Consider the following 115343-nt stretch of genomic DNA (forward strand, 5'->3'; position numbering starts at 1 on the left):
TAATAATGATGAACAATAAGGTTATAACATGGCTCTCGATTTCCTTACTTGGTTTAAACAAAATCAAACTTTCCTAAAAGAATCAACAGCTTCCACCTTTTGGGATGAGCAAATTACCGAGCCTCGCATACAAAAAGCAATTGTAAAAAAGCAAAAAAATCGGATGTTTTACGCTCATATTGAAGCAAAAATTGCATCGGATCATGCACAACTCATCAACTACTATTTAAAAGATGCCTTTAAAAAGCTTAATTCTTCTGATTTTGAGAAGCCAGAGGGTTTTGCTAATAAAGAAAAGGCGAGCTTTGTCTTGCAAAATTTTCATGAAACGAGAGATAAATTAGCATTTTTAATTAAGACTGATATTAGTCAACATAGGAATAGAGATTCACAAATTAATGCTTTTCGTCGATGGATAACCACAGCGGAAATTCTTCTAAAGCATAGGTCCTATGAGGGTTATTTTTTGGTAATCACCCTATTAATGCAAATCGACACAGAGCAGAAACTTAGTATTGAAACGCCAGTGGTTTGCCAAGAAATTTTTAATAAATTATGCAACCTAACTGATCCTTCATTAAATTTTAAAGCCCTTCGCGATAAGATTAAGAACAATAAAGCACCTCAGGATTTTACCCCGATTTTTATATGGTCAAGAGATTTGACTGCCTTAAACTCTGCCATAGAACAGGCACGGGATACTACCAACACTCTTGTACAGCAGATTAGGAGAGAAACTGGAAACAATGAGGGATTTAGTTCAGAGGAAAAAAAAGACAAGATTTTAGGGGAAATTCGCTGTGAGCAGCAAGTTCCGCTCTCACCTATCCCTACTCATCTTATAGCCAAATATAGAACCAGTGAAGAAAAATATTTTGATAATAACTTAGCTACTCTCCGTGAGTTAGCTATAAGAGAGCAGCATCAAAACTTAGCTATGGAGCAAACAGATGATGCTGAATCTTCAACTCTAGAAATACCAGAGACAACTGAAGAAATTCTGAGTAGTATGGAAATACCAACTTCTTGCGAGTTAAATGAAATAGATCAAAATTTAGGGTTAATTACTACAGAAGCAACAAATTTAGATGAAATGCAACTTAGAACAGATTCATCTAAGCAACCAGCTGCACCCTCTAAATTATATGCGCAACTACTTCCGAATTTTTGGAAACGGGGATGTAGCAGTGAAAAGGCTCACTGGGAAAGCCTTTTTTCTTTATCAACCGAATGCAGCATCTAGTAGCAACCGGTTTTACAACCTAGAACAGTGCCGTATTGGTTAACAATACATCGTCTAGTGCAAACAGGCCCACCCCAAGTGTTTGCTCTAGGCTGAGGCCCATACCACCAACCTGGTTTAAGACGATAAACACGAAAATAAGCTAATTCAGTATTTTTTGCTGTAATTATTGTTGATGAGGGAGTTTCATTGGCTTGAGGAAAAGCAAGAGTCCCCCAAAAAAATAATGAAATGAATAAGATAAAAGCGGAATAAGTAGTTTTTTTCATCTTGTTATTATACATAGAGCTTCCTTGTTCTCCCCCGCATGCTTAAAATTATAGACAGGTGATTTATATTTAGCCACATTTGGTTCCACGTATTTTATATCGCTCCGTTCGGACTCTGAGATATCCCACGAAATTAAATAGACTATTTAGTTCATTGATTTTTTTTAGTTTATTCCGTTCGCACTGAGGAAGCGCGTAGCGCTGTCTCGCAAAATGCCTCCTTCGAGAACCTCAGGGCGCAGCTTGAAGTACAAGCCCCCTTCGAGAACCTCAGGACAGGCTTCGAGACGCACACTATGCCTGCTCCTCGGGCTGAACGGCATAAAATGAATACAAATTCCTTAGTACCCAATTTCGTGGGGATACTTAAGAGTCCGAACGTATATTTATTAGCCAAATAAAGCTTGGGTTGACTGCTATAGGCCTACGTTCAACCTACATTAATTTTCCCAGATCGCGTATTATTCTCCACTTTGCTTACGAGGAAATCCAAGCAATGGTTCATTTTGCAGATCTTAATCAAGAAACTTTTTTATCCCATTATTGGCAAAAAAAACCTCTCGTTATTCGCAATGCTTTGCCTGGCTTTGTCAATGTAATCGTTCCTGACGAATTGGCAGGTTTAGCTATGGAAGAGGAAGTAGAAAGCCGCATTGTTTTTGAAACTCCCGATAAAGCGCCGTATTGGCATTTAAAACGAGGGCCTTTTTTAGCGAAAGATTTTAAAAAATTACCCTCAAGTCATTGGACCTTGCTTGTACAGGGAGTAGATCGTTTTGTACCAGAGGTGAGTGCCATGCTCGACTATTTTAATTTTATTCCTCAATGGCGAATTGATGATGTCATGATCAGTTATGCGGCAGATGAGGGTAGTGTAGGTCCGCATTATGATAATTATGATGTATTTCTATACCAGGCTAAGGGACGGCGTAAATGGTCATTAACAACTAAGCATTGCCATGAAAATAATTACTTAGCCAATGTTGAATTGCGTATAATGAAGGAGTTCCAGATAGAGGAAGAATATATCCTTGAGGAAGGCGATATGCTTTATCTTCCACCTCATGTTGGCCATTACGGAATCGCTAAATCTGGGGAATGCATGACCTATTCCTTTGGTTATCGTAGTTATGAAGGACGTGAGTTATGGGATAGTTTTGCTGAATATCTAGCGGAGAAAGGACAAGCTAGCTATTACCGCGATCCCAACTGGTCAAATATCACAGGAACTTCAGAATTACCTCAACAAGCCTGGCAAAATGCAAGGGATTTAATGCAGCAAATTCTCGAGGATGACAGTTTGTTTAAGTCTTGGTTTGGTTGTTTTGTTACCGATTTAGACCAGCAAGCGCAAACTTTATTACCAGATATTACTGAAGAGGACAGAGATTTCAGCGATTTCATCAATGAACTGCTTCATTGTCAAAAACTTATTCGTAACCCAGTCTGCCGTTTTGCTTACCAAGAACAGCAGGAGGAGCCTTTTATTTCTTTGTATATTAATGGCAGTGTCTGGAACGTCAACCAGGTTTCTAAGGATCTAGTAAAATTAGTTGCCAATTCGCGAGTATTAACTAGCCATGAGTTGACTCCTTTTATTCATACAAAACCTAATCAGCATTTTCTTTTTCAATTATGGAGTCAGCAGTGGTTAGAGTTTCTTGAGCCTTAGCTCTGGCAAAATTGTGCGGGCAGACCTAAACAAACCCTGGTTTAACTTTCAACAAAGTGGTTGTAATTCAGCTCTATGCAGATGAGCATGATCTAAAAAAATTCTCTATGACCAATATCTAACCTAATGTTTTAAATGAAAATCCCTCATTTTATCTGGTATAAATTATGCAATCAATAGGTATTCAATTAAATGGTAATGAGGGATAGGCAATGAGCAAAAAATTCATTTTAAGTCTTGTTTTCTTTGGATTTACTCTGGTTAACTCTGCGTTTGCTTTTGAAAAAGAAGTTGCTATCACTGTTGATGATTTACCTTTTGTCGGTTTTGCTGGTAATGATCCCAAAATATTAAAACGCGAGGAAGAGCAAATTTGGAATATTTTCCAAGCCCTTCTTGATAATAACATTCCTGCCACCGGCTTTGTTATTGCAGGGAATATTGAAAATGGTCAGTGGGAATTATTAGAACGTTTCCAACAAGCAGGGTTTATTATAGGTAATCATACTTATGATCATGCCAATTTAAACGCAATGAATTATAAAAAATACATCGCTAACGTTGATAAGGCAGATAAAATTTTATCGCCACTTATGTCATCACCAAAATATTTTCGCTATCCTTTCTTGGCTGAGGGTAGAGGGGAGAAAAGGACGCTGGTTCAAGATTATCTGACTGCTAATAATTATGTTGTGGCGCCAGTAACTATCGATAGTAAGGATTTTGTTTTTAATGCTAAATTATATACGATGTCTTCGAAGGTTCGTGCAAGAAATCTAGATCGCATTAAGCAACAGTATCTATCTTATCTTAACAGCCAGATCCAGAAAGCAGACAGAATTGCTAAAAATAAGAATCGCCCCGTAAAAGAGATTTTGCTAATTCATTCCAATTTACTGAATAGCTATTGTATGAGGGATGTGATTGCCTTGTTTAAAAAGAATGGATATCACTTCATTAGTTTGCCAGAAGCGTTACAACAATCAACAGATACTACCATTATAGGATCTAGTGCTAAAAATGGCTCAATAGCTGAGTCATCTTTAGCAGCTGGAGTAGAAAGTATAATAGAAAATACTGAACCATCAGGCTCGGATGAACAGCAATGGATGTTTTAAGTAATTCATATTAGTATGCGGTTTTTATGTTTTGTCGAGTCAAACTAATATGGAAAACGATTTTTCTACAAAAGAAAAGCTAAAAATCTTACAAATTACAGATATGCATCTTTTTTCTACAAACCCTTGTTTATTTGGTATCAATCCTAATAAAAATTTTAATGAGGTAATGAGAGCGGTCTTTAATCAAGAAATTAAAGATACAGATTTCATTTTATTAACTGGCGATCTGTCCCAGGATGAGACAGCGGATTCCTATCAATATTTAGTAGAATCATTTAAGCACTGTGAAAAACCTGTTTTTTGGATTTCAGGTAATCACGATAACGAAAAGCTTATGACAGAGGTTTTTAGCCAACTAGCTTCATTTAAACGAGGAAAATTTTTAGAGTTAAACGATTGGATCTTTTTATTTATCAATTCAAAACTTGAAGGTTCTGAAAACGGCTATCTTAGCCAAGATGAGTTAAAGGAATTAGAAAAAAAACTGAAGCTTTGTCATAAAAACGTTGCGCTAATCATGCATCATCATCCCACTCCTGTTAATACGCCATTAATTGATAAGTATATTTTGAATAATCGTGAAGAGTTGTGGGAAATAATTTCTAACACCAAAGTCAAATTGATTATTACAGGCCATGTCCATGGAGATTATACTCTTGCTAAAAATGACATTAAAATAGAGTGCTCGCCAGCAACCTGTTATCAACTCAAAAAGGGTACTTCCACCCTAGAAATTGACCATGCAGTCGGCTATAAAATTCATTATTTTGATAAGAGTGAGTATTATTCTAAGGCTGTGGTATGGGAGTTTTCTTGAATTATTGGGATTTGCCTGTTTGGACTCCAAGGTATCCCCAGGAAATTAAATAGACTATTTAGTTCATTGATCGTTTTGTTTATCCCGTTCGCACTGAGGAAGCGCGCAGCGCCGTCTCGAAGTGTCGCAAAAGGCCCCCCTTCGAGAGGGCCTCAGGACAGGCCTTTCGAGAGCCTCAGGACAGGCTTCGAGGCGTGCGTCATGCCTGCTCCTCAGCCCGAACGGAATAAAATGAATACAAATGCCTTAGATACTCATTTCGTGGGGATACCTTAGTCCAACGGAAGCAGGTAAATAAGGAAAACTTATCTTGGTTCAACCTATCAGGTCTATTTTTAAGTAAACTCTTTCTTCAATCTTTCAACAGTATGGTTAGGTAATAATAGCCAATAATGTCCCGGGTTTTTCATATGACCTGCGATGAAAGTTGCTTTTTCTCCACCACCCCAAAAGACATCCCCGCGTACTAAACCTTTAATAGCTCCTCCAGTATCCTGGGCGATCATTAATCGTTGGAATGCTTTGTCTTGATCAGGATTAATTTCCGCTGGTCTTGTGGTATTGAGCCACAAAGGAGCTCCCATAGGAATCCATTTTTTATCAATTGCTAAGGAGTAACCTGGTGTTAAGGCAACACCTTGAGAACCTAGTGCAGAATCATCTTTAAGATAATGGAAGAAAACGAAGGATTTATTTTTATTTAAGACCTTATGCATCTGATCAGGATTTGCTTCAAGGTAACGCTTAATATGCTGCATAGAAGCATTATCTCTAGTCATGACACCCTGATCAATAAGAATACGTGCAACAGAAGTATAGGGGGCACCGTTTTCTGCCGCATACCCAAGATGGACACGTGAACCATCATCAAGCACGACCGTACCTGAACCTTGTATTTCTAAAAAGAGTCTATCAATATCACTATTTACCCATAGCAACACAGGTGCTTTTTGATTAATTGCCCCATTATTTATTTCAGCTCGGGTATAATAAGGAAGGATCTGGTTACCCTCTACTCTGCCAACCATTCGACGATTTTTTAGAGAAGGATCAAAAAGCCCTAAATTAATCGACACGAGGTTTGTTGGCATACCATAAATAGGCACATTATATTCTTTGCTTTTGGTGCGGCTGCCATGTAATTCCGCCATATAATAACCAGTAAACAAACCTCGAACAGGTTGGTTATCGTTAAATTCAACAGGAGTAAACCATTTTTGGAAAAATTTTCTTGCGGCTGTTTCCGTAATTGGATTTATTGCTAATGCAGCACGGCAAGCGGGTTGCCAATCTTTCGCTTTTAAAGCGATATGCTGACTACCTACGCGTTGCTCTGGATCTTGATTTAAAAATGCTTTGCAGGAAATTTGAAAGGTCTGTAAAGATTTCCTTACCTTCGTTGTTTTCCAGCCAGGCAATTGAGCAAATGATCGCTGTTTTAATTGGACTGCTTTTGGTTGTTTAGACCAATACCACCACGAGAAAACGCCAAGTAGTGTAAGCAGAGGAATAAATGTAAGTAATAGTAATTTTCTTTTCATAACTGGGCAAATTTTACACTAATTGAGATTAAGTGCAACTCCTTTTTTCCACTTAAAGGATTAACTAATTGTTTTATATGATAAAAAAATTATTGATTCATGATACCAGAAGCTTGGTGAAAAACCATGATAATTCGCTCTTGCTCCTTCATTATTCTAATTAAAGTTAAAACTTTGCCCGCGAACTAGAAAGCCTCGAAACCCGTCTTTTTTAGCATCGGGTAGTGGGCCGCAATTATAGTCATAGAGCCACATCTTTCCTCGAGTTTTGCTATCGAGGGTCTTTAGCTCTTTGTAATGGGCATGTTGACCACTCCATTTCTCAGAAGTTTCACAATCATGAAAAATGATATCTGCTCGGTCATATATCGGTTGTAAGGAGTCGGGAGAGAAGCGGGTATCGGTTGAAAGAAATATCTTTTGAGACTTAGTGGTGATTAATAATCCATAACTAGGCATGATTTCTCCATTTGAAATGGAGTGAATTGTTTTAACCAATTGAAAACGATAATTCTCCCAGATAAACCGGTTATGAATTGTTTTAACATTAAAGAATGAAGCTAGATTAGCTTGTTTATCTTCAATTGAGCACATGCCGCCACTCAATACATTGTTCCATAATCTATCTGCCTGATCGTAACTTATTAAAAGTTTGGTTTTTTGACCGTCAATGAAATTCTTAGAAAAACCTAGCCATTCGAGCCCGCCGCAATGATCACTATGTAAATGACTGATATAAACTGCATCGATATCACTAAAAGTGTATCCCTCAGCAAACAGCGAATGCCTGGCATCACTTCCACAATCGATAAGCAATTTGTAACCAGAATCGCTTTCAATCAACATATTCGATTGAAAGTTGTTGTCACCTACACTAAAGGCAGCTGAAACACCAAGGAATAATAGTTTCATTAACTATCCTCTGAGCCATTTGTCTTAATTTCCATTAGTTAAGAAATAAGACCTATATATTAAGCATAGTCATGCTTTTATAAATAATATACCAAAGGACGAAGGAAGACAGGTGATTAATGTAAATCACTTATCTTTTTTCCATTTAGCCAAGAGCGAATTTTCTTATGCTGATCCAGCTCAAGCAAGGCCGGTGCATGTCCGGCATCTTCTACTTCAAACACCTCAACTTCCGGGTGCATTCGTTTCATTTTTTTTATATGCTCAGGGAGAAGTAAAGTAGAGCGACTGCCGCGAATGACTAAAACAGGGCAGGTAATTTTTTGCCAAAAATCCCATAAATCAATGTCAAAAAGAATGCCTTCAAGTGCTCTGTGAGGATGATATAAAAATTCTTTGACCGATTGCCAACTAAGCTTGAAATCATGAATGTTTGGATCAAATTTACTAATAAAAACACCTGGAGAAAGTTCTGTCACACTGTGTTCAGTAAAATTAATCCATTGTTTTTCAGTAAGATTACCGAATTCAGCGTAAATTTTTTTATAATGTTCTTTTGCTTCTTCCTTACTAGAAAACTGAGGATCTTTGCCTACATATTTTGCCATATGCCATAACGTTTGAATGGGAACTTGAGGACTTACATCATTGAGAATTAGGCGACGAATAGGCGTATTCGGTAGGGAGGCCATTATAATACCCAATAATCCTCCCATAGAAGTGCCAATCCAATCAATTTCTTTTGCACCTGTCCTACTGATTAGATTGCTCAGATCTATAATATAACGCTTAAAGTTATAATCATGAGCGTTTTTGAGCCAGCTACTATCCCCGCGTCCAACTACGTCAGGGCAAAAAACATGAGATCCCTGTGTACTTAAATAATCTGCAAGAGCATCAAAATCGCGGCTGTTACGTGTCAGACCGTGGACACAAATTACAGTAGGCGACTCCGAATTGACCTTACCCCATTCGGTATAGGCAACGCGATGGTAGCCCTCATCAGAGACACAAAGAACATAATCCCGTTTCATAGATTCACTCTTTGATTAAGTAATTAGAATTAACTTGACTATAGTATAGTCGCTTCCTGCGTCATCTATGATACCTGTCATCCCTGTATGATGTTGATGTGGTAATTGGCGTATCTGGTTGATTATCTAGCTTGGAGCCATTTGAGGCCCTAAGCTAGATATTTTCGCGTTTTAACCGATTAAGCTATAAAGAATTGCTGAAATAGCAACTAAGCCTATAAAGGCAATAAAAGTATTTGCGACTGGCTGGCGGAATTTTTTCATCGCTGGCACTTTTAAGATTGCATACATCGGCATTAAGAAGAGGATAATTGCAATAACTGGTCCGCCTAAAGTCTCAATCATGGTTAAAATATTGGGATTAATCGTTGCTGCAGCCCAACAACTGATGATCATAAATCCCTCAATTAAAGAATATAATTTGAAATTATTTATTGTCTTACCGCGAGAGCGCAACGATTTAACGATTAAACCATGCAGACCTTCACTGGCTCCAAGATAATGACCAAGAAAGGATTTAGCAATAGCGATAAAAGCAATTATTGGGGCAATATAAGCAATAGTTGGTGTATGAAAATGATTGGCGAGATAAGATAAAATTGAAATATTTTGCTTTTTAGCCAAAGCAAGATCTTGTGGAGATAAACTAAGGACACAGCTAAATACAAAAAACATGACGGTGACAACCATCATGATATGACTATATTTGAGAATCCATGAGCTTTTTTGATCCGCTTTTTCTCTATAAGTTCGTTTTTGATTAACAGCAAAAGAAGAAATAATTGGAGAGTGGTTAAATGAAAAGACCATGACAGGAATGATTAGCCACAAAGTCATTAAAAAGCCATTACCACCTGAAGCCTGGCCAAAATTACTTTGTTGGAAAATTGAATCATTCCAATGTGGAATCAAATAGATTGATAAAATCGTTAGAATGCTAACAAAGGGATATACCAAGATACTCATTGATTTTACAATGATTTCTTGACCTAAACGTACAATCGCCATTAAAGCCATAATCAGTATAATCGCTAGAAGTGCACGTGGCGGGGCTTCTATACCTAATTGATGGACTATAAAACTGTCAGTGGTATTCGTTATAGCGACGCTGTACATCAGTAGAATCGGATAAATAGCAAAGAAATAAAGAACAGTAAGCACTTTTCCTGCGATGCTTCCGAAATGTTCTTCAACCACTTCGGTAATATCATTATGTCCTGCAGAACCAGAGAGTACAAAGCGACATAAGGCTTGATGGGAAAAATAAGTCATAGGAAAGGCGAGGATGGCCATAATGATCAAAGGCCAAATGCCATGTAATCCGGCATTAATAGGTAGAAATAAAGTACCTGCACCGATAGCTGTTCCATACAAGCTTAACATCCAAATAGTGTCTTGTTTTTGCCAGCTCGATACAGAATGCTGTGCTTCTTCGGCTATTAAGGCCGAAACTCCGTCTTGGGACATAAACATCTCCATCTGCAATAAAAATTAGGTTGACCTACCTTTACAAAGCCATAATTTCCATACTATGACCCTTTTTTAGCAAAATCTGCTTTCATGTTATAGAAAGTCATTTAACAAATCAAGTATGCATTCTGTTTATTAATTGATCATTAAGACTAATAAGAGATTAAATAAAAAATTAAAATCGCTTATTACAAAGTTATTTTTAAATTGGTAATTATCAGAATTTAATTCTAAATTTCAAGTGGTTAACTGCGTCACTTGTATTAATGAATGTACTATACTTCATTAAAGTACTTCCTTTGGAGAAGAAGCATGTCGCGCTCAATTAAGTCTAAGAGCCCAGAAAACGCTATAGATATGAATCAATTTTATCTTGATGTGATTGATTGTATGCCAAATATAGTCTACCTATTAGATAAAAATTGTTCTTTGATAGGCTGTAATCGTAATTTCCGCAGTTTACTTGGCATGGACCCCAATGAAGAAATTATCGGCAGCAGGCCGTACAAAAAACTCACTTCACACGCTAATTGGTCAGCAGAACGAAGTGAAATGCTTAAGCGTGATGATATCAATACTTTGTTATCTAAAGAGCCAAGCTATGATGTACAAGAATCTCCAGTTGTTAATAAAAATAGTGACATTGTTTATTATCAGTCCACAAGAATTCCTTTATTTGATAAAAATGAAGAAGTCATCGGCCTAGTATGCATCTTGACGGATATCACCGAAATAAAACGGATGAAAGAGCAGCTAATAAAAGTCAAAAACCAATTGCAAACATATAACGAAAAACCAATTACTGTAACGCCCACTCCAGAGAATATAGAGAATTCTCCTGATAAAAAGCCGCCCAGGGTACTCATGGTAGAAGATAATTCAATTGCTCAAAAAGCGGCGCAAGCTTTATTAATGCAGCTTGATTGCCATGTTGATGTCGCTGATTCGGGTGATAAAGCAGCCCTATTATTTGAACCAGGAAAATATGACCTCGTGTTTATGGATATCGGCTTAGAAGATACTTCAGGCTATGTAGTATCTAAAAAAATACGTCAATTGGAGCAGGGTACGGAATATCATGTACCTATTATTGCATTGACTGGTTATCAAGCAGATATTGTCAAATATGATTGTGATGACTACAGCATGGAAGGTGCACTGACGAAACCCCTCACTACTGAGCAAGCTAAACAAATCATCCAACATTATATCTATCATATTGATATACCCATTCACGGATTAAAGAGTATCAAGGGGCAGATGGAGTAATTGATTGCTCATTGATATATTTATCGTTAGTATGTAGCGATTTGATATACCTCCTGGCAAAGCAAGGGAAGAGAGAATTATGGTTTTAATGAGTGAGGTAATTTTTCAACACTTACAACAGCAAAACTATGTACAAGTTCCATTTCCCATTTCCTCAGAACTCTTACAACAGGCTATTGAATCTTTTTTCAAATTTTTAGAAGAGCCTGAGGAAATTAAGCGTCATATTGATTTTACAATTGCCCCTCAGCATCGTAGAGGAGATGTAGGATTTAAACAGCGGCATGCAGAAGATCATATTTACAACGACTCCAAAGATTTTTTTCATTTTCATCCTGCCTTATTTAAAAAATATGAACAATTCCTTGAGAAAAATCCGGTCGTTAGTGATTTTATGTTAAAGGCAAAACCCATTTGGGACTTAGTGTATGAAACGGTGTATGCCATTTTGCAACTGTTTGAAAAACAATTTTCTGGGATTGTAGACAAAGTTTTTGCTACCGAAAATGTACATATTCTTTTGCGTTTTTTAAAATATGAATGGTCAGAATCAGGGAAATACCTTGCAAAACCACATTTTGATGCTGGATCCTGCACTTTGGCTGTCGCTGAAAGTTGTCCTGGTTTAAGAATAGGCTCTTCTCCAGATAATTTAAGGATTGTAAAACATAAACAGAAGCACGCTATTTTTATGCTTTCCTCAAATTACAAGCAAATTATCGATAATAATAAATTTTCAGCCGGCTGGCATGATGTAATTCAGCTTGATGAAACACGTATCGGAAAACCCTTCGCCAGATGGGCAATTGTGGCCTTTATTGATGCGCATGGAGTGACTGCTCTGCCGAGAACAGAAACCCATAAATGGTATGTAGGAACCGCATGAGCTTTTCGACCAAAACTACTCAAGAAAATAAATTTTCTCGATTATTATCACTTGATGTTTTCCGCGGCATGACGATTGCTTTAATGATTTTAGTTAATAGTCCTGGAAATCGTACGGCTTATGCTTGGCTCGAACATTCCTCATGGAATGGTTGTACTTTAGCTGATCTTGTGTTTCCTTGGTTTATTTTTATTGTTGGCGTTGCTTCGGTTTTTAGTTTGTCAAAGGCGAGTGAGTTGGATCATTTATCCTCGCAACAACTGTTTGTAAAAATTTTAAAACGCAGTCTGCTTATTTTTTTTATAGGTTTATTGCTTAATGCGCTTCCTTATTTTCATTTTTCTACCTTACGTATTTATGGTGTCTTGCAGCGAATTGCCATCTGCTATTTTGTGGGCTCTTTGTTATTTTTAACGACAAGAATGGAAACACAAGCATTGATTATGGCCTTGTTGCTCGTAGTCTATTGGTTAATCCTGATTCTTGCTAAAGTACCGGGATATGGTGCTGATAATTTAACCATAGAAGGTAATTTTGCTGCTTATGTTGACCGCTTGATTTTCTCTCCAGCCCATTTATATGGGAAGTTTTATGATCCAGAAGGGCTTTTAAGTACTCTTCCGGCCATTGCTACAGCATTGCTAGGAAATTTGACTGGTTATTGGTTACGATCCCGTTATGCACCCCGAAAAAAATTGGAAGGTTTGTGGGTTAGTGGTTTTGTTCTATTAATACTTGGTTGGTATTGGGGCATCTGGTTTCCAATTAATAAAACTTTATGGACGAGTTCCTATGTATTATGGACTGGGGGCTGGGCGCTGGTGATATTGGCGTTTTGCTATGGGTTGATTGATATTAAAGGGTGGAAGACCTGGTCTAAGCCTTTTGAAATCTTTGGCGCCAATGCTCTGGCAGTTTATTTTTTACATATTCTGTTCCTCAAAATACAGGCAATGATTATTGTTCATCGTGCAGATGGTCTATCTGAAACGTTAAAAATGGCAATTACTAATACGCTTTTCGATTGGGCATCACCGGAAAATGCTTCTTTACTCTATGCTCTAAGTTATACGCTTTTTTGGTTGTTTATTCTTTCAATTCTTTATCGCAAGAAAATTTTTATCAAAATATAAGAGGTCAAAGTCTCCTTTTGAGTATCAAATATTGCACTATACTTAGGTTGTAGTAAGGCTAGTCAAGCGACAAGCTAAGTCTTAGTGAGCTATATAGGGAGGCAATTATGAGCTTGCGAAGAGAATATGATGATCACCATTCTTTTTCCGAATATTCCTATGAAGATGAAGAGGATCAAGAAAAATTAAGCCATAAAAGGCAAGTACGAAAGGCGCTTGAAGAAAAACTTGAGCGTAAACGCTTAAAAGAAGAATTCGATGAATTAGATGGTGAATTTGATTGGGATGAGCTTGATCGCTAGTTAAGATCAAGTCAGTCCTCAAATTAGCTAGGTGGCAAGTGATAATTCGCAGCTAAAAGCGTATTTTGTAATAAAGTAGCAATTGTCATTGGGCCTACACCGCCGGGCACTGGGGTTATCCAGGCAACAATATCCTTAGCCCTTTCGAAATCCACATCCCCACGTAATTTTCCGTCAGCTAAACGGTGCATGCCTACATCGACGATAATTTGTTTCTCGCTTAACCAATTAACATCCAGAACATCTTGAACCCCAGTAGCAACGACAATGATCTCAGCAGCACGTACATATTTTTCCAAGTTTGAGGTAAACCGATGACAAATACTCACTGTTGATGCGGCCAATAAAAATTCCATTGCCATGGGGCGGCCAACAATATTTGAGGCACCAATAACTAAGGTGCTTACACCAACTAGAGGTATTTGGTAGTAGGATAATAAATGAATGATTCCATAGGGAGTGCAAGGTCTGAGTAGAGGATTTCGTTGTACGAGACGGCCGATGTTATAAGGATGAAACCCATCCACATCCTTTGTTGGGCTGATGCACTCAATTATTTTGTTGGAATCAATGGAATCAGGTAAAGGTAATTGAACGAGAATGCCGTCTACTTCCTCTGAATGGTTTAATTGGTCAATTAACTCAAGTAATTCGTTCTCAGAAGTGCTTTCCGGTAAATCATAGTCATAGGAATTAAAGCCAACCTCAAAGCAGGCTTTACGTTTGTTAGCGACATAAATGTTCGAGGCCGGATCACTTCCCACTAAAATGACTGCTAAGCCGGGTGCTTTTTTCCCTTGTTCTAATCGATTGGCTACAGCTTCTTTAATAGCCTCTTTAAGTTGTGCTGCTGCTTTTTTACCATCTAAGAGTAATGCTGTCATTTTTTATATGAAGAAAGATTTTGAGTGTAAAATTATGAAATACTGTGACACGATATGCAATGAAATTCGCATCTCTTTATGGTCATGTCTATATATTAGCCACTTTTGCGCTATAAATAGCGTATGTGCTCGAAGCCCCATTCTAACTAGCCTCTTTGAAAAAAGATAGTTTAAACCAAAATACCCAGCCCAACGCTGCAATTGTTAGCGGAGACATCGATAGGACGCAGGAGCAAGTCCCAATTGTTTTATCTAGTACTATGAAATACCAAGAGAAATCTAGACAAAACTATTGGGGTGTTATACATTGGCCATTTTCCAGCAGGAAATGCTAATGCGTATTGCCTTAGGGGTTGAATACGATGGTAGCCAGTATCATGGCTGGCAAGCGCAGACTGGCCTGCACACGGTTCAGCAAGTTTTAGAGCATGCCTTAACGAAAGTAGCGGACTCTGAGACTAGTATTGTCTGTGCTGGCAGGACCGATACAGGTGTTCATGCAACAAACCAGATTATTCATTTTGATTGCGAAAAGGAACGGACTATCCGTTCATGGATTCATGGGGCTAATTCATTTTTACCTAAGGATGTTTGTGTAAAATGGGGTCGTGAAATGCCAGATAATTTTCACGCGCGCTATTCCGCTTTATCACGGCGTTATAGGTACATTATATATAATTCGCCTATTCGTCCGGCGCTGTTGCGATCTAATGTGACTTGGCAATATCGGCAATTGGATCACAAAACAATGCAAGAAGCTGGTCAGCATTTAATAGGTGAAAACGACTATACCTCTTTTCGTTCAGTAGAATGTCAGTCAAATACACCAATGCGCAATGTCCATCAACTACAGGTGACGCGCACAGGTGATTTGGTAATGATTGATATCACTGCGAATGCTTTCTTACATCATATGGTAAGGAATATTGCAGGTGTATTGATGGCAGTGGGTTCTGGAAAAAGGACCTCTAGCTGGGTGCAAGAGGTTTTACAGGCAAAAGATAGACGACTTGGCGCGGAAACGGCGCCCCCCTATGGTTTATACTTAGTAGGGGTTTCCTATCCAAAAGATTTTGGTGTAATACAAACCAATCCAGGGCCTCTATTTCTTTGGGAGCGCTAAGTGACTAATACGCGAATGCGAATCAAAATGTGTGGGATGACCCGCGAAGAAGATATTGCCTATGCTGCAGAACTTGGAGTTGATGCAGTTGGACTTATTTTTTATCCGCAAAGCCCACGTTGTGTTTCGCTTACTCAAGCAAAAAAAATATTACGTCAACTCCCTTTATTTGTGGACGCCGTGGCGGTTCTAGTCAATCCTTCATCTTTGCTAGTGGATGAAATTGTTAACGAATTACCCATTGTTTGGCTACAGTTTCATGGTGAAGAATCCCCAGAGTTTTGCAGCCAATTTAAAAAGCCTTATATCAAAGCGTTACAGGTAAGTACTGCGGCATCTATTTATAAATGCAGCGCAGACTATACAGAAGCGTCAGCTATTCTTTTAGACACGCCATCCGACCATAGTTATGGTGGCACAGGGAAGACCTTTGATTGGGGACTTATTCCACGAAATCTTGATAAGCCCTTTATTTTATCTGGTGGATTGAATCCAACTAACGTTGGCCCAGCTGTCAATAAATGTTTTCCTTATGCAGTGGATGTCTGCAGTGGGATTGAATCATCTCATGGAATTAAGGATCACGACAAAATGAGTCAATTTGTATCTGCGTTACGGGGGGAAAAATGACTGAGAAAGAACTTCCTGATGAGCATGGCCATTTTGGGCCTTACGGGGGTATGTTTGTAGCCGATACTTTGGTTCATGCGCTGGAAGAGTTAAAAAATGCGTATCAGCATTATAGCAACGATCCAGATTTTTTGGCTGAATTCACTGCCGAGCTATCAGACTATGTTGGTCGTGCTACACCGCTATATCACGCCGAACACCTCTCGGCTCGCATAGGTGGTGCGCAAATTTTTTTAAAGCGAGAAGATCTGAATCACACTGGCGCGCACAAAATTAATAACACAGTGGGGCAAGCTTTACTTGCTAAGCGCATGGGGAAAACTCGAATTATTGCTGAAACTGGCGCAGGGCAGCATGGTGTTGCTTCAGCAACGGTTGCTGCAAAGCTGGGTTTAGAGTGTGTGGTTTACATGGGTTCTGAAGATATTAAACGGCAATCTTCGAATGTTTATCGAATGAAACTCTTAGGCGCAGAAGTTGTCCCCGTCACTTCAGGCTCTAAAACCTTGAAAGATGCTTTAAATGAAGCAATGCGTGATTGGGTTGCTCATGTTGACGACACTTTTTATATTATTGGCACAGTAGCCGGTCCGCATCCTTATCCGCAAATGGTTCGCGATTTTCAATCAATTATTGGTCGTGAAGCGAGAGCGCAGATTTTGGAAAAAACAGGACAGCTTCCCGATGCCTTGGTGGCTTGTGTTGGCGGTGGCTCGAATGCTATTGGCTTGTTTTATCCTTTTTTACAAGATAAATCAGTGGCAATTTATGGTGTTGAGGCGTCTGGTAAAGGCTTGGAAACCGGGCAGCATGCCGCTTCATTAATTGCAGGTAAACCGGGTATTTTACATGGTAATCGTACTTATTTACTCTGCGATGAGCATGGTCAAATTATAGATACTCACTCCATCTCAGCAGGGCTCGATTATCCTGGTGTGGGACCTGAACATGCTTATCTTAAAGATATTGGCAGAGTAAGTTATGTGCCAATTAATGATGAAGAAGCGCTGGATGCTTTTCGTACCCTAACTCGAGTTGAAGGAATTATTCCAGCATTAGAATCTAGCCATGCGGTTGCTTATGCTATGAAGCTTGCTAAGACGATGGAACCATCGCAACGAATTATCGTCAATTTATCCGGTCGGGGCGATAAAGATATGCATACTGTTGCCAGTATCGATAATTTATCACTGTAGTTTAAAGGGTATTCTATGAATCGAATTGATAAAACCTTAGCACAATTGCAGGCGAGTGGTAAAAAGATGTTAAGCCCCTATATTACCGCGGGCGACCCACATCCAGAAATGACTATTTCATTGATGCACGAGCTGGTCGCTGCGGGTGCAGACATTTTGGAAATTGGAATTCCTTTTTCAGACCCTATGGCTGAAGGCACAGTAATTCAGGCAGCGATGGAGCGGGCTTTAGCTTATAATGTGAGTTGCGACAATGTATTGGAAATGATTCATAAATTTCGCGAACGCAATCAGGATACTCCGATTGTATTGATGGGTTATTTAAATCCAATTGAACAATATGGTTATGAAGCCTTTGCCAAACGAGCTAAGCAAGTAGGGGTTGATGGTACAATACTTGTGGATTTACCTCCAGAAGAAAGCGATGCGATAGCCCCCATTTGGAATGCCTACGATTTACATAGTATCTACTTATGTTCACCGACCACTTCTGATGAACGCATGGCGATGATTGATCAATATGGAAATGGCTATCTTTATTATGTGTCCTTAAAAGGGGTGACGGGATCAAGTGATATAGATTTAAACAAAGTAAAAGAGCTGTATCGCTATAGAAAATCTCAAACTCAATTGCCGCTCATGGTGGGTTTTGGGATTAAGACTCCAGCAATGGCTGCAGATGTAGCTGAATTTGCGGATGGAGTGATTGTGGGAGCAGCCCTGATTAGTCGCATTTTTGAAGCTTATAATGCTTCAGAAAATGCTTTAGCAGCTGGCGCTTCTTTAATACGTGATATGCGATCAGCGATGGATAATTAACGGAAACGATTATGACAGAAAGCAGTGAGAAAAGACCCCATTTTATACGTCAACTAGTCATAGATGAACTCGCAAGTGGTAAGCATCAAGAGCTAATCACCCGGTTTCCACCCGAACCAAATGGTTATTTACATGTGGGGCATGCAAAATCAATTTGCTTGAATTTTGGCTTGGCAGAAGAATTTAAAGGACGTTGCTATTTACGTTTTGATGATACAAACCCAATTAAAGAAGAAGAGGAATACGTCAATGCCATCATCGACGATGTCCGTTGGCTGGGTTTTGAATGGTGTGAGCTAACCCATTCGTCTGATTATTATCAGCAACTTTATGACTACGCGGTTGATCTGATCAAGCAAGGTAAAGCCTATGTTGATAGTTTGAGTATGGAGGAAATCCGTGCCTATCGGGGCACTTTGCAAGAGCCTGGGCGTGATAGTCCTTATCGTAACCGTTCGGTAGAGGAAAATCTTGATTTATTTACTCGTATGAAAGCAGGTGAGTTTGCTGACGGAACGCATGTCTTACGTGCTCGTATCAATATGCAGTCAGCTAATGTGAACCTGCGTGATCCGGTGATTTATCGTATTCGCCATGCTTATCACCAACGTACAGGTGACGCTTGGTGCATTTATCCTATGTATGATTATGCGCATCCCATATCAGATGCTTTAGAAAAAGTTACCCACTCGCTTTGTACTCTCGAGTTTCAAGATCATCGACCTCTATATGATTGGTTTGTTGATAATTTAAGGGTACCCGCAAAACCAATCCAAACGGAATTTGCACGTCTTAACTTATCACATACAGTTACTTCTAAACGCAAATTGCGAGAACTAGTGGAACAAAAGATTGTTGAGGGTTGGGATGATCCACGCTTACCCACTTTGCGTGGCATGCGCAAAAGAGGTTATCCACCAGCAGCAATTAAGCACTTCTGTGAACTAATTGGCATTTCACGCAGTGATTCAGTGATTGATATGTCCCTGCTCGAAGATTGTGTTCGTGCTGAATTAAACAATAACGCAAAGCGGGCAATGTGTGTACTTGAGCCTTTAAAAGTGGTTATCGAAAATTATCCTGAAGGGAAAGTTGAAAATTTAGTGGCACCATTTCATCCCCAGGATCCAAATGCCGGTAGTCGCACGATTCCTTTCAGCCGCGAAATTTATATTGAGCAAAGCGATTTTATGGAAGATCCACCTAAAAAATACTTCCGTTTATCGCCCGGAGCGGAAGTGCGTTTAAGACATAGCTATGTTATTCGTTGCAATGAAGTAATTCGTGATGCGCAAGGTCAAGTGGTTGAGCTTCGTTGTAGCTATGATGAAGAAACTTTAGGAAAAAACCCCAGTGATAGAAAAGTGAAGGGCGTTATTCATTGGGTGTCTTGCCAGCATGCTTTTCCAGTAAAAATTTACCAATATGATCGTTTATTTAATGATCCTAATCCGGGGCGTGAAAAAGATTTTCTCCAGTTTTTGAATCCAGATTCCTTAGCGGTTCAGCAAGGATTTTGTGAACCCTCATTGTTAGCAGAGGCTTTGTATGAAGTGTTTCAATTCGAGCGTCTTGGCTATTATGCGGTTAATCAAGTGGATAACAATCAGGTCACTGCTTTTCACCGAGTTGTCGGGCTTAAAGATACCTGGGGAAAAATGAGCTAAGGGGAAGGCATGTTAAATCTTTATAATTCATTAACTCGATCAAAAGAGGAATTTAAGCCAATCAAACCTGGTAAGATTGGCATCTATGTTTGTGGCATAACAGTCTATGACCGTTGCCATTTAGGCCATGCACGATCAATGGTTTGTTTTGACGTGATGGTAAGGTTTTTGCGTGCTCAAGGTTATGAGGTAACCTATGTACGTAATATTACCGATATCGATGATAAAATTATTATTCGTGCTAATGAGCGAGGGGTCTCGATAGATGAGTTAACGGCTCAATACATCAATGCCATGCATGACGATGCTCGTGCCTTAAATATTTTGCCTCCTGATATAGAACCTCGTGCAACAGCTCATATTGACTCCATCATTCAACTCATCAAGCGCTTAATTGATAAAGGTTATGCTTATCTGAGTGATAATGCTGATGTTTGTTATCAGGTCGACCAGTTTAAAGATTACGGCAAATTAGCCCATAAAGATCTTGATGGATTAATGGCGGGTGCCCGTGTTGATGTAGTAAAAGAAAAGCGTTCCCCACTTGATTTTGTTTTGTGGAAAAAAGCAAAACCTGGTGAACCCAGTTGGCCTTCGCCCTGGGGCAATGGACGACCAGGATGGCATATTGAATGTTCCGCTATGGCTATGCATGAGCTTGGCGAGCAATTTGATATTCATGGCGGTGGCCTAGATTTACAATTTCCTCATCATGAAAATGAAATTGCGCAAAGTGAGGCGGCCAGTGGTAAATGCTTCGCGAATTATTGGCTTCATGTCGGTATGTTGCAGGTTAATAATGAAAAAATGGCAAAATCTGTAGGTAATTTTTTTACAATTGAAGATGTTTTAAAACAACATCATCCAGAAGTAGTACGTTATTTTCTCCTGAGTAGCCACTATCGAAGCCCTCTGAACTACTCTGAAGAAAATTTACTTAATGCCAATAAAGCACTCACGCGGCTTTATCAATCGATTAAAGATTTTGCTGAGGTGAAAACAGATGCTGAATTAGCTAGTCCTTGGCTTGAACAATTTAACTCAGCAATGAATGATGATTTCAATACGCCAGTTGCTTTGTCTATTTTGTTTCAGTTAAGTCATGAACTTAATAAGAGCAATTCCGCGCAACTCGCCTCTACTTTAAAACATCTCGCTGAAACTTTAGGACTACTACAAACCTCGCCCGAGGCTTTTCTACAGGCTGGTTTGCATGATGAAGCTAAAAATCAGATAGAAAAATTAATTCAAGAACGGTTAAAAGCGAGAGAAAGCCGAAACTGGACTAGAGCCGATGAAATCAGAAATCTATTGACCCAGCAGGGAATTGAATTAGAAGACAGTGCCAGTGGCACGACTTGGCGTCGGCGGGCTGAGTAGATCTGGCTAAGCAGACCCAATAATAAGTTGAAATCAACAGAGCATTCAGATTTCCCGCGTAAGCGTCATGCGAGCGCAAGAGAAATCTCAAGCAAAAATCCTGATGGTGTCCAATTATCGATTAAGAAGGATTTCAATTTCAAAAAACGCCTCTTCTATTTGTTCTTTGGCTTCCGCTGTTATTTTCTGAGAACTAAAAAAATCAGGAGTGACGGTTAAAGAGGCTGCTGATTTTGCAGCATAATAGCTCAAGGGCTTAACCCCTCGGGGCTTATGTTTTTCATTTTCTTCTAAAATTGTATTTAGAGCTGATTCTGTTAAATAAGTGCACTGGCCTCGTAGTTCTATAAATTTTTCACGGCTCATAAAAATTTCAGTAAACTGTATGTTCTTAGGTTCACAGTTCACAGTCTTAGCCAAGGATAAAGCTATTTCTTTAATTTTAGGTAAGGGCAAAACTAGCCCCCCCACAAAATACTCTGCTTTATTAACTTTTTCAGTAGAGGCTTCCTCAAGATGTCGTGGCCATTTAAACATATAAATACGCATAAGATTCCATTTGCACAAAAAATAAATTACATGTGCAAAATTATAACTAAAACTTCTTAAGAAAATATTAACTCCTTTTCCAATAGGCTCGTAAATAATCCCCTGCCGGTAAAAAAGACAAAGAGGGGGTCAATTCGGTAGAAATCTGTTTGTCTTGTGCTGATAAGGCTTGTTTTAAGTAAGTCTTGGCAAGTTTTATCTTGCCTCGCTGTTTCGCATCCTCTGCTTGAATCTCAAATTTAGCAATCTGGCAGGCTTGGTGGATATAAGGATCAGTTAAAGTAGTCGTATATTCAATTAAAGTATTAAGCCGAGTTAAGGTTTTTTGAATCGATTTTCCTTGATGAATCGCTAAAAAGCTGGCTGCTTGTAAGGCTCCACATTCCGTATAAGCTGACCAATATAAATTTTCATTCCTCTGGGCAATAGGTTGAATTTGCACAATAGGCATCTGCCAATCTTTAGTTGTGAGAACTTGGCGTGCCCACATGCGATAGTACCATTCTTTATACTGTAGTGCGGGATCTGACGCACTAATTTCGGCCATTTGTTTCACTAACAGATAGGCTTCCTTATTACGTTGCTTTTTCAAATAACCTTCTTGTAACCATTCCAAGGAATGATATTTATTTTCAGCATTGCAAGCATACAAAGGTTGATCATTTAAGAGTCGGCATAACTGATCGGCGGCTTTAACAGAGATTTGGTTTGCCAAAATATAATCATCCCAAAGTTCAAAACGACGATAAATATGTGCAGCCATGTGAGTAACATGAGAAGAAGAGCGCATTAATTTAAGCGCAATCTGAGCGGCAGGGAAGGCTTCCCTAGCAATCTTGGGAGAAGGGTTATCGTGATAATGTAAGTAGTAATGAACAACTCCCGGATGAGTAGGATATTTTGTGAATAAAAGATTAATTAGTTTTCTTCCTTTTTCAATGTATTGTTCACTGAGTTCGTAATTAGGAAAATCAGAAGCAATTCCTAATAAAGACAAGGCATAAAAAGAGGCTACATCAGGATCCCCAGGAAAACGTGCGTAAAATTGTTCCATTGCAAGCATATAGGCCTTATCGCGCTCAAATAAGGGATTAGCGCTAAATAATTGCTGAGCAGCCTTTAGATAATATTGCTCTTTCTCGGTGATGGGATAGTGAGTTTTATTCGCAGCATAGCGGGCAAGTGTTTTTTGAGCGGCAATTAAATTTTCCGAATTCCAAATAGGCTGTTTATAGGCCATTGCTTCGCCCCAGTAACTCATTGCAAATTCAGGGTCGAGTTTTTGCGCTTGCTGGAATTGCTGGATTGCTAGATCGTACATAAACGAATGTAGGAATGCAGTTCCCAGTAAAAAATGTTCTTTAGCAAGCTCATTCTTGCTAGTCACCTGTAAATTAACCTTACCTAGCACAATGGATTGTCTTAGGCTGCGAATATCTTTAAGGGCCTCATTAGCGTGGCCTAAATTATAAAATGCTATAAAAAATGTTAGTAACAATAACCAGCGGTGCATTGAATATTCCTATTGATTTAAATATGGTCAAATTGGCAAATTATACTTGTATATAAAGAAGAAGTGCAAATTATCTAGATCTCGTAGAAATTTTTTCATCCCTAACTCGTTGATTTTAAAACAATGGCAAAATTTGAGCATAATTTATGCATATTTTAAGTTGTAAAACTCAGAAATTGAACTAAGTTTAAAATAATGAGGCAAATATTCCAGAAAGGAGCCGTGATAATGGACCCTCTAGGCGAATTAGAAGACTCTCTGGCATACATGTTTGAGTTGCAGGCCAAAAAAACAGGTGGTTATATTGAGCCCTCGGTTAGTAAACTGAGAGTGGCACTAGACAGTTATCAAAAAAATTCTTCTTCCAATTCGCTTAAGAATCTAGTTATTGCTATTAGAAATGCTTTTCCCGTCATTGAAAAATACTATATCGATTCCTTTAAAGTAAGACAAAAAATCGAAGCTTTAGCAGGAACTCAAGGGGAGTCAATCAATTGGTATACCACAAAAGAAACGAATCGTTATCCTTTCTTCCAACCGTCTAAGAATGTAAGAGACTCCAAAACTGATTTTATCCCCTGGCTTTCCGCACGTACGGGCAAAGATTTTAGTAGTCTTAGCGGTGAAGAGCAGGTACAAATGCTTATTGATGAAAAATCTGATAAGGACTTTACTGTAAAACTTAAGTTACATTTACATGCCAAGCCAGATTTTCTCGCTAATTTAGCAATGGAGTCGCCGGAAGCATTTATCAAATTAATGAGTTCTAGTCTTGGTTTTCAATTAGAGAAATATCAAATTGCCAAAGCGATTTATCATCATGGTAAGACGATCATTAACAAGTCACTCAAACTGGATAAGTCTTCGGAGCCTATCGAAAAAGTCATGCAGTTGGTAGACTATCTTAATGAACAATTATCTTCCTTGCATTCTATTGAGAAATTATTGCAAGACCCTAAAGCGAAGGCGGTATTAGATAAGTCAGAATTATTTCAACTCTACCAAAGCGAAGAATATAAGGAGCGGCATCAGGCACCTGCCGCTCAGACAATTAAGGTCTATTAAACATTTAATCCAATACTTTCTTGTTCTTCACTGGTACTTTGAGGTTGCATTATTTCGCCATTTTTTCTCTTGGTTGCTTGTTTTATAGAGTTTAAGCACCCATTATGAACCGATTGGTAATCGGTCTCTGTGAGATAATCATTTAACTGTAGAAATACACGCTCTGTAATTTGAGCAACAGAGATTGCATGAAGGTTTGGTTTTTCTTCATTCCAAAATTCGTTAATTAAATCAAATAAATAGATCTCATTTTTATCATGAGAAGTCGGAAGAAACGGCTTTAACTGCGCAGCATAACGCTTTGAAAGGTTTTGCAGGCCCAGTGCGAAGCCAGTTTCAGATTGATACGATGGATTGGCTTCTGCCGATTTTACTAATAAATGTACTGCAATAATAATGGCTGGGTTTGTATTTAAGCCAGACCAATCGCCATTATTTTTTTGTAGCTCACCTGCTTCTAGTAATAAGGCATGTGCTAATTTTTCTAAGGCGCAAGATTTTTTAGCAGAAGCTCCTGCTTCCTTGTTCTTAAAATATGCCGCTTCCCAGGCTTGTAAAGCTTCTTTAAGATCCTGAGTTCGCGTAGAAACTGTCCAAAATCCTTGAGGAGAATTTACAGTGGTTGCAGGTGTAGTAATTGTTGGTTCACTCGCTACCCTTTGCTCAATAGAGAAGCTAAGTGAGGTTGATGTTGTAGGAGGTAAATAGCTTGTTGATGCCATCTCTTCAATGGGGGGTGCCACAAACTGTTGTAAAACAGTTGCTTCTTGCTCTGCATAAGTGGGAGCATCAAAGGTAGTTGACTGTCCTAGCATGGGGGCCTCAGCAGCAACTGGCAATCTAGCAGCATTTGCTGCATCTGTAGCAAGCGCCTGTAGAAGAGATGTATCTGTATTTAATTCTGTCTGTGAAGCTTCATCTTTTTCTATGATGATTCTTCTTCTTTTGGCTCTGACCGGCTTTGAAGTTTCTTGGGAGAGTTGTTTTGGTTCAGGTTTTGATGACTTGGAATGAGTTAAACCTTTGTTTTGCTCCGAAGCTTTCTCCTTTCTAACTCTTTTTCTTTTAGTGTTGACCTGCTTTGAATTTTTTTTGGAGTTTTGTTTTGTTTCAGATTTTGAGCTTGAAGGAGCTGGTTTTTTGCTTTTTTCCGATTTCGACGCTGATGGATTTGTCTTTGTAGAGGACGTTGAGCAACTAGCTTCATCTTGCACAGGTTTTCTTTTTTTCAAAGGCAAGCTTAAGTTCGGTCTTGGTGATTCTGCTGAGCTATCTGTTTGGGGCAGTTGCTGTCTAGCTAACAAGCCTTTAGCGTTGATTAACGCTTTTTCAATCTGTTTTAAAAGCGCTTTGGTTTTAAATTGTTTCTCGAACTTACGATAACGTTCTTCTAGTTCGAATTTAAACGCTTCTAGTGTTTGAATTATATTGTTAAGAGATTCTTCTGAGGCACTAACTTTATTTTTGTTAATAAAATATAAATTAAGTAGAGCGATATGGTATTGGCTTTTAAGTAAATAGAATTCCCCTTTAAGAGATTGATCAGTAAGCGCTCCAGGTAAATTAAATGGAGGGAAATTTCCAATCGAATCACAAATAAGTTTGTAACAAGCAGAGGCTTCTCCTATATAGCTTAAAACATTATTTTCATTTTGGGTGTCTTTTACTGCATAGGCATAGCTGATAAAATTTTGCGCTACTCTGAAAAGGATTTTGTTAAGCTTAAATAATTCTTCTGGTAAAGCAGAATGAACTTCGTTTTCTAAGTTTGTAACTTTTCTAAATAATTCAATATTTTTATGTAAAAATTCGATTTTTTCTGTTTTTGTGCATTTTTTGGGTATACTTATGAGTTTTTTTTCTATTGCAGCAAGTTTAGTCATTGAAAATCCTATAAAACAAATTAAAAATATATTAATAGTCAATTAGTTATAAAACCATGAGAGTTTTAATTCAAATGAGACTGTCTAATTGTGCGCATATATTGGACTAATATGGCTATATTTGTCCAGTAAATAAAGAAGAATTTTAGGATTAGCTGTATTCCTGATAAGAATACAAACAATTTATCAATATTTAATGCTGGCTGGTTACGCGAAGAATTTCGGCTAGCGACGTGTCACCAGCTAAGACTCGTTTAAATCCATCTTGGCGAATATTTGGATGGGCGGGGCGCAGATAATTATCAATCACCTGCAGGCTTTCATTACGATGAATCATCCCTCGTAAGGTTTCATCGATTGGAATTAATTCGTAAATACCGGTTCGACCACGATAGCCTACTTGATTACAATGCTCACAACCTTTGGGTTCTCTCACGTTTGAGGTATCAACCTCAGCACCAATACCCATTAACTCGCGTTCATCCTCTCTTAAGTAATGCGGAGTTTTACAATGGTTGCAAAGTTTTCTCACTAAACGTTGAGCGATTAACCCCACAATACTTGAGGATAATAAAAAGGACTCCACTCCCATATCATGAAGACGAGTTAAAGCCCCCAAGGCACTGTTAGTATGTAAAGTTGACAAGACTAAATGACCGGTCAGACTTGCTTGAACGGCGATTTCGGCAGTCTCAAGGTCGCGAATTTCCCCAATCATAACCACATCGGGATCTTGACGTAAAATTGCCCTTAAACCCTTGGCAAAAGTCATTTGTACCTTAGTGTTGACTTGGGTTTGCCCGATTCCAGGTAAATCATACTCAATCGGATCTTCGATGGTTAAAATATTGCGACTTACTTGATTGAGTTCGCTAAGCATCGCATATAAGGACGTTGTTTTTCCTGAACCCGTTGGGCCTGTGACCAAAATAATCCCATGCGGCTGGGCAATCATTTTACGCATTGCTTTTAAGTTAGCCTTGGGCATTCCTAAAAGGCTTAAATCGAGTTGCGCTGCTTGTTTGTCTAAAATTCTCAAAACCACACGTTCACCGTGATTAGAGGGAAGGGTAGACACGCGGACGTCGATATTATGGCCACCAATACGCAGTGCTATACGTCCATCTTGAGGAACACGTTTTTCCGCAATATCTAGTTTAGCCATAACCTTCACACGAGAGATAACTAAAGGTGCAATGGCGCGTTGGATTTCTAATACTTCGTGCAGTACGCCATCAATACGATTACGAACTAGTACACGACTTTCATAGGTTTCAATATGAATATCAGAGGCTTTTTGTTTGATAGCTTGAGTAAATAAGGCATTAAGCAAGCGGATGATCGGTGCATCATCTTGGTTGTCTAACAAATCTTCACTTGTAGGTAATTGCCTTGCAAGTAAAGAAAGGTCCATATCTTCTTCCATGCCCTCTGCTGCATCAAGAATAGAGGATTGTGATTGATAAAGATGGGCGAGTTGTTGTTGAAATTCAGATTCATTCACTTCTTTAAACGTTAATTTTTCTTGTAATAAACGTTTTACCTCGGTTAAAACAGGCAAGGGAGGGTTGGGCAAATGATAAACAATTAATCCCTCTGTATCAGGCACGGCAACGATACCTTGGTTTTTAGCGAAGGCATAAGGAAGACGTTTTGATCGGTCATGGTTTTCCATAAGCATTATTTAGTCATCATTATCGGTGGTTTTGCTGCCAGTACCGGTGGTTTCTGCCGAGTAAAAGGTCTGGGCAATTTTGCCTGACTTAATGGAGGTAAAATCATGTCTTCGTTTTCTTTATTGAAGGGTTGCTCCCGTAACCATTTCAGCTCGTATTGGCGGATATCATTATATTTACCATTGGTAACTTCTAAGGCATCACGCTCAGTTCTTAATATTATAGGACGAATAAAGACCATAAGCACGCGTTTTTCATGGTTGTTAATATTGTGTTGAAACGCACGACCCATTCCAGGTATATCGCCAAGGATTGGGATTTTATTGTTGTCATTACCCAGACTATTTTGGATTAATCCCCCAAGTACAACAATGTCACCGCTCTCGATATGCACAGAAGTTACTATGCTACTTATATCAAAGGTAGGGTTCGTGGAGTTCGTTGTTGAGGCTGGATCAATCGTGTCATTGCCCTGATCGATTTGCAACTGAATACCTTTGCCTCGTGTAATTTGTGGTCTCACATACAGATGAAGTGCGACGTTGACGCGATCAAAGGTGACATAGGGACTGGCAGTTGTTGTTCCGCCTGCATTATTGGGATAGGTTGTTGAAGCAACAGAAACTTGCTTACCGACCAAAATTTTCGCTTGTCGATTATCTAATACGACGACAGAAGGCGTGGACAAAATATTGGCTTTGTGTTGCTGCGCGAGAGCAAAAATTTCTGCCTGGAAATCATCAATTGAGGTTTTTGAATTAACGATCGCAAAACCAGGTCTGAAATCACTTGGTCTACCAGTTTGCTGATTTGAGCCCCATTCAATGCCTAAACTCTTCACATCTGCTTCATTGACTTCAGCAACTAGTGCTTCAATCAGTAACTGTGCAGGGCGAATGTCTAATTGACGAATAACGGCTCGTAGAATGCGAATAAGGCTTGCAGGTGCGTTAATAATGATCGAATTCGTATTAGGTTCGGCGATAATTTGGACAGTGGGTTTAGTCGAGCCTTCATTTTGTGTGCTGGCTGAAGCCGTATTTGGTGCAGCAGCGGAAGAGTTCGCACTGGCCGGTGGTGTTTGAGCAGCTGTCGAAGAAGAGGAACTATAGCTACTGCTACTACCCGAAGAAGAATTAGTCACTAAGTTTGAGGCAGGGTTGGTGCTATCTAATTCTGGACGAGTAATGGTGCCAATGGTTGTCCCGACATTACCACTAAAATTAGCCTGGGCAATACCTGCCAAAATAGGTACTAAGTCCTCAGCGCGTAAGTAATTAAGGTAAACAACTTGGGTATTGCTATCGTAACCATTGAGATTTGCTCGATCCAACCGATTAATAAGTAAGCGTAATTTTAGGCGCTCTGTCCGCGTTCCGCTCAAAATGATGGCATTACTGCGGTCATCCACCGCGATCATTGTTTGAGCATGGTTGCCACTTGTTTGTGATTTCATTAAGTCTTTCAAGGTGCTGGCTACATCCATGGCTAAAGCATGCTTTAAATGAACCATATCAAGTCCGTTAGCAGAAGAGGTATCGACTTGTTTGATAATGCGCACTAACTGTTTAATATTACTCGCGCGTCCTGACAAGATAAGCATGTTAGAAGGACCATAAGCTGAAACGCTGCTCCATTGTGGCATCAATGGGCGTAATACAGGAACAAGTTGTTCCGAAGGCACATAATGTACAGGGATGACTGCAACCATCATCTCGTCACCATGCGGTGGATTTTTCGATAACAGCGGATCAGGGGAAATAGTTTTAGCATCAATGTTGGGCACGATTTTAATCACATCGCCGCTTGGAATAGCAGCATAACCAGATATTTGGAGCATCGATAAAAAGACTTGATAAAGTTCATCATCGGACATTGCGGTGCTCGAAGTAATTGAAATTTTCCCTTGAACACGAGGATCAATAATAAAGTTTTTACCTGTTACTCGCGAAACCTCACCAATGACTGCGCGGATATCCGCATTTTTTAAATTCCATAATTTTTTCTCGTCGCTTGTTTGCTTTGGTGCCTCTTCAGCAACGGTGTCCTTAGCAGTTTCTTTTAGATTGTCTTGGGCAATTGTTGGTGTATTTTGGTGCTGGGCCGGTGCTGGTGATGTATTTTCGGTAGGCTGGACAGTTGTTGTTTTCGTTTTAGCTGTGGTCTTTGCCACAGATTTTGTCACTGTTTTGGTTTGTGCATCCACAACTAATTTTCTTTGTAGCGTGATCGCCGTTTTATAGTCATTGATGGGACCGATATTAACAAAATAGTTTTCTTGATTTGCGGGGTGATCGATAGTTATAGGTTCTTTGATGAAAGATGATAATTTAAATTTTAATTGCAATGCATTATTTTCATGTGGAAAGGCGCCAACATAAAGCATATAAACCGGTTTACCATCGACAGTCACTCGCTTAAGGGCGACATCAGCGGCATGGGTATTGATTAAAGAAAATAGTGTTAATAGATAAAACGCAATTTTTCGCATTAAACAACCGTTAATCATTTATCAACATTAAAGAGCGTACAACATCATAACTAAATTTCTGAAGATACCCTAGTGTTTTCTTACCCTCTTATCAGCAAGCCACTTGCAAAGTTTGGGATGAAACCAACCTTTTTTCTACATATCTGATTTAATTATTCGAAGCCTCTAGAGGCTGCCCAGGTTATTGGCGGGCAAAAGAATTAGAATGCGAGTCACAAGCTTACGTTTTTAAAATCCTCCACCAATCTTATTGATTAGTGAAAAAGTGAGTTATTGGTAGTAAGCGAAATTGATTGTTTTAGGCCTGAAGAACATACAAAAACAGCCTCTCTGAACTAAATTTTGATAATAAAAATATCTATTCGCCTATTAATTTGCGCAATAAAAAACCAATAATAAAATTATTTCTGATGATATTCTATTCGCTTCTTTCCGGTGTTTAACATGCTGAAAATATACTATATTTAAACTGTTGATATTTTAATAGAGTTTTTATCAAGCTTTCATTATTTATTTGGGGAACTTGTTGGTTTAACAGGAGGATGTTTACTTGTTAATTGTTATCAATTTAAGTTCTTTGACCATCGGCGGGCATAATTAATCAAGGAGTGATTATGTTAAGTACCATTCTCATAATACTTTTAATTTTAGTTCTTATTGGGGGCCTCCCTAGATGGAGCTACAGTAAAAATTGGGGCTATGGTCCTAGTGGATTAATTGGTTTAATATTAGTAATATTACTCATTTTGATTTTGCTTGGAAGAGTTTAACTTGTATTGTCCTTCAGTATTTGATAGATAATGGACTGTTGTTTATACTATTTCCACCCTAAAGTGATTAATGAAAATATTTGCCAAAAAGCTCTAAAAATCCTTACAAGTAGAAAACCCATGAAGCTGCAGCTTTATGGGTTTTCTACTTGTGTTATGCGGATGTAGAGCGATTACTGTTTGGCATAGCTGTGCATTTTTTCTTGCAAGCCATTCCCCAACAAGCCCCTATACAACAAGATAATGCTCCAATGAAGAAAAGAATAAAGAGTAGCCAGGAGCTTCCTATTAAAGTGGTAGGGGTAATTTTTACCTTCGAGTGAGCTTCGGTAGGTTCATTCTTGGAAATAGTGTTGGTATTGGGTTTTATTTCGACTGGTTGAGATAATGCGTTTGTAATTTCTACATTAGGGGATAAGGCTTTGACATAAGAAGAGGTATAATGAGAAAAAGGAAGCCACATAATGGCGCTTAATACTAAAGCCATGCTCCAGGTTAGAAAGCCATAAATAATACCCCCGTGGCAATGATTGTAGTGAAACCGCCCCAAATAACCAGATACAAAGCCTGCAGCCACAAAAGCAGCAATGGTGCCTACCAGGAACCCAAGGAAACCTCCAATTGCAATGGTAGTAACACCAGCAGATGAAGAGTTATAAGCACTTAAACTGATTGCCATGCCATAAATCTGCAATAAGAAGCTCAATCCTAATCCAATAAATGCACCGGCAAAAACAGCAGACCAACAGATATGAGAAATAGATTTTGATTTTACTGCATCATATTGATTATCCATACTTAAGATCCTTTTAAAGATGAGAAAGCAGCCAGATTAAAACCAAAATACTAATTGGAATTCCTAATAACCATCCAATAATATAGCCCATGATCGTCCCCTTACTTTTTCTTTAAAAACAGAGAGGTCTTAAAAAAAAAGAAGAGCTTGCTCACTGGAGCAAGCTCTTTATAATTAATTTGAAACTTCACATGTAATTTTTGTGCAATCTCTGCAATTTTGCGCAGCTAAGCTAAATGCATTCGCTGCAGAGCTTTTATTGTTAGCCATATTGTTGTCAGCAGCTTTTTCAGTATCTGTGCTAGCGCTGCTTGCGTTTGTAGTGCAACTCCATTGAGGCTTATTAACATCGGTAGGCGCATTGGAGGATGAACTTGAAGCGAAACTTAAAGAGGTTAATAATCCTAAACCAATTCCAATAATTATTTTATTCATGATAAATTCCTTTTGGTAATGAGTTACTGATTTATCCTATTCCATAGGACCATTTATATTAAAGTACATATTCAGTAGAAAATCTAATTATTAGCTTCAAATTGTTTTTATATAATTAATAATCCTCCCAATTATCCATTCGTTGGGCCTGGTTAGTAAATTATTAACTAATAGTTGTTCTTGCTACGGAGCCTATACCAAGGTTCTTCTATCATAAGCCTCTATGCGATATATCATAGTTACTACTTAGTGGAAGATGCTGTGCTGTTAGTGGGTTAGTGACCCCATAATTGGGAAAAACTCGGTAAACGTAACTTATTGATTTAATGGTGGCTACGGGTGGACTCGAACCACCGACCTCAGCATTATGAGTGCCGCGCTCTAACCGGCTGAGCTACGTAGCCACAAGAGGTCGTGATTTTGTCGTTTAATGGGATTGATGTCAAGAGTACTAAGCTAATATTTTTTCAGAAAGTTTTTATTTTTCTTGTTCTTCTTAATATAGGTTTGGCTTTGGTTCAAAAAAATTAATAAATGTTGGGACAAGGCCCAACATTTAAGGAAGAGGAGGGTAATCTTACCCGGCTACAAATAACCGGCTTTGTTTACACAATTAATAAGTAGAGCGCGCCAATACCACGCAATACCTGAACTAACATCTGTTGTTTTTGCTGCTGAGCAACGGTCTGGAGTGATTTAACATTAGTCGTTTGTGTCTTGTTAGCTGCAATAATAATATCACCTGGCCTCAAACCAGCTCTCCAGCCGGCACTGTTCTCAGAAGCGCCTACTACCTGAACACCTACCACGTGACCATGTAAAGGAGAATCTTGCTCAAAATTCTTCAGCGCTAAACCATATAAGAAAGGATTACTCGCTTGCAGCTTTTGCTCATGTTTCTTAACATCAGTGACAGAAGCATTTAAGGTGATCTCTTTACCATCACGCTGCAATAGAATTTTAGCATCACTACCTACACGTAAAAGCCCAACGGTCGATTTGACCTGTGTTGCCTCTGTTATCTTAGTGTTATTGATTTGAGTAATGATATCTCCAGGTTTTAAACCTGCTTTCTCAGCCGGAGAGTCTTGATTGACTTGAGCAACAAGAGCGCCCTTGAAATCTTCCGAATAACCCATTGCTTGAGCTAATTCAGGAGTAAGATGTTGAACGAAAATACCCATTAATCCACGATGGATAGAACCATATTTAACTAATTGTTGGGCAACATCTTTTGCCATATTAATAGGAATTGCAAAGCCAATACCGATATTACCACCATAAGGAGAAATGATAGCCGTATTAATTCCAATGAGTTCACCGGCTGCGTTGACAAGAGCGCCTCCAGAATTTCCTGGGTTAATTGCTGCGTCAGTTTGAATAAAATTCTCAACGCCTTCGATATTTAAATCACTGCGTTTGGTAGCACTAATGATTCCGAAGGTTGCTGTTTGGCTATTACCAAAGCTGTTCAGTCCAAAAGGATTACCGATAGCGACCACAAAATCGCCTACCTCAGCTTTATCTGAATCGCCAATGGGAAGGCTTTTAAGATTTTTTGCATCGATTTTTAAGACTGCAATATCGGTTTCGCTATCACCGCCAATCAGTTTTGCCTTCAAACGACGACCATCATTTAAGGTAACAGTAATGAGGTTGGCATTACGAATAACGTGATCATTAGTGATGATCACACCATTTTGTGGGTCAACAATTACACCTGAACCTATGCTTTGAAATTTTCTCGCTTTTTCAGGTACTTGGGGTTGCGGTTGTGCTTGTGCTTGTTGATCTTGCGAATCGGCATCATCGTCTTCAGCATTTGCGTTTGAGTTAGGTAAAACACCTTGTACCGCTACATTGACGATAGCCGGCATCGCATTTTTTAACACCGGTGCAAGAGTAGGGGGTACTGCTGCATTTTCCATGGGTACTGCAGATGCTGCGAAAGACAGCATAGATAGCAATACAATTCTAATGAGAGTGTGGATTTTAAAAGCCATATTAGTTTTCCCCATTGATTTTGTTGAGCCAAATGAGAGTAGCCATTCTACCTGTTTGCGCCTCGCGGCGATAGGAATAAAAGGCATTTTCTTGCTCAAAAGTACATATTTTTGATTGATACACAGCTAAAATGCCTAGCGAGTTGAGAACTAACTCAGCTAGCAGTGACAAATTAGCAAGCCATTTTTCTCCTTTTGGCTGGAATCCTTTGGATGCAAAAGAATAACGATTTTGATAAGCATCCAACACCTCACCACCGACCTCATAACAGGATTGACAAATTGCAGGACCAATCCAGGCCATGAGTTGTTCAGGAGAACTTTGCATCTTATTCAGCGTATTTTCAATCACGCCATTAACTAAACCGCGCCAACCGGAGTGGATAGCCGCGATTTCAGTACCCTGCCTGTTACAGAGCATAATTGGTAAACAATCAGCCGTCATGATTACCAGTGGATGAGCCGTCGAACGAGTTACGGCAGCATCTGCTTTGCGATTTTGATCTTCTTCGACAACAACGCAGTGATTGGAGTGAATTTGTTCTAACCATTCAGGTTCTTTGGCAAGCTTGAGCCTAGCGACAAGATTTTGGCGATTGGCCTGTACTGCGATTTCATCATCACCTACATGAAGACCTAGGTTATTCGCATCATAAGGTGCTTGACTGAGACCAGGAGTTTTCATTGTTGTCAGGGCAGAGACATTAGGAGGCGCAGGCCAATTAGCATATAGGTTAGTCACTATGATTATCCAAAGCTTGTATAAGGGATTGGAAATCATCCGGCAAATTGGCTTCAAATGTCAATGTTTCTTCAGATTCCGGATGAGCAAAGGATAATCGCCAAGCATGCAAAGCTTGTCGTTGAAATTGTTTAAATAAATCTCTTAATTCCTCGGTCGCATCAACAGGAAAGCGCATTCTACCGCCATAAAGCGGATCGCCGACAACGGGATGATTGATATGCGCCATATGAACACGGATTTGATGTGTGCGACCAGTCATCAGTTGTACATTAAGAAGAGTAAAATCATGGTACTGTTTGCGAATCGTATATAAAGTGATTGCTTCTCTTCCTTGTGCGCAGACAGCCATTTTTAAACGATTTCTTGGATGCCTCCCATAAAAGGTATTGATTTCACCCCCAGAGATTAAATGACCTTGAACAAGCGTTAAATAGTTACGTTGTATTTCACGCGCTTGCATTTGGCGAATAAGATTGGTGTGGGCGGTTAAGGTTTTAGCAATCACCAGTAAACCTGTTGTGTCTTTATCCAATCTGTGGATGATTCCTGCCCGTGGCAAATGTTGTAGGCTAGGAGCATGATGAAGTAGGGCATTGACTAACGTGTGTTCACGATTACCTGCTCCTGGATGGACAACAAGGCCTGCAGGTTTATTGACCACTAAAACTTGCTCGTCTTCATAAATAATATTCAAGGGAATTGCTTCAGGAAGATACGAATCTCCAGAGTCGTTGAAATCTACCTTTAGTTCAATTTCTTCGCCACCCATTACCTTATCTTTGGGCTTAGCTGATCTATGATTGAAAGTGATAGCGCCTTCTTTTAGCCATGCACTTAGTTGGGAACGAGAGTAATCAGGAAATAATTGCGCGAGCACCACATCTAGCCTTTGGCCATGATATTCGCGCGGGATAATGATTTGTTTCGAAATAGTATCAGTCATATCAAGCTGTGATTAATTCATCCTCAGTTAATCTGCCACGCAGAGAATTAGGTAAGGATTCGTTAATATGAACCTCCACAAATTGGCCAATCAGCGAATGGGGACCATCAAAATTGACTACACGATTACATTCAGTACGACCGGATAATTGCTGTGAATTTTTTTTCGACTTACCCGTAACTAAAATTCGCTGAGTGCTGCCCACCATGGATTGGCTATAGCGAGAGGCTTGCAAAAGCAGTCTGTTTTGTAAAATTTGTAGTCTTTGCTTTTTTACCTCCATGGGTGTTTCATCAGGTAAATTAGCAGCAGGTGTTCCGGGGCGTGCACTATAAATGAAGCTGAACGAGGTATCAAAGCCCATTTCATGGACTAGATCCATAGTATCTTGAAAGTCTTGGTCAGTTTCGCCAGGAAATCCCACAATAATATCAGTTGAAAGACGAATATCCGGTCTTACTTTTCGCAATTTACGAATTTTAGATTTAAATTCCATTGCAGTATAACCACGTTTCATCATTGATAGAATTTTGTCTGAACCACTTTGTACTGGAAGATGAAGATGATTTGCTAGTTTAGGTACTTCAGCATAAGCGTTAATTAAATTATCGGAGAAAGCGAGTGGGTGGGAAGTCGTAAAACGAATGCGCCCTATATTGTCTATAGCTGCTAAATATTGGATTAATAAAGCCAGATCAGCAATATCGCCATTATTCATAGTACCGCGATAATCATTAACGTTTTGACCGAGAAGATTAATTTCGCGCACACCCTGAGCAGCCAATTGGAAACATTCAGCCAATACATCATCAAAAGGACGGCTTATTTCTTCACCGCGGGTATAGGGAACGACGCAATAGCTGCAATATTTACTACAACCTTCCATAATTGAGACAAAGGCAACCGGACCTTCAGCACGAGGCGCGGGTAGATGGTCAAATTTTTCAATTTCAGGAAAACTGATATCAACTACGGGTTTTTTTGTATCTAAACGCTCATTAAGTAAGGCTGGTAGGCGATGAAGCGTTTGTGGACCGAAGACAAGATCCACAAAAGGCGCACGTTTGATGATATCTGCACCTTCCTGACTCGCGACACAACCACCGACACCGATGACAACATTGGGGTTGTTCTTTTTAAAGTCACGCCATTGCCCTAGTTGCGAAAACACTTTTTCCTGTGCTTTTTCGCGAATGGAGCAAGTATTTAATAAGATGACATCTGCTTCCTCGACCTTGTCTGTCTTTTCTAAGCCATGAGATTGCAATAATACTTCAGCCATTTTGGATGAGTCGTATTCGTTCATCTGGCAGCCATTTGTTTTGATAAAGAGTTTTTTTGCCATAATTTTCTACTTCTAAAAATCAACAATTGTTTATTTAGGAACTAAGTTCATGTGAAAAAAAGTTGAGGCAAGGCCCAACATAGTCTTTTTAACTGAACTATTATTTTTTCATCCTTGCACACTTTGACAGTAAGTCTCTTGGATACGAGGTAAAATCAGTAAGGAAACCAAGATACCTAAAGGCAGTATAGCCAATGCGATATGATAAGCTTCCAGTGGGTATACCCGTACTTTGTCAATGACTTCACCTTTCCACATGGTATCCAAAATTAGGCCAACGAGAGGTTGGGCAAGCGCGATACCAACCATATTCATCATGTTCATAAAACTTAAGCCAGTGGCGACATAGCGTTTGTTACATAATTCTTTGGCAACTGCAAAAGCAGGAAGAAATGCGGCTGAGAAAATACCAAAGAAAAAAAGTAACAACTGCATTATCAAGCCAGATTCCAGTGGCGCATAAATAAAAAGCAAACTTGTTATTAGAGCACCAATACTAGCGATATACATCGGTGGCTTTCTAAGGCCAATACGGTTAGAGAAAATCCCCCATAACGGGCTAGCGATTGCCCAACCAACAAAAACTAGAGAAATATAGTTAGCTGCAGTTGCTTTTGCCAAATTCATTTTAAACATTAAAAAAGGTACACCCCATAAACCGCAGAATACCGGAGTAGACATGTACATTAATCCGCCGTAAACCGCAACCAGCCAGAGCTGTTTATTTTTTATTAAAGTAAAGAGACTGCTTAAAAGTGGTTCTTCCTCGATCTGATGAGTTTGATTAATCTTATTAGGAGCATCTTTAGCGATCAGAAGAATAAGAACGGCAAGAAAAAGACCGATGATTCCCATGATAATCATGCTTTGTCGCCAGCCTGTGGTATCTACTAGGAAAGCGAGGGGACCTTCTCCCCCAATAGCGCCAAGCATACCAATAGTGACCATCATCCCGGTAAGCAGAGCAAATCGTTGGGGAGGAAACCAATTAGCAGCAAGTTTCATAGAACCTACGGCAGCAAATGCTGAGCCAAAGCCAATCATCAGGCGTGCAATACAGGCCATAAAAAAACTATCAGTAAGTCCGAAAGCGATTGTACTAATGGCACAAATTGTGGTCGCTATAGTAAGCAAGCGATGGGGGCCGAAGCGATCCATTAAAACACCGCCGGGCAATTGCATGGCTGCGTAAGAATAAAAATAAATACCCGATAAGATTCCTAAAGTACGGCTGGTAACAGAAAAATCCCGCATCAACTCAGTACTCATGACAGAGGGGGACACTTGAAGCAAGCATTCATAAAAATAGAAAAGACATCCTAAACCCCATACTATCCAGGGTATCACTCCTTGGGAAGTCGATTGGGTTTTTGTCGAAGATTGCTCGCTGCTGTAACTCATTGACTTTAATGCTCCCTATTTTTATTTGTTCAGACTGTGTGTAAAAACGAATAGGAAAAAGTAAAATTTTAACATCTTGGCTACTAATTGTCTATTCTGTGTTCAAGGTACAGAGGAGAATATACGCTATTAAAAACAAGGAGGAAATAAGTCTAGGCAGTTTAAATCGTTTTTTTTCATTTAATTTCCAACATAGAACTTAGATAATACTTTATGCATTATTCAATGCCAAGCTATCCCCAATAGCTGTAAATAGGTGTATGATAAATCTTGACTTATTAAAAGATGACTTAGGTACTGGCTATTTAACAATAAAATTGGTTTCCCTTGCTAAGGAGATGATATGATTGTTGAGATTTTATCAAGAGTACAATTTGCTTGTAGCATTGGGTTTCATATCCTTTTTCCCACCTTCAACCTTGGCTTGGCCCTTTTTTTAGTCATCATGGAAGCGACCTGGTTAAAAACTCGCAACCCTGTTTATCAAACAATTTGTAAGTTTTGGACTAAAATTTTTGCACTTACGTTTGGAATGGGGGTAGTGTCGGGCATCGTGTTGGCCTATCAAATAGGTACCAATTTTGGTCCTTTCATCGCTCAATTTGGTAATGTGCTCGGCGCCTTATTCGCATATGAAACTTTAACGGCGTTCTTTTTAGAAGCAGGATTTCTCGGAATCATGCTTTTTGGCTGGAAACGTGTCCCGCCAACATTACATTTTACCGCAACTGTTTTAGTAACAATTGGCACAACGATTTCAGCTTTTTGGATACTTGCAGCCAATTCTTGGATGCAAACCCCGAGTGGTTATGATCTTGTGAACGGGCGTTACCTTGTTGCAGATTGGTGGGATGTTGTTTTTAATCCCTCTTTTATTCCCCGTTTTCTTCATATGGTTTTAGCCTCTTATACAACAACCGCCTTTGTTGTTGCTGCTGTTGCAAGTTATTTTTTACTGAAAAATAAACAAGTTAAAGTCGCAATGACTTGTTTATCCTTTGCTATGTGGGCTGCTTTGTTCCTCGTTCCTTTACAGATTTTCATGGGGGATACGGTTGGTTTGCTGGTCAACAAATATCAACCTCTTAAAACTGCTGCAATAGAAGCTAACTGGACAACTCAAAAAGGTGCACCTTTAGTGTTGTTTGCCTGGCCTTCTCAAGAAAAACAAAAAAATGAATATGAAATATCTATTCCCAAATTGGCGAGTTTAGTCAATACGCATAAATGGGATGGTGAATTATTAGGTTTAAACTCCGTAGCTAAAGACGACCAGCCTCGTGTGGCACCTGTGTTTTTTTCGTTCAGAATTATGGTGGGGATTGGCTTATTAATGCTAACCGTTGCATTGCTTGCTCTGTTCCTGCGTATGAGAAAAGCGCTTTATTCCTCACGAATTTTCCACCAATTATGCCTGGCGATGGCCCCCTTAGGATTTGTTGCCACCATTGCTGGATGGTTGACCGCTGAAATAGGTCGGCAGCCTTGGGTAGTATATAACCTTATGAAAACAAAAGAAGCAGTCTCTGCTGTGGGTATGGAAGAGGTGATTATTTCCATGGTGTTACTTGCCTTAGCTTATGGCGTCGTATTTAGTTTTTATTTGTATTATCTCTTTAAATTAATTCGTCTTGGTCCTTTAGAGCTTGATAAGCATGATATTGAGCATCATCTATTCCAATATATGACTACTGATGAGGGAGAACACTAATGCTTCCGTTAATATTTGCTGGTCTTTTAGCTTTTATTGTCCTCATGTATGTTGTTCTTGATGGTTTTGATTTAGGAATCGGCATTTTGTTTCCTTTTACAGGGAGCGAGAGAGAGCGTGATCGTATGATGAATTCTGTCGCTCCAGTCTGGGATGGTAATGAAACATGGCTAGTCTTTGGGGGAGCGATGCTCTATGGTGCTTTTCCCTTGATTTACGGCTTATTATTACCCATTCTCTACATGCCTATCATGTTAATGTTAACGGCATTAATTTTTCGTGGTGTCAGTTTTGAGTTTCGCTTTAAAGCCGAGACTTCGAAAACCTTGTGGAATTGGCTATTTTCAATTAGCTCAGTGGCTGCGGCTTTCTTTCAGGGAGTTATCTTAGGTTGTTTCGTGAAAGGTTTTGCAATTAATGAAGTTTCTTTAACCATTAATGATACGAATTGGTTAAGCCCCTTTAGTTTTCTTACTGGTATCGCGTTAGTCTGTGGTTATGGGTTGCTTGGGGCAACTTGGATGATCATCAAATCAGAGGGGCGTCTGCAGCGAAAAATGGTGCATTATGCGAAAGGTTTGCTTGTTTTAGTGAGTTTATTTTTGGTGTTTGTCAGTATTTGGACTCCCTTGCACAGCACAGAAATATTTAATCGCTGGTATAGTTTTCCGAATGTATTATTACTCTCTCCCTTACCACTTATTACTGCAGTCATGGTTTTTTTAACGTGGAGAAGTTTAGAAAAGGGAGATGAGCTTAAGCCCTTTATTTTTAGCATTATTATCTTTTTGTGTTCCTATTGTGGAATTGCCATCAGTGTTTATCCTTATCTAATTCCACATAAAATTACTTTATGGGAAGGTGCGGCACCTAATTCTACGTTGATTTTTATTTTAGTCGGTGTGGCAATTATGTTGCCTGTTTTACTTGCTTATACAATGTACGCCTATCATCTTTTCCGAGGTAAAACAGAGGGTGAAGGTTACCATTAATAGAATACGCACCGACTGCTGATAGTTAATGTAGCCAAGGGAATGATCACTTAACTTAATGGCAGTAAGCCTCTAGTTAAATGTGTCTGTTTTGTGGTATATAGCATTTTTTAAATTACGATCCAATTTTCACGTTAGGATGTTGAGGTTATGCAGACCGGAGCGGTTTTTTATACCATTTTTTTAATTTTTGCTGGAGCAGCTATTTTCTCTACTTTGGTGCTTTACACCAAACAATCGCTGCTGGTTGCATATATTCTTTTGGGAGCAGCTTTAGGTCCCTGGGGATTAAAACTCGTTGCCGACGTCGAAGTGGTTCAGCAGGTAGGGGATATTGGTATTGTGTTCCTACTGTTTTTATTAGGTCTGCACTTACAACCACAAAACCTAGTGCATATGTTAAGAAAAATTACTTGGATTGCGGTTGTCAGTTCCATTTTATTTGCTGTTATTGCTTATTTGATTGGGCGCTGGTTTGGTCTCGATGTGACAGAATCGTGGATTTTGGGTGCGGCGATGATGTTTTCGAGCACTATTATCGGACTTAAACTATTACCCACAACGATCCTGCATCATCAACATACCGGTGAGGTGATGATCAGTGTTCTGTTGATGCAAGATGTTATTGCGATTATCGTTTTGATCCTTATTAATGGCGCGCAGCAGAGTCACGGATTTTCCTGGAATGACCTTATACTAGTTGGCATTGCTTTACCTTCTCTGACTCTTTTTGCTTTCGCTGTCGAGCGATATATACTCGTCAAATTACTAGCTCGCTTTGATAGGACACAAGAGTATGTCTTTCTTCTCTCGATTGGCTGGTGTTTAGGCATGTCATTTTTAGCGAAAAAGCTTGGATTATCTGAAGATATCGGCGCGTTTGTAGCTGGTGTTGCGTTAGCTGCCAGTCCAATTTCTCTTTATATCGCTGAAAGTTTAAAACCCTTGCGTGACTTCTTCTTAGTGATGTTTTTCTTTTCAATCGGCGCTACTTTTAATTTTGGATTTGCGGCCCAGGTGGTTATACCTGCGTGTATCTTATCTTTTTTAATGTTATTAGTTAAACCTCTACTATTTAGATTCTTACTCATTCGTGCAGGTGAAAAAAAGCCTGTGGCCAAAGAAGTGGGATTTCGCTTAGGGCAAGCAAGTGAATTTTCTCTTTTGGTAGCAAGTATAGCGATGAGTACTCAATTAATTTCCGAGGTTGCATCAAATTTAATTCAAGCAACAACCATTTTAACTTTTATCGTCTCATCTTATTTAGTAGTGTTAAAGTATCCAACACCAATCGCCTTGTCTGACAAAATGCGTAAGGATTAAAAATGAAACTGCTTGTTATTCTTTTAAGCTTATTAAGTGAAAGGTATTTAGTTCATGCAGTATCGCATCTGCGCTTTAATTGGTTTCCTGCTTATTTTAATACCCTCTATCAGCGGCTTCCAAAATCCCATCAACTCTTAAATCAGACATTAATTCTACTGGCTGCTGTCTTACCGATAGCTATTATCTGTGCTTTACTTCTTTATATTTTTAACCATGTTTTATTTGGATTTATTGGCTTTTTGCTGAACCTAGTTATTTTTTATTATTGTATAGGCCCCGAAAATCCCTTTTATCCAGTCAGAGAAGATACGGATGCAGAGCATAGTGAGCTTGTTGTTGGCGATTATTTTGCGAAAGCCAATGGTCAATTATTTGCAGTTATTTTTTGGTATATAATATTTGGTGCGTTGGGTGCTCTCGTTTATCGTTTGATTTCTCTATGCCGTATGCATGGTGCAACTGCTCAATTAGCCACTCAGATAACAAATATACTTGATTGGATTCCAGCTCGAATTACTGTAATTCTTTATTTATTAGTAGGGAATTTTCAACGGGGCTTGCATTTCTTCATGCAAAAATTTCTATCTTCCCCTGAAAATAATGATATTTTTTTGAGTGAAGGCGGATTATTAGCTGCACGTACGACAGAGGCAGAGCCAGTGCAAATGTCCTACGCTGAAAGTTTAGTAGAACATGCAGTGATTGTTTATTTGGTTTTTATCGCGTTATTTACTTTAGGTGCTTTATTATAGCCACTTTATGCAAAAACGGGCGGGAATCCATGTTAGATAACTTGCTTATTGGTAAGAGTACCTGGAAAGCAGGTTAAATGTTGATTATAGTAAAACAATCGCAGATCATCCTTATTTATAATATAAGAGCTAATCATGATGAATTTCGTAGCCCGAGTAATATGCCCCCTGGGTATTGTATGCTTTAGTTGCTTATTTTTTATCTCAGGATGTATGCATCGGATGAATCCCTCGTGCACAGCAACCTGCGAAACTAGATATCAAACTTGTAATAAAGTATGTCGTAATACTTGCTCACAATGTACGGCTGCGGCAGGGCAATCGCGGGATAGGCATTATGATTACTATATCAATGAACAATATGTAAAGGGTGGAATGATTGCGCTTCAGTTGAATTCCTTCCGCGATCCACTACAATGCCGCAAAGTAACTTGTAGTTGTCAGGAAGATTATCGAATTTGCCAACAATCATGCGGGAGTGGTGGTAGCGGCGTAGTTAAGAAATATTTGGAATATGCCCCACTATGTAGTTAAGAGTTGTTTAGAAAATGAATTTCAAAGCAAACTCATAAGAGTTTTAGAGGAACAAATTCATGACAGATGAAAATACTACCGATATTGATCCAGTAGAAACACGAGAATGGCTTGACGCACTACAGTCTGTACTCGAAAGCGATGGCAATGAACGGGCAGCTTTTCTTATTCAAGAAATAATTAATAAGGCAAATACGGAAGGTGTTAAGCTGAAGAGCTCTACCAATACGCCTTATCGCAATACCATAAAAAACTATGAGGAAAAGCAACTTCCTCCTGATGAGGGCCTTGGTAGACGGATTAACGCCTTGCTTCGTTGGAATGCAGTCGCCATGGTTTTGCGTGCGGGAAAATATGCACCTGAACTTGGTGGACATATCGCTTCTTATGCCTCAGCTTTGACTTTATATGAAACAGGATTTAATTATTTTTTCAAAGGACCCAATGGTCCACATGGTGGGGATCTTGTTTATATTCAAGGCCATTCTGCACCAGGTATTTATGCTCGCGCTTTTCTTGAAGGTCGTTTATCTGAGCAACAGTTAAATAATTTTAGACAAGAAGTTGAGGTTGACGGTTTATCCTCTTATCCACATCCTTGGTTAATGCATGATTTTTGGCAATTTCCTACCGTATCAATGGGATTGGGTCCGCTGCAAGCCATTTACCAAGCACGATTTCTTAAATACCTTGAAAATCGTGGTTTAATCGAAGCTGAGGGGCGTAAAGTTTGGGCTTTCCTTGGTGATGGTGAAATGGATGAACCTGAATCAGTGGGTGCTTTATCCATCGCAGCGCGTGAAAAATTGGATAATTTAATTTTCGTAGTAAATTGTAATTTACAACGACTCGATGGACCTGTGCGCGGAAATGGCAAAATTATTCAAGAGCTAGAAGGCTTATTCCGAGGCGCAGGCTGGAACGTAATTAAAGTGATTTGGGGCAGCCGTTGGGATCCTCTTTTTGCTCGGGATCAAAATGGTCTAATGCAAAAACGCATGCAAGAATGTGTTGATGGAGACTATCAAGCTTACAAAGCAAATGATGGTGCCTACGTGCGTGAACATTTTTTCGGCCAATACCCTGAATTGAAGAAAATGGTAGAGAATATGTCAGATGATGAAATCTGGCGATTAAACCGTGGCGGCCATGATCCTCAAAAAGTTTATGCAGCCTATGCTCAAGCGATTGAGCATAAAGGAAGCCCTACTATCATCCTTGCCAAAACAATTAAAGGTTATGGTATGGGTGCTGCGGGTGAGGGACAAAATATTACTCACCAGCAAAAGAAAATGACAATCGAACAGTTACGCGCGTTCCGTGATCGCTTTAGTATTCCAGTTAGCGATGACAAAATTACAGAAATACCTTTCTATCGTCCCGATAACGATAGCCCGGAAATTCGCTTTATACAAAAACAACGCGAAGCCTTGGGCGGTTATTTACCAGAGCGCAATACGAAGTTCACTCCGATGAAGGTGCCTGATTTGTCCGCTTTTTCTGCGGTCACTAAAAGTTCAGGCGATCGCGAAATTTCCACCACTATGGCTTTTGTGCGCATACTCTCAGTTTTGTTGAAAGATAAAGAATTGGGGCAGAGAATTGTTCCAATCGTGCCTGATGAATGCCGTACATTTGGTATGGAAGGTTTGTTCCGTCAAATTGGTATTTATTCGCCAGTGGGGCAATTGTATACCCCGGTTGATCATGAGCAAGTGATGTATTATCGGGAAGCCAAAGACGGTCAGATTCTTGAAGAGGGCATTAATGAAGCTGGCGCATTTTGTTCTTGGATAGCTGCAGCCACTTCTTATAGTTCCAATAAATTAGCGATGATTCCTTTCTATATTTATTATTCGATGTTCGGTTTTCAGCGTGTCGGTGATTTAGCGTGGGCTGCTGGCGATATGCAGGCACGCGGTTTCTTGTTGGGAGGAACGGCTGGTCGTACTACCTTGGCAGGAGAAGGATTACAGCATCAAGATGGACATAGCCATCTTATGGCCTCAACTATTCCAAATTGCAAAGCTTACGATCCTACCTATGCCTATGAACTTGCTGTCATTATTCAAGATGGTTTGCGTCGTATGTATGAAAAGCAAGAAAATATGTTTTATTACATCACTGTAATGAACGAAAACTATACCCATCCTGATATGCCAGAAGGTGTGGAGGAGGGCATCATCAAGGGGATGTATCTTTTACAAGAAAAGAAAAAGAAATCCAAAAAACATGTTCAATTACTAGGAAGTGGAACTATTTTACGTGAAGCCATCGAAGCGGCAAGAATGCTTGAAGATGATTATAAAGTAACTGCTGATATCTGGAGTGTTACCAGCTTTACTGAATTAAGGCGAGATGGTTTATCGGCAGAGCGCCACAATCGTATGCATCCTGAAGCTAAGCCACGTCAAGCTTATGTCACTGAACTTCTAGCTGATCGTAAAGGACCTATTATCGCAGCAACTGATTATATGCGGCTGTATGCAGATCAAATTAGGCCTTTTATTTCAGCTCCATTCACTACCTTAGGTACTGATGGTTATGGACGCAGCGATACGCGTAAACAATTACGTCATTTCTTTGAAGTGGATGCGAAGTTTATTGCTTTAGCGGCTTTAGAAGCTTTAGTACGACAAGGTGAAATGCCTAAATCAACGCTCACTGATGCGATGAAGCGTTACAAGATTAACAGTGAAAAAGTAGATCCTGTGAGTCACTGATTAATTAGAGGGACCAGGGATAAGACCCTTAGTTTCTGGCTAAGGCTTATCTAGTTAATTAAATCCCGTTCGGACTGAGGAGGACTTTACGTCGTCTCGCAGTCCCATTTTAGGATTTGGCAAGGTTTCTAGACGGGCCTTGGGGCTTCAGCCCGAACGGTGTTAGATAATAAATAGAAAAAATGATACTAGATTAAGGTGTTGAGACCTCTTACGATTATTTAAGACACTGCAATGTGAGTCCATTGCAGGTTACCTGTTTGCTGAGGATAAATATGGCTGATGAGATTAAAATTAAAATCCCTGATATTGGTGGCGCGACCGATGTTGATGTTATTGAAATTATGGTTAAGCCCGGGGATGAAATAAAAAAAGATGCTTCCTTGCTTACTCTTGAATCCGATAAAGCAAGCATGGAAATTCCCTCACCTCAAGCGGGTAAAGTGAGCTCTGTAAAATTGAAGGTAGGTGATAAAGTTTCTGAAGGTGATGTTATTTTAACTTTAGCTGCAGAGAAGTCAGAGGCAGAAACAATCCCTACAAAGGCGGCTGAAGAGAAAAAAGCGGAAAAAGAACCTGAGAAAAAAACAGCGAAGGAATCAGAAAAACCCGTTGAAAAAAGTGATGGAGCTCAACAACGGCTCGAAGTACTTATTCCCGATATAGGTGGGGCAACCGATGTTGATGTCATCGACCTTATGGTAAGTGTTGGGCAGGCAATTGACAAAGATCAAGCACTGATCACACTTGAAGGCGATAAAGCAACTATGGATATCCCCGCTCCAGCAGCAGGGGTTATTAAAGAAATTTTGGTGAAGGTTGGTGATAAGGTTTCAGAAAACAGCCCCATTTTAATTCTCGAATCGGAAGAAGAAATTAGTGGGAAACCTGCTAAGCCAACCCCAGAGCAAGCTGCCCAAGAAGAAAAACCAGTCAGTCAAGAGCCTGTATCGACAACCCCAGCCGTTGAAAGTGTAGCAGGTGCTCAAGTTTCTGCTGGTCCTGCTGTCCGACGTATAGCCCGTGAATTCGGTGTTAATTTATCGGAGGTGAAGGGTACAGGCCGTAAATCAAGAATAACCAAAGAAGATGTTCAACTTTATGTAAAAACCAAACTTAGTGAGAAGCAAGTTGGTGGTGGATTTTCATTGCCCACAGCGCCTACTATTGATTTTAGTAAATTTGGTGAAATAGAAGTTAAACCTTTAAATAAAATCAAACGGTTAACTGGGGTGAATGTCCATCGATCTTGGATCACTATTCCCCATGTCACTCAATTTGATGAAGCAGATATTACAGAATTAGAGGCGTTTAGAAAATCTGAAACTGAGAGCGCTAAACAGGCTGGTTATAAGTTAACCATTCTAGCTTTTGTGACCAAGGTAGTCGCAAAAGCATTAGCTGTTTACCCTCAGTTCAATGCTTCTTTGGATTCCTCTGGAGAAAATCTAGTTTATAAGCAGTATTACCATGTAGGTATAGCAGTTGAAACGCCGAATGGTTTAGTTGTTCCCGTTATAAAGAATGTGGATCAATTATCTGTAGGCGATATAGCGCTTGAGATGGCAAGGTTGAGCGCCAAAGCACGTGAAAAAGGATTGATGCCGGCTGATATGGCTGGTGGCTGTTTTACCATATCGAGTTTAGGTGGGATTGGTGGTACCGCGTTTACGCCAATTGTAAATAGTCCAGAAGTGGCGATTCTTGGGCTCTCACGCTCAAGTATGAAACCTGTCTATGAGCAAGGCGAATTTAAGCCGCGCTTAATGTTACCTTTATCACTTTCTTATGATCATCGAGTCATTGATGGTGCAGAAGCTGCTCGCTTCGCGCGATTTATTAGTGAGTCGCTGAGTGATATACGACGAATATTATTGTGAAGGATATTAGGCTTAAGCCCCTTGAGAGGGTTGCTTAGGCATTCTGTAAGTTGAGCTTAGTAATTTAATGAGGCATGTAATGACTGGAAATATTAAAACTGAAGTAGTGGTCTTAGGTAGTGGTCCTGGTGGTTACTCTGCAGCATTTCGCGCTGCAGATTTGGGCAAAAAAGTCGTACTAGTAGAGCGTTATGATTCATTGGGCGGTGTTTGCTTAAATGTTGGCTGTATTCCTTCAAAAGCCTTGTTACATATCGCTAAGGTTATTGATGAAGCTCATGAAATGGCTGATCAAGGCGTTAGTTTTGCTAAGCCAAAATTAGATAGTAAAAAAATCGTTGCCTGGAAAAACTCTGTCGTTGGCAAACTGACTGGCGGTTTAAAAATTTTAGCTAAACAGCGAAAAGTGGAGGTAGTCACAGGTGTTGGCAAGTTTTCAGGAACACATCAGGTGACAGTCCAAGGAAAAGAGGGAATAACTACTATCGATTTCGACAATGCTATTGTTGCAGTGGGCAGTGAATCAATTCATTTGCCGTTTATTCCAGAAGATCCACGTATTTTTACCTCAACAGGTGCATTGGAGTTAGCCGACATCAAGGGCAGTTTAATGGTCTTAGGTGGTGGAATTATCGGCTTAGAAATGGCCACGGTTTATTCAGCTTTGGGTGTTGAAGTGACTGTTGTTGAGTTTATGGATCAACTTATTCCAGGAGCAGATGCTGATTTGGTCAATGTCTTACAAAAGAGAATGACTAAACAAGGGGTAAAATTCCTATTAAAGACCAAAGTGACTGCTATGGAAGCTAAAAAAGATGGCATTTATATCTCAATGGAAGGCGAACATGCTACGGACAAGCCTACCTGTTTCCAACAAGTGTTGTACTGCGTAGGTAGAAAGGCAAATGGTGGCGCAATTGACGCAGAGAAGGCTGGTATTAAAGTTGATGAGCGTGGTTTTATTAAAGTTGATAAGCAATTGAGAACCAATGTTCCTCACATCTATGCTATTGGAGATGTCATTGGTCAACCCATGCTAGCGCATAAAGCGATTCCTGAGGGTCGTCTTGCAGCAGAAGTGATAGCCGGTAAAAAACACTATTTTGAACCTAAATGTATTCCATCTGTTGCCTATACTGATCCAGAAATTGCTTGGACGGGTTTGACTGAAAAAGAAGCAAAAGAAAAGGGAATTAGTTATGAAAAATCAGTCTTCCCTTGGATTGCAAGCGGACGTGCTTTAAGCATGGGACGGGAAGAGGGGATGACGAAACTTCTTTTTGATCCAAAAAGCAAACGTATCCTTGGCGCAGGTATTGTAGGAGTGAATGCAGGTGATTTAATCACGGAAGCTTCCTTAGCAATCGAAATGGAATGCGATGTTGAAGATATTGCTTTAACTATTCATCCGCATCCAACCCTATCTGAACCCATAGGCTTAGCTGCAGAGATTTTCGAAGGTACAATCACTGATCTATATATGCCTAAAAAGAAAAAAGAATAAACTTTCCTAATAGGTAATCAAATAGGTTGGGAGTAGTCCTGGTTGCAAGCAACCAGGCTATGCGCAGTAGTTAGTAGGAGAATTTGAGACCAAATGTTGCCTAAAATACGCCCAATGTTGCAGAATGATATCGATCAAGTGTATGAGATTGAAAAATCAACACATCGTGCCCCGTGGGGACGAGATATTTTAAGCGATTGTGTATTAGTAGGTTATGATTGTCGTGTCTTAGAGTTAACTAGCAATAACAGCAGCAAAATTATTGGCTATATTATCAGTCGCTACAGCTTTAATGTTTGTCATATTTTAAATTTGTGCGTTAGCCTTGCTCAACAAGGTAAGGGCTATGGTCAATTGCTTTTGAAATCAGTACTTGATCCACTAAGTAATAATAAAGCGATCAACACGGTGATTCTGGAGGTACGCCCCAGTAACAACGCGGCGATTGCTTTATATGAAAAGTTTGGTTTTAAGCAAGATTCCATTAAGAAGGGCTATTACAATGATGGTGAAAAACTAGAAGACGCAATTTTGCTGAAGAAAATGCTTTGAATAGGTTTTATCAGGATGTCCAAATTTTACACTGCTCTTCAACAACTTTGGGAAAAGAATTAAATTGCTTCAACAGTTGTCTTAGGATAATAGAGTCATCCTGTTGATTCATTGCATCTTGGGCCATCTGTAAGATATAGGGCATTGAATTTAATTTATTGGCATAGACCTCGATTTTCCTTACAGTTTCTAAAATATCATCCTTAATGAGGCAACTTCTTTGAGTATAGGGATTAATAATAGCTCCGCCAAAGCCATAGCGACAGGCTTGAAAACGATTATAACCATAGACATAGTAGAGATCGGGTATAATTTCATCCGGTTTTTCTTCTATAAGATAAAGTGACAAAGCCTGAAGATAAGCTGCGATGACTACTGCTTTTTTAATAGTGAGCGGGGTATCGCATATTCTTATTTCGACGGTACCATACTCAGGCTTAGGCCGAATATCCCAATAAAAATCTTTCATTGATTCAATGATGCCCAGTCCTTTCAATTTATAAAAATAAGTTGAAAACTCTTGCCAATCAGTAAAATAAGGAATCACGCCACTTAAGGGAAATGAATTAAAAACAGTGGCTCGAGAAGAATGGAACCCAGTATCTATTCCTTGATAAAAGGGAGAGGAAGCAGAAATAGCTAGAAAATGCGGTATATAACGCGATAGTGCATGAGTTAGATAGAAGGCATCATCGCGATTAGCACAGCCAATATGAATATGTTGGCCAAATACGGTCGACCGTTTTGATAAATAACGATAATGTCGGGATAAATTTTTATAGCGCTTTGTTGGAAATATTTTTTGTAGTGACCATTTATGAAAAGGATGTGTTCCTCCACCACAAAAAAGCAAATCAAATTCTTCACCAAAATTCATTAATACGCTTTGTAGAATGTACAATTCTTCAAGTAAAACGTTTACCGAATGATGAATCGAAGAATTGATTTCAATCATTGATTGAGTAATTTCAGGTTTTATTTGTTTTTGATAAGTATGCTCTTTAATGTTTCTGATGAGATCTTTGGCTCTGGATGCCAGGGCGAAACTGTGGGGATCGATGATTTGTAATTCTAATTCAACGCCAATTGAACCTGCCATCGACTGCTTAAAGGATAATGTTCTCATAATAAATTCCTAAAAAGGTAATTCTAAACATCTTAAGCAGATAAGGTATCATATTTAAAGATTAGTTCATTTTTGCTAAAAACTCTTGTAGATGAGGTTTATGAGCTTCGCTTTGTAAATAGCGCTGTAAATGCTGCAGCGCTAGTGCGTAATCCTCGTGTGTGAATATTCCTCGTATTAATTCAAAGCGCAGGTATACACAGTAAGTATTTAAAACATCCGTTTCACAATAATCGCGGATGCTTTTAAGATTTCCTGAACAAAACTGATCCCAAACTTTGGCACCACTCATGCCCATTTTCCCGGGAAATCCAAGCATAGAAGCAATATCATCCAGCGGAGCAAAGGCTTTACTTTGATAAGAGGCTAAAACGTCCATCAGATCGAGATGTCGATAATGAAAACGATTGAGATAATTGTTCCAGCGAAAGGTTTGCTGATTTTCGCCTGCTTCCCAGTAAGTTGAAGCAGATACACCATGAAGTAAGGCACGATAATGGAGGACGGGTAAGTCAAAACCGCAACCATTCCAACTCACTAAAGTCGGGGTATATTTATCAATACCTGAAAAAAAACGTTGTATTAAATCTTTTTCATCAGAATGTTCATCGCCGAGAGACCAGACTTTAAGATTCGAACCTTGACTAAGTACTAAAGAAATGGCGACGATTTTTTGTAGGTAATGGGGTAGGAATTCATTGCCAGTTTTAGCGCGACGCAGTGCAAAAAGCGCATTTGCCGTATCCTCATCGGATAAATTTTGCAGATTATATAAATTTCGTCCCGCTTCTACGTCAGGGATCGTTTCAATATCGAATACTAAAATGCTCATTAGATAAAGTCAGGTATTGATTTATCAGCAAGTTAGCACAGCTTACTGAATTTGTGAATCTGCAACCTGCATGCAAGAAAAACAGATTGTTATAAACAGTGGCAAATAAAACTAATTCTCTAAAAAAATATTTAATTTTGTTGCCATTTTTGTTACTAATACGTGACCGATTTACCGCGATGAATAAAAATGAATGTTAAATCATTAACGCTTTTTATATTTAGTTTTTTACTTGCATCCTGTGTTAGTAAGCCGCCCACTGATGTCAATAATATATGCCAGATTTTTAAGCAATATCCACAGTGGTATCGCGATGCTAAGGATGTTGAACGGCGTTGGAAAGTTTCTGTTCCCATTCAAATGGCTATCATTCATCAGGAATCAAAATTTGATGGTAGAGCAAAACCACCGCGGACGAAACTTTTGTGGATTATTCCTTTTAAAAGACCTTCAACCGCTTATGGATATACGCAAGCACTGCGGACCACCTGGCGACAATATAAAAAAGCAGAGAATGGTGGCGGTATGATGGCTTCACGTGATGCCTTTGATGACGCGGTAGATTTTATCGGTTGGTATGTTAACCAAGCGAATCAAAGAGCTCATATACCAAGAGATGACGCATATCGCTTATATTTGGCTTATCATGAAGGAATAGGCGGTTATCAGCGTAAAACCTATTTGCAAAAGCCCTGGTTGATTCAAGTTGCACGAAAGGTGAAGGCACGGTCTCAAATCTATCAAGCACAATTAAATCATTGTAGAAGATGAATGCTTGTTAAAATATGATATAAATAGGGGATTAGCTGATACGTCATCTATCGCTAGGCTCGGGATGACGTACGAGGGTGGGCCATTACGGTTATTCCCCTTTTTGCGGTAATGGCTTGCTATTGAAAATAACATATTATAAAAGACTGACATACTCAAAAAAGAGTCAAAGTCGGTGGTAAATAATTTAAGTAGGAGTTTATTGATGCGATTAATGTTATTGGGTGGTCCTGGAGCAGGGAAAGGAACTCAGGCACTTAAATTAATTGACTATTTTAACATACCGCAAATTTCTACTGGAGATATGCTTCGCTCCGCGATTGCAGCGGGAACTGAGTTGGGCAAAAGTGCTAAAAAGATCATGGACGCAGGACAATTAGTTTCAGACGAAATTATTATTGCTTTGGTCAAAGAACGGTTAAAACAACCTGATTGTCAAAAAGGCTTTTTGTTTGATGGTTTCCCCCGCACAATTCCTCAAGCCGATGCGTTAAAAGAAGCGCATATTAAGCTTGATCATGTGATTGAAATTGCAGTTCCAGACGAAGAGATTATTCATCGTATCAGTGGGCGACGAGTTCATGTAGCTTCTGGTCGTGTTTATCATATTGAATTTAACCCACCTAAAGTGGCAGGGACGGATGATCAAACAGGCGAACCATTAATTCAGCGCGATGATGATAAAGAAGAGACTATTAAGCATCGTTTGGCAGTATATCATCAGCAAACTGAACCCTTAGTTAAGTACTATCAAAACTGGGAACAAGAAAGTAAAAATGCACCTCGATTCCATCGTATTAATGGAATTGGTAGTGTTAACGATATTTTTAACCGGATTTTGTCTTGCTTAGCAACTTCAAGGAGCGCACATGCCGACTTACCCTCTGATGTCTAATCAATTTGATGAACTTATTAAGAACAATGAGATAGTTTTTATAGATTTTTGGGCTGAATGGTGTGCGCCTTGTAAATCATTTGGGGTCATTTACGAGCAAGTTGCCGATGAAAATCCCTCAATAAAATTTACGAAAGTAAATATTGAAAAAGAGGCAGAGTTTGCTGATTATTTCCAGATACGCTCAATACCTCATTTGATGATTTTTAAACAAGGAATCCTCATTTATTCGGAAGCTGGTGCTATGCCTGAATCCATGTTAAAAGATTTAGTCAAACAGGCTATCGATGTTGATGTCAGTGAAATTCGGGCGAAAATTGATGAGGAAGAGTAATAGTCTCTGCTAGGGATTGCTCTTACTAACTAAATACTCCGCTAAATTCTGCTTATCTGTGGAGCTGAAATCTAAGCCTAATTTAGTACGGCGCCAAAGAATGTCCTCGCAACTCTTGGCCCATTCTTCTCGACACAAATAATCTACCTCAATTTGATAGAGGCCATGACCAAATTCTTGGCCTAAATCAGACATTTTATTAGAGCCACCCAGAAGTAGTTCGGATCGAGTGCCATAGCTTGTCAAGTAACGCTCTTTAAGTTGTTCATCAAGCCAAAAATATTTTTCTCGTGCATGATGAGCGTATTCTTTATAGGGCCAGTTATCGAGTGTAGAACCAGGAAGTGGTTTATAGGCGGATTGAGAATCTTTTAAATAAGGGAAAATAGGCTGAAGTAGATTGACTGTTTCCAGCGAGGCTTGTCGATAGGTAGTAATTTTCCCACCATAAATAGTGACCGCGGGTGCGGGCACTTCAGTGTAACAACAGCTGTAATCGCGACTTAAGGTACTTAACTTTTCGTTAGTCGATGCCAGCAGCGGACGAACACCGCTCCAGCTATTAATCATGTTCTTTCGCTCTAAATGGCAATTAAAGTAGCCATTGACAAGCTTGGATAGGTACTCAACTTCCTCAGTTGAAATGGTTACTTTATCTAAAGACCCATTGAATGCAACATCGGTGGTGCCAATCATTGTATGACCATGATAGGGAATTACAAAGACGATGCGTTGGTCATCATTTTGTAGAAGATAGGCATGATTTCCTTCATAAAGCTTATGGACAACCATATGACTTCCTTTAACCAATGACAGCTTAAATTGGTTGGGCACTTGCAAAAGGTCATTAATCGATTCGACCCAGGGACCAGCAGCATTAATAATTGATTTAGCTTTGATCACGCGCTGCTGGCCCGTTTTCGATTGAACTGTTAAATGCCAAAGCTTATTCGATACCCTTGCTGCAATTAACTCAGTGTCTCTTTGAATTGAAGCGCCTTGCTCTTTAGCTTGCAAGGCATTAGTTATTGTTAAACGAGCATCGTCGGTAGCGCAGTCATAGAATAAAAATCCTTTATTGTATGACTCTCTTAATGGGGAAAAAAAAGCGGACGGAGCACTGCGGCGAATAAACTTCGACCTCGGCAGCTCATTTTTGCGGCTTAAATTGTCATAAACAAATAAACCAGTCCGTAAAAGCCAGGTTGGACGCATATTGCGTTGATAAGGTAAAACAAAAGAAAGTGGATGAACCAAATGTGGAGCTAAGTTAAGTAGTAGCTGTCTTTCATTCAGTGCCTTTTTGACTAAAGCAAAATCATAGTGTTCTAAATAACGCAAGCCACCGTGGATGAGCTTGCTGCTAGAGGAGGACGTTTTAGAGGCAAGATCATCTTTTTCGAGAAGCACGACGGATAGCCCTCGAAGAGCAGCATCTGCAGCCGCGCCACAGCCATTAATGCCTCCGCCAATAATTGCTACATCGAAAACATAGTCCATGTTCTTGTCTCCGCAAAAAGCGTATAGAATAAGTATCGGCCGCCATTATCCAAGTATTAATGGCCGGCCATCATGAACGCATGAAAATTTTCAAGATAAGACTCTCACTGTGTTCAGGAGAAATGCCTTTACCTTTATTATAATAGGGAAATAGAAACGAATGACATATCTTCTTGCTATCGATCAAGGAACAAGCAGTACTCGTGCAATGTTATATACGCAGACGGGCAGATTAATTTTAGCAAGTCAGTATCCATTGACCCAATACTACCCAAAGCCTGGATGGGTTGAGCATGATCCAGAAGAGATTTGGCAAAAAACGCTAAAAGCAATGCAAGATCTTATGTCGCAGGTGGATGGCAAAAAAGTTCAAGCTTGCGGTATCACCAACCAGCGAGAAACAACTTTAATTTGGGATAAGCAATCCGGTAAATGCTTGGCTCCAGCGATTGTATGGCAGGATAGGCGCACACAAGCTTTTTGCGAATCTTTATCCGATCAAGCTCCCTTGATACAACAGAAAACAGGCTTATTGCCAGATCCTTATTTTTCAGCCAGTAAATTACATTGGTTATTGAAGCAGATTCCAGAAGCGGCTGAGCTTGAAAAAAAAGGGCAACTCGCATTTGGTACCATTGATTCCTTTTTAATTTGGCGACTGACCGAAAACAAGGTTCATGCAACAGACCCTAGCAATGCCTCCCGAACTCTATTATTCAATATTTTTAAGCAATGCTGGGATCCTGATTTATTACAGCTCTTCTCAGTTCCCGATGCAATTTTACCGAAAATTTGTGCTAGCGACGCTAATTTTGGAGTAATTGATAAAAAGCATTTGGGAGTTAGCATTCCTATAACCGGCGTGGTCGGTGATCAGCAGGCTGCTCTCATTGGTCAGCGCTGTTTGAAAGATGGCATGGTTAAAGCGACTTTTGGTACGGGTGGTTTTTTATTGATGAACACCGGTAATAAGCCTGTGATATCAGATCATAAACTTCTAACAACTGTTGCTTATCAAATTAAAGGAGAGACTCATTACGGATTGGAAGGAAGCTTATATCAAGCTGGCACCACTGTAAAATGGCTAAGAGATGAATTAAAACTCATAGAAACGGCGGCAGATACTGAGATGCTAGCAGAAAATCTTCCTGGGAATGAAGGAGTTTATTTAGTACCCTCTTTTACTGGTTTAGGCGCTCCTCATTGGATTACCACTCCTGGTGCTGCAATTGTTGGGCTTACTCGCACAAGCAATCGCGCTCATTTTGCACGAGCCGCATTAGAGTCTGTTTGCTATCAAACAAGGGAAATAATGGCCTGTATGCGAGAAAATAGTTCTATGGATTTAATGCTCTTGCGTGTTGATGGTGGTATGGCAGTAAATAACTGGTTTTTACAATTTCTATCTTCGCAATGCAAATTAACCGTACAGCGACCTCAGGATATCGAAACCACAGCTCAAGGCGTGGCGTTGCTGGCAGCCTTAGGTTGTGGGCTTGTTGATTCTTTAGATTCAATACAAGAATCCTGGTCCTGTGAAAGAGAGTTTTTTCCAGAGGTGAATGAGCGTATTGAAGAAGATTTTTGGGGTTGGCAGAGAGCTTTACTGATGGTTAAAGCCGGTTGATAGCAGCAACTGTTTCAAGACCGTTGCTGCTATCTCAATTAAGCCTAGCGAACATCTCGTTGTTTTTCACCGGTATATAATTGACGGGGTCTGCCGATTTTAGACTTATTAGCAACCATTTCCATCCAGTGTGACATCCATCCTACGGTACGAGCTAAAGCAAAAATAACAGTATACATGTTGGTAGGAATTCCGATTGCGCTCAACGTGATGCCTGAATAAAAGTCGACATTGGGATAAAGTTTTTTCTCGACAAAATAGTCGTCTTCAAGAGCAATGCGCTCAAGTTCCATGGCTAATTTAAATAAAGGCGCGTCATGGGCTCCAACTGCGTCCAATACTTCATGGCAAGTTTTGCGCATCACTTTTGCACGGGGATCATAGCTCTTATATACACGATGGCCAAAGCCCATTAAACGAAAGGGATCATCTTTGTCTTTAGCCCGTTTAATATAATGATCAATATGTTTCACATCGCCAATTTCTTTAAGCATATTCAAGCAAGCTTCGTTAGCGCCACCATGGGCCGGTCCCCATAAAGCACCAATTCCTGCAGATATACAAGCAAAAGGATTAGCACCGGTAGAGCCAGCTAGTCGCACTGTAGAGGTTGAAGCATTTTGCTCATGATCAGCGTGTAAGGTGAAGATAGTGTCCATTGCATCGACGATGATTGGATTTGGAATAATTTCTTCAGAAGGTACGCCAAACATCATATGAAGAAAGTTTTCTGCATAGGACATTTTATTTTGCGGATACATATAGGGCAGGCCGATTGAGTATTTATAACTCATTGCAGCTAACGTTGGCATCTTGGCAATAAGTCGAATGGCTGAAATATAGCGATCTTCCTGATTATTTAAGTCCATTGTTTCATGATAGAAAGCCGATAGGGCGCCTACAATACCGACCATAATTGCCATTGGATGAGCATCGCGACGAAAACCGTTTAAAAAGTTGTACATCTGCTGATGAACCATCGTATGGTTATTAATTAGACTAACAAAATCTTTCTTTTCTTGGGCAGTAGGCAAGTCGCCATTTAGAAGGAGATAACTCACATCGAGGAAATCTTTTTTCTCCGCTAATTGCTCAATTGGGTAGCCTCTATAAAGTAATATTCCTTTATCGCCATCAATAAAAGTGATTTTAGATTCGCAAGACGCAGTTGAGACAAACCCGGGATCAAAGGTGAACATACCATTTGCACCTAATCTATTGATATCCACCACATCGTTACCAAGCGTTGGACTGTATATGGGTAACTCAATAGGCTCGTGGCCGTCTATACTCAGTCGTGCAATTTTTTTTGTCATCACGTCTCCTAATATGCTTGGGCTACATGTTCGCCTGAATGTAAGGGCTGCACTATATAAAAATGCCCTGTGACAGTCAATTTATCCATGCCTAAGAATTTCGATTTAATCTAAACATAAGTATGATCCAGTTTGGGACTTTTTAACAGGAATAAAATGAATAAAATTAGTGTTTAATGTTAAGTTGAACGACTCGATGTGATTCAATTAAAGCTGCCGTTATGGTATTATTTCAGATTAATTTTATTGCAAACACTAAATAAGGATGCGTCCTAGCTATGGTTTATTCAGCCAAAGAAGTCATACCCGTTAATATTGAAGACGAATTAAAACAATCTTATTTAGATTACGCGATGAGCGTTATTGTTGGCCGAGCTTTACCAGATGTGCGTGATGGCTTAAAACCAGTGCATCGTCGTGTTCTTTTTGCGATGAGCGAGCTGGGTAATGATTGGAATAAGCCATATAAAAAATCTGCGCGGGTAGTGGGTGATGTAATCGGTAAATACCATCCGCATGGCGATACCGCCGTTTACGATACGATCGTTCGTATGGCCCAGCCTTTTTCAATGCGTTATTTGCTTGTTGATGGCCAGGGTAACTTTGGTTCTGTTGACGGTGACCATGCAGCAGCAATGCGATATACCGAAATTAGAATGTCAAAAGTGGCTCATGCTTTACTGGCTGATCTTGAAAAAGAAACGGTAGACTTCAGCCCCAACTATGACGAAACTGAATTTGCTCCAGTGGTTTTACCCTCACGTGTTCCTAATCTTCTAGTGAATGGTTCCTCGGGTATCGCTGTAGGGATGGCTACTAATATCCCGCCACATAATCTTACTGAGGTGATTAATGCCTGTATCGCTTTAGTTGATAGTCCTGACTTATCAATTGATGAGTTAATGACTTATGTTCCAGGACCTGATTTCCCAACAGCGGCCTTCATTAATGGAAGAGCAGGAATCATTCAGGCTTACCGTACTGGCCGCGGTCGCATTATTATTCGAGCGCGAACAGAAATTGAAACCGATAGTCAATCAAATCGTCAAGCTATCATTATTACTGAGCTTCCCTATCAAGTGAACAAAGCCCGGCTTGTCGAAAAAATAGCTGAGCTTGTGCGCGAAAAGCGTATCGAGGGTATTTCTGGCCTCCGTGATGAATCTGATAAACAAGGTATGCGGGTTGTTATTGAGCTTAAACGTGGGGAAGTGGCCGAAGTTATTTTGAATAATTTATATGCCCACACACAGATGCAGAATGTATTTGGCATCAATATGGTCGCATTAGTTGATGGGCAGCCTCGCACCTTGAATTTAAAAGAAATTCTTGACTATTTCATCAAGCATCGACGTGAAGTTGTTACACGACGTACTATTTTTGAATTGAAAAAGGCACGTAATCGCGCTCATTTATTAGAAGGTTTAGGGGTCGCTCTGGCCAACATTGATGAGATGATTGAGCTCATTAAACAGTCCCCCACACCTCAAGATGCAAAAGAAGCTCTTTTGGCTCGCTTATGGCAGCCTGGTTTAGTGAAGGCGATGCTGAAAAATGCTGGTAGCGATGCTTGTCGACCTGATGATTTATCCAGTGAATTTGGTTTAACAGAAGATGGATATCGCTTATCCGCCAATCAAGCTCAGGCTATTCTCGAATTAAGGCTCCACCGATTAACAGCGCTTGAGCAAGATAAGATTATTTCTGAATATGAAGAGTTATTGGGGGTTATTAAAGACTTACTTGATATTCTTGCGTCTCCAGAGCGATTGATGCAAGTCATTAAAGATGAGATGCTCGAGGTTAAAACTCAATTTGGCGATGCCCGTCGTACAGAAATCATTGCTTCTCAAGAAGATTTAACCATCGAAGATTTAATTACCGAAGAGGATGTTGTGGTCACCTTGTCTCATCAGGGTTATGTAAAATATCAACCAATTACAGCTTATCAAGCACAACGTCGCGGCGGTAAGGGTAAATCTGCAACCAATGTGAAAGATGAGGATTTTATTGAGCGCTTAATTATCGCGAATACTCATGACACTCTGCTTTGTTTCTCTAATCATGGTAAGTTGTATTGGCTGAAAGCTTATCAACTGCCTTTAGCAAGCCGAATTTCACGTGGTAAGCCGATCATTAATATACTCCCGCTTGCAGAAACTGAAGCAATCAATGCGATGGTGCCGGTAAGGGAATACCAGGAAGGGTATTTTGTCTTTATGGCGACAAAACACGGTACCGTGAAAAAAGTGCCACTCGAAGCCTTTAGTCGTCCACGTTCAAACGGCATCATTGCTGTAGATTTGGATGAAGATGATCGTTTAGTTGGTGTTGATATCACTGACGGTACAAAAGATATCATGCTATTCACTGATGCTGGTAAAGTAATTCGTTTTGATGAGAACCTAGTTCGTCCAATGGGTAGAACTGCACGAGGGGTCCGAGGTATCCGTCTAGCTGCTGATCAATCTGTCATTTCTTTAGTGGTTGCTAAACCTGAAGGAACTATTTTAACCGCCACTGAAAATGGTTATGGAAAGCGTACCAATGTTGAGGAGTACCGAGTTTCAGGCCGCGGAGGACAGGGGGTAATCTCGATACAAGTGAATGAGCGTAACGGAAAAGTGGTTCGCGCTCTACAAGTTGATGACAGTGATGAAGCAATGCTTATCACCGACAAAGGTACCCTGGTGCGTTTCAAAGTCGATGAATTGTCAATTATTGGACGTAATACTCAAGGGGTACGTCTCATTAATGTTAGTTCAGGTGAGCATGTGGTGGGGATGCAGCGTATCGAAGAAATTGCTGATTCTGACTTAAATCATGATGAAAATCATAATGATGAAGAAGAAGTAGAAGAAGATAATAATGAGTAGAGGTTATAATTTTGGCGCCGGCCCTGCAATGTTGCCTGAGTCAATTTTACGAGAAGTACAAGAGGAACTATTAGATTGGCATGATCTCGGTATGTCGGTGATGGAAATAGGGCACCGTACTCTAGCATTCATTGAGCTCATGGAGCAAACAGAAAATGAATTGAGAACCCTTTTAAAGATACCCGAAAGTTACCATGTCCTTTTTTTAAGTGGAGCAGCTCGGCTCCAGTTTGGGATGATTCCATTAAATTTTCTTGCTCAAAATGAACAAGCGGGTTATTTGGTAACAGGAATTTGGTCGTATTTGGCCTATCAAGAAGCTTTCAGATTAAAACTAGCTTATTGTGTTGCCAATGGGGAGGCTAATGGTTTTACCAGCATTCCTGCAGTGGATGGATGGCAATTTAAAGAAGATACAAAATATTTATATTTCACTCCAAATGAGACGATTAATGGTGTGCGGTTCGCCAAAACACCAAAGATAGCAGACGTTCCCCTTATTGCTGATATGACATCTTGTCTCTTGAGTGAACCCATTAATGTTGAAGACTATGGTTTAATTTTTGCCGGCGCTCAAAAAAACATTGCTAATGCAGGGTTGACTATCGTTATTGTTAGCGACGAATTACTTGGTACTATCAAAAATGATTTGATTCCTACTATGTTAGATTATCGAACCTTCAGTTCTACAAAATCCGCTTATGCCACACCGTCAACTTTTAATTGTTATTTGGCAGGCAAGATGTTTCGATGGATTAAAGAGCAAGGTGGGGTTGAGGCTCTGTATAAAGTAAATTGTCAAAAAGCAGTAAAACTTTATGAGTGTATTGATACATCACAATTTTATCACTGCAGAATAGCTAAAGAAGCACGATCATTAGTCAATGTCTGTTTTACACTTGAGGATCCGATGCTTGAAGAAGCGTTTCTAGATGGGGCTAAAGCGCGTGGGTTATTGGCTTTAAAGGGGCATCGAACAGTAGGCGGATTGCGAGCTAGCATGTATAACGCAATGCCCATCGAAGGCGTAGAACGTCTTATTGAATTCATGAATGATTTTGCAAAGGAACATAAAAAATGAAACTGCTCGATTTTGTAAGCAGCCCAGTCAAAGCCATTCGCGGTGAAATCAGCATTCCTGGGGATAAATCCATATCGCATAGAGCGATTATTTTAGGGGCTATTGCTAAGGGTACTACGACTATCAATGGTTTTTTAGAAGGTGAAGATTGCCTAGCGACCCTGAAAGCTTTTAAATCAATGGGCGTTGCCATTGAAGGACCTGTAGATCAGCGCGTTGTTATTCATGGAGTTGGTAAACATGGTTTACAAAAACCAAAAAGCGTTCTTGATTGTGGCAATTCAGGAACTAGCATGCGTTTATTGGCAGGCTTACTTGCCGCTCAATCATTTGATAGTGAGTTAACGGGTGATACAAGCTTACAAAAACGGCCTATGGAGCGAGTCAGTCGACCCCTGATGCAAATGGGTGCTGAAATTACTACAACCGAAGGTCGTCCTCCCTTACATATTCGCGGCGGGCATACCTTGCATGGTATTAGCTATGAAATGCCTGAGGCAAGCGCACAAGTGAAATCCTGCTTATTACTGGCAGGAATGTATGCTCAGGGAGAAACCTGTGTTATAGAGCCTGGTTTTACTCGTGATCATACAGAACGAATGCTCACTACTTTTTCTTATCCGATTCATAAGTCAGAAAATACAATAATAATTAATTCTGAAAGCGAGTGTTTAGGTACAGATATTGTGGTACCTGGTGACATTTCTTCCGCTGCTTTTTTTATTGTTGCAGCAACACTTATTCCTGGCTCTGAACTAGTGATTAAGAATGTGGGTATTAATCCTACACGAACAGGTATTGTACAAATTCTGACGCGAATGGGTGCTAATATTAGCCTTAAGAATAAACGTCTTAGCGGCGAAGAGCTGGTTGCTGATCTGGTGGTTAAGCATGCCCAGCTTGAGGGTATTGATATCCCAACCTCACTTGTTCCTTTAGCAATCGATGAGTTTCCTGTTATTTTTATCGCAGCTGCTTGTGCAAAAGGGCAAACCCTTTTACATGGTGCTAGAGAATTGCGTTGTAAGGAAAGTGATCGCATTGGAGCTATGGTTGAAGGATTACAGCAACTAGGCATTGAAGCTCAAGCATTTGAAGATGGTCTATATATAAATGGTGGGATCCTGCAAGCTGGTGAAGTAAATAGCTATCACGATCATCGTATTGCAATGGCCTTTGCTATTGCCGGTGCAGTCGCTAAAGGTCCTGTTACTATAAAAGACTGCATCAATGTTGCAACCTCATTTCCAACATTTGTAGAGACAGCCAATACAATTAAATTGGCGATAAAGGAAGTAAAGAATGAAGCCTGATCGAGGTGTACCCGTTATTACGATTGATGGTCCCAGTGGGACTGGCAAGGGAACAATCTGTCATATGCTTGCTAATCATTTGAATTGGCATGTACTTGATAGTGGTAGTCTTTACCGAGTTCTTGCTTATGCAGCAAGAACCAAAGCGGTGGATTTTTCTAATATTCATGCTATGGTGGAGCTTGCATATAACTTAAACTTGCGTTTTGACACAAATCCTCATCATAAGAGTCAAGTTATATTGGATGAAAAAGATGTTTTTGAGGAGTTAAGGACCGAGCAATGTGGTCAGGATGCTTCCAGAATTGCTGTTGTTCCTGAGATAAGAGAAGCATTGCTTGCACGCCAGAGAGCTTTTGCACAAGCACCTGGATTGGTAACTGATGGTCGAGATATGGGTACTGTGGTTTTTCCAGATGCAATTCTTAAGGTTTATTTGTATGCGACAGCAGAAGAAAGAGCATCACGCCGATATTTTCAGTTGAAAGAAAAGGGAATTGATGTTAGCCTCGCCGAAGTTGTTGCTGAACTGGCTAAACGTGACGCAAGAGACACAGAACGATTGCATGCGCCATTAAAACCTGCAGAGGATGCGGTTTTGATTGACACAACTGGTTTAACTGTTGTACAGGTGTTCGATTATGTATTAAAATTAATAGATGAACACTTGTTTCGCAGTTAAGAAGGAACGGTAATTAATTCGCTGGAACAAGCTTCAAAGCATTAATGAACAATCCTATCTTCTTTTAAAATGGGATGAAAGATACGTTAATGCTTGAGACTATTCGTTACAGAAATATTGAGAACCGTCTTTCAAAAAGCTCGACTTTAATTATGAGGGCGAGTTTTATATGGGGGGAATAATAAGTTGGATCTTATTTTTCCATAATTTTACTAAAGAGTTTATTAACATGTCTGAAAGTTTCAAAGAATTATTTGAGCAAAGTATCGCTGGCGCACAGTTTTATCCTGGTGCAATTATCACTGCAAAAGTTATCGGGATAGACGAAGATTACGTCACTCTAAATGCTGGATTAAAATCCGAAGGTATAGTCGCTGTTGAAGAGTTCCAAGATAAAAATGGCGAACTAGAAGTGCATTTAGGCGACACAGTAGAAGTTGCTCTCGATTCAGTAGAAGATGGATATGGGGAAACCTTATTATCCAGAGAGAAAGCTAAGCGTCAAGAAGCATGGCGTAAATTGTCTAAATGCCATGAAAACAACGATACAGTAACAGGTCTAATTTCCGGTAAAGTCAAAGGTGGCTTCACTGTTGAAATCGGCACTATTCGTGCATTCTTACCTGGTTCTTTAGTAGACGTCAGACCAGTACGCGATCCATCTTACCTAGAAGGTAAAGAACTTGAATTTAAAGTTATTAAAATGGATCTAAAACGAAATAATATTGTTGTTTCACGTCGTGCAGTAGTTGAAGAAGAAAGCAGCGCGGATCGCCAAGCTTTACTCGAGTCCCTACATGATGGACAAGTTCTTAATGGTATCGTTAAGAATCTTACTGACTACGGTGCATTCATTGATTTAGGTGGTATTGATGGCTTGCTCCACATTACCGATATTTCTTGGAAACGTGTTAAACACCCAAGTGAGGTTTTAACCGTTGGTCAAGACGTTAAAGTAAAAGTGTTAAGTTTCGATAGCGAACGCAATCGAGTTTCATTGGGAATGAAACAATTAGGAAACGATCCTTGGGTTGATTTAGTTGAGCGTTATCCTGTTGGTAAAAAACTTCAAGGTAAAGTAACAAATATTACTGATTATGGTTGCTTCGTTGAAATTGAAGAAGGTGTTGAAGGTTTAGTTCATATGTCAGAAATGGATTGGACTAACAAAAACGTACATCCAAGCAAAGTAGTATCAATGGGTGATGTAGTTGATGTGATGGTTCTTGAAATTGATGAAGAGCGTCGCCGTATCTCACTAGGTATGAAGCAATGTGTTGGTAATCCTTGGCATCAATTCTCGCAAAGCCACAGCAAGGGTCAAAAAGTTAATGGGAAAATCCGTTCAATCACTGATTTCGGAATTTTCATTGGCTTAGACGGGGAAATTGACGGTTTAGTCCACTTGTCTGATATCTCTTGGAACGTTCCTGGCGAAGAAGCAGTGAAACAATTCAAGAAAGGACAAGAACTGGAAGCTGTCATTCTCGCTATCGATCCAGAGCGTGAGCGAATTTCTTTAGGCTTGAAGCAATTAGAAGGTGATACTTTTACTAGCTATGTAGAAGAAAATGCCAAAGGTTCTGTTGTTAAAGGTAAAGTATCGGCTGTAGATGCCAAGAGCGTTACTGTTGACTTAGCTCCTGATGTCATTGGTATCATTCGTGCTGCTGAACTATCTGAAGATCGAGTTGACGATGCAACTTCACTCTTCAAAGAAGGGGATGATGTAGAAGCGAAAATTATCAATATTGATAAGAAAAATCGCACAATCGCACTCTCAGTCAAAGCAAAAGACGCTCAAGATCAAGCAGAAGCAATTAAGAAATACTCTCGCAGTGGTGAAGTTGCTTCCACAACCTTGGGTGATTTGTTGAAAGAAAAAATGGCAAATAAAGAGGGTGAATAATCCTCTTTAGCTAGAAAAAAGCGTAGGAAACTACGCTTTTTTTTTTGCTTTATAGAAGGTTCGATTTGGTTAATTTGCTTGATTATGTTTAAATAAAAAAGCCAAAATCGACATTAAGGAACATACTCAAATATTTTGAGTACATTATCAGAGGTGAAAAGAATGCGCCTATTTATGATGTTAATTTATTTAATACTAATCGTACTGGGTGTAAGTTTTGCTGCCTTAAATGCGTCTTCTGTGCATGTTAACTTCTATTTTAAGACAGTCTCTATGCCTATCTCCGTGTTGATGACCATTATGCTCGGCGTTGGTCTTCTTCTGGGTTTTTTATTTTTCGTATATCGCTATTGGCGACTCAAGATGGATTATTTAAAAATTAGAAATCAGTTAAGGATGACTGAAAAGGAAATAAAAAATTTGCGATCTATCCCATTAAAAGATCAACATTAAGTGGGGTTAATGATCTTTAGCTTGACGGCTATCGATTATTAACCATAATAGGGAGGTTCACAACGGCGGTGAACTCCTTTAAAGATTGGAGCGCTTTAATGATTAATTTATGGCCATTATTGTTACCTGCTGCTGCTTGGTCTGGTTGGTGGGTTGCTAGCCGTAATTACTCTGGCAAACAAAAAAAGTTTGACAATCGTTTATCTCGTGAATACGTTGTGGGCTTAAACTATCTCTTAAATGAACAGCCAGATAAAGCGGTTGATATTTTTATAAAATTATTAGAAGTTGATAGTGACACTGTAGAAACCCATCTCGCCTTAGGCTCATTATTTCGCCGCCGCGGTGAAGTAGATCGAGCAATAAGAATACATCAAAATTTGATTGCTAGACCCCAATTAAGCCTGAGAGAACGTAAAGAAGCTTTAATGGCCTTAGGCCAAGATTATATGAGCGCCGGTGTGTTTGATCGTGCGGAGCGAATTTTCTTAGAAGTAGTAGAGTTAGGCGGTGGTAGTGAATCTTGCAGCTTGCAAGGTTTGTTAGCGATTTATCAGCAAGAAAAAGCTTGGGAAAAAGCCTTAGATATTTCAAGAAAATTAGAATTATCCGCCGGTCAAAGTATGCATATTCAGGCTGCACATTATCATTGTGAAATTGCAAGTCATGCCCTGAAGAATAATGCTATTGATAAAGCTCAACATGCAACCAAACAGGCTTTACAAGTTGATAAAATGTCTGTGCGCGCCAGTCTTATGCAAGCAACTTTGGATATACAGCATGGGCGTTATAAGCAGGCAATTCGTTCGCTAAAACGAGTGCCTCAGCAAGATCCTGAGTTTTTCAGTGAAATTATTGAGCCATTAGTACTTTGTTATCGTGAGTTAGATGCAATGGATGAGTGTGTTGATTATCTCCGACAAACCTTGATTGACCATCCAAGAGCATCAACGATTTTTGTGATCGGAGAATTTTTACGCCGCGAAAAAAATATGGATATTGCCATCGATTTTGTATCAGAAAAACTGAGTACTCATCCATCTATTAGAGGATTGAATCGGTTAATTTTTTGGCACCTTGAAACAGCACACGGCAAAGTGAAAGATAAGCTACAAATGTTATATGACATAACCAGCAAATTTCTGGATAATAAGCCTATTTACCGTTGCGGGCATTGTGGATTTGGAGGTAAACATTTGCACTGGCATTGCCCAAGTTGTAAACAGTGGGGTAGAATGAAGCCTGTTCATGGATTGGAAGGGGACTAGATACTGGTGTTAAGTTTCTTTGAGGGATTATGCTGATGGAGGTTAACTCAGCTGACTTTAGCACCAATATGGCTTTAGACCTGTATTCTTTATGTTGAGAAAATTATGCAATTTATTGATCTTAAAAAACAATATAAGTTAATTGAAAAAGATATTTTACGCAGCATCCAAACAGTATTGGAGCATGGCCAGTATATTATGGGGCCAGAAATAGGAAAACTCGAACTTCAGTTGGCTGAGTTTCTAGGGGTAAGACATGTCATCGTGAATTCAAGTGGTACTGATGCATTGCTTATGGCACTTCTTGCATTGGATATTGAACCAGGTGACGAAGTCATAACAACACCATTTAGTTTTTTTGCCTCAGCTGAAGTTATTGCTTTATGCCAAGCCAAACCTGTCTTTGTAGACATTGATCCTATAAGCTACAACATCGATGTGAGCAAAATTGAAGCGGCGATTACCCCAAAGACAAAGGCAATTATGCCTGTTAGTCTCTATGGCCAATGTGCTGATATGGAAATAATAAATCGCATTGCCCAAAAATACGGATTACCTGTTATTGAAGATGCAGCACAAAGTTTTGGTGCGACTTATAATGGAGTCTATTCAGGTGCATTATCCACGATAGGTTGTACTAGTTTTTTCCCCTCTAAACCACTGGGTGGCTATGGTGACTCTGGTGCCTGTTTTACCGATGATGACATTTTGGCGGAAAAATTAATTGAAATTCGTAATCATGGACAAAATGTACGTTATTGCCATCGCCGTATAGGTATTAATGGTCGTATGGATACAATACAAGCAGCAATTCTTATTGAAAAACTAAAATTGTTCCCTGATGAAATGATTATGCGTCAAAAAGTGGCTCAACGATACCAAGAGCTTCTATCTGGTTTAGTGAGAACGCCAGTCGTGATGCCTGGGAATGTCAGTGCTTATGCACAGTATACGATTGAAGTTCCAAACCGTGATGAATTTCAGAAAAATATGCAGGATTTAGGCATCCCCACAGCGACTCATTATCCTGTTGCTATCCATCAGCAGCAGGCACTGAAGTATCTTGGCTATCAAGTGGGTGATTTTCCTTTTGCAGAAAAAGCATCTAAACATGTTGTCAGCCTTCCTATGCATCCCTATATGAGCTTGGAAGAACAACAAACTGTAGCGAATGCGGTAAAAAAATCATTAGTTAATGAGTTAGTAGGAGCTTAGGTGGGTTTGAAACTGATTGTCGCGCTTGATTTTGCTAATCAACGAGATGCGCTTAATTTAGTGGAGAAATTAAATCCTGACCAATGTGCGATAAAAGTTGGTAGTGAAATGTTTACCTTGTTTGGTGCTGATTTTGTGCGCAATTTGGTTGATAAGGGATTCAAGATCTTTCTAGATTTAAAGTTTCATGATATTCCTAATACGGTTGCTCATGCTTGTAAGGCTTGTGCTGAACTTGGGGTTTGGATGATTAATGTTCATGCCTCAGGTGGTTTAAAAATGATGCAAGCCGCAAAAAAAGCAATCGAGCCTTATGGTGAGAAGCGCCCCTTATTAATCGCTGTTACTTTACTAACTTCTATGGGAGCAAATGATTTGCCAGCAATTGGCTGTAATGCTTCGTTGGATGAACAGGTTAAACGATTAGCTAACTTAGCTCATGAAGCAGAGCTTGATGGAGTGGTTTGTTCTGCTTTTGAAGTGCCTATGATTAAAAAAGCCTTCGGACCCACATTTCTTACAATTACTCCCGGGATTAGGCTTCCAGGTGATCAGGCCAATGATCAAACGCGTATAATGACCCCTGCTCAAGCGCTTGAATTAGGCAGTGACTTTTTGGTAGTAGGGCGTTCGATCACTTCTGCGCCTGAACCAACAACAGTTGTACAGGATTTATTATCAACCATTAATTAAAGCAAATCTTAGCCTTTAGTACAAAGTCAGGGTTAGGCTAATTTATTTTTTCAGGGAAAAGTTCTCGCATATGCCAGAAGAATTAAATCGATACTATCTGCAGACCATGGGAATAGAAAGCTGGATCTTGCGCCAGGAAACCCCTGCTTGCAAAAATTATCTAGGGGTACTTGAAAGAGAGGTTGCAGCTTGTACTCGCTGTCCTTTACACAAGACACGCACGCAAACTGTTTTTTCTCGTGGAAATTCAAAAGCAAAATTAATGATTATCGGTGAAGCACCTGGATTTTATGAGGATAAGCAAGGCATGCCTTTTGTTGGAAAGGCCGGCAGTTTACTCAACCAAATGCTACAAAGTATCGCGATGAGTGAAGAGGATGTTTATATTGCGAATGTTTTAAAATGCCGGCCACCGAATAATCGAGATCCCGCAATTGATGAAATCGAGCAATGTAGCTCATACCTTGCGCAGCAGATTGATTATATCGCCCCCAGCTTAATCCTTGCCTTAGGCCGTTTTGCGGGCCAGTTTTTACTTAAAAAAAACCTGCCACTTAACCAGTTACGTAAAACGGTTCATCGTTATAAAAATACACCTTTTTTAGTCAGTTATCATCCAGCTTATTTATTGCGTAATCCTGTGGATAAGAAAAAGGCTTTTATTGATTTGATGGCGGTGAAAAAAGTGTTAATGGAAACCTAGAGCAGGAAAGATCTTTTTTAAGTTTTATTTTCGTCCAAAATCGTAAAAAAACAGGGAGGAGTGATTAGAAAAAAATGATCAGGAATTATGGTCTAACTTTGATTGAGTTATTGGCAGGTCTAATGATAATAGGCATTGTGTTCGCCTTATGCATACCTTTAGGTTTTTCGCTCTATGGAAAAAATCAATTAAAACTACTTGAAAATGAAATCGGCATTGCTATTCGTTTCGCAAGAAATATGGCCTTATTGAAGCATGTACCTCTTGTTTTAACCCCTTTACCGAGTTCAGATAATTGGTCTGATGGAATGATATTGTTTATTGATAACAAAAATCATCAATATGCTGAAACGGATGAAATAATTCACCAATGGAATTGGCAGAAATTGAAAGTACAGGTTAGCTGGGTAGGGTTTCGTTCGAATAATTATCTATTATTTTCATCAACACTAAGCCATTCAGCAAGTAATGGGCATTTTATTCTACGTAATAATGAGGGAAACACTGTCAAATTAGTGATTAACCGTTTGGGACGAGTAGCCGCTCAGAAGCAAGACAATTATTTAAAGCCTAATTAGTGCTTTCTTGGTACTGCTGATATAATTATGCAGTTAAATTCATGCTTTTTATTTACTTATGTTTATTAAAACTACCCAGCTATTGCAAAGTGACAATCTTCCACCCAATGAGTTAATACCCTGGCTTTGTCATCAGAATTCTCTCACAGATAAACTCAGATCACAGACTGGTGATGCTCAGCTTGAAGTGCTTGCACAACATTGGACTTTGCCCAGTTGGTGGGATAAATTCACTTTGGGATTGTCAACGGAAGTTGTTATGCATAGAAACATACTAATGTTTTCACAGCAAATACCTTGTTGGTTTGCCCGCACTATTGTCCCAGAGCATAGTTACCGGGAAAATAGGCATTTTTTTAATCGATTAACACAGGAATCTTTAGGCGTTATCATTTTTAATGAGCCCAAGATTAAACGAACTCAACTGCTCAACTACTCAATTAATGAAAACTGTATAGAATATCATTGGCTTTCGCCGTTACTGATGAATAAAAATGAGCAAGTTTGGACTAGATTGTCTGTTTTTACTATTGATGATCTCTCAAGTTTTTATCTTGTAGAAATCTTGCTTCCAGGGCTTATGAGAATATTAAAGTGAATTGGATTAATTATTTAAAATTAATGCGGCTTCATAAACCAGTAGGTATCTTGTTATTATGGTGGCCTATTGCCTGGGCTTTATGGATTGCTTATCAAGGTAGTCCGCCGGTTTCAATTGTTTTCTTGTTTTTTTTAGGTACCCTATTGATGCGATCGGCTGGATGTGTGGTGAATGACATTGCCGATCGCCATATCGATGCACATGTAAAACGAACAAAAAGTCGGCCTTTAGCTGCAGGCCAAATTGGACTTATTCCAGCCTTGGGTTTACTTATTTTTCTATTATTATGTTCTTTTATAATTCTAATTCAATTACCTAAAGTCTGCTTTTATTATGCTTTAGTCGCTGTTTTTATTACGATTTTATATCCCTTTTGTAAACGGTTTATTCAAGGACCGCAATTTGTATTGGGAGCCGCTTTTTCTTTAGGGATTCCTATGGTTTTTGCTTGTGCCAATGAAATGTATAACCCTAGGCTCATTTATTTATTACTTATTAATTTTTTATGGATAGTTGCCTACGATACACAATATGCCATGGTTGATCGGGACGATGATTTGCAGATTGGGGTGAAATCTACGGCAATATTGTTTGCCAGTTACGACAAGTTGATTATTGGTTCTTTTCAGGTAGTTTCCCATGTACTTTGGCTGGTGCTTGCTTGGGAATTGAATTTTTCTTTAGACTTTTTTGTTGGCTGGGGTATCGCTGCTGGTATTTTATTGTATCAACAAAAACTGATTGCGAAGCGGGAGCGAGAGAATTGTTTTCGCGCTTTTTTGACTAATAGTTGGTATGGTTTGGTGATGTGGTTAGCGATAGTAATCTAATTAGCTAACAAGCTCATCAAGCAAACTGCTGGCTCCAATGCGGAACCAAGATTTATCGGGATTGCGTCCTAACATTTGTTTGGCTAACGCGGTATACGTAAGGGCTTGCTCTGGTTTCTTTATTCCACCAGAGATTTTCAAACCACAGTTTACTTTAGAATCAATAATCGCTTTAAGAATCGAAAAAGCTGCGGAAGGCGTAGCACCTTGAGCAATTTTGCCTGTCGAAGTTTTTAAAAAATCACAACCAGTCTCGATGACTGACTTACTTAGCTGATAAATGAACTCTAAAGAAGGCAACGCCCCTGTTTCTAAAATCACTTTAAAAGTCACCTTCGCTTGCTGGCAAAGTTGATAAGCTTGCTGACATTGTGATAAAGCGGATTGTTCTTCGCCTTCCAAATAAATTTGATGGGGAAAAACATAATCAATTTCACCAACGCGATGAGTTGACAAAATTTCATCAATAGAAGCTAAGACTTGTTTTGTTGGTTGATCGCCTTCAGGGAAATTCACGACTGTAGCAAGTTTAATTTCTGGTGAAGAAATCATTTTTTTGATGTGCTGAGGAAAAACACAAATTGCAGCGACTTGATAGCGATGAGCCTTGTGGTTAATGGTGGATAAAGCCTTATCGCTGGCTGATTCATCGAGTAAGGTGAGATCAATGAGAGAAATCAGGTCCTTATTAGAGGGTCTAAAAAACTCTAAAGTGGTTTTGAGCTCATCATAGGCCATCAAATAATGTTCTTCTAAATTCATCAATTGAACAATCCTCATTCAGTATCAATCGCTGTCGGTCACTCATTTTTAAATTGATGCAATCATAAAAAGGCTTAGTAAGAATAGCTAAGCCTTTATTTTTTCAGTCACCAAATTGAATCGGAGTGACAGCCAAAAAAGAATGGTCTAAATATAATCTGCAATAAATTTGTTCACAATTTTGCTTAGTTTATCAGCAGCGCTTGCAGCCATTTGCAATACGGCTTCGTGGCTATGGCTTGTTGTAGCTAGACCAGTAGCATAATTGGTAATTATCGCAATCACGGCGACTTTCATACCACAATGATTGGCAACTAAGACCTCAGGTACAGTTGACATGCCAACAGCATCAGCACCTAATATACGAAAAGCGCGAATTTCAGCCGCTGTTTCAAAGTTAGGGCCGAGTACTGATACATAAACACCCTGATGTAGCGTAGTTTTTTCTTTGTCAGAAATTTCTAATAATTTTTCTCGTATCTGCCGATCATAAGCATTATCCAGTGGGACAAACCGTGGACCAAATTCATCATCATTAGGTCCTGCTAAAGGATTGCCTGGTTGTAAATTAATGTGATCACTAATTAGCATTAATTCGCCAGGTCCTACATCTTCCCGCAATGAACCAGAGGCATTGGTTGCAAAAAAATATTCACAGCCTAGTAAACGCAAGCAGCGCACATAGGTTTTTACTGTTTCAAAATTAGCTCCTTCATAGCTATGGGCACGGCCTTGTAAACAGATAACTCCTTTTCCATATAAATGGCCTAAAACTAACTTACCACTATGCCCAAGTACTGTAGGTTTGGGAAAGCCAGGTAGTTCATCGTAATTAATGCTTATCGAATCTTCGAGCTGCTCTGCAAAACTTCCTAATCCTGAGCCCAGTACTATCCCTAGAGTAGGTTTAAAATTTGGTAATAATTGTTTAATTTTTTCTGCTGCTAAATGGGCTGCAGTTTTAGTGATATTGCTCATTTTTATTCCAAGTTAAGGCTTAAATTTAAAGGCGATAGGGAGTAGTTCATCTATAGTGATCGATTTTATCAAGCTGTGATGATTGCAAAGATGAATCATCGTCTCAGCAGTCGAGAATTCAGCTATTCTCTGACGGCATGCTCCGCAAGGGGGGCATAAACTGTTAGTTCCATTTAATACGACTAAGCTTTTTATTTTTTTCTTACCAGCGGTAATCATTTGGCATATCGCTGCTGATTCAGCACAAATAGTTAAACCATAAGAAGCATTTTCAACGTTGACGCCCGTAGAGAAACTATCATCATCACAGCAGATACAAGCTGCAACATGGTAGTTTGAGTAGGGGGCATAGGCATTAGGTAATACTGCCTTTGCTTTGCTTATCATCGCTCCGATTAAGTCGATCATTCTTCACTCCAGATTGGTTGCAAACTATACTAATTATCAACACGGGTTACAAGCCATTGGTTACTATTGGTATAGACTAGTTTTGAATATGTTTGCTGAAATATAGATTTAGCCAAAATTGATGGCAGCCAGTCTAAGCTGGATCTGGCTTATAATTCGATCTTATAGCCTAACAATGAACCTTTTGGGCTTTGAGACATCCCCACGAAATGAGTATCTAAGGAATTTGCATTAATTTCATCCCGTTCAGCCTGAGGAGCACGCATAGCGTGCGTCTCGAAGGCTTGGCCTGAGGTTCACGAAGGGCCTGTCCTGTGTGGCTCTTGAAGGCCTGCCCTGAGACTCACGAAGGCGGGCGACACTTCGAGACAGCGCTGCGCGCTTCCTCAGTGCGAACGGTATATATAACACGATCAATGAGCTAAATAGTCTAATTTCGTGGCGATACCTCAGTTCGTACTGACTCCTTCGAGAGTTTCTGGCTGTACGGATCCATAAGGCTGTCTTTGAAGCCTTGCTAATCCTAATGTGAGACTTCGAGACGGCGTAAACGCCTCCTCAGTCCGAACGGAGCCAGATAAATTCGGACAGCTAGAGCCAAAACCTGTTTTCCTTAATAGGCCATTGCCTCGTTGTGAATTGGCATAAATGCTGGCTCCGGTGTTAGTTCGGGGGCACAACTAAAATATCCAGGATAGCGACTAGCAAAGTTAAGAGGCTGTGTTAGGCCTTTTTGTGCATCTCTCACCGCCTCTCTTCTTAGTTTCATCTCTTCCTCTGCTTTTACCTTATTTACAAGCCCAGTGTATTTCTGTCTTAATTTAGATGCTTGTTCTGCAAAAACTGTATCTTGTACAACTTCTTCGCCACCTTTCGCGGGTGTAGTGATGATAGCTGGTATAATCGCAGGGGAAGTATAAGCACTTTTTTGATCACAAAGGCTGACGACTTGAGAGGCATTTTCGGTGCTAAAACCATAATTCCAAAATCTTAAGATAAATTTTAAAAATGGATAATACCAACTTGTTTGATGTTCACTTAAAAATGACTCCACTTTGGCTTCACTATTAATTTTTTTAAGTAGCTCATTTGCTGAAGATTGACCATCATTAAGGCTTAATAATTCACAGCCCCGCAAGACTAAATTATATTTTTGCTGCTGACCAAAATGATTAATTAAGTTAATTTCAGGACTAAAATGTTCCCTCGTTTTTTCTGGAAATTTACTGGTGTAAAACTGTGCCATATGGTTAAAAAGATCTGCATTTAAAGAGTTGGGATTCTCAGTAATAAGCTCCTCAAGGGCTGTAAATATACAATTGCTGAGATCTCGCTGCGGGAATTTAGCCATAACTTGCGAAATATTATTTAAATAGCCTGGCCTCTCTTTGATTCGTGGGTGAGCAATGTAATCTTTAATTAATTGAACAAGAGGTTCATGTTTTCCTGTGTAGTTGATTAAATAAGCACTAATCAAGGGTAACTCGGTCATTGATTCATTCGCTTCCCAAGCCTGGTTGTTCAGTTCTGTCCAATCAATAATAGCTTGATGTTCTTCTAAGAACTTAAAATTTTGTACATTTTGGACATGTTGGTGATCAAACAAGCCTACTATTGTGGAATAAATATCGCTGATTGTTTCTTTAATTTCTTTAGGTATATACAGTTTTGCAGCAATTGCATTTAACAAAGAGCGTTTTACAGATTGCGTAGCCATGAAGGGATCAAATTGCTCATTATGATAAAACAGCGAGGTAAGACCAAAGTTAGCGCAACGAAACACTAATTCAGCGAGGATTTCCTTACCTATTTCAAAGTCTTTATCTGCATTGTTGATACGCTGTTGAAAATGCCGTTTAATCAAAATACTCATTTGTTCAAGTTCGGCTTTGGACCAGGCAATTTTTGTTGAAAAACGAAGTTCTTTGCGATAAAACAATTGTTCGGGTTGATTTGCAAAAATAAGTAATAGTAGGCGATGTTGATCAGTTTGTGTCAAATTATTTTGCCTATTCAGTGCTTCAATCGCAGGGGTACAGTGATGTTTAAAAAAGAAAGAAGTCAGAGGCCCTGCGTTTTGGATGCTTTGAATCGATTTTAAGCCGGTCGTTTCGAGGAAAAATTTCCAAATTATCGAGGCGCTAGCTTCAGAGCTAATCAAAGTCGTTAAAATACGATTGTAGCTGTCTTCGGCGAGTGTTTTTTCAGTGAAGATTCGACTAAGATACTCTAATGCACCAACAAGTAAGTCAGGTTGAGCGGATTGTTTTGCATAAATGCCAAATAATTGGAAGCCCTCATTAAACCATGGTTTATCGCTATGATTAGCAAGAAAATTGGCCAATAATAAACCGTTTTTTTCGTGGCGTTTAAAAAATTCAAAAATGTATTTTTGCTGAGCTTGATTAGCAAATAGCTCTCTGCGCAATACAGGATTAGCAAGAATTATTTCAAACAGTTGCTCAGCATTCTCATATAATTCAATGTTAGCGAGAAGCGCAAATAAGGACTCAGGTGAATGTTTATCAATCAAGGCCTCCATGTTTGCTGCTTGAATGGGTTTAGAACTTGTTGCTAGCTGTAAATCTACTTGTTGGGTGATCCATTCATGTTTGCTGGGGTCTGCTTTTTCATAGACTTCATCAAGCGAATTTTCCGAAAAAATATCGCCAACTAATAATTGCAGCGCTACAGGCGACTCTTCTAAGTGTTCTTGAGGCACTGTTGCAACTAACATGGCTGAAGTATATTTTTGAAATAAATTCTCTTGTTGAACTTGTCCTGTGTTAGTTAAAGTCCCAATGACGCGTCGTTCTCTGTCATAAAGAGGTGTTCCCACGGTCATTTCCTTTTTTCCTAGTAAGGGACGAGGCGGGGTATCTAGAGACATCGCGTAATTTGCTTCGCTGATAAAACCAATTTTTCGTTGTTCTTTATCATAAAGAAAAGGTTGTTGCTGTTGCTTGCGAGCTAACTCAGATTGTTCAAAGTTTTTGTAAGGCAAATAGGTTTTTAACCAGCCAATTAAAGTGCTTCTTTCTTGTTGATAATCCCCTTTATCTTGCGCAACACTGTCAATAATGAAATTAGCAATTTGAGCGAAGACATCGTTACGAGCGCCTGCAAGGCGGTTATTGTAATGAGTAGAAAGAACTTCATAGGCTGCATTAAAGACTTCGGGATTGGTTTTTTCTATTGCCCGGCAATTGTTCTCAAGTTGATTGAGCAAGGCTCGAATACAATCATCGGCACGAAATTGAAGTAATAGTTCTAATTTTTTAAATAAATGATTTTTCCTTGATTTGTCTGCGAAAATTTCTTCTCTGAGTTTTTCCATGTATTCCTTACTTTCTTCAGGAAATTTTGTCTCACCTTTAAGAAATTGACTAAGATGTTCATACTCATCTTGTTTTAAAATCATCGAATAATAGCGGTAACGCTCAATAAGAAGTTGCAATACTTTTGCAGGATCAACTGAGGAAAATTTTAAAGCAGCTACAAATTGAGGATTGGTTAAAAGTCTTTGAATCCAAATAGCATTTAGAGTAAAGCTGGCTAAGCTATTTTTGCCCTCTTCTTTGAGAATAGATTTGGCTATTTCAATCAGTTTTGCATCACCCAGCAAATCTAAATCTTGTTGACCTAAATATTCTTTGATATGGCCTAATGATTCTGGACTAGTCTCGGCATGGGCACATAAATTATTAAGTAATCTCTTACAGGCATGGCTATAGGAAGCATCATCAGAATTTAAGCCAAGCAAAGCATTATTGAGAATAAGTTTTAAGGTTTCCGGAGGCAGTTTATTGGTTGTTTCGATAATGATTTCAGATTTTGCCTGCTTAAATAGTGTATCGAGCTTTAAAATAAATAAGCGATTTTCTAGGGTTCTATCGGAACGGAGTACAGGTGCATAGCTTGCAATAAGTGCAAGGATTGCTTGGGGATGAGGGGTAACCGCTTGTTCTTCAAGCATGGCTATGAAAGCTTCTGATTGAGCATGCACATCGGAAAGTTGTAGTTTATCCCCGGCAGTTCTTGGTCTAAAAATCCCTGCTTTTAAAAGCTTAAATGACATGGCTTGAGTGGTGTAGGAATCAACAGAGGTGAGAATGTATTGGATCCAGTCAGATACATCGCTATTTCTTAGAGTGGGATTAATTCTTAATAGTTCTGCTGGTATATTTCGTCTTTTGGCATGGAGAACGTACTCCACCAGATTTTTGAAGTCGTGCAGTTGCGCCATATCACATAGCCCTATTGTGGCGGTTAATTGCGCCTCATCATTGCTGTACAGTGCAGTGAGTAAATTATTTAATGAGGCTGGTGGATTAAGAAGAGCAATTTGCAAATCAAGTAGGACTGCCATTGAGTCATTTTTTTGGGAAAGGATGTGCTCAATTTGTTCATCTACTTCAATCCATTCGTCAGGTTTTGTTGTTTGGATTAACTGAGCCATATGGTGGTACAAGACATCGCTTGAAATACCGTAACCACCGCTTAAAGTCCAATTAAATAATGTTGGTAGTAGCAGATTACGTTGAGGATTTCGCCAAAGTCCGCGCAAGATCTGCTGATTTAATTGATTTAAGAGTAAATTTGTTTTCTCAAGATCGGGGTATCGTTTTTTTTGTTGCTGTTTATCCACGCTTTTACATAATGCCTCTACCTTAGCTCTGAAGCCGGTGATGGTAGCAGAAGAGACAAATTGTTGGAGTTGATTACGTAATTGACTCTCATTAGCTTCGAAGAGGGATTCGTCTTGCAATTCATTTTGTGCGGCCTCTAGGTTAGCGCTTAAATTGAGGAAATGAGGTTCTATTGACTCCCAGGCTAAATCAGTTTGATCAAGATGAATATAAAATAAACTATCAGAAATTTGTTGAAGCCCGTCCACTAAATCACTTAGATATTTTCTAAGGGCTGCATGTTGGTTTTGCACCAGCAAGTTAGCTAAGTCTGAGGCATGCTGATGAAGTTGGTCGACTTCTTCAATTTCTGCTTCTAGGTCAAGACGTCTGCGTTTGTTTTCTAGGCGATGAATCCAAGTATTTAAGGCATTGTTGTGTGGTTCAAATTTAGAAACTGCGGATAATGAACTTGCAACAAGTCTGGGATGGAGGTTTTCCTGGATGCTTAGAATAATTTCTATTACATTCGCAGGTGGAGATGCAGCAAGGATTTCGTTCAAAGCTTGATGATTCTCAGGACGCATCCATATTTCAGGACTGCAGGCATAGTCTCGGACTAGTTCGGATAAAAGACTGCCTGGTATTAGTGTTAAATTTTTAAGCGAATGAATTAACGACTGTTGTAAATGTAAATGGATAGGTTTAGCCTTTTCAGTGAGTTGAGAAATAAGGGTTTTGAGACGAGGCTGGGTTGTCAAGTTTAAAACGAGTTGCAAGCGGCTATTGGCTTCGGATGAAGAAGAGGCTGCCTTATAAGTTGTGTGAAATTCTTTAGTAAATTGTTTAAATAATAAATTTAAATGGTCTTCATCAATCGGTGTGGTTTGTAATAATTGTTCGATCGCTAGTGTAGTGAGTATTAAGCAAATACGTTGTTTTGCAAAACCAGCTAAAGATTTACGACAGAGTTTCGCAAATTCTAGCAGTGTTTCTGCAGGAAAATGAGATAAATCGGAGTTTTGTAAATGAATATTTGCAATGCTCTCTAATATATTAGAATGATAAGGAATTAATTGTTTGATGAGTTGATGATTTTTAAAATGATCGCTTCCATCTTGGCTTTGGTAAATTGCAGGTTGAACCAAGGCGCGGGCTAACACCAATCCGAGCTCGGTTTTTTCTTCTTGGGTGAGTGTTAATGATGACAGTAAATTGATACGTTCTTGAGTTGGAAGTGAAAAAACTAAAATAATTAAATGAAGTTGCAATGCATTACGTTGGGTTGGACTGCAATTTTGTAGTTGTTGTAGATGATCTTTAATATAAGTTTTAATTGCGTTTTCTATGGTTAAATCAGTTTGACTGTCTTCTGATTGTTGTTTCTTTTGAATTAAATACAAACCTGCGATTTCTGTAAGAAAATGAATGTAACAGTCATTTTCTTGGATGCAGTATTCCGCTAAAGAAATTAGTCTTTTTTTGTCTAAGACTTCGTCTAGTTCTTGGTAATTATTTATCGGAAGCCGGGTACTCACTAGCGCATTAGCAAAAGCAACAATAATTGATTGATTTATTTGAACCGTAAACGATTTTAGGGTCTGAAGTTGATTGTTTGTTAAGGCTTCATCAACTGCTGTGAGACCTTGCTCATTTTTGAGATCGGCTAAGAGCTTATGCTTAAGAAAAATTTCTACCAAAGTAGTGTGACCTGAGGCTGCAGCAACATGTAAAACTGTTCTATTACCTTCCCATAGATGAGTGAGTATATCTGGATTAGCTTTAATTCTGGTTTCTATTTCTTTAGTTAAAAAAGTACTTGAAGGATTTTTAGCAAGTTCTAAAAGCGGCAGTGCATCAAAAACTGTTCTCATTTGTTTATGATTTTTTTTCTTTGCTAGCTCGCCCATGGTATTTTTTCCAGAGTAATCTGGATGGTCTTTTTGAGCACCGGGTTGCTCAAGGTAACAACTAACCGCTCGCACTCGTTTTTCGTTCACTGCAGTTTGCATGATGGACAGAGGATGGGAATACGAGACTTGGGTAAATAGCGGACGTAGCCGCTCATTATTGTGAAATGTTCTTATTATAAAGGCTTCTACACCCAAATTATCATTGCGCGCAAAAGCAGATTCGATCGGTGTTTTAGCTCTGTCATTGCGTTGCGAAAGTAAATTTTTTACATCCTCTACGCTGACTTTCGTTAAAATTTTTATTAAGGCTGAAATAACGGTTTCAGATTGAGAATTAAAGATAACATGAAGCAAATTATTCTCGTTATTTCGGTTAAAAAGATTTTGAGTTGAGCCATAAAATAAATTAAGTAGTTCTTTTCGTGAGTATCTATCGAGCAATTGAAGGACAGTTAATGCTAACTCTTGAGAAAGAGAAGGTTGCTTTTTGAAAAGCTCGATAAATCCATCAGGTTGTAGCAAGGAAAATAATTTATTGGGACCGACCTTAGCCAAGGCTTCAATTAAACAAATCGAGGATTCACTGTCACTGCTATTAATCAATTCAAGAAAATGATTAATATTCGCAGGATTGCAGAATAATAATTTAATTATTTGATCTTCTCGTAAGCTTTCAATTTTTTTAGCAATTTTAAGCCTAGCCTGTTGAGGAGCATGATTCATCACTGTACTGACTAAGGTTTTGTCAAGTTTAGAGTCTGTTTCTGCAGAAAAAAAATCGACAAAGGTTGAGTTTTTCATTGCAACTAATGAGTCAGCAAGCTTTTCACAGACCATAGTTGGTGCATAACGAAAGACAACATTTATAATATGTTTTTGCTCTATCTCTTTTTCTGAGGGTAGGTTTGAACGATCATTAGTCGATTGTTTAGTAAATAATTCGGTAGATTTATTTGTATTTTCCACAAAATGCTCAACAAGCAAGGCTTGGATTTGTGAATTAGGTAATTGTTGAATTTTTAACTGGATTCCCTCGCTCATCTTACCCATTATTTTTATCCTTTTAAAATTACAAAACAAAGGCCGCAAGTGGCTAGCAGCTAGAAAGTTGTTGATATTATTATTTAATTTTTTAATTCTATAAAAAGTTTCGCAAACCGGGCTTATTTTAACCAATTACATGGGAACGGCAAGTCAATAATTTAATTTCTAGTAATTAAATGAACCAGACTGCGTAGGATTTTCAATTAACGAGGGATTGGGCGGTATAGAGACAGATGAATGGTGAATGAAAATGGGGGTATAATTTGCTATATTTCGAGCACTGGCAGACTCAGTAGGCTCTAGCTGTACTCTCTGTCTTGGGGCTAATTCATTAGCAAGTAAGGTATTATAACTTCCTTTTTTTTTGTCTATATTATGTTCAAAAAATGTATATTCCGCCCAATATCTGAAGGTGGCTGCACCAATGAGAATTGCAAATATTGAGGTCAACAATACTGTTACCGCCATTGCGGCAGGCCAAAAAGCGATGACGGTTGTTGCTATTGCGGTGATACAAGCCATTGTTGTAACAAGTGAGGCATAGATAACATAAATACTCTGTCGTTCACTGGAGTAATCTTCTTCATAAGGTAAAGGATTTTGTTGTTTATGGTATTCGCCAATTAGCCAAACACAATTGCTAAATACAAAAAGCCAACTAGCCGGTAGGGCAAGCATAGGAAAGATAAACGCCAAGACACTGAATATTATTGCGATACCTCCTAAAATCGCTGCTATTTGATGTTGGTTTTTAAACTGAGCAAATCCATACCATTCTCTTTGAAGTCGGGGATGATCAGGATAAAACAGGCTAGCTGTTAGCCAAAGACCATAAGCAACTAGGTAAAGTAGTAAAGAGGTAATTTTTGCAAAGGCAGCGATGAAAAAAGGGGCAAAACGAAGTTGCGAGATAGCGAAACCGAAAAAGAAAAAGGTACTGCTCGCATTTTCCAGTCTTCTTGCGTGATGAAGCACTAATTATTTACCAAGGTTATCAAATGTTGATAATAATAATGAAAATTTAACAATGAATTCAAGTAATTTTTTGCGAATATCTTCATTAGAATCAAGGGATTTTTGGATAAATTATTTCTTAAGAGCTAACTGCCCAAATTGTAAATTAACGAGTATTGGCAGACTAATTCTTACTAATAAACCGCCATTTTTACGGTTAAACGCGCGAATATCACCATGATGTAATTTGATCGCTTGTTGGGCTATCGATAAACCAAGGCCATAACCCCCCGTTTTCTTCTCTCTTGAGCTATCTACGCGGTAAAAAGGGTTAAAAATTTTAGTTAATTGTTCTTCGGGAACACCTGGGCCATTATCTTCAATATCGATATAAATTTCTGCATTTAATTCAGGGGAGTGCAAGCTGACACTAATTTGCGGATCGGGTGCGGAATAACGTAAGGCGTTACGAATAATGTTTTCAATGGCGCGATGAATGAGTCGCTCATCAAGAAATAATTCACAATTCTGAGTTTGTTGAAAAACAACGACGGGTTTTTCTTTGCCCACCTCAAAATTGGCATCTGCGATAATTCGATTAAGTAAATTGGGTAAGTTAACTGCGGTTTTATTTAGCTGAGTTGATAATTTATCAAGTCGGGCGAATTCAAGAATTTCACCAATCAGCGTGTTTAAACGTAAACATTCGATTTCCATCCGGCTAAATTCAGTTTCTGCGATGTGATTTGCCTTGTTGCGACCTAATTCGATTGCAATTTGTAACCGTGCTAAAGGGGAGCGTAACTCATGAGAAATATCTTGTAATAAGCGTTCTTTTGAATTAATGATGGCTTCAAGTTGTTCCGCCATGCGATCAAATTCGCCACTTAATTCGGCAATTTCATCGCGCCGATGCCCTTTAAAACGACCAACACGGGTACTTAATTTCCCTGTGGCTATTGATTTGGCTGCCATTCGTAATGAGCGTAAAGGTTGAGTAAGATAGAGGGACAAAAAATAACAGATAAGACCGCTGATAATAATGGCAATAAGAATGCGTAGGGTGAGCCCTGCCCAGGGAATTTCAACAAAATGGGCAAGTGGTTTTTCACTCACGGCCACAAGTCGATAAGCTTTGCCTGAAGTTGAAAGAATTTCGTGGCTTACAATAATATCGCCAAATTTTAGGAGACCCACATCTAGTTCATCGAGATTCTCAGCTATCTGCTTAACTACATCGGGTGGGGCAGGAGAACCGATCATTTCTCCCGTACTGGTTAGTAAATACAAATCCATTTGCCGTGAATTACCAATCTGAGTAAGCCATTTACTCAAGGCTTCATGTCGACCTGATTCAAAGGTTGCCACTGCAGCATTGGCATAACTGTCCATGAAAACGCGTTCTCGTGCAGGAATAGAGGATTTTTGTGCGATTTCACTGGTAACCCAAGCTGTCGTGATAATGATTAAGATAGTTGCTAACCAAAATGAAAGAAAAATTTTCCAGTACAAACTACGCATTAAACATATATCCAAATCCACGAACCGTTTTAACAATTGGCTCACCTTCTTGATTATCCCCAAGCTTATTTCTTAGGTTTGAAATATGCACATCAATACTGCGATCATAGGCCGTGTATTTTCTACCTAGTGCATATTCGGTTAGCTCTTCTTTCGAAAACGCTTGTCCTGGTGATTTAATTAACATTTCAAGAATATTAAATTCAGCATTGGTTAATTCTAAAACTTCTCCTTCTTGCGATGCCACACGCTTAGAACAATCGACAATAATGCCTTGATGTTCAATAATTGGTCGTTGAGTGGGGATTTTCTGAGTACGCCTCAGGATGGCACGTAGCCTTGCAGTTAATTCACGAGGATTACAGGGTTTGGGCAAATAGTCATCAGCACCAATTTCCAGGCCAACGATTCGATCAATATCATCTCCTCGTGCTGTGAGCATTAGAACTGGTGTTTCTAAGTGTTCACGAATTGCTTTTAATACTTCAAAGCCGTTTAGTTTAGGAAGCATAACATCAAGAATAATTGCGTCGAAGCTTTGATTGAGTGCTTTTTTAATCGCAGACTCACCATCATGAACACAGATAACCTCAAAACCTTCGGGCTCGAGATATTGAGTTAAAAGATCAGTTAGCTCGATATCATCATCTACAATCAAGATGCTGTTATTCATTAATTTGTTGTCCTCAAAGTTATTATTTAGTTGCCTGGAAGCGTTTATCGTAGCAGGCTAAAAGTTTAATCCGTCTTGCATCCGCGTTAATTACTTTAAATTCAAATTGATCAATTGTAATAACTTCGCCGCGTTTAGGTAAATATCCAAAATTAGTCATCACTATGCCACCAATTGTGTCATAGTTTTCATCGCTAAAATGAGCGTGCAACTGCTCATTGAATTCTTCGATAGGGGTGTGGGCTTTTACGATATAATAATGATCACTATGGGCTTTAATATAAGCTTCTTCATCAATATCAAATTCATCCTCAATATCACCAATGATTTGCTCAATTATGTCTTCAATGGTCACGAAACCGCTCACAGCGCCGTATTCATCGACAACGATAGCCATGTGATTACGATTATTACGGAATTCACTTAATAATAGATCTAAACGCTTACTTTCAGGGACAAAGGTGGTCAGCCGAATAATATCCTGTAAATCAAAGTCGGAATTTTGTTCAGCTTGAAAACGCAAGAGATCCTTTGCATGTAAAATACCTATGACTTCATCTCGATGAGTTCCTGTTACTGGAAAACGGGAGTGGCCTGAGCTGGTGACAATTTCAATGACTTCTTTGAGTTCAGCGTCTTGTGAGATGCAAGTCATTTGCTTTTTAGGTAGCATGATATCCCTCACTCGCATTTGAGTGAATTGAATCACACCCTCAATCATTCCTAAAGTTTCTGAGTCGATTAACGCCCTACTGTGCGCATCACGTAAAAGGCCAATTAATTCTTCTTTATTTTGTGGTTCGACTTGTAAAAATTGCCTTAGACGTGTGAACAACGAACCTTGTTCTTCCTCTTTCTCTTTACTCAACATTATCACCCTCAGTTTGGTAAGGATTAGCAAAACCGAGCTTGGAAAGTAATTTTACTTCAAGTGCTTGCATAATTTCAGCATCACTATCCTTAATATGATCATAGCCTAATAAATGTAGGACCCCATGAATAACAATATGTGCCCAGTGCTCCTCCAGAGATTTCCCAAGCTCCTGACTTTCCTGTAGGAGAACTTGTGGGCAAATAATTACATCGCCAAGTAGGGGATAATCGAGTTCTATGCTATCAGGAAGCTCGCTTGGAAACGCAAGAACGTTTGTAGGTTTATTTTGTTGTCTATAAGTATGATTCAAGTCCGTTATTTCTGTCGAATCAACCAAGCGTAAAGTGAGTTCAGCGGAGTCCATATGTTCAAGGAGAGCTAATTGAGCCCAAGTTTGCAATGATTCATCACTGACGGGAATAGGGGCATCACAAGCATGTTGCAAATCAATATGATAGCTCATTATTTTATATCCTTTTTTACATCTGCATCGTCATAGCAGTCAACTATTTTTGAAACTAAGGGGTGTCTAACCACTTCACGACTCGTAAAATTATGAATACTAATTTCATCAATGTTGGTCAGTAGTTTAACCGCATGGGCTAAACCAGAATCGGTTCCTTTGGGTAAGTCAACCTGAGTCATGTCGCCGGTAATGACTGCTTTTGAGCCGAATCCCATACGAGTTAAAAACATTTTCATTTGTAAAATAGTTGTGTTTTGTGCTTCATCAAGAATAATAAAGGCTTCATTTAATGTTCTACCGCGCATAAATGCAAGAGGTAATACTTCAATCACATCGGTTTGAATTAATTTTTGTGTTTCTTTAAAACCAATCATTTCATACAAAGCGTCATAAATTGGGCGTAAATAAGGAAGAACTTTTTCCACCAAGTCACCGGGTAGAAAGCCTAATTTTTCACCTGCTTCGACTGCCGGGCGGACAAAGACTAGTCGATGAACCTCACCTTTTTCAAAACTTTCTATTGCTTTAGAGACGGCAAGATAAGTTTTACCGGTACCTGCGGGTCCAACGGCAAAAACAATATCATGTTTACTAATACTAGTTAAATACTCGGCTTGTTTATTATTGCGGGGTAAAATAGTTTTTCGGGATAATTTAATGGGTGACATAGTAATTCGAGAATCCTTATCCAGTTCAGTCAATAAAACGTTGATTAATTCAACCGATATAGGTCTATCAATGAGGGGATAGAGTTGTTTAAGCACTTGCTTTGCTTGCTTAAGGGAATGATTATTGTGGCCAAATAAAGTGGCTTCATCATGGTTTACTTTGATGGTTACATTGAAGTGTGTTTCCAATAATTTGATATTTTCATGAAGAACACCGCAGAGATTTGCCAATTGCTGCGAATTCAAGTAGGAAAAACTAACTGTTTCGTTATGCAGTGTACTGCTCAAGGGTTATAAAAATTAAAAGTCTGTATGAGTGAAGAATAGTTCATAAACCCGCCTTTTAGCAAGTATTGCTCTCATCAACTATGAAGGATCAACGAAAAGATATGGAATAATCGTCTATCTCCGCATCCATCTCAGGGGAAATTTCACCGCTAAGAATTGCTTTAACGATAGGTCTTAATATGACTTCAATATTCTCTTTGCGGCAGGGTTTTTCAATTTCTGGTAGACGTTTTCCATCATAAACCTCATCAAAACGCGCAAGCATATCGGGATCATTGGTCCATAAAACAACCTTTGCTCTGATGCCCTTTTTTCTTAATTCAGCGGCGACCTCTGGACCATCCACTGGAATTTGTTGGAGAGTGTGGGGAAGAGAGCGTAATTTACCATCGAGGATCACTAGGTCGTAAACACTGGTCGGCGCTAAGAGAAAATTAGTAGCTTCAATCCCATGGCTAAACGTGATTACTTCGCAGGGAAATAACTCTGTTAAAAATCGTTTCATTCTATTTTGGTTGGTAGCATTATCTTCGACCAAAACTATACGAAGCTTCTTATCCATGGACTGCTCGGAAAAATAGGACTACTTATATTCAAAGTATAGCAACGAAAAGTTTAAAATGTGGTTGGTTTTATGGGATTGGATTAACATTTTATAATCTAGGCTGAAGCAAATTTTTTTTCTTCATTCCTTTGTATATCAATTCTCTCGGATAGACGAAGTGGGGGCGCTTATTGGAAACTCTTTATATCCTTAATTTGCTATCCCGAATTATTATCTAAGGGTTATTTTAAGGGCGATGATTTGATATACTTATAAATGCCCTTTATCTTTAACTTCAGAATCCAGCCCTATGATTGATTTACATTGCCACAGCAATTTTTCTGACGGAATACTAACTCCTCAAGCCTTATTAATAAAAGCATTGGAAGTTAATATTAAAATCTTAGCTTTGACCGACCACGATACGATAGAAGGGGTTAAGGTTCTACGAGAGGCTGCATCGGGTTATCCAATAAAGGTGATAAATGGAATCGAGGTGACCACCCGTTGGAAAAAATATGATATTCATATTCTAGGTTTAAATTTCGATATGGATAATGAACATATTCAAACACTCGTCAAGAGACAGAGCGACAGTCGTATTCTCCGAGCGCAACAAATTGCTGAAAAAATGAAGTTATGTGGGGTTGATGATGCTTATGAAAAAGCCTGTGCACTTGCTGGACATAAACGAATTGCTCGACCTCACTTTGCACAAATTTTTGTTAATGAGGGTTTAGCAAAAGATTTGCAAGGAGCATTTAAGCGATATTTATCAAGAGGCAAACCTGCTTTTGTACCCACGCCTTGGGTTTCGATTCCTGAGGCTGTGGAAGGAATTATCCAGGCGAATGGTTGTGCGGTAATTGCTCACCCTTTAAAGTATTCTCTTACGCGATTAAAACTGCAAGAATTAATTCGTCATTTTAAAGAGGCGGGCGGTCTAGGAATGGAGGTTGTTTCGGGTGAAATGACGACTACCCAAATGCAGGAAATGGCTGGGCTTTGCTTGCGATATGAGTTACTTGCGTCGACTGGTTCTGATTATCATGGGGATGGCATATCCCGTATTTGTCTTGGAAGACAGCCGCTACTACCGCTAAACTGTACACCAATATGGCATCAATGGATCAATTGATAGGGGACTTTTAATGAGCCAGTTTTTTGCAATTCATCCCGATAATCCACAGGCTCGATTGTTACGCCAAGCAGCGGCAATAGTCGAAGAAAAGGGATTAATCGTTTACCCGACTGACTCAGGGTATGCTTTGGGTTGTAAATTGGGAAACAAATCAGCACTCGAGCGAATTAGACGGTTACGACAATTAGATAAAAATCATAATATGACGCTAGTTTGTCGTGATCTGTCACAATTAGGGACCTATGCGAAAGTATCGAATGCTATTTTTCGTTTGTTAAAGGCATTTACCCCCGGATCTTATACTTTTATCTTGAATGCAACCCATGAAGTACCTCGATTAATGCTACATCCAAAACGAAAAACGCTTGGTTTGCGCGTGCCTGAACATAATATCACTCTAGCCCTTTTGGAGTGTCTTGAAGAACCTTTGATGAGTACTACACTCATTTTGCCTGGAGCAACTGCTCCTTTAAGTGAGCCGGAAGCTATTAAAGATTTATTAGGAAATCAAATCGATTTAATCATCGATGGTGGAAATTGCAGCCACGAACCCACAACAGTGATTGATTTAACTGGAGAGTATCCTGTTATTCTACGTGAAGGAAAAGGGGATCCAGAACCATTTCGATAGAAGGTTCTAGCAAAGCTTGTTGCTAGAGTATTATTAAACATAGAATGAAGGATTTTGATGTCAGCTTTATTTAGTGCTAATAAACGCGTCGTATCAGGCATGCGCGCAAGCGGTCGTTTACATTTAGGTCATTACCATGGTGTGCTTAAAAATTGGCTTAAATTACAGCATCAATACGATTGTTATTTTTTTGTTGCCGATTGGCATGGATTAACTACCCGTTATGATGAACCTGGTTTTATAGAAACTATTTTATGGGATATGGTCGTTGATTGGCTTGCCTGTGGTATCAATCCAAGTTTGTCAAAGATTTTTATTCAGTCTTGGGTACCAGAACATGCCGAATTACATCTTTTATTATCAATGATTACCCCCTTAGGCTGGCTTGAGCGGGTTCCAACTTTTAAAGATCAACAGGAAAAACTGCACGATAAAGATATTTCAACTTATGGCTTTTTAGGCTATCCACTCCTGCAAAGTGCCGACGTGCTTTTATACAAGGCGGATTATGTTCCTGTTGGCGAAGATCAGGTTGCTCATATCGAGCTAACTCGCGAGATTGCTAGGCGCTTTAATTTTATCTATGGAAGAGAGCCTAACTTTGAAGCGCTAGCCTTAGAAGCCATTAAAAAAATGGGTAAGAAAAATAGCTCACTTTATACAGAGTTACGTAAAGAATTCCAGCAGGATGGTTGCCAAGAATCGCTCAGTACAGCGCAGGCTTTATTGGCAAATCAGAATAATTTATCGATTGGCGATAAGGAGCGTTTGCTGGGTTATTTAGATGGTTCAGGAAAAATTATTCTCCCAGAGCCGCAACCAATGCTTACAGAAAACTCTAAAATGCCAGGGACTGATGGACAAAAAATGTCCAAGTCCTATAACAATACAATTGGTCTCCGTGAAGAACCTGAGCAGGTTGAAAAGAAAATTTTAACCATGCCCACAGATCCTGCACGAGTGAAACGGACTGATCCTGGCGAACCGGAAAAATGTCCTGTTTGGCAATTACATAAAATTTACTCAGCAGATGATGTAAAAGAATGGGTACAGACAGGTTGCCGCACCGCTGGTATTGGTTGTATTGATTGTAAGAGGCCGGTTGTGGAATCAATCAACCGAGAGTTAACTCCTATTCAAACAGCAATTAAAGAGTATGAAGCGGATCTAGGCTCGGTAAAGCGAATTGTTGCCGAAGGTTCAGAAGCTGCCCGCGAAGAAGCAAATAAAAACCTCAATACCGTGCGTGAAGTAATGGGCTTGGATTATTAATGAATGCGGAGTTTTCTTCCCCAGCAGCTTCTGTGTTAGCGGTTATTGATGGTCAACCGCTAACCGAGGTGCCGGCAGATTTATTTATTCCACCCGATGCGTTAGAGGTTATGTTAGATTCATTTTCTGGTCCGCTGGATTTATTGCTTTATCTGATCCGGCGTCAAAATATTGATATTTTAGATATTCCGATTGCGCTGATCACCCAGCAGTACATGCAATATATCCACATGATGGAAGAACATCGGCTGGAATTGGCCGCAGATTATTTGGTCATGGCTGCAATGCTTGCGGAAATAAAATCACGGTTACTGTTGCCTCCAAGCCCTAGCGAAAATGAAGAGTCAGAAGAAGATCCCCGTTTAGAGTTGGTCAGAAAGCTGCAGACCTACGAGCAATTTAAAATTGCAGCCCAGCAAATTGATGATTTGCCCCGTTGCGACCGCGATTTATTTCGTTTTTCAATCCCTTGTGAAAAATTAGTGCGCACTATTATTCATCCAGAGGTTGAACTATCGTCATTGACGGCGACCATGCGAGATTTAATTAAACGACAAAGTCATTTAGTTAATCATCATATTAGTCGTGAACCCTTGTCAGTCAGAGAGCGCATGAGCGTGGTACTGGAGCGATTAGCTCATGGAAACGCAATGACTTTTACTCAATTATTTCAACGAGCAGAAGGGCGAATGGGTTTGGCTGTTACCTTATTAGCAATCTTGGAGTTGGCTAAGCAATCACTACTGATAATCACTCAAGCAAACGCTTATGCGGTGATTCACTTACAGGTTGCCAATTATGAGTGAAACTGAGCTGAAGCTTGTAGTAGAAGCCTTACTGATGAATTCAAGTCAGCCTTTGGCTTTGGATCAATTGCAAATGTTTTTCGACGAATGGCAAAGGCCCAGCCGTGAACAATTGCTTAAGACTTTAAATCAATTAGCAAAAGACTATGAAACTCGAGCAATTGAGTTAAAATGCTTAGCCAGTGGTTACTGCCTACAGACTAAAACTGAATACAGTCATTGGATTAGCCGTCTTTATGCTGAAAAACCAGCTAAATATTCACGCGCACTTTTAGAAACCTTAGCGATTATTGCCTATCGCCAGCCAGTAACTCGGGCTGATATTGAAGATATTCGTGGAGTGGCTGTAAGTAGCCCAATTTTGAAAACTTTAATCGAGCGAGAGTGGATAAGAGTCGCAGGGCATCGTGATGTGCCTGGAAAACCTGCGGTTTATGTAACAACAAAAGTTTTTCTTGATTATTTTAATTTAACCAGTTTGAGTGATTTACCCGCTTTAGAAACCATCACAAACCGCTTTACTGTGGCGGCTGATCAAGCAATTGAAGAGTGTATAGAATAATGACTAGCGAACGATTACAAAAAATATTAAGTCAAGCAGGATTAGGTTCTAGAAGAGAGATGGAGCGCTGGATTGAGCAGGGATTAGTGCTAGTAAACGGAAAGGTTGCCCAAATAGGCGATAGCGCTGGAGCAAATGACAAAATCTCTGTGCAAGGCCGTTTGATTGCTAATCCCTTAAAAATACAAGCCAAAACGCGCGTTTTGATTTATCACAAACCCGTGGGCGAAATTTCCAGCCGTCAGGACCCGAAGCATAGTAGAACCGTTTTTGATAAGTTACCCCCTTTAAAGCAAGGGCGTTGGGTGCAAGTGGGACGCTTGGATATCAATACCTCTGGGCTGCTAATTTTTACCAATGATGGTGAGCTTGCAAATCGATTGATGCACCCCAAATTTGGTTTAGAAAGAGAATATGCGGTTCGGGTGCACGGACAAGTGAGTCCTGAAGCGATTACGGCGATGCTCAAGGGCGTTGAGCTAGAGGATGGTCGCGCACAATTTAAACGTATTGATTTCAAAGGCGGAGAGGGAACTAATGTCTGGTATCATGTGACGCTGACTGAAGGACGCAACCGTGAAGTTCGTCGTTTGTGGCAATCACAAGGAGTGGAAGTAAGCCGTCTCATTCGTATTCGCTATGGCCAATTATCCATGCCGCGTTTTTTATCCAGAGGAAATTGGAAGGAATTATCAGCCGAAGAAGTGGAACGTTTTTTAGCTTCGCTGAAATAGCGCTGCCCGGCTAAAAAGATTTATCTACTCCGTTCTGGCTCTGAGATATCCCCAAGAAATTAAATAGACTATTTAGTTTATTGATCGTTTTGTTTATCCCGTTCACACTGAGGAAGCGCGCAGCGCTGTCTCGAAGTGTCTCAAAAGCCCCCCTTCGGCGACTAAGGACAAGCCTTCGAGACGCACGCTATGCGTGCTCCTCAGGCTGAACGGAATAAAATTAATAAAGATTCTTTAGATACCCATTTCATGGGGGTACCTCAGAGCCTCAACGGTTTAACTGACATAGATTGTTAATCCCGTTTGCACTGAGGAAGCGCGAAGCGCTGTCTCGAAGTGTCGCAAAAGCCCCTCTCGAGAACCTCAGGACAGCCTTCGAGTGCTCCTCAGGCTGAACGGAATAAAATTAATACAAATCCCTGAGATATTCATGTCGTGAGGATAACTCAATCCGAACGGCTAATGTACACTGACCCACCCACGTGCTGAGTTGCTAACTCTTAAATTTTATTATTTTCTATTTGGTTAGCAACTTCGAACGCTTGCAAAAAAATTATATGAATAATAATTTGCTTTGTTGCTTTAATATTCTACTCTTTTAAGTAAGGGATTAATTCGGGGGAGAGCATGCGACTACTAATACTCGCTGCTTGTCTATACATCAATTCAGCATTTGCAGACGTCATCGTTGGCTTTACTGCTTATGATAATGGGGATTATACCACCGCCTATCCTCATCTAGTCCAAGCTGCTGGAGAAGGAAATAATGAAGCAATGTATCTATTGGGACGGATGTACCAATATGGTTATGGTGTCAACAAGGATGAAGTCAAAGCCCTCGAATGGTACCGAAAATCTGCTGAACAAAAAAATGCCCTTGCCGAATTAAGTTTGGGTTATCTTTATGATAATGGACAAGGTGTAAAACGGGATTTTAAAGAAGCATTCTCCTGGTATATGAAAGCTGCAGTTCAGGGAAATGCGATTGCACAACGCAACGTTGGGTTAATGTATGCGGTTGGCGATGGAGTACAGGCAAGTGATGAAAAAGCATTTGAATGGTTTAAAAAATCAGCGGAACAAGGTTACGCTCGATCTCAAGTTAATCTCGCTTATCAGTATATGACGGGTTCTGGTACACAGAAGAATGTCGAGCAGGCTCTATATTGGTATCAAAAAGCAGCAGAACAAGGGGACGCAAAAGGGCAGTATAGCCTAGGTCTTTTATATACTGGCAAATATGGCATTGCTCCGGATCAGACTGCAGCTACTTATTGGTTTTCCTCTGCTGCAAATCAAGGTCACAAAAATGCTCAAGCATATTTAGCCTATCAATATCTTAATGGCTTAGGTGTTAAAGCGGATCCAGTGAAAGCGGCGTATTGGTATCAAGCCTCTGCTGAGCAAGGTAATACGCATGCACAGACCGAACTAGGCCAATTGTTATTAACGGGGACCGGCGTTGATAAGGATTATGAGCAAGCCGCTTTCTGGTTTGGAAAAGCAGCGGAAAAAGGTAATCCGATCGCGCAAGGAAAATTGGGTTATTTGTACATGGCAGGCTTGGGAGTGTCTAAAAATTTACCCCAAGCTTATGCTTGGTTGAAATTGGCCGCAGCCAATAAAAATGAACAAGCTGCAAAAGAGCTGGGGGAATTAGAACCTACTTTGTCATCAGAAGATAAAGTAAAAGGAGATGCCTTGTTTAAAGAGCTCAGTGCGAAACAACCGACTTCCGAAGTGAATGACGAAGATGATGAGTAAAGGTTGCTCTGATTGGTCTTAAAAAATTATTAATGATTATAATTTATAATGTTGCCTATATGAAAAAATAGGTGATAAGTGATGAAAGCAGATATTCTTCAAACTCATAAATCCATAATGTATCACTATGATCTCTTCTTAGATTTCACGTTCGCGCAGCGCAGGAATGATAATGCGAGCACAAAACATCGGATTCTTTGTGACAGAGCTGCTTTTTATACATCTAATAAATCCGCTAGTGATGGGAGTAAAATTCAGGCTGCATCCGATGCTGCATATATGATTGCGGATAACCGCTTGAAAAAACTATCTGAAGAAAATTATATAATAAACTTTAAAGAAGCCTACGATGCCGCTTTACGAGTTGAATTATATCGTCAATTTCTTGGTCAAGGCCAAGATTATAAAGCGCTTAAACGTAAATTCAAAAAGGAAAAACCAAATGACGAGCAAAATTTAGATTCAGTTATGAAGTTTTTATTGGAAGATATAGAACAAAATATTAATTCTGAATTTAGTAAATTTGAAAAAATACAGAGTTCTGTCATAGAGGATGAGAAGCAAATAATTGGATCAATGAAAAAACAATTGGATGAATTGTTAGACGAATTCAAGGGGGATTTTGAAGCAACCTTAGTTAATGAGAGATTAGCTAAGCCAGCTAAGAAAGCAGCTATTCAAAATAGGGTACTTGATTTTCAAATTGCAGCCGGTTACTTGATTAGAAGTTATCAAGTTAAAACTAAAAGTAATGAAAGTTGGGCTCCTTTCTTGCTAAATATGCTCTTGTTAATAACGGCATTTGGGACCCTACCCGCTATATACTCACTTAGAACAAAAGCAGTCACTGGACATTATATCTTTTTTGATAAGCCTACTATTCACCAAACTCCTGTAGAAGAAATGGCTTCGGAAGATAAGTTGCTTGGTTTTAATGAGCCTATAGTTGAAAAGACTTCTGAAAAAGAATCAGCTCGGGTGGTAGTTAATGTCTGATGGGTGACAAAATTGCTGTCTGCTATAGACTGCAATGCGGGTCTTAGCTATCAGCGTAGCCTAATTTAGATCTGCATTAGCCAAAGGTATTCACGCTCTGATTAATAATACTAACAGAAATTTTACCCTTTTTATCTTTATTGCGTTTGATAATCGAATAAACGGTAAGGTTTAAATCAGAAGAGGAAACATTGGCAATGCTCATAAAGTATTGACTTTCAATTGTTACTTGCTCATTACGAATCCCCAGTTTTTGCAATAATGGGCCTATTTTTTTCAAATCTTGAATACCTTTTTTTCCGCGTGCATTGATTAATTGTTCGACCTGATTTTCATCTAGGCCATAACCTAAAGACATAAGTACCGTTGGTGAGGCCGTATTGAGATTAGTCGCTGTTACTTCGGGTAGTGCGATAATAGAATTAAACAAACTCCGATAAAGCTTGGCAGAGACTCCTTCCAATAAGCGAAATTCAGATACGCTCCTCATGAGCTGTTGTGCTGGATAGTAAGGTGGTTTTTGTTTCATGTATTGAAGTAAAAGCGTCTCATCTTGACCTGGTTTGTAGGGGTTTATCCAGTTTTGTAAAGTTGCGGCAAGTTCTTTCCGCTGTTCTAGACTTAATTTTGTGGCTTTTTTAAGGAAGTTGCTAAACGATAAATGATACTTCTGATCAGAAACATTATTTAAATTAAAGCGGGCTTGCAAGTCATATAGGCTGCCTTTGATCGAAGCGTCAGGATAAATAGATTGTAATTTGCTAGGAAAATTAAGAACCTTGCCAAATTGGTTACTTGAGGTGAATTGATTTTTTGTATTGGATAGCTCTGCCAGTGCCCAAAAAACAACGGCTTGTGAAGCCAGATAGACTTTATCGCTAGCAATGGTAAGGCGAGTGCGATAGATATCGAGTTGTAGGCGGGTGCTCATCGCAGTCGCAGCGATGGCAACAAGTGTCATGATAAATAAGGCTGAAATTAATGCACTGCCTCTACTTTTCCGCATAAAGCGCCCCAGGGATGATAAAAAGAAGACTCATTTTGCCCCAGTCATTCAGCCTTAAATTCATTTGAATTGCCTTGGGTATTGGCTCAGCACGTTGATTTTGTTGTACGGCATTAGGCCGCCACTCTGACAAAACTTGTAAATTATGATTTAGATAGGCGAATTGGCAATTCATGAGGCGATCAATTAATATTTTGTCTTGATAAATTTCTCGGTTGACTGGGTCAAGCGTGACCCAAGATCTGCGAATCAATTGATTATTTTGACATAGAAAGGCGACACGTTGGAGCACAGAGCGCTTCTCTTCACTATTCGGATTAACAAACCCGCTGCGCGTAAATTCAAGGTATTGCGCTTCACCTTCAAAGACTGGATGAAGTTGCATTTCATGACCTGCACGTATATCACGAACGATCACTTGTTCGGTATCATGTTCTATTAATGTGATAGCCAACTGTAAAGCATTCAGTCGTTCAGCCTGCTCACTAACTCGGGAGCGGGTATTAAAGGCATAATACATTGCTGAAGAGGTAATCGCTGCAAGAATAGCAAAAACAGTCAGTGCAATTAGGATTTCAATAAGGGTAAAACCTTTTTCAGTCTTCATGGCTTATACCAAAAGGCGATAAGTGGGTCGCGGAAGGGGCCTGCTTGGTTTCTACTCACAGTAATCGTAATTTGCTGCATTGATTTAATTGCTGTGGGGTTCATTTTAACACGCCAATACCAACGCTGACCTAGCATCGTAGTCACTTTGGTCATTTCTTGATTAGTCAATTGCAACAATCCAAGTTGAACCATAGTGACGCCTTGCATGGCAACCCAGTGCCCAATAGTCTTTTCTTTAATGCGTTGAGTCTGTGAAACGTTTTGTGCTGTCGCTTTAAATAGGGCAGTTAAGGCAATTGCAATAACCGAGAGAGCGAGTAGAACTTCAATTAAAGTGAATCCTTTTTGCTTCGTGTTTTGATTTATCATGGTGATTTAGGCTTCTCGATGATAATCCGTCCATCAGTTTTGCCAAATAAGCTGACCACCTGAGGATTAGCTGCTGTGCCAAAATCGATAATAAATTCAGACATGTCGCCTGATGGTGTGATAATAATGTCGGGATTTTTTAATCTATTTCTAGAACCTCCTTGTCGAAAAATCACGCTAATTTTGTTTGGGAAAGAACGCCAATGAAAAATACTTTTTGCTGACATTATTCGCCAACCACCACTTTCAAAACGATAAGTAGTATAACCTTCATTGGTTAAACTGATCCCGAGCGTGTTCGTTTCAAGTATTGCTTGCTGTTGAACCAGTTTAACATAAGAAGAAAATTGCTCAGCACTCACCACAGCACGCCGACTAGCGCCAAAATCACCAAAAGCGAGCATTGCAAAACCAAGTGTAATGCCAATAATTGCCACTACCACTAAAATTTCAATCAGAGTGAATCCACGCTCAGCGTGCATCCCAATTGCCTATTTCAGCATTAATACCAGTACCACCAGGTTGGCCTGAGGCACCTAAAGTAAAGACATCTACTTCGCCATGTTCGCCTGGGTTGAGATAGAGATAATCACGTCCCCAAGGATCTTTGGGTAATGATTTAAGGTACTGTTTCCAATCATGTGGGATGGGGTTTGACGTGGGTTTTTCAACTAAGGCTATTAATCCTTGATCCGTTGTTGGATAAGAACCATTGTCGAGTTTATAAAGATCTAAGGCATTTTGGATGGCTAAAACATCTTGTTTCGCCTTTACCACTCTTGCTTCATCGGGTCGATTTATAATTTTAGGTACGACAATAGAGGCAAGAATTCCCAAAATAACGACTACCACCATAATTTCAATCAAAGAAAAACCACTTTGTCTATTCATTAAAAACTCCGAGCAGGGAAATAATTTTTACAATACATTCTACTACAAGGAATCCGACTCGTGTTATGAAAATCGATGGTTATGATTGCAAGAGCAGAATGCGTGGGTACAATTGTTGATAAATTATCCATTAAAACAATGAGGGCTGAAATGTTGAACAAGCCCCAACCCCTGAAGCAAGATTTTACTCCCTTTGTTGTTCAAAGTGTGGGAATTCTTTATCACCTAATAAAATCAACAAGATCTCAATAAAATAACCCCAATTACTTTTTGATTTGTTATGCTTAAATAAGGTATTTTTGAAATAAAGGGAGAAAAACAATAATGAAGCCATTTAAATACGTCCTACTTATATTCCTTTTTTTCTCTTCGTTCTCCACGTTTGCTTATCTCGAAAACAGCTCAACTATACAAACACCTATCGCTTCTAATGTTTTGGTAGGGGATTCAATTACCCAAGCCTGGCCATGGCAGGAGTTGTTGGCTAAGTCTGACATCGCTAACCGAGGGATAAGTGGTGATACTTCGGGGCAAATTCTACAAAGAATGAATGGCATTCTTGAGGTTAAGCCTAAAAAAGCGTTTCTAATGTTTGGCATTAATGATTTTGGTAGAGGGGCAGATCCTGACCAAGTATTTAAAAATTATGTAACCATTGTGGAAATATTACAAAAAGCAAAAATTAAAGTCATTATTTCTTCGACTATTAAATGTAGTGCTAACCAAATTTACCTACAATCCCAGGTTATTAATCAAAAAGTAGATCGCTTAAATGCGAAGTTAAAAGATTTTTCACGCACTAAGGGCATCATTTTTGTTGATGTGAATGAAAAATTATCGGATACCAATGGACTCAATAAACGCTATACAGTAGATGGTGTGCATTTAAATTACGAGGGTTACAAAGAGTGGGCAAAATTGCTATCGCCCTTGATTAATGAAAATTAACTTACTAATTGCTCCATTGAGAACACAGGCAGGAGCGTTGCTAAAACGATAAATAAAACAACTGCACCCATAAACAGGATGACTAAGGGTTCAAGAAGAGTTAAAGCCGTATCAATCAACCGTTTCACTTCATTATCTAAATGAGAGGCGGCTTTCTCCATCATCCCTGCAATTTGGCCGCTTTTTTCGCCACTGGCGATTAAATGAGTTGCCATCGGACTTAAGAAGCCAGTATCTTTTAAGGATTGACTGATAGCAGAGCCTTCGCGTACCCGGACAGTAGCAATATCAAAAGCATTACGCATGACCAAATTAGTGATCAGGCTTGCTGAAACTCGCATGGTTTCGAGAACAGAAACCCCGGCAGCAAATAAGATACCAAAAGTATGGATATAACGGGCAACATTCACTGAGCGTACTAAATAGGAGGAGATCGGTAATTTGAGTAAAATTTTATGCCAAGCGGTACGAATTTTAATATTTGAAAGACTTTGCTTAAAGCCAATCAGCAGGGCAACTAGAACGCCAATAGCAATTAACCCATAGGATTTAATCCACTGACTTAAATTAATAAGCACTTTTGTCATATTAGGTAATTCTTGTCCACTGCTGCTAAATACTTCGATAATTTTGGGAACAACAAAAGCTAAAAGAAAGCTGATGATTGCAGTGGAAACGATAATCATTAATGAAGGATAAATAAGTGCTTGCTGTACTTTTTGCCGAGTTTGTTGCTGATTTTCTGTGTAGTCTGCTAGTTTTTCCAAGACCACATCCAAGCGTCCTGTCTGCTCTCCTGCACCTACCGTTGCACGATAAAGCTCGGGGAAAGCATTAGGAAACTCACTCATCGCTTGTGCTAAACCATAACCTTCAAGCACCTTAGAGCGAACACCAATAATCAGACCGCGAACCTTGTCTTTCTCCGTTTGTTCACTTACTCCACGTAATGATTCTTCAACTGGAATTCCCGCAGCAAGTAAAGTCGCTAATTGACGTGTAAATAAAGCCAAATCTTGAGCGGCTAATTTATCTTTGCTGCGTGACTTTTGTTGCCTGATCAAAGGACGAATTTGTGTCGGGACTAAACCCTGTTCGCGTAAGAATTGACGAGCCTGGCGTTCAGAATCAGCTTCAATGACGCCTTTTTTTGTAGAGCCTGTTTTGTTCAGCGCTTGGTAATGATAGGCGCCCATAAGATTTACTTTCAGTTTTAATGAGAATTAGTTTAATCTATTGGGTTAAATAAGTCACTTAGAGTAGACTTAAGTATAGATATTTAGCCTAGCTTGGAGAAGGATAATGAGTACAGCAGCATTACGAGAATCGATCAAGGAAAAAGAGATTAAATTCATTGACCTGCGGTTTACTGATACGAAAGGAAAAGAACAACATATTACTATTCCTACATCGGCTCTTGATGATGACATGATAGAAAATGGTAAGATGTTCGATGGCTCATCAATTAAAGGTTGGCAAAAAATACATAAATCCGATCTTGCTCTTATTCCTGATCTTGATACCGTGGTTTTCGATCCTTTCTACCAAGACAATACTCTAATTATTCGTTGTAATGTTGTTGATCCGCAGACCATGATTGGCTATGACCGTGATCCACGCTCAATTGCTCATCGAGCAGAAGCTTATATGAAATCGACAGGGATTGCAGATAATGCTTTTTTTGGACCTGAACCTGAGTTTTTCATTTTTGATGATGTGCGCTCACAGACTGGAATGCGTGGGGCTTTTTATGAATTAGATTCAAGTGAAGGGCATTGGAATTCAGGTAAAGTCATTGAGGGTGGAAATATTGGCCATCGGCCCACCGTAAAAGGCGGGTATTTTCCTGTTCCTCCTGTGGATTCATCTCAAGATATTCGTTCAGCAATTTGTTTGACTCTTGAAGAGATGGGTCTCGTGGTAGAGGCTCATCATCACGAAGTGGCTACAGCAAATCAATGCGAAGTAGCAACGCGCTTTAATACCTTGACTAAAAAGGCGGATGAGTTACAAATTTTAAAATATGTGGTGCAAAACGTTGCGCACAATTATGGCAAAACCGCCACTTTTATGCCCAAACCTTTAGTGGGTGATAATGGTAATGGGATGCATTGCCATCAATCTTTAATGAAGAATGGCGTGAATTTATTTACTGGTGATGGTTATGCTGGCTTGTCTGAAACAGCACTTTATTATATTGGTGGAATCATTAAACATGCTCGTGCTTTGAATGCGTTCACTAACCCAGCTACCAATAGTTATAAACGATTGGTCCCAGGATTCGAAGCGCCAGTGTTATTAGCTTACTCTGCACGTAACCGGTCCGCAGCGATTCGTATTCCACATACTAGCAATCCCAAAGGACGACGGATTGAAGTGCGTTTTCCAGATCCTATGGCTAACCCTTATTTGGCTTTTTCTGCAATGATGATGGCAGGTTTGGATGGAATCCAGAAAAAAATTCATCCTGGTCAACCTATGGATAAAGATTTGTATGATTTACCACCCGAAGAGCTAGTTGATGTACCGACGGTTTGTAACTCATTAGAGCAAGCCATGCAATATTTAAAAGAAGGGCATGAGTTCTTGCTCCAAGGCGATGTGTTTAGTAAAGATTTTATCCAAAGTTACATTGCGTTAAAGGAAGAAGAAATTCAAATGTTGAGAATGCTTCCGCATCCCTTTGAGTTTGAGTTATATTATAGTCTTTAAGCCTTCTGGAGACGGCGTTGTGCAGGTAGTTTGGGCCTTTTCCAAACTACCTTACTTTTTTCTCATCACAGCTAAAGTGTTGGAGAATTTATGAAGCCAAGATCCCATAATCTTTTAACATGGGTACCTCATTTATTTCTATTTTATAGAGAAAAAGTCTTTCGTAAATTAATACCTATTTCTCTCATTATCACCGTCTATGCGATACTAATTGCTCATTTTTTCCAGAATGCCACTCGTTATAATCTGGGTCAATTTCATTTAATTTTTAGCTTTATTTTAACAATTATTATTGGCTTTAGAGTCAATACAAGTTATTCGCGTTGGTGGGAAGGGCGGACCTTGTGGGGTTCAATCGTCAATAATTGCCGAAATTTGGGTTTAAAATTTGATGCTTTCTGTGGACTAAAAAATTATCCAAATTTCTTTGAATTATTAAAAAGATTACCTATTATCATCAAGGCTAATTTGCGAAAAAATACTAACGAATACATGGAAGAATTGCATGCGCTTGGCATTGGTGAAATTGGTACGCAACATCCTGTTCTTGTATTGGTTCAAAGAATGTATTTTATTCTCAATGAACTGCGCGATCAAAATAAGATTCGTTTAGAACAATACCTAGCTTTAGATAGTCATTTAGCTAATGTCATTGATATGGTTGGTGGCTGTGAGCGAATTGCAAATACCCAAGTGCCTCCTGCCTTTGCTTTTTTTGTTAAACAAGCCTTGCTTTTCTACGCTTTGATGTTTCCTTTTGGTTGGGTGGATACTTTTGGTTTTTTAATTATTCCCATGATGGTGATGATTGTGTATATCCTATTGGGATTAGAGATTTTATCAGAAGAATTGGAAGAGCCTTTTGGGAAGAATGATAATGAGTTACCACTGAATATTATTTCCACAACAATTAGCAAAAATATTGAGCAAATTGCATGCGGATCTGAAATTTATTAAACCAATTTACCATTGATTTAAACTCTATTCACTAAAATTGATGTTTTGTTATAAATAGTCCACTTGAAATTCCCTGTTCTAATCCGCATATATACCCATTCTATTGTACAATTTTTCGGTTAAGGGAGATTTATAAATGGCTGCAAAGCAACAAACCATGGGTTTTCAAACTGAAGTTAAACAAATGCTCCATCTGGTTGTTCATTCACTTTACTCAAACAAAGAAATCTTTTTAAGAGAGCTTATTTCAAATGCTTCGGATGCGTTAGATAAACTACGCTTTTTAGCTCTTGCTGATGCTTCTTTGTATGAAAAAGATTCTGATCTTCGTATCACTATAGAATTCAATGAGAAACTAAAAACAATCACCATCAAAGATAATGGCATCGGTTTAAGTTGGGATGAGGCTGTTGAGAATTTGGGAACTATAGCCAAATCAGGAACCAAAGAATTCCTTAGTCATATGACTGGTGAGGCCGCAAAGGATTCTCATTTGATTGGCCAATTTGGCGTTGGGTTTTATTCATCATTTATTGTTGCAGACAAAGTTACTCTAAAAAGTCGACGGGCTGGATTGAAAGCAGAAGAGGGCATTGTTTGGGAGTCTAGCGGTGATGGCGAATTTACTATCGCTCAAGAGAAAAAAGCTGAGCGTGGAACCGAAGTGACTCTTCATCTGAAGAAAGAAGACGACGAATTTTTAAGTGATTGGCGTTTACGTCAAATTATCAGTAAATACTCTGATCATATTTGCTGGCCAATTGAGATGAAAAAAATTACTGAGGACGACAAAGAATCGCAAGAATTTGAAACAGTGAATAAGGCTACCGCATTATGGACTTTACAAAAATCTGAGATTAGCGATGAGGAATACAAAGAACTGTACAAACATATTTCTCATGATTATCAGGATCCTTTAGTTTGGTCTCATAACCATGTTGAAGGAAAACAGGATTATATCAGCTTACTCTATATTCCTGCACACGCGCCCTTCGATTTATGGCAACAAGAAATGAAACATGGTTTAAAACTGTATGTGAAACGTGTATTCATTATGGATGATGCAGTTCAGTTTTTACCCCGCTATTTACGCTTTGTAAAAGGGATTGTGGATGCCAATGATTTACCCTTAAACGTTTCTCGTGAAATTTTACAAGACAATAAACTTGTCGATGCAATTAAGTCAGCTTGTACTAAACGTGTTTTATCAATGCTAGATAAGTTGAGCAATCAAGACCCAGAGAAATACCAACAATTTTGGTCTGAATTTGGTCTAGCAATGAAAGAAGGACCTATCGAAGATTTTGCTAATAAAGAAGCGATTGCTAAATTGCTGCGCTTTGCCACTACAACGAGCGATTCGGAAAAGCAAACAGTCAAACTCACTGACTATGTTTCGCGCATGAAAGAGGGACAAGATAAGATCTACTATATTACTGCATCCAGTTATAATGCTGCTAAAAATAGTCCTCATCTTGAAATCTTTAGAAAAAAGGGGATTGAAGTATTATTACTTAGTGACCGTGTAGATGAATGGTTAGTAGGTTATTTAAGCGAATTCGATGGTAAAAAATTACAATCAATCAGTAAAGGGAAAATTGATTTTGATGTCGAAGAAGATGCAAAGATCAAAGAAGATGAAAAAACTCTCGAACCTATGCTTAAGCAAATTAAAGATGTTTTGGGCGATAAAATAAAAGAAGTACAATTTACTAATCGCTTAACGACCTCCCCTGCTTGTGTGGTTGCTAGTGAAGAAGATATGGGTATGGAAATGCAGCGTATTTTGCAAGCTGCAGGCCAGCCAGTTCAATTATCTAAACCGGTGTTCGAAATTAATCCTGAGCATGCTTTGATAAAACGCTTACACGATATCAGCGATGAAAGTCGTTTTGCTGAATGGGTAGTCATGCTATTTGAACAAGCAGTTTTGGCTGAAGGGGGACAGTTAGACAATCCCGCCGATTTTGTTAACCGCGTCAATAAACTGTTGCTAGATGCGTGATCCTTTGTAGCTTATCTGAGCATGGTAAAAGAACCTCAGAGGTAACTCACGAAAATCCCAACGAAGTTTTTGTCATCCTGCCTTCGCAGGATGACAATTTAAGCATTAATGATAATAATTAACCCAAACTCACACTCAAAAAAAGCCAGGGTATAGATTCAACTTAAGATAAGGTATGGTTCGGAGGCTTAGTACTCCTCTAAGGAGGGCTTGGGATGGGGAACTATTAGTTTAATGTTTACCAACTTACTGGTTTCTATTTATAAAAGGCCCACTTGAGTGGGCCTTTTTAAGGCTTTTATAAAATCATCCCTAGTACTTAAATCTTGCTATAAATACTTTAGCTAGTTAAGAATAAAGGGGTATTTATAAAAAAGAGGGGTAATTATTCGTCAGTTAAACGAAAATATTTTGTACCAAAGTAACGCTGTAATTTTTTTCTGATTGTACCACGGCTGATACCAAGCATCTTTGCAGCTTGCAACTGATTGCCACGTCTTTTTTCCATGACAGCTTGTAAAAGGGGTGGTTCCACTTCAGAAAGAATCATGTCATAGAGATCATCAATGGCTTTGCCTTTATTTTCAGCAAGAAATCGAGTTACCAAACCATATACCAAATCTTGCAGACCTTGGTCTTGTTTCATGGCTTGAGCAGTAGCTTGTGTATCAATGACATTCATCGTAACTTCCTTATTTTAGTTAAATCATACTATTCCAATACTTTCATTTAATAGATGAAAGCAAAATTAATTGTACATGAAGGCTAATTGATAATCTACTATTCTGAGTAAGAATGATTTATTCTTCAGCATATTGCAATTCAGATTTAACCAACTCAGCAATGGTACAATCTGCTTGTCCTGAAGAAAGAGAGAGTTTAAGTGCTTTCAGGCGTCCCTGCATTCGTGCGATAACCTCTTGATCAGTTAATAACTCAGTCAGAGCACGGGTAAGCTCGGTTGTATTACAATCATATTGTAATAGCTCAGGAACAATCATTTCATTTTTTAAGAGGTTACACAAACCTAAGTATTTTACTTTAATCACTTTCATTGCAACAATATAACTGAGTAAAGAGCCTTTATAGATAATACACATGGGTTTTTCTAAGAGGGCACATTCTAAAGAGGCGGTTCCTGAGGCGACAACCACACAATCACTACAGGCTGCTACCTCACTGGCTTTACCCAAGACAAATGAGATTTTTACGTTGGATTGAGAGAAATAGTTTTTAATAATTTCGGGACTCAGCGTTCCAGCAATAGGAATAACAAAATGCAAGTTATCCATTTGTTTAGTAAGTGCTTCAGCCGTGGCGACCAAAATTGGCATATGCCTTTCAATTTCGTTACGTCGACTGCCTGGTAACATAGCGACTAAGCGCTTGTCTGTAGGGAGGGCTAATTCTTTACGCGCGCTGCTCGGATCTTCACAGTTGGGTATTTTTTCAACAAGAGGATGGCCAACAAATGATACAGGAATGTTTGCACGTTGATAAATCTCTTTTTCGAAAGGTAGTATAACCGCCATTCTATCGACATAGGCGCGAATAATTTCAATACGATTGGGTTTCCAAGCCCAAATTTGCGGACTTATATAATATAAAATCCGAATACCAAGTTGTTTGGCAAATTTAACTAGGCGTAAATTGAAACCTGGGAAATCAACTAAAACCAGTAAGTCTGGCTTTGACTGGCTGAGATGAATTTTAATTGCATCAAAGGCTTTTTTAATAATACGAAGATGACGGACTACTTCAGTAAGGCCAGTGGTTCCATAGCGGGCTAAATCAGATATAAGATGGACACCAGCGGCTTCCATATGCCTGCCGCCAATGCCAGAAATTTCGAGCGATTCATAGTCGGACGTTAATTGACGTACAAGAGCCGCGGCATGAATGTCGCCCGATTCTTCTCCAGCAATAATGACAAGGCGTTTAGTCGCTTGCATATTTTGAGATCAAATGAGTATCAATTAATGCAGTAATTTTAGCGGCCGTCGCTAATGCATCTCGGCCTTCTTCTCCAGTGACTAAAGGCATTGAATTATTTTCAATGCACTCTAAAAAAGATTGAATTTCTGTAAGTAAGGCATCGCCTTTTTCAAAGATCGATTGATGGCGAGTGATTTCAGGAATACCTGGAAACATTTCGCCTTCGCCTTTTTGGAACACTGCGAATTGTTTGTTCTGATAATCGATTGAAATATAAGAATTAGGCTGAAAAATTCTTGTTTTACGTTCTGTTTTGAAGCTAATACGGCTGGCTGTTACATTAGCAACACAATGATTTTCAAAGGTAATTCTGGCATTCGCAATATCAATCGATTTAGTTAAAACCGGTGCCCCTTGCGCATCAATACTCGCTATCGGGCAATTGACAATGGTTTGAATTAAATCAATATCATGAATCATCAAATCAAGAATCACGTTCACATCCGTGCCCCGTGGATTAAAGGGAGACAGTCGGTGAGATTCAATAAATAAGGGGCGCTCAAGGTATTCATCAAGTGCTAGCCGTGCAGAGTTAAAGCGCTCTAAATGACCTACTTGTAGTTTGAGTTGTTGTTGGTTGGCTAACTCAATGAGCTCATTAGCTTGGTCAACAGTCTCGGTGATTGGTTTTTCAATAAGAACATGAATGCCTTGCTCTAGACAAGCTTTAGCAATTTCATAATGCTTATTTGTCGTGGCAACAATGCTTACCGCATCAACTTTCCCAAATAAATCCCGGTAGTCAAAATAAGCAGGTACGTTAAGCTCTCTTGAAACTAATTCACAAGCATTTGCGTTGACATCACACACGGCAACTAAATTAGCATTGGCTAGCATTTTATATTTTTGTGCATGAAAACGGCCAAGATAGCCAACGCCAATTACCGCACAATTTAATATACTCATAAGACAACGATGATAATAATTTGTGCGCATGATCTCATTTTCTTGATGATAAATCAATTTTAAATGGTTATGATTAGCCGCTTATTGATTTTAAGGAGAGGAATAAATGGATAGATGTATTGCAGGAGTAGATGAAGTAGGGCGGGGGCCCTTAGCTGGTCCGTTGGTTACTGCTGCAGTTATTCTTTATAAGCCTATTGAAGGGGCGATTGATTCAAAAAAATTAACGCCAGCTAAGCGAAAAGATTTAGCCAAAAAAATTAAAGATGAAGCACGGTGTTTCGCTTATGGCCGAGCAGAAGTTGAAGAAATCGATCGCTTGAATATTCATCAAGCTACTTTATTGGCAATGAAACGTGCAGTGGACGCTTTAGCCATTCAACCTGATGAAGTGATGGTTGATGGTTTATTCGTTCCAGACATCTCTATTCCTTGTAGAGCAATTGTCAACGGTGATAATTTAGAAAATTCTATCGCTGCAGCATCGATTTTAGCAAAAGTGCTGAGAGATGAAGAAATGGAAGTAATGGATCTAATCTATCCTGGTTATGGTTTTGCTGTACATAAAGGCTATGCCACTGTCATGCATCGCACGGCGTTAAAAGAAAAGGGGCCTTGTTTGATTCATCGTAAAAGCTTTGGTTCAGTGGCCAAGAGTTTTGCGTAGTTCGGGCCTGACAATTTCTTACCTCAAAATTCAATCGGAGGTGGATCAGTTAATGAACGGGTGAAATCCGTTTCACGTCATGTGCTAATAACTTGAAGTAATCATAGGACATATAAAAATCACCATAATTCCCTGCGAAGTTAGACCATGAGTTACGTAAAGTTAATAAGCCCGTGTGTTTTTTTCCTTTATTATCAAAAACAATTGCATTGTCATCGTAACCAGTGATGATCATTACATGGCCAGTTTTTGCATTGCGTACGTCTTTTAGGATTTCTGGAGTCAGTACCCAAGTGTCATAGTCAAACCAGGTTTTATATTTGCCAACTGCACCAACTGTTCCCAGATCTGTGCGTGGAAGCAAGACCCCAAAAACTACTCTATCACCTGAATTAAGTGTTTGTTTCACTTCAGTTAGTAATTTATCTGTCTCCACTTTTCGATAAATAGTAGACCAACTCGCTATTTTTCCAAACACCAATTCGCTTAATGAATAATATTGTTCCGGTTCTATAAAAGATTCGGGAATGGCAGTGTAAGAAGGGTAATAGTTTATACCGCCGCAGCCTTTCTTTCGTTGTTTTTCCGTATTAACGATTCCATACTGGGCAATTTGGTCGATTACTTGCTTTGTATTGCTACCCTTCCAACCACTAACGCCATAGCCTTGTTTTTCTAAATAGGAGCCTAATTGTAAATGGCATACTTGACTTACATAATCGCCTTGGCCAATGAGTGCATCAAGTGCAGCCGTGACTGCAAACGTAACACAAGTCCCATGATGACCTTGATCAAGCACAGGTACTTTATTCATGCCAAGTTGTACTTTATTAGGAAATAGTGAGGCCTCTGAGGGTAGAAACGAATCTGGTCGGGCTAATAGCTTTTTGGCATCGTTTGCAAGCCGTTCTTTTTCTTCATTAGAGAGTTCAATTTGTAGTAATTGGATGACTTTTTCATTGCTTTGATTAGTCGCTGCTTTATTGGGGGCAACTTTTAAATGATGCTCAATTGATCCTACAATGTTAAAGTCTTCAGCAAAGCTGCTGTTGATAAGGAATACGAATAGAGTTAATGCGATGGTTGTGATTTTTTTAAACGTCATGGCAGGCTAATGATCAAAAAGAGTTGGTTGATTATTATTCGTGTTGGTTCTAATGTCAACAATTACTAGGCATATGGTTTGATTTAATGGGCGTTGCCTTAAAGATAACCCCCTTGCCTGCTTTCCGGTGAGCTGAAAAGTTTAAGGTTTGCCAATCTTTCGCTAACTGTGTCAGTGGTAATTCAATGTCCCAGCTCGCCTCTTCACTTAAATTGGCAGGCAGGGTTAATCGACGAATTACTGTCTGGTTAAATTTAATATCAACTCTTGTTCCTGCAGTTAAAAGCGGAGAAAAAGCCATTTTTAAATGGAGTATTGCTTTCTGTACGTTCAAATGTTTGGCGAGAGGGAGATAAAAGGTATAATTTGGCTGATATCCATTTAATGTTATGGAGCTATCCCAGTTTAACTGTTTAAATGAGTAGTTAGCTGTCATGCTATTGAATTTACCAAGGTTTGCTGGATTGGAAACCGATGGACGTGTTGCAGCAGAGTTAGTCGTTTGAATAACCGTTACTAATAGCAAGAGACTGTAAATAAAGAAATTATATCTGTTAACCAGTAATTTCATCATCTTTTACTAAAGTGGCTATTCACTTAGACTACTAGCTTCAACTTGTAGAGGCAAGATTATTCCCTACCGATTGTAAGATAGATTATTAAATAAAATTCGATGCGAGCTAATCGACATTAAAATACCGAAGCTTGTTAGAAAGGTTACCATTGCTGTCCCACCGTAACTGACTAAAGGTAAAGGAACCCCCACAACTGGTAAAATACCCATGACCATTCCAATATTAACGAACCCAGAAAGGAAAAAAGTCATGGCTAAACTAGCTGCTAAAAGACGGGTAAAACTGGTTTGAGCATGTCTTGCGATGTGCAATCCTCGTAGGGAAATAAGAATCACTAAAGCAATTAGAATACAACTACCGGCAAAGCCAAACTCTTCGCCGCTTACTGCAAAAATAAAATCGGTCGCATGCTCCGGTAAAAAATTAAGATGCGATTGACTCCCCTCAAGCCATCCTTTACCGAAAGCTCCCCCGGATCCTATTGCTATCTTGGATTGAATGATGTGATAGCCTGAGCCTAGCGGGTCTTGTTCTGGATTAAGCAAAGTGTAGATTCGTTGTTTTTGATAATCATGCATGACATGCCAGAGCAAAGGGGCCGCAGCGCCAATCACAATAGCAATAAATAAGACAATCCGCATGCTTATTCCAGCTAAGAAAATAACGCACAGACCAGACGCAACAACCATAATGGCAGTACCTAAATCAGGTTGCTTAGCAATCAATACTGCAGGAATGAAAATCATCAAGGCTGCTATCAATAACGACTTAAAATCAATAGGAAAAGATTTGCGATCAAAATACCAGGCAGCCATCATCGGAATGGCTAATTTCATGATTTCCGAGGGTTGGAAACGGAATACTCCCAAATCAAGCCAACGCTGGGCTCCTTTACCAATTTTTCCCATTAACATCACAGCAATAAGCAGTATTAAACCGACACCATAAATCCAAGGTGTCCACGTTTTATATTTATGAGGTGGAATAATAGCAAAAATCATCATAATGCCCAGTGCAAATACCAATCGGATTGATTGGCGCAAAACCATGCTGAGATTCTGATTTGAAGCACTGTAGAGGATTAACATACCCATCGCGACTAAGGCTAACAATAAACCTAATAAGGGTAAATCGATATGAATGGATTTAACGGTGAATCGATAAACGGGTCGTGTATGGCGTGCTTTCATGACTTAGGTTCGCTTTTTTTAAGTTCAAAATAGGCATCCATCACTTTACGAGCTACATTGGATGCTGATAAATCATTTTCTACCATTACAGCAACGGCAATTTCGGGATTTTCAACAGGAGCAAAAGCAATAATGTAAGAATGATCTCTTAAATATTCAGGAATCTCTTCGTACTTCACTTTGCGGATTTTTTCATACTGCTTACCCCCAAATACTTGGGCTGTGCCTGTCTTTGCAGCCACGGAGTAGGGTGTATTTCTGCCAAAGCGATAACCCGTTCCCTCATTACTGGTAATGACGGCTTGCATCGCTTCGGCGATGATTGTCCAATAATTTTCATCTTTAAGCTTGATGGGGTATTCCTCAAGAACTTTATATTCGTGTGTTTCTTCTCGGTCGCTTTGAATGGATTTATGTAGTAAATGCGGCCTAAAACGTCGGCCTTTTTGACTTAAGGAAGCAGTTGCATTAGCTAGCTGTAGTGGCGAAACTAAGGTAAATCCTTGGCCAATCGAGGTGATGACTGTATCGCCGGGATACCAAGCTTGTCCTTTGTTTTGTTTTTTCCAATGCTTGCTAGGCACTAATCCGGCGGCTTCTTCATTCAAATCAACATGAGTTAATTGACCAAAACCAAACTGAACTAACATATCTTCAATGGCCGAGATGCCCATTTTGTGGCCTAGTTGATAAAAATAGGTGTCACAAGATACAGTAATAGCACGTTTTAAGTTAATAAACCCGTGGCCGGTTTTTTTCCAATCACGATAGGCATGGCTCACGCCAGGTAATCTAAACCAGCCTGGGTCATGAATACTGTAGCTGGTGTCGATAACTCCTTTTTCTAAACCCGCCAAGCCCATGAAGGGTTTTATTGTTGAAGCAGGTGGATATAATCCTCTTACTGCTCGATTATACAACGGTCTGTCGCGTGCAGTGGCTAGGGTCTTATAATCTTCAGTGCTAATTCCATTCACAAAAAGATTAGGATCAAAGCTAGGCGCGCTAACCATCGCCAAGATATCTCCCCCATGTGTACTTAGCGCAACAACTGCCCCACGCTTGTCTTTCAACGCTTGGTAAGCAACCCGCTGCAATCGTGTATCAATTGTTAAATAAAGTTTCTCGCCGGACACTGGATTTTGCTTGTTAACTACTCTTAGTGTTCGGCCGCTGACATCTGTTTCTACTTGTTGATAACCTACTTCGCCATGCAAAATATTCTCATAAAATTTTTCGATTCCTGACTTACCGATAAAGTTGGTAGCACGGTAGTTAGTTGGATCAACCTGGCGTAACTCCTGGATATTGATACGGCCTACATAACCCAGTAAGTGAGCTGTTATTTCGCCAAGCGGATAGTAACGCATGAGCCTAGCTTTGATACTCACACCAGGGAAACGATATTGATTACTGGCAAAAATGGCGACTTCCTCTTGGTCTAATTTAAGTTTAAGCGGGATGGGGACGAAAGAGCGATTCTGTTTACGAGCTCGATTGAAATTATCGAGATCTTCATCGGTAATCGATGGGAGAAGAATACGTAATTGTTCCAAAGTGAGTTTTAGATTTTTGACCCGTTCTGGAATAATTTCTAGGACATAGACAGGAATATTTTCAGCCAAGACTACGCCGTTTTTGTCGAGAATAATACCTCGAGGAGGAGCAATGGGGATAATGCTCATTTGGTTTTTTAAGGATAGGGTTTCGTATCGTTTAAATTCGGATATTTGCAGATAGGCTAAACGAAAAATAAGTACCAATGATAAAATAATTATCAGAATGACAAGTAAATTCAATCGAGAGCGATGTAACTGGGCTTCTAATCGATCATTTTTTACTGAGTTATGAAATCGCATGTTCTGCAAAATTTAAAAGAGAGTCGAGAAAAACTGACATCTTAGCCTAAAACTTCATTTGTGATAAGGGTGCTTATGTATAATTGACCAAGCTCGATAAAGTGTTTCTAAGAGCATAATGCGCACCAGAGGATGTGGTAGAGTGAGTTGTGACAAAGACCAGCGCTCATCAGCCTTCGCTATAATGGAGGGTACTAGACCTTCTGGTCCACCAATAAGAAAGCATAAGTGACTGCTGATTTGTTGCAATTGCTCTAGTTTTAAAGCTAATTTTTCACTGCTATAAGAATCCCCTTGAATTTCTAAGGCAATAATGCGTGAGTTTTGTGGGATTGCCGCCGATATTAATGCTGCCTCTTTTT

Annotated in this window: 101 protein-coding genes and 1 tRNA gene (1 of these 102 running past the window's edge); 54 read left to right on the top strand and 48 right to left on the bottom strand. The window is 39.3% G+C overall.

The features are described from left to right. Positions 1 to 28 precede the first annotated feature (28 nt). Positions 29 to 1243, top strand: a complete 1215-nt coding sequence (locus Lnau_RS05675; RefSeq protein ID WP_058504171.1) for a RasGEF domain-containing protein — start codon at positions 29 to 31, stop codon at positions 1241 to 1243. On the opposite strand, the gene Lnau_RS05680 is transcribed toward Lnau_RS05675, so the two are convergent. Then, positions 1240 to 1527 (bottom strand): hypothetical protein, encoded by a 288-nt coding sequence (locus Lnau_RS05680; protein ID WP_058504172.1) that lies wholly within the window; start codon positions 1525 to 1527, stop codon positions 1240 to 1242. The genes Lnau_RS05675 and Lnau_RS05680 overlap by 4 nt on opposite strands. Positions 1528 to 2008: 481 nt before the next feature. On the opposite strand from Lnau_RS05680, the gene Lnau_RS05685 reads away from it, so the two are divergent. The 3 genes from Lnau_RS05685 (at position 2009) to Lnau_RS05695 (ending at position 5122) form a co-directional block, all read left to right on the top strand. Next, the gene (locus Lnau_RS05685; protein ID WP_058504173.1) at positions 2009 to 3184 is read left to right on the top strand and encodes a JmjC domain-containing protein; all 1176 of its coding nucleotides are present in this window, start codon (positions 2009 to 2011) and stop codon (positions 3182 to 3184) included. A 212-nt stretch (positions 3185 to 3396) separates the two neighbouring features. Next, complete coding sequence (locus Lnau_RS05690; protein WP_065240249.1) at positions 3397 to 4302, top strand: polysaccharide deacetylase family protein; 906 nt, start codon at positions 3397 to 3399, stop codon at positions 4300 to 4302. A 49-nt stretch (positions 4303 to 4351) separates the two neighbouring features. Beyond that, the gene (locus tag Lnau_RS05695; RefSeq protein ID WP_058504174.1) at positions 4352 to 5122 is read left to right on the top strand and encodes a metallophosphoesterase; all 771 of its coding nucleotides are present in this window, start codon (positions 4352 to 4354) and stop codon (positions 5120 to 5122) included. Between the two features lie 335 nt (positions 5123 to 5457). Here the strand turns inward: Lnau_RS05695 and mltA are convergent, their stop codons facing one another. The 4 genes from mltA to Lnau_RS05715 all read right to left on the bottom strand — a co-directional run bounded on the left by mltA (position 5458) and on the right by Lnau_RS05715 (position 10076). After that, positions 5458 to 6663, bottom strand: coding sequence for a murein transglycosylase A (gene mltA / locus Lnau_RS05700; protein ID WP_058504175.1), 1206 nt, complete (start codon positions 6661 to 6663; stop codon positions 5458 to 5460). 156 nt (positions 6664 to 6819) lie between these two features. Continuing rightward, positions 6820 to 7575 (bottom strand): MBL fold metallo-hydrolase, encoded by a 756-nt coding sequence (locus Lnau_RS05705; RefSeq protein WP_058504176.1) that lies wholly within the window; start codon positions 7573 to 7575, stop codon positions 6820 to 6822. Between the two features lie 116 nt (positions 7576 to 7691). Then, complete coding sequence (locus Lnau_RS05710; RefSeq protein WP_058504177.1) at positions 7692 to 8609, bottom strand: alpha/beta fold hydrolase; 918 nt, start codon at positions 8607 to 8609, stop codon at positions 7692 to 7694. 171 nt (positions 8610 to 8780) lie between these two features. Further along, entirely contained in the window at positions 8781 to 10076 is a 1296-nt protein-coding gene (locus Lnau_RS05715; protein WP_058504178.1) for a serine/threonine transporter, read from the bottom strand. A 315-nt stretch (positions 10077 to 10391) separates the two neighbouring features. On the opposite strand from Lnau_RS05715, the gene Lnau_RS05720 reads away from it, so the two are divergent. From Lnau_RS05720 to Lnau_RS05735, 4 genes are all read left to right on the top strand, one after another. Further along, a complete protein-coding gene (locus tag Lnau_RS05720) occupies positions 10392 to 11348 on the top strand; it encodes a response regulator (protein WP_058504179.1) in 957 nt (318 codons plus the stop codon). A 79-nt stretch (positions 11349 to 11427) separates the two neighbouring features. Next, the gene (locus tag Lnau_RS05725; protein WP_058504180.1) at positions 11428 to 12234 is read left to right on the top strand and encodes a hypothetical protein; all 807 of its coding nucleotides are present in this window, start codon (positions 11428 to 11430) and stop codon (positions 12232 to 12234) included. After that, positions 12231 to 13367: an acyltransferase family protein gene (locus Lnau_RS05730; RefSeq protein ID WP_058504181.1), complete on the top strand. Its 1137-nt coding sequence runs from the start codon at positions 12231 to 12233 to the stop codon at positions 13365 to 13367. The genes Lnau_RS05725 and Lnau_RS05730 overlap by 4 nt, the downstream gene beginning before the upstream one ends. Before the next feature lie 107 nt (positions 13368 to 13474). After that, complete coding sequence (locus tag Lnau_RS05735; protein ID WP_058504182.1) at positions 13475 to 13669, top strand: hypothetical protein; 195 nt, start codon at positions 13475 to 13477, stop codon at positions 13667 to 13669. Between the two features lie 23 nt (positions 13670 to 13692). Here Lnau_RS05735 and folD read toward each other — a convergent pair whose 3' ends face one another. Continuing rightward, the gene (gene folD, locus Lnau_RS05740; protein ID WP_058504183.1) at positions 13693 to 14553 is read right to left on the bottom strand and encodes a bifunctional methylenetetrahydrofolate dehydrogenase/methenyltetrahydrofolate cyclohydrolase FolD; all 861 of its coding nucleotides are present in this window, start codon (positions 14551 to 14553) and stop codon (positions 13693 to 13695) included. A 334-nt stretch (positions 14554 to 14887) separates the two neighbouring features. On the opposite strand from folD, the gene truA reads away from it, so the two are divergent. Genes truA through cysS form a run of 6 tightly spaced genes read left to right on the top strand, consistent with a single transcriptional unit; the run spans position 14888 to position 21368 of the window. Continuing rightward, positions 14888 to 15676: a tRNA pseudouridine(38-40) synthase TruA gene (gene truA / locus Lnau_RS05745; protein WP_058504184.1), complete on the top strand. Its 789-nt coding sequence runs from the start codon at positions 14888 to 14890 to the stop codon at positions 15674 to 15676. Next, a complete protein-coding gene (locus Lnau_RS05750; protein ID WP_058504185.1) occupies positions 15677 to 16306 on the top strand; it encodes a phosphoribosylanthranilate isomerase in 630 nt (209 codons plus the stop codon). Beyond that, positions 16303 to 17502 (top strand): tryptophan synthase subunit beta, encoded by a 1200-nt coding sequence (trpB, locus tag Lnau_RS05755; protein WP_058504186.1) that lies wholly within the window; start codon positions 16303 to 16305, stop codon positions 17500 to 17502. The genes Lnau_RS05750 and trpB overlap by 4 nt, the downstream gene beginning before the upstream one ends. A 15-nt stretch (positions 17503 to 17517) precedes the next feature. Continuing rightward, entirely contained in the window at positions 17518 to 18321 is an 804-nt protein-coding gene (trpA, locus tag Lnau_RS05760) for a tryptophan synthase subunit alpha (RefSeq protein WP_058504187.1), read from the top strand. An 11-nt stretch (positions 18322 to 18332) separates the two neighbouring features. After that, positions 18333 to 19988, top strand: a complete 1656-nt coding sequence (locus tag Lnau_RS05765; RefSeq protein WP_058504188.1) for a glutamine--tRNA ligase/YqeY domain fusion protein — start codon at positions 18333 to 18335, stop codon at positions 19986 to 19988. A 9-nt stretch (positions 19989 to 19997) separates the two neighbouring features. Beyond that, positions 19998 to 21368 (top strand): cysteine--tRNA ligase, encoded by a 1371-nt coding sequence (gene cysS, locus Lnau_RS05770; RefSeq protein ID WP_058504189.1) that lies wholly within the window; start codon positions 19998 to 20000, stop codon positions 21366 to 21368. Positions 21369 to 21482: 114 nt separating this feature from the next. Here cysS and Lnau_RS05775 read toward each other — a convergent pair whose 3' ends face one another. Beyond that, complete coding sequence (locus tag Lnau_RS05775; RefSeq protein WP_058504190.1) at positions 21483 to 21917, bottom strand: hypothetical protein; 435 nt, start codon at positions 21915 to 21917, stop codon at positions 21483 to 21485. Between the two features lie 67 nt (positions 21918 to 21984). Beyond that, positions 21985 to 23430: a tetratricopeptide repeat protein gene (locus Lnau_RS05780; RefSeq protein WP_058504191.1), complete on the bottom strand. Its 1446-nt coding sequence runs from the start codon at positions 23428 to 23430 to the stop codon at positions 21985 to 21987. A 228-nt stretch (positions 23431 to 23658) separates the two neighbouring features. Between Lnau_RS05780 and Lnau_RS05785 the strand changes: the two genes are divergently transcribed. Continuing rightward, a complete protein-coding gene (locus Lnau_RS05785; RefSeq protein ID WP_058504192.1) occupies positions 23659 to 24495 on the top strand; it encodes a hypothetical protein in 837 nt (278 codons plus the stop codon). On the opposite strand, the gene Lnau_RS05790 is transcribed toward Lnau_RS05785, so the two are convergent. From Lnau_RS05790 to lspD, 3 genes are all read right to left on the bottom strand, one after another. Then, a complete protein-coding gene (locus Lnau_RS05790) occupies positions 24492 to 26378 on the bottom strand; it encodes a hypothetical protein (protein WP_058504193.1) in 1887 nt (628 codons plus the stop codon). The two genes, Lnau_RS05785 and Lnau_RS05790, sit on opposite strands and share 4 nt — an antisense overlap. Positions 26379 to 26571: 193 nt before the next feature. After that, positions 26572 to 28053: a GspE family T2SS ATPase variant LspE gene (gene lspE, locus Lnau_RS05795; protein ID WP_058504824.1), complete on the bottom strand. Its 1482-nt coding sequence runs from the start codon at positions 28051 to 28053 to the stop codon at positions 26572 to 26574. 5 nt (positions 28054 to 28058) lie between these two features. Next, entirely contained in the window at positions 28059 to 30545 is a 2487-nt protein-coding gene (gene lspD, locus Lnau_RS05800; protein ID WP_058504825.1) for a GspD family T2SS secretin variant LspD, read from the bottom strand. 614 nt (positions 30546 to 31159) lie between these two features. Between lspD and Lnau_RS15980 the strand changes: the two genes are divergently transcribed. Next, positions 31160 to 31315 (top strand): DUF3309 family protein, encoded by a 156-nt coding sequence (locus Lnau_RS15980; RefSeq protein ID WP_065240250.1) that lies wholly within the window; start codon positions 31160 to 31162, stop codon positions 31313 to 31315. A gap of 154 nt (positions 31316 to 31469) precedes the next feature. Here the strand turns inward: Lnau_RS15980 and Lnau_RS05805 are convergent, their stop codons facing one another. From Lnau_RS05805 to Lnau_RS05840, 8 genes are all read right to left on the bottom strand, one after another. Further along, positions 31470 to 32111, bottom strand: coding sequence for a hypothetical protein (locus Lnau_RS05805; protein WP_058504194.1), 642 nt, complete (start codon positions 32109 to 32111; stop codon positions 31470 to 31472). Positions 32112 to 32285: 174 nt separating this feature from the next. Beyond that, positions 32286 to 32546 carry a hypothetical protein gene (locus Lnau_RS05810; RefSeq protein ID WP_058504195.1) on the bottom strand — a complete coding sequence of 87 codons (261 nt, stop codon included), beginning with the start codon at positions 32544 to 32546 and terminating at the stop codon, positions 32286 to 32288. A 327-nt stretch (positions 32547 to 32873) separates the two neighbouring features. Further along, positions 32874 to 32950, bottom strand: a tRNA-Met gene (locus Lnau_RS05815). A gap of 201 nt (positions 32951 to 33151) precedes the next feature. Continuing rightward, entirely contained in the window at positions 33152 to 34504 is a 1353-nt protein-coding gene (locus tag Lnau_RS05820) for a Do family serine endopeptidase (protein ID WP_238585951.1), read from the bottom strand. A gap of 46 nt (positions 34505 to 34550) precedes the next feature. Then, positions 34551 to 35291 (bottom strand): peptidoglycan editing factor PgeF, encoded by a 741-nt coding sequence (gene pgeF / locus Lnau_RS05825; RefSeq protein ID WP_058504197.1) that lies wholly within the window; start codon positions 35289 to 35291, stop codon positions 34551 to 34553. Next, positions 35284 to 36237 carry a 23S rRNA pseudouridine(1911/1915/1917) synthase RluD gene (rluD, locus tag Lnau_RS05830; RefSeq protein ID WP_058504198.1) on the bottom strand — a complete coding sequence of 318 codons (954 nt, stop codon included), beginning with the start codon at positions 36235 to 36237 and terminating at the stop codon, positions 35284 to 35286. Before rluD ends, pgeF begins: the two co-directional genes overlap by 8 nt. Before the next feature lies 1 nt (position 36238). Continuing rightward, complete coding sequence (miaB, locus tag Lnau_RS05835) at positions 36239 to 37582, bottom strand: tRNA (N6-isopentenyl adenosine(37)-C2)-methylthiotransferase MiaB (protein WP_058504199.1); 1344 nt, start codon at positions 37580 to 37582, stop codon at positions 36239 to 36241. Positions 37583 to 37690: 108 nt separating this feature from the next. Further along, positions 37691 to 38983, bottom strand: a complete 1293-nt coding sequence (locus Lnau_RS05840) for an MFS transporter (RefSeq protein ID WP_058504200.1) — start codon at positions 38981 to 38983, stop codon at positions 37691 to 37693. 343 nt (positions 38984 to 39326) lie between these two features. Between Lnau_RS05840 and Lnau_RS05845 the strand changes: the two genes are divergently transcribed. The 8 genes from Lnau_RS05845 (at position 39327) to rimI (ending at position 50957) form a co-directional block, all read left to right on the top strand. Next, positions 39327 to 40694 (top strand): cytochrome ubiquinol oxidase subunit I, encoded by a 1368-nt coding sequence (locus tag Lnau_RS05845; RefSeq protein WP_058504201.1) that lies wholly within the window; start codon positions 39327 to 39329, stop codon positions 40692 to 40694. After that, positions 40694 to 41686, top strand: coding sequence for a cytochrome d ubiquinol oxidase subunit II (cydB, locus tag Lnau_RS05850; protein WP_058504202.1), 993 nt, complete (start codon positions 40694 to 40696; stop codon positions 41684 to 41686). The genes Lnau_RS05845 and cydB overlap by 1 nt, the downstream gene beginning before the upstream one ends. A gap of 150 nt (positions 41687 to 41836) precedes the next feature. Next, the gene (locus tag Lnau_RS05855) at positions 41837 to 43009 is read left to right on the top strand and encodes a cation:proton antiporter (RefSeq protein ID WP_058504203.1); all 1173 of its coding nucleotides are present in this window, start codon (positions 41837 to 41839) and stop codon (positions 43007 to 43009) included. A 2-nt stretch (positions 43010 to 43011) separates the two neighbouring features. Then, the gene (ampE, locus tag Lnau_RS05860; protein WP_058504204.1) at positions 43012 to 43764 is read left to right on the top strand and encodes a regulatory signaling modulator protein AmpE; all 753 of its coding nucleotides are present in this window, start codon (positions 43012 to 43014) and stop codon (positions 43762 to 43764) included. A gap of 593 nt (positions 43765 to 44357) precedes the next feature. After that, entirely contained in the window at positions 44358 to 47021 is a 2664-nt protein-coding gene (aceE, locus tag Lnau_RS05865; RefSeq protein WP_058504205.1) for a pyruvate dehydrogenase (acetyl-transferring), homodimeric type, read from the top strand. A gap of 275 nt (positions 47022 to 47296) precedes the next feature. Further along, positions 47297 to 48901, top strand: a complete 1605-nt coding sequence (aceF, locus tag Lnau_RS05870) for a dihydrolipoyllysine-residue acetyltransferase (protein ID WP_058504206.1) — start codon at positions 47297 to 47299, stop codon at positions 48899 to 48901. 79 nt (positions 48902 to 48980) lie between these two features. Then, the gene (gene lpdA, locus Lnau_RS05875; protein WP_058504207.1) at positions 48981 to 50405 is read left to right on the top strand and encodes a dihydrolipoyl dehydrogenase; all 1425 of its coding nucleotides are present in this window, start codon (positions 48981 to 48983) and stop codon (positions 50403 to 50405) included. Between the two features lie 93 nt (positions 50406 to 50498). After that, complete coding sequence (gene rimI, locus Lnau_RS05880) at positions 50499 to 50957, top strand: ribosomal protein S18-alanine N-acetyltransferase (RefSeq protein WP_058504208.1); 459 nt, start codon at positions 50499 to 50501, stop codon at positions 50955 to 50957. 10 nt (positions 50958 to 50967) lie between these two features. On the opposite strand, the gene Lnau_RS05885 is transcribed toward rimI, so the two are convergent. Together Lnau_RS05885 and Lnau_RS05890 are read right to left on the bottom strand one after the other, a co-directional pair. Further along, positions 50968 to 52083 (bottom strand): YbdK family carboxylate-amine ligase, encoded by a 1116-nt coding sequence (locus Lnau_RS05885; RefSeq protein WP_058504209.1) that lies wholly within the window; start codon positions 52081 to 52083, stop codon positions 50968 to 50970. A 61-nt stretch (positions 52084 to 52144) separates the two neighbouring features. Then, the gene (locus Lnau_RS05890; RefSeq protein WP_058504210.1) at positions 52145 to 52915 is read right to left on the bottom strand and encodes a 3'-5' exonuclease; all 771 of its coding nucleotides are present in this window, start codon (positions 52913 to 52915) and stop codon (positions 52145 to 52147) included. Between the two features lie 189 nt (positions 52916 to 53104). On the opposite strand from Lnau_RS05890, the gene Lnau_RS05895 reads away from it, so the two are divergent. From Lnau_RS05895 to Lnau_RS05905, 3 genes are all read left to right on the top strand, one after another. Beyond that, the gene (locus Lnau_RS05895; RefSeq protein ID WP_058504211.1) at positions 53105 to 53686 is read left to right on the top strand and encodes a transglycosylase SLT domain-containing protein; all 582 of its coding nucleotides are present in this window, start codon (positions 53105 to 53107) and stop codon (positions 53684 to 53686) included. 205 nt (positions 53687 to 53891) lie between these two features. Further along, the gene (adk, locus tag Lnau_RS05900; RefSeq protein WP_058504212.1) at positions 53892 to 54581 is read left to right on the top strand and encodes an adenylate kinase; all 690 of its coding nucleotides are present in this window, start codon (positions 53892 to 53894) and stop codon (positions 54579 to 54581) included. Next, positions 54556 to 54915, top strand: coding sequence for a thioredoxin family protein (locus Lnau_RS05905; protein WP_058504213.1), 360 nt, complete (start codon positions 54556 to 54558; stop codon positions 54913 to 54915). The genes adk and Lnau_RS05905 overlap by 26 nt, the downstream gene beginning before the upstream one ends. Positions 54916 to 54924: 9 nt before the next feature. On the opposite strand, the gene glpD is transcribed toward Lnau_RS05905, so the two are convergent. After that, positions 54925 to 56415: a glycerol-3-phosphate dehydrogenase gene (gene glpD, locus Lnau_RS05910; RefSeq protein WP_058504214.1), complete on the bottom strand. Its 1491-nt coding sequence runs from the start codon at positions 56413 to 56415 to the stop codon at positions 54925 to 54927. Between the two features lie 160 nt (positions 56416 to 56575). Here glpD and glpK point away from each other — a divergent pair, with 160 nt between their 5' ends. Next, positions 56576 to 58042, top strand: a complete 1467-nt coding sequence (gene glpK / locus Lnau_RS05915) for a glycerol kinase GlpK (RefSeq protein WP_058504215.1) — start codon at positions 56576 to 56578, stop codon at positions 58040 to 58042. A 44-nt stretch (positions 58043 to 58086) separates the two neighbouring features. Here glpK and gltA read toward each other — a convergent pair whose 3' ends face one another. Then, positions 58087 to 59358, bottom strand: coding sequence for a citrate synthase (gene gltA / locus Lnau_RS05920; RefSeq protein WP_058504216.1), 1272 nt, complete (start codon positions 59356 to 59358; stop codon positions 58087 to 58089). A gap of 278 nt (positions 59359 to 59636) precedes the next feature. On the opposite strand from gltA, the gene gyrA reads away from it, so the two are divergent. From gyrA to ubiA, 13 genes are all read left to right on the top strand, one after another. Next, complete coding sequence (gene gyrA / locus Lnau_RS05925; protein ID WP_058504217.1) at positions 59637 to 62234, top strand: DNA gyrase subunit A; 2598 nt, start codon at positions 59637 to 59639, stop codon at positions 62232 to 62234. Further along, a complete protein-coding gene (gene serC, locus Lnau_RS05930; protein ID WP_058504218.1) occupies positions 62224 to 63315 on the top strand; it encodes a 3-phosphoserine/phosphohydroxythreonine transaminase in 1092 nt (363 codons plus the stop codon). Before gyrA ends, serC begins: the two co-directional genes overlap by 11 nt. Beyond that, complete coding sequence (gene aroA / locus Lnau_RS05935) at positions 63312 to 64628, top strand: 3-phosphoshikimate 1-carboxyvinyltransferase (RefSeq protein ID WP_058504219.1); 1317 nt, start codon at positions 63312 to 63314, stop codon at positions 64626 to 64628. Before serC ends, aroA begins: the two co-directional genes overlap by 4 nt. After that, entirely contained in the window at positions 64618 to 65310 is a 693-nt protein-coding gene (gene cmk / locus Lnau_RS05940; RefSeq protein WP_058504220.1) for a (d)CMP kinase, read from the top strand. Before aroA ends, cmk begins: the two co-directional genes overlap by 11 nt. Positions 65311 to 65539: 229 nt before the next feature. Beyond that, positions 65540 to 67219: a 30S ribosomal protein S1 gene (gene rpsA / locus Lnau_RS05945; RefSeq protein WP_058504221.1), complete on the top strand. Its 1680-nt coding sequence runs from the start codon at positions 65540 to 65542 to the stop codon at positions 67217 to 67219. A 162-nt stretch (positions 67220 to 67381) separates the two neighbouring features. Continuing rightward, on the top strand, positions 67382 to 67672 hold the full coding sequence (locus Lnau_RS05950) for a lipopolysaccharide assembly protein LapA domain-containing protein (RefSeq protein ID WP_058504222.1): 291 nt from the start codon (positions 67382 to 67384) through the stop codon (positions 67670 to 67672). Positions 67673 to 67770: 98 nt separating this feature from the next. Next, on the top strand, positions 67771 to 68940 hold the full coding sequence (lapB, locus tag Lnau_RS05955; protein WP_058504223.1) for a lipopolysaccharide assembly protein LapB: 1170 nt from the start codon (positions 67771 to 67773) through the stop codon (positions 68938 to 68940). A gap of 105 nt (positions 68941 to 69045) precedes the next feature. Beyond that, on the top strand, positions 69046 to 70155 hold the full coding sequence (locus tag Lnau_RS05960; protein ID WP_058504224.1) for a DegT/DnrJ/EryC1/StrS family aminotransferase: 1110 nt from the start codon (positions 69046 to 69048) through the stop codon (positions 70153 to 70155). Then, positions 70156 to 70848, top strand: coding sequence for an orotidine-5'-phosphate decarboxylase (gene pyrF, locus Lnau_RS05965; RefSeq protein ID WP_058504225.1), 693 nt, complete (start codon positions 70156 to 70158; stop codon positions 70846 to 70848). Between the two features lie 70 nt (positions 70849 to 70918). After that, positions 70919 to 71551 carry a uracil-DNA glycosylase gene (locus Lnau_RS05970; RefSeq protein WP_058504226.1) on the top strand — a complete coding sequence of 211 codons (633 nt, stop codon included), beginning with the start codon at positions 70919 to 70921 and terminating at the stop codon, positions 71549 to 71551. Positions 71552 to 71625: 74 nt separating this feature from the next. Further along, positions 71626 to 72129, top strand: coding sequence for a GspH/FimT family pseudopilin (locus Lnau_RS05975; RefSeq protein WP_058504227.1), 504 nt, complete (start codon positions 71626 to 71628; stop codon positions 72127 to 72129). 58 nt (positions 72130 to 72187) lie between these two features. Beyond that, complete coding sequence (locus Lnau_RS05980) at positions 72188 to 72727, top strand: chorismate--pyruvate lyase family protein (protein WP_058504228.1); 540 nt, start codon at positions 72188 to 72190, stop codon at positions 72725 to 72727. After that, positions 72724 to 73560 (top strand): 4-hydroxybenzoate octaprenyltransferase, encoded by an 837-nt coding sequence (gene ubiA / locus Lnau_RS05985; RefSeq protein ID WP_083503779.1) that lies wholly within the window; start codon positions 72724 to 72726, stop codon positions 73558 to 73560. The genes Lnau_RS05980 and ubiA overlap by 4 nt, the downstream gene beginning before the upstream one ends. Here the strand turns inward: ubiA and deoC are convergent, their stop codons facing one another. The 11 genes from deoC to Lnau_RS06040 all read right to left on the bottom strand — a co-directional run bounded on the left by deoC (position 73561) and on the right by Lnau_RS06040 (position 89299). Beyond that, entirely contained in the window at positions 73561 to 74322 is a 762-nt protein-coding gene (deoC, locus tag Lnau_RS05990) for a deoxyribose-phosphate aldolase (RefSeq protein ID WP_065240251.1), read from the bottom strand. A 147-nt stretch (positions 74323 to 74469) separates the two neighbouring features. Beyond that, positions 74470 to 75300 (bottom strand): purine-nucleoside phosphorylase, encoded by an 831-nt coding sequence (locus tag Lnau_RS05995; RefSeq protein WP_058504229.1) that lies wholly within the window; start codon positions 75298 to 75300, stop codon positions 74470 to 74472. A gap of 12 nt (positions 75301 to 75312) precedes the next feature. Beyond that, complete coding sequence (cdd, locus tag Lnau_RS06000; protein WP_058504230.1) at positions 75313 to 75708, bottom strand: cytidine deaminase; 396 nt, start codon at positions 75706 to 75708, stop codon at positions 75313 to 75315. 613 nt (positions 75709 to 76321) lie between these two features. Further along, positions 76322 to 83299 carry an ankyrin repeat domain-containing protein gene (locus Lnau_RS06005; RefSeq protein WP_058504231.1) on the bottom strand — a complete coding sequence of 2326 codons (6978 nt, stop codon included), beginning with the start codon at positions 83297 to 83299 and terminating at the stop codon, positions 76322 to 76324. 159 nt (positions 83300 to 83458) lie between these two features. After that, on the bottom strand, positions 83459 to 84268 hold the full coding sequence (locus tag Lnau_RS06010; RefSeq protein ID WP_058504232.1) for a hypothetical protein: 810 nt from the start codon (positions 84266 to 84268) through the stop codon (positions 83459 to 83461). A gap of 111 nt (positions 84269 to 84379) precedes the next feature. Then, on the bottom strand, positions 84380 to 85768 hold the full coding sequence (gene cpxA / locus Lnau_RS06015; protein WP_058504233.1) for a two-component system sensor histidine kinase CpxA: 1389 nt from the start codon (positions 85766 to 85768) through the stop codon (positions 84380 to 84382). Continuing rightward, entirely contained in the window at positions 85761 to 86441 is a 681-nt protein-coding gene (gene cpxR / locus Lnau_RS06020; protein ID WP_058504234.1) for a two-component system response regulator CpxR, read from the bottom strand. The genes cpxA and cpxR overlap by 8 nt, the downstream gene beginning before the upstream one ends. A 22-nt stretch (positions 86442 to 86463) precedes the next feature. Then, on the bottom strand, positions 86464 to 87312 hold the full coding sequence (locus Lnau_RS06025) for an HlyC/CorC family transporter (RefSeq protein ID WP_058504235.1): 849 nt from the start codon (positions 87310 to 87312) through the stop codon (positions 86464 to 86466). Further along, positions 87302 to 87778 (bottom strand): rRNA maturation RNase YbeY, encoded by a 477-nt coding sequence (gene ybeY, locus Lnau_RS06030; RefSeq protein ID WP_058504236.1) that lies wholly within the window; start codon positions 87776 to 87778, stop codon positions 87302 to 87304. Before ybeY ends, Lnau_RS06025 begins: the two co-directional genes overlap by 11 nt. Continuing rightward, the gene (locus Lnau_RS06035) at positions 87778 to 88737 is read right to left on the bottom strand and encodes a PhoH family protein (protein ID WP_058504237.1); all 960 of its coding nucleotides are present in this window, start codon (positions 88735 to 88737) and stop codon (positions 87778 to 87780) included. Before Lnau_RS06035 ends, ybeY begins: the two co-directional genes overlap by 1 nt. A gap of 88 nt (positions 88738 to 88825) precedes the next feature. Then, positions 88826 to 89299, bottom strand: a complete 474-nt coding sequence (locus Lnau_RS06040; RefSeq protein ID WP_058504238.1) for a response regulator — start codon at positions 89297 to 89299, stop codon at positions 88826 to 88828. 292 nt (positions 89300 to 89591) lie between these two features. On the opposite strand from Lnau_RS06040, the gene Lnau_RS06045 reads away from it, so the two are divergent. The 8 genes from Lnau_RS06045 (at position 89592) to Lnau_RS06080 (ending at position 97187) form a co-directional block, all read left to right on the top strand. Beyond that, complete coding sequence (locus tag Lnau_RS06045) at positions 89592 to 90419, top strand: PHP domain-containing protein (RefSeq protein WP_058504239.1); 828 nt, start codon at positions 89592 to 89594, stop codon at positions 90417 to 90419. Positions 90420 to 90432: 13 nt separating this feature from the next. Beyond that, positions 90433 to 91053 carry an L-threonylcarbamoyladenylate synthase gene (locus tag Lnau_RS06050; protein WP_058504240.1) on the top strand — a complete coding sequence of 207 codons (621 nt, stop codon included), beginning with the start codon at positions 90433 to 90435 and terminating at the stop codon, positions 91051 to 91053. Between the two features lie 57 nt (positions 91054 to 91110). After that, positions 91111 to 92325 carry a tryptophan--tRNA ligase gene (locus Lnau_RS06055; RefSeq protein ID WP_058504241.1) on the top strand — a complete coding sequence of 405 codons (1215 nt, stop codon included), beginning with the start codon at positions 91111 to 91113 and terminating at the stop codon, positions 92323 to 92325. Next, positions 92325 to 93131, top strand: coding sequence for a segregation and condensation protein A (locus Lnau_RS06060; RefSeq protein WP_058504242.1), 807 nt, complete (start codon positions 92325 to 92327; stop codon positions 93129 to 93131). The genes Lnau_RS06055 and Lnau_RS06060 overlap by 1 nt, the downstream gene beginning before the upstream one ends. Then, the gene (gene scpB, locus Lnau_RS06065; RefSeq protein ID WP_058504243.1) at positions 93124 to 93693 is read left to right on the top strand and encodes an SMC-Scp complex subunit ScpB; all 570 of its coding nucleotides are present in this window, start codon (positions 93124 to 93126) and stop codon (positions 93691 to 93693) included. The genes Lnau_RS06060 and scpB overlap by 8 nt, the downstream gene beginning before the upstream one ends. Further along, positions 93693 to 94427, top strand: coding sequence for a 23S rRNA pseudouridine(2605) synthase RluB (gene rluB, locus Lnau_RS06070; RefSeq protein WP_058504244.1), 735 nt, complete (start codon positions 93693 to 93695; stop codon positions 94425 to 94427). Before scpB ends, rluB begins: the two co-directional genes overlap by 1 nt. A 627-nt stretch (positions 94428 to 95054) precedes the next feature. Then, complete coding sequence (locus tag Lnau_RS06075) at positions 95055 to 96191, top strand: tetratricopeptide repeat protein (RefSeq protein WP_058504245.1); 1137 nt, start codon at positions 95055 to 95057, stop codon at positions 96189 to 96191. Positions 96192 to 96272: 81 nt separating this feature from the next. Beyond that, a complete protein-coding gene (locus Lnau_RS06080) occupies positions 96273 to 97187 on the top strand; it encodes a hypothetical protein (RefSeq protein ID WP_058504246.1) in 915 nt (304 codons plus the stop codon). A gap of 76 nt (positions 97188 to 97263) precedes the next feature. On the opposite strand, the gene gspK is transcribed toward Lnau_RS06080, so the two are convergent. Genes gspK through lspG form a run of 5 tightly spaced genes read right to left on the bottom strand, consistent with a single transcriptional unit; the run spans position 97264 to position 100062 of the window. After that, entirely contained in the window at positions 97264 to 98193 is a 930-nt protein-coding gene (gene gspK / locus Lnau_RS06085; protein WP_058504247.1) for a type II secretion system minor pseudopilin GspK, read from the bottom strand. Next, entirely contained in the window at positions 98180 to 98800 is a 621-nt protein-coding gene (gene lspJ, locus Lnau_RS06090; RefSeq protein ID WP_058504248.1) for a GspJ family T2SS minor pseudopilin variant LspJ, read from the bottom strand. Before lspJ ends, gspK begins: the two co-directional genes overlap by 14 nt. After that, the gene (gene lspI, locus Lnau_RS06095; protein ID WP_058504249.1) at positions 98797 to 99171 is read right to left on the bottom strand and encodes a GspI family T2SS minor pseudopilin variant LspI; all 375 of its coding nucleotides are present in this window, start codon (positions 99169 to 99171) and stop codon (positions 98797 to 98799) included. The genes lspJ and lspI overlap by 4 nt, the downstream gene beginning before the upstream one ends. Beyond that, a complete protein-coding gene (gspH, locus tag Lnau_RS06100) occupies positions 99168 to 99653 on the bottom strand; it encodes a type II secretion system minor pseudopilin GspH (RefSeq protein WP_058504250.1) in 486 nt (161 codons plus the stop codon). The genes lspI and gspH overlap by 4 nt, the downstream gene beginning before the upstream one ends. Next, positions 99643 to 100062, bottom strand: coding sequence for a GspG family T2SS major pseudopilin variant LspG (lspG, locus tag Lnau_RS06105; protein WP_058504251.1), 420 nt, complete (start codon positions 100060 to 100062; stop codon positions 99643 to 99645). The genes gspH and lspG overlap by 11 nt, the downstream gene beginning before the upstream one ends. Positions 100063 to 100386: 324 nt before the next feature. Here lspG and Lnau_RS06110 point away from each other — a divergent pair, with 324 nt between their 5' ends. Next, positions 100387 to 101010: a GDSL-type esterase/lipase family protein gene (locus Lnau_RS06110; RefSeq protein ID WP_058504252.1), complete on the top strand. Its 624-nt coding sequence runs from the start codon at positions 100387 to 100389 to the stop codon at positions 101008 to 101010. Here Lnau_RS06110 and lspF read toward each other — a convergent pair. Continuing rightward, the gene (gene lspF, locus Lnau_RS06115) at positions 101007 to 102206 is read right to left on the bottom strand and encodes a GspF family T2SS innner membrane protein variant LspF (RefSeq protein WP_058504253.1); all 1200 of its coding nucleotides are present in this window, start codon (positions 102204 to 102206) and stop codon (positions 101007 to 101009) included. The genes Lnau_RS06110 and lspF overlap by 4 nt on opposite strands. Positions 102207 to 102312: 106 nt before the next feature. On the opposite strand from lspF, the gene glnA reads away from it, so the two are divergent. The 3 genes from glnA (at position 102313) to htpG (ending at position 106684) form a co-directional block, all read left to right on the top strand. Continuing rightward, complete coding sequence (gene glnA, locus Lnau_RS06120) at positions 102313 to 103722, top strand: glutamate--ammonia ligase (protein ID WP_058504254.1); 1410 nt, start codon at positions 102313 to 102315, stop codon at positions 103720 to 103722. Between the two features lie 90 nt (positions 103723 to 103812). Then, a complete protein-coding gene (locus tag Lnau_RS06125) occupies positions 103813 to 104679 on the top strand; it encodes a bestrophin family protein (protein ID WP_058504255.1) in 867 nt (288 codons plus the stop codon). Between the two features lie 136 nt (positions 104680 to 104815). Further along, positions 104816 to 106684, top strand: a complete 1869-nt coding sequence (htpG, locus tag Lnau_RS06130; protein ID WP_058504256.1) for a molecular chaperone HtpG — start codon at positions 104816 to 104818, stop codon at positions 106682 to 106684. 385 nt (positions 106685 to 107069) lie between these two features. Here htpG and Lnau_RS06135 read toward each other — a convergent pair whose 3' ends face one another. From Lnau_RS06135 to Lnau_RS06145, 3 genes are all read right to left on the bottom strand, one after another. Next, on the bottom strand, positions 107070 to 107366 hold the full coding sequence (locus Lnau_RS06135; RefSeq protein ID WP_058504257.1) for a helix-turn-helix domain-containing protein: 297 nt from the start codon (positions 107364 to 107366) through the stop codon (positions 107070 to 107072). 118 nt (positions 107367 to 107484) lie between these two features. Continuing rightward, positions 107485 to 108636: a lipid-A-disaccharide synthase gene (lpxB, locus tag Lnau_RS06140; RefSeq protein ID WP_058504258.1), complete on the bottom strand. Its 1152-nt coding sequence runs from the start codon at positions 108634 to 108636 to the stop codon at positions 107485 to 107487. Further along, a complete protein-coding gene (locus Lnau_RS06145; protein ID WP_058504828.1) occupies positions 108623 to 109585 on the bottom strand; it encodes a Gfo/Idh/MocA family protein in 963 nt (320 codons plus the stop codon). The genes lpxB and Lnau_RS06145 overlap by 14 nt, the downstream gene beginning before the upstream one ends. 106 nt (positions 109586 to 109691) lie before the next feature. Between Lnau_RS06145 and rnhB the strand changes: the two genes are divergently transcribed. After that, positions 109692 to 110252, top strand: a complete 561-nt coding sequence (rnhB, locus tag Lnau_RS06150; protein ID WP_058504259.1) for a ribonuclease HII — start codon at positions 109692 to 109694, stop codon at positions 110250 to 110252. A gap of 49 nt (positions 110253 to 110301) precedes the next feature. Here rnhB and Lnau_RS06155 read toward each other — a convergent pair whose 3' ends face one another. The 5 genes from Lnau_RS06155 to rlmH form a co-directional block, all read right to left on the bottom strand. Further along, entirely contained in the window at positions 110302 to 111357 is a 1056-nt protein-coding gene (locus tag Lnau_RS06155) for a C1 family peptidase (protein WP_058504260.1), read from the bottom strand. 55 nt (positions 111358 to 111412) lie between these two features. Continuing rightward, positions 111413 to 111931 (bottom strand): cellulose biosynthesis cyclic di-GMP-binding regulatory protein BcsB, encoded by a 519-nt coding sequence (locus Lnau_RS06160; protein ID WP_133134811.1) that lies wholly within the window; start codon positions 111929 to 111931, stop codon positions 111413 to 111415. Between the two features lie 63 nt (positions 111932 to 111994). Further along, on the bottom strand, positions 111995 to 113122 hold the full coding sequence (rodA, locus tag Lnau_RS06165; protein ID WP_058504262.1) for a rod shape-determining protein RodA: 1128 nt from the start codon (positions 113120 to 113122) through the stop codon (positions 111995 to 111997). Further along, positions 113119 to 114981, bottom strand: a complete 1863-nt coding sequence (gene mrdA, locus Lnau_RS06170; RefSeq protein ID WP_058504263.1) for a penicillin-binding protein 2 — start codon at positions 114979 to 114981, stop codon at positions 113119 to 113121. Before mrdA ends, rodA begins: the two co-directional genes overlap by 4 nt. Positions 114982 to 115035: 54 nt before the next feature. Next, positions 115036 to 115343, bottom strand: the 3' portion of a protein-coding gene (gene rlmH, locus Lnau_RS06175) for a 23S rRNA (pseudouridine(1915)-N(3))-methyltransferase RlmH (RefSeq protein ID WP_058504264.1). 163 nt of this gene lie beyond the right edge of the window; 308 of the gene's 471 nt are visible here — the last part of the coding sequence; its start codon lies beyond the right edge, outside the window — the gene reads right to left on this strand; it ends in the stop codon at positions 115036 to 115038.

The sequence above is a fragment of the Legionella nautarum genome, from assembly GCF_001467895.1.
Lineage (GTDB): Bacteria > Pseudomonadota > Gammaproteobacteria > Legionellales > Legionellaceae > Tatlockia > Tatlockia nautarum.

Excerpts from the sequence above, each read along its gene's own strand:
- Lnau_RS05675 (WP_058504171.1), top strand. The coding sequence starts at position 29 with ATGGCTCTCGATTTCCTTACTTGGTTTAAACAAAATCAAACTTTCCTA.
- Lnau_RS05680 (WP_058504172.1), bottom strand. The coding sequence starts at position 1,527 with ATGTATAATAACAAGATGAAAAAAACTACTTATTCCGCTTTTATCTTA.
- Lnau_RS05685 (WP_058504173.1), top strand. The coding sequence starts at position 2,009 with ATGGTTCATTTTGCAGATCTTAATCAAGAAACTTTTTTATCCCATTAT.
- Lnau_RS05690 (WP_065240249.1), top strand. The coding sequence starts at position 3,397 with ATGAGCAAAAAATTCATTTTAAGTCTTGTTTTCTTTGGATTTACTCTG.
- Lnau_RS05695 (WP_058504174.1), top strand. The coding sequence starts at position 4,352 with ATGGAAAACGATTTTTCTACAAAAGAAAAGCTAAAAATCTTACAAATT.
- mltA (WP_058504175.1), bottom strand. The coding sequence starts at position 6,663 with ATGAAAAGAAAATTACTATTACTTACATTTATTCCTCTGCTTACACTA.
- Lnau_RS05705 (WP_058504176.1), bottom strand. The coding sequence starts at position 7,575 with ATGAAACTATTATTCCTTGGTGTTTCAGCTGCCTTTAGTGTAGGTGAC.
- Lnau_RS05710 (WP_058504177.1), bottom strand. The coding sequence starts at position 8,609 with ATGAAACGGGATTATGTTCTTTGTGTCTCTGATGAGGGCTACCATCGC.
- Lnau_RS05715 (WP_058504178.1), bottom strand. The coding sequence starts at position 10,076 with ATGTCCCAAGACGGAGTTTCGGCCTTAATAGCCGAAGAAGCACAGCAT.
- Lnau_RS05720 (WP_058504179.1), top strand. The coding sequence starts at position 10,392 with ATGTCGCGCTCAATTAAGTCTAAGAGCCCAGAAAACGCTATAGATATG.
- Lnau_RS05725 (WP_058504180.1), top strand. The coding sequence starts at position 11,428 with ATGGTTTTAATGAGTGAGGTAATTTTTCAACACTTACAACAGCAAAAC.
- Lnau_RS05730 (WP_058504181.1), top strand. The coding sequence starts at position 12,231 with ATGAGCTTTTCGACCAAAACTACTCAAGAAAATAAATTTTCTCGATTA.
- Lnau_RS05735 (WP_058504182.1), top strand. The coding sequence starts at position 13,475 with ATGAGCTTGCGAAGAGAATATGATGATCACCATTCTTTTTCCGAATAT.
- folD (WP_058504183.1), bottom strand. The coding sequence starts at position 14,553 with ATGACAGCATTACTCTTAGATGGTAAAAAAGCAGCAGCACAACTTAAA.
- truA (WP_058504184.1), top strand. The coding sequence starts at position 14,888 with ATGCGTATTGCCTTAGGGGTTGAATACGATGGTAGCCAGTATCATGGC.
- trpB (WP_058504186.1), top strand. The coding sequence starts at position 16,303 with ATGACTGAGAAAGAACTTCCTGATGAGCATGGCCATTTTGGGCCTTAC.
- trpA (WP_058504187.1), top strand. The coding sequence starts at position 17,518 with ATGAATCGAATTGATAAAACCTTAGCACAATTGCAGGCGAGTGGTAAA.
- Lnau_RS05765 (WP_058504188.1), top strand. The coding sequence starts at position 18,333 with ATGACAGAAAGCAGTGAGAAAAGACCCCATTTTATACGTCAACTAGTC.
- cysS (WP_058504189.1), top strand. The coding sequence starts at position 19,998 with ATGTTAAATCTTTATAATTCATTAACTCGATCAAAAGAGGAATTTAAG.
- Lnau_RS05775 (WP_058504190.1), bottom strand. The coding sequence starts at position 21,917 with ATGCGTATTTATATGTTTAAATGGCCACGACATCTTGAGGAAGCCTCT.
- Lnau_RS05780 (WP_058504191.1), bottom strand. The coding sequence starts at position 23,430 with ATGCACCGCTGGTTATTGTTACTAACATTTTTTATAGCATTTTATAAT.
- Lnau_RS05785 (WP_058504192.1), top strand. The coding sequence starts at position 23,659 with ATGGACCCTCTAGGCGAATTAGAAGACTCTCTGGCATACATGTTTGAG.
- Lnau_RS05790 (WP_058504193.1), bottom strand. The coding sequence starts at position 26,378 with ATGACTAAACTTGCTGCAATAGAAAAAAAACTCATAAGTATACCCAAA.
- lspE (WP_058504824.1), bottom strand. The coding sequence starts at position 28,053 with ATGGAAAACCATGACCGATCAAAACGTCTTCCTTATGCCTTCGCTAAA.
- lspD (WP_058504825.1), bottom strand. The coding sequence starts at position 30,545 with ATGCGAAAAATTGCGTTTTATCTATTAACACTATTTTCTTTAATCAAT.
- Lnau_RS15980 (WP_065240250.1), top strand. The coding sequence starts at position 31,160 with ATGTTAAGTACCATTCTCATAATACTTTTAATTTTAGTTCTTATTGGG.
- Lnau_RS05805 (WP_058504194.1), bottom strand. The coding sequence starts at position 32,111 with ATGGATAATCAATATGATGCAGTAAAATCAAAATCTATTTCTCATATC.
- Lnau_RS05810 (WP_058504195.1), bottom strand. The coding sequence starts at position 32,546 with ATGAATAAAATAATTATTGGAATTGGTTTAGGATTATTAACCTCTTTA.
- Lnau_RS05820 (WP_238585951.1), bottom strand. The coding sequence starts at position 34,504 with ATGCTGTCTTTCGCAGCATCTGCAGTACCCATGGAAAATGCAGCAGTA.
- rluD (WP_058504198.1), bottom strand. The coding sequence starts at position 36,237 with ATGACTGATACTATTTCGAAACAAATCATTATCCCGCGCGAATATCAT.
- miaB (WP_058504199.1), bottom strand. The coding sequence starts at position 37,582 with ATGGCAAAAAAACTCTTTATCAAAACAAATGGCTGCCAGATGAACGAA.
- Lnau_RS05840 (WP_058504200.1), bottom strand. The coding sequence starts at position 38,983 with ATGAGTTACAGCAGCGAGCAATCTTCGACAAAAACCCAATCGACTTCC.
- Lnau_RS05845 (WP_058504201.1), top strand. The coding sequence starts at position 39,327 with ATGATTGTTGAGATTTTATCAAGAGTACAATTTGCTTGTAGCATTGGG.
- cydB (WP_058504202.1), top strand. The coding sequence starts at position 40,694 with ATGCTTCCGTTAATATTTGCTGGTCTTTTAGCTTTTATTGTCCTCATG.
- Lnau_RS05855 (WP_058504203.1), top strand. The coding sequence starts at position 41,837 with ATGCAGACCGGAGCGGTTTTTTATACCATTTTTTTAATTTTTGCTGGA.
- ampE (WP_058504204.1), top strand. The coding sequence starts at position 43,012 with ATGAAACTGCTTGTTATTCTTTTAAGCTTATTAAGTGAAAGGTATTTA.
- aceE (WP_058504205.1), top strand. The coding sequence starts at position 44,358 with ATGACAGATGAAAATACTACCGATATTGATCCAGTAGAAACACGAGAA.
- aceF (WP_058504206.1), top strand. The coding sequence starts at position 47,297 with ATGGCTGATGAGATTAAAATTAAAATCCCTGATATTGGTGGCGCGACC.
- lpdA (WP_058504207.1), top strand. The coding sequence starts at position 48,981 with ATGACTGGAAATATTAAAACTGAAGTAGTGGTCTTAGGTAGTGGTCCT.
- rimI (WP_058504208.1), top strand. The coding sequence starts at position 50,499 with ATGTTGCCTAAAATACGCCCAATGTTGCAGAATGATATCGATCAAGTG.
- Lnau_RS05885 (WP_058504209.1), bottom strand. The coding sequence starts at position 52,083 with ATGAGAACATTATCCTTTAAGCAGTCGATGGCAGGTTCAATTGGCGTT.
- Lnau_RS05890 (WP_058504210.1), bottom strand. The coding sequence starts at position 52,915 with ATGAGCATTTTAGTATTCGATATTGAAACGATCCCTGACGTAGAAGCG.
- Lnau_RS05895 (WP_058504211.1), top strand. The coding sequence starts at position 53,105 with ATGAATGTTAAATCATTAACGCTTTTTATATTTAGTTTTTTACTTGCA.
- adk (WP_058504212.1), top strand. The coding sequence starts at position 53,892 with ATGCGATTAATGTTATTGGGTGGTCCTGGAGCAGGGAAAGGAACTCAG.
- Lnau_RS05905 (WP_058504213.1), top strand. The coding sequence starts at position 54,556 with ATGCCGACTTACCCTCTGATGTCTAATCAATTTGATGAACTTATTAAG.
- glpD (WP_058504214.1), bottom strand. The coding sequence starts at position 56,415 with ATGGACTATGTTTTCGATGTAGCAATTATTGGCGGAGGCATTAATGGC.
- glpK (WP_058504215.1), top strand. The coding sequence starts at position 56,576 with ATGACATATCTTCTTGCTATCGATCAAGGAACAAGCAGTACTCGTGCA.
- gltA (WP_058504216.1), bottom strand. The coding sequence starts at position 59,358 with ATGACAAAAAAAATTGCACGACTGAGTATAGACGGCCACGAGCCTATT.
- gyrA (WP_058504217.1), top strand. The coding sequence starts at position 59,637 with ATGGTTTATTCAGCCAAAGAAGTCATACCCGTTAATATTGAAGACGAA.
- aroA (WP_058504219.1), top strand. The coding sequence starts at position 63,312 with ATGAAACTGCTCGATTTTGTAAGCAGCCCAGTCAAAGCCATTCGCGGT.
- cmk (WP_058504220.1), top strand. The coding sequence starts at position 64,618 with ATGAAGCCTGATCGAGGTGTACCCGTTATTACGATTGATGGTCCCAGT.
- rpsA (WP_058504221.1), top strand. The coding sequence starts at position 65,540 with ATGTCTGAAAGTTTCAAAGAATTATTTGAGCAAAGTATCGCTGGCGCA.
- Lnau_RS05950 (WP_058504222.1), top strand. The coding sequence starts at position 67,382 with ATGCGCCTATTTATGATGTTAATTTATTTAATACTAATCGTACTGGGT.
- lapB (WP_058504223.1), top strand. The coding sequence starts at position 67,771 with ATGATTAATTTATGGCCATTATTGTTACCTGCTGCTGCTTGGTCTGGT.
- Lnau_RS05960 (WP_058504224.1), top strand. The coding sequence starts at position 69,046 with ATGCAATTTATTGATCTTAAAAAACAATATAAGTTAATTGAAAAAGAT.
- Lnau_RS05970 (WP_058504226.1), top strand. The coding sequence starts at position 70,919 with ATGCCAGAAGAATTAAATCGATACTATCTGCAGACCATGGGAATAGAA.
- Lnau_RS05975 (WP_058504227.1), top strand. The coding sequence starts at position 71,626 with ATGATCAGGAATTATGGTCTAACTTTGATTGAGTTATTGGCAGGTCTA.
- Lnau_RS05980 (WP_058504228.1), top strand. The coding sequence starts at position 72,188 with ATGTTTATTAAAACTACCCAGCTATTGCAAAGTGACAATCTTCCACCC.
- deoC (WP_065240251.1), bottom strand. The coding sequence starts at position 74,322 with ATGAATTTAGAAGAACATTATTTGATGGCCTATGATGAGCTCAAAACC.
- Lnau_RS05995 (WP_058504229.1), bottom strand. The coding sequence starts at position 75,300 with ATGAGCAATATCACTAAAACTGCAGCCCATTTAGCAGCAGAAAAAATT.
- cdd (WP_058504230.1), bottom strand. The coding sequence starts at position 75,708 with ATGATCGACTTAATCGGAGCGATGATAAGCAAAGCAAAGGCAGTATTA.
- Lnau_RS06005 (WP_058504231.1), bottom strand. The coding sequence starts at position 83,299 with ATGGGTAAGATGAGCGAGGGAATCCAGTTAAAAATTCAACAATTACCT.
- cpxA (WP_058504233.1), bottom strand. The coding sequence starts at position 85,768 with ATGCGTAGTTTGTACTGGAAAATTTTTCTTTCATTTTGGTTAGCAACT.
- cpxR (WP_058504234.1), bottom strand. The coding sequence starts at position 86,441 with ATGAATAACAGCATCTTGATTGTAGATGATGATATCGAGCTAACTGAT.
- Lnau_RS06025 (WP_058504235.1), bottom strand. The coding sequence starts at position 87,312 with ATGTTGAGTAAAGAGAAAGAGGAAGAACAAGGTTCGTTGTTCACACGT.
- ybeY (WP_058504236.1), bottom strand. The coding sequence starts at position 87,778 with ATGAGCTATCATATTGATTTGCAACATGCTTGTGATGCCCCTATTCCC.
- Lnau_RS06040 (WP_058504238.1), bottom strand. The coding sequence starts at position 89,299 with ATGGATAAGAAGCTTCGTATAGTTTTGGTCGAAGATAATGCTACCAAC.
- Lnau_RS06045 (WP_058504239.1), top strand. The coding sequence starts at position 89,592 with ATGATTGATTTACATTGCCACAGCAATTTTTCTGACGGAATACTAACT.
- Lnau_RS06050 (WP_058504240.1), top strand. The coding sequence starts at position 90,433 with ATGAGCCAGTTTTTTGCAATTCATCCCGATAATCCACAGGCTCGATTG.
- Lnau_RS06055 (WP_058504241.1), top strand. The coding sequence starts at position 91,111 with ATGTCAGCTTTATTTAGTGCTAATAAACGCGTCGTATCAGGCATGCGC.
- Lnau_RS06060 (WP_058504242.1), top strand. The coding sequence starts at position 92,325 with ATGAATGCGGAGTTTTCTTCCCCAGCAGCTTCTGTGTTAGCGGTTATT.
- scpB (WP_058504243.1), top strand. The coding sequence starts at position 93,124 with ATGAGTGAAACTGAGCTGAAGCTTGTAGTAGAAGCCTTACTGATGAAT.
- rluB (WP_058504244.1), top strand. The coding sequence starts at position 93,693 with ATGACTAGCGAACGATTACAAAAAATATTAAGTCAAGCAGGATTAGGT.
- Lnau_RS06075 (WP_058504245.1), top strand. The coding sequence starts at position 95,055 with ATGCGACTACTAATACTCGCTGCTTGTCTATACATCAATTCAGCATTT.
- Lnau_RS06080 (WP_058504246.1), top strand. The coding sequence starts at position 96,273 with ATGAAAGCAGATATTCTTCAAACTCATAAATCCATAATGTATCACTAT.
- gspK (WP_058504247.1), bottom strand. The coding sequence starts at position 98,193 with ATGCGGAAAAGTAGAGGCAGTGCATTAATTTCAGCCTTATTTATCATG.
- lspJ (WP_058504248.1), bottom strand. The coding sequence starts at position 98,800 with ATGAAGACTGAAAAAGGTTTTACCCTTATTGAAATCCTAATTGCACTG.
- lspI (WP_058504249.1), bottom strand. The coding sequence starts at position 99,171 with ATGATAAATCAAAACACGAAGCAAAAAGGATTCACTTTAATTGAAGTT.
- gspH (WP_058504250.1), bottom strand. The coding sequence starts at position 99,653 with ATGCACGCTGAGCGTGGATTCACTCTGATTGAAATTTTAGTGGTAGTG.
- lspG (WP_058504251.1), bottom strand. The coding sequence starts at position 100,062 with ATGAATAGACAAAGTGGTTTTTCTTTGATTGAAATTATGGTGGTAGTC.
- Lnau_RS06110 (WP_058504252.1), top strand. The coding sequence starts at position 100,387 with ATGAAGCCATTTAAATACGTCCTACTTATATTCCTTTTTTTCTCTTCG.
- lspF (WP_058504253.1), bottom strand. The coding sequence starts at position 102,206 with ATGGGCGCCTATCATTACCAAGCGCTGAACAAAACAGGCTCTACAAAA.
- glnA (WP_058504254.1), top strand. The coding sequence starts at position 102,313 with ATGAGTACAGCAGCATTACGAGAATCGATCAAGGAAAAAGAGATTAAA.
- Lnau_RS06125 (WP_058504255.1), top strand. The coding sequence starts at position 103,813 with ATGAAGCCAAGATCCCATAATCTTTTAACATGGGTACCTCATTTATTT.
- htpG (WP_058504256.1), top strand. The coding sequence starts at position 104,816 with ATGGCTGCAAAGCAACAAACCATGGGTTTTCAAACTGAAGTTAAACAA.
- Lnau_RS06135 (WP_058504257.1), bottom strand. The coding sequence starts at position 107,366 with ATGAATGTCATTGATACACAAGCTACTGCTCAAGCCATGAAACAAGAC.
- lpxB (WP_058504258.1), bottom strand. The coding sequence starts at position 108,636 with ATGCAAGCGACTAAACGCCTTGTCATTATTGCTGGAGAAGAATCGGGC.
- Lnau_RS06145 (WP_058504828.1), bottom strand. The coding sequence starts at position 109,585 with ATGAGTATATTAAATTGTGCGGTAATTGGCGTTGGCTATCTTGGCCGT.
- rnhB (WP_058504259.1), top strand. The coding sequence starts at position 109,692 with ATGGATAGATGTATTGCAGGAGTAGATGAAGTAGGGCGGGGGCCCTTA.
- Lnau_RS06155 (WP_058504260.1), bottom strand. The coding sequence starts at position 111,357 with ATGACGTTTAAAAAAATCACAACCATCGCATTAACTCTATTCGTATTC.
- Lnau_RS06160 (WP_133134811.1), bottom strand. The coding sequence starts at position 111,931 with ATGATGAAATTACTGGTTAACAGATATAATTTCTTTATTTACAGTCTC.
- rodA (WP_058504262.1), bottom strand. The coding sequence starts at position 113,122 with ATGAAAGCACGCCATACACGACCCGTTTATCGATTCACCGTTAAATCC.
- mrdA (WP_058504263.1), bottom strand. The coding sequence starts at position 114,981 with ATGCGATTTCATAACTCAGTAAAAAATGATCGATTAGAAGCCCAGTTA.